The sequence below is a fragment of the Klebsiella sp. BIGb0407 genome, assembly GCF_024807845.1.
Classification (GTDB): Bacteria; Pseudomonadota; Gammaproteobacteria; order Enterobacterales; family Enterobacteriaceae; genus JGM124.
In genome coordinates this window covers 1-115,343 of the sequence record NZ_JANUEQ010000003.1, presented here as the reverse complement: position 1 = coordinate 115,343, position 115,343 = coordinate 1, and the positions used below count along the sequence as shown (strand labels likewise).

113 protein-coding genes and 2 tRNA genes (1 of these 115 running past the window's edge) are annotated in these 115,343 nt (G+C 44.8%); 68 read left to right on the top strand and 47 right to left on the bottom strand.

What is annotated here, in order from left to right:
• Together rsuA and M2387_RS10620 are read left to right on the top strand one after the other, a co-directional pair.
• Positions 1-51 carry the 3' portion of a 16S rRNA pseudouridine(516) synthase RsuA gene (gene rsuA, locus M2387_RS10625; RefSeq protein WP_259049144.1) on the top strand. 651 nt of this gene lie to the left of the window's left edge, so the window shows 51 of its 702 coding nt (coding positions 652-702); its start codon lies beyond the left edge, outside the window; its stop codon occupies positions 49-51.
• Between the two features lie 16 nt (positions 52-67).
• Positions 68-1,258 (top strand): Bcr/CflA family multidrug efflux MFS transporter, encoded by a 1,191-nt coding sequence (locus M2387_RS10620; RefSeq protein WP_259049143.1) that lies wholly within the window; start codon positions 68-70, stop codon positions 1,256-1,258.
• On the opposite strand, the gene M2387_RS10615 is transcribed toward M2387_RS10620, so the two are convergent.
• Positions 1,231-1,494, bottom strand: coding sequence for a hypothetical protein (locus M2387_RS10615; RefSeq protein ID WP_259049142.1), 264 nt, complete (start codon positions 1,492-1,494; stop codon positions 1,231-1,233). The genes M2387_RS10620 and M2387_RS10615 overlap by 28 nt on opposite strands.
• A gap of 58 nt (positions 1,495-1,552) precedes the next feature.
• Between M2387_RS10615 and M2387_RS10610 the strand changes: the two genes are divergently transcribed.
• The gene (locus tag M2387_RS10610) at positions 1,553-1,903 is read left to right on the top strand and encodes a YejG family protein (RefSeq protein ID WP_259049141.1); all 351 of its coding nucleotides are present in this window, start codon (positions 1,553-1,555) and stop codon (positions 1,901-1,903) included.
• 96 nt (positions 1,904-1,999) lie between these two features.
• Here M2387_RS10610 and M2387_RS10605 read toward each other — a convergent pair whose 3' ends face one another.
• The 4 genes from M2387_RS10605 to yeiP all read right to left on the bottom strand — a co-directional run bounded on the left by M2387_RS10605 (position 2,000) and on the right by yeiP (position 6,531).
• Entirely contained in the window at positions 2,000-3,583 is a 1,584-nt protein-coding gene (locus M2387_RS10605; RefSeq protein WP_259049140.1) for a cyclic di-GMP phosphodiesterase, read from the bottom strand.
• A gap of 243 nt (positions 3,584-3,826) precedes the next feature.
• Positions 3,827-4,396: a bifunctional murein DD-endopeptidase/murein LD-carboxypeptidase gene (gene mepS, locus M2387_RS10600; protein WP_259049139.1), complete on the bottom strand. Its 570-nt coding sequence runs from the start codon at positions 4,394-4,396 to the stop codon at positions 3,827-3,829.
• Positions 4,397-4,813: 417 nt separating this feature from the next.
• Positions 4,814-5,791 (bottom strand): CobW family GTP-binding protein, encoded by a 978-nt coding sequence (locus M2387_RS10595; protein ID WP_259049138.1) that lies wholly within the window; start codon positions 5,789-5,791, stop codon positions 4,814-4,816.
• Between the two features lie 167 nt (positions 5,792-5,958).
• A complete protein-coding gene (gene yeiP / locus M2387_RS10590; RefSeq protein WP_259049137.1) occupies positions 5,959-6,531 on the bottom strand; it encodes an elongation factor P-like protein YeiP in 573 nt (190 codons plus the stop codon).
• Between the two features lie 181 nt (positions 6,532-6,712).
• Here yeiP and M2387_RS10585 point away from each other — a divergent pair, with 181 nt between their 5' ends.
• A complete protein-coding gene (locus M2387_RS10585) occupies positions 6,713-6,967 on the top strand; it encodes a YkgJ family cysteine cluster protein (protein WP_259049136.1) in 255 nt (84 codons plus the stop codon).
• On the opposite strand, the gene M2387_RS10580 is transcribed toward M2387_RS10585, so the two are convergent.
• Positions 6,964-8,148 carry a sugar efflux transporter gene (locus M2387_RS10580; protein WP_259049135.1) on the bottom strand — a complete coding sequence of 395 codons (1,185 nt, stop codon included), beginning with the start codon at positions 8,146-8,148 and terminating at the stop codon, positions 6,964-6,966. The two genes, M2387_RS10585 and M2387_RS10580, sit on opposite strands and share 4 nt — an antisense overlap.
• Before the next feature lie 386 nt (positions 8,149-8,534).
• Here M2387_RS10580 and M2387_RS10575 point away from each other — a divergent pair, with 386 nt between their 5' ends.
• From M2387_RS10575 to fruA, 5 genes are all read left to right on the top strand, one after another.
• A complete protein-coding gene (locus M2387_RS10575) occupies positions 8,535-10,742 on the top strand; it encodes a DUF4401 domain-containing protein (RefSeq protein ID WP_259049134.1) in 2,208 nt (735 codons plus the stop codon).
• Positions 10,732-11,244 (top strand): GDYXXLXY domain-containing protein, encoded by a 513-nt coding sequence (locus M2387_RS10570; RefSeq protein WP_259049133.1) that lies wholly within the window; start codon positions 10,732-10,734, stop codon positions 11,242-11,244. Before M2387_RS10575 ends, M2387_RS10570 begins: the two co-directional genes overlap by 11 nt.
• Before the next feature lie 284 nt (positions 11,245-11,528).
• The gene (fruB, locus tag M2387_RS10565) at positions 11,529-12,662 is read left to right on the top strand and encodes a fused PTS fructose transporter subunit IIA/HPr protein (protein WP_259049132.1); all 1,134 of its coding nucleotides are present in this window, start codon (positions 11,529-11,531) and stop codon (positions 12,660-12,662) included.
• Positions 12,659-13,597, top strand: a complete 939-nt coding sequence (fruK, locus tag M2387_RS10560; protein WP_259049131.1) for a 1-phosphofructokinase — start codon at positions 12,659-12,661, stop codon at positions 13,595-13,597. Before fruB ends, fruK begins: the two co-directional genes overlap by 4 nt.
• A gap of 18 nt (positions 13,598-13,615) precedes the next feature.
• The gene (fruA, locus tag M2387_RS10555; protein WP_259049130.1) at positions 13,616-15,310 is read left to right on the top strand and encodes a PTS fructose transporter subunit IIBC; all 1,695 of its coding nucleotides are present in this window, start codon (positions 13,616-13,618) and stop codon (positions 15,308-15,310) included.
• 59 nt (positions 15,311-15,369) lie between these two features.
• Here fruA and M2387_RS10550 read toward each other — a convergent pair whose 3' ends face one another.
• The 3 genes from M2387_RS10550 to M2387_RS10540 form a co-directional block, all read right to left on the bottom strand.
• Positions 15,370-16,200 carry a polyphosphate kinase 2 family protein gene (locus M2387_RS10550; RefSeq protein ID WP_259049129.1) on the bottom strand — a complete coding sequence of 277 codons (831 nt, stop codon included), beginning with the start codon at positions 16,198-16,200 and terminating at the stop codon, positions 15,370-15,372.
• A 66-nt stretch (positions 16,201-16,266) separates the two neighbouring features.
• Complete coding sequence (nfo, locus tag M2387_RS10545; protein ID WP_259049128.1) at positions 16,267-17,124, bottom strand: deoxyribonuclease IV; 858 nt, start codon at positions 17,122-17,124, stop codon at positions 16,267-16,269.
• Positions 17,125-17,230: 106 nt separating this feature from the next.
• Complete coding sequence (locus M2387_RS10540) at positions 17,231-17,935, bottom strand: class I SAM-dependent methyltransferase (RefSeq protein ID WP_259049127.1); 705 nt, start codon at positions 17,933-17,935, stop codon at positions 17,231-17,233.
• 65 nt (positions 17,936-18,000) lie between these two features.
• Here M2387_RS10540 and M2387_RS10535 point away from each other — a divergent pair, with 65 nt between their 5' ends.
• Positions 18,001-18,792 (top strand): helix-turn-helix transcriptional regulator, encoded by a 792-nt coding sequence (locus M2387_RS10535; protein ID WP_259049126.1) that lies wholly within the window; start codon positions 18,001-18,003, stop codon positions 18,790-18,792.
• A gap of 332 nt (positions 18,793-19,124) precedes the next feature.
• Entirely contained in the window at positions 19,125-19,754 is a 630-nt protein-coding gene (locus M2387_RS10530; protein ID WP_259049125.1) for a response regulator transcription factor, read from the top strand.
• On the opposite strand, the gene M2387_RS10525 is transcribed toward M2387_RS10530, so the two are convergent.
• The gene (locus tag M2387_RS10525) at positions 19,704-20,753 is read right to left on the bottom strand and encodes a YeiH family putative sulfate export transporter (RefSeq protein ID WP_259049124.1); all 1,050 of its coding nucleotides are present in this window, start codon (positions 20,751-20,753) and stop codon (positions 19,704-19,706) included. The two genes, M2387_RS10530 and M2387_RS10525, sit on opposite strands and share 51 nt — an antisense overlap.
• Before the next feature lie 124 nt (positions 20,754-20,877).
• Here M2387_RS10525 and yieE point away from each other — a divergent pair, with 124 nt between their 5' ends.
• The 4 genes from yieE (at position 20,878) to M2387_RS10505 (ending at position 25,485) form a co-directional block, all read left to right on the top strand.
• A complete protein-coding gene (yieE, locus tag M2387_RS10520; protein ID WP_259049123.1) occupies positions 20,878-21,744 on the top strand; it encodes a DNA-binding transcriptional regulator YeiE in 867 nt (288 codons plus the stop codon).
• Positions 21,745-21,941: 197 nt separating this feature from the next.
• Positions 21,942-23,414 carry an amino acid permease gene (locus tag M2387_RS10515; RefSeq protein ID WP_259049122.1) on the top strand — a complete coding sequence of 491 codons (1,473 nt, stop codon included), beginning with the start codon at positions 21,942-21,944 and terminating at the stop codon, positions 23,412-23,414.
• 257 nt (positions 23,415-23,671) lie between these two features.
• Positions 23,672-24,700 carry a FecCD family ABC transporter permease gene (locus M2387_RS10510; RefSeq protein ID WP_259049838.1) on the top strand — a complete coding sequence of 343 codons (1,029 nt, stop codon included), beginning with the start codon at positions 23,672-23,674 and terminating at the stop codon, positions 24,698-24,700.
• On the top strand, positions 24,697-25,485 hold the full coding sequence (locus tag M2387_RS10505; RefSeq protein ID WP_259049835.1) for an ABC transporter ATP-binding protein: 789 nt from the start codon (positions 24,697-24,699) through the stop codon (positions 25,483-25,485). The genes M2387_RS10510 and M2387_RS10505 overlap by 4 nt, the downstream gene beginning before the upstream one ends.
• A 52-nt stretch (positions 25,486-25,537) precedes the next feature.
• On the opposite strand, the gene fghA is transcribed toward M2387_RS10505, so the two are convergent.
• Positions 25,538-26,377, bottom strand: coding sequence for an S-formylglutathione hydrolase (gene fghA, locus M2387_RS10500; protein WP_259049121.1), 840 nt, complete (start codon positions 26,375-26,377; stop codon positions 25,538-25,540).
• Positions 26,378-26,687: 310 nt separating this feature from the next.
• Between fghA and folE the strand changes: the two genes are divergently transcribed.
• The 6 genes from folE to mglC all read left to right on the top strand — a co-directional run bounded on the left by folE (position 26,688) and on the right by mglC (position 33,717).
• Complete coding sequence (folE, locus tag M2387_RS10495) at positions 26,688-27,353, top strand: GTP cyclohydrolase I FolE (RefSeq protein ID WP_259049120.1); 666 nt, start codon at positions 26,688-26,690, stop codon at positions 27,351-27,353.
• Positions 27,354-27,371: 18 nt separating this feature from the next.
• Positions 27,372-28,511 (top strand): DUF418 domain-containing protein YeiB, encoded by a 1,140-nt coding sequence (yeiB, locus tag M2387_RS10490; RefSeq protein WP_259049119.1) that lies wholly within the window; start codon positions 27,372-27,374, stop codon positions 28,509-28,511.
• A gap of 139 nt (positions 28,512-28,650) precedes the next feature.
• Positions 28,651-29,706, top strand: coding sequence for an HTH-type transcriptional regulator GalS (gene galS / locus M2387_RS10485; protein WP_259049118.1), 1,056 nt, complete (start codon positions 28,651-28,653; stop codon positions 29,704-29,706).
• 185 nt (positions 29,707-29,891) lie between these two features.
• Positions 29,892-30,890: a galactose/glucose ABC transporter substrate-binding protein MglB gene (gene mglB / locus M2387_RS10480; protein WP_259049117.1), complete on the top strand. Its 999-nt coding sequence runs from the start codon at positions 29,892-29,894 to the stop codon at positions 30,888-30,890.
• A 276-nt stretch (positions 30,891-31,166) separates the two neighbouring features.
• Positions 31,167-32,687: a galactose/methyl galactoside ABC transporter ATP-binding protein MglA gene (gene mglA, locus M2387_RS10475; RefSeq protein WP_259049116.1), complete on the top strand. Its 1,521-nt coding sequence runs from the start codon at positions 31,167-31,169 to the stop codon at positions 32,685-32,687.
• 19 nt (positions 32,688-32,706) lie between these two features.
• Positions 32,707-33,717 carry a galactose/methyl galactoside ABC transporter permease MglC gene (gene mglC / locus M2387_RS10470; protein WP_259049115.1) on the top strand — a complete coding sequence of 337 codons (1,011 nt, stop codon included), beginning with the start codon at positions 32,707-32,709 and terminating at the stop codon, positions 33,715-33,717.
• A 77-nt stretch (positions 33,718-33,794) separates the two neighbouring features.
• Here the strand turns inward: mglC and sanA are convergent, their stop codons facing one another.
• From sanA to ldtB, 5 genes are all read right to left on the bottom strand, one after another.
• Entirely contained in the window at positions 33,795-34,511 is a 717-nt protein-coding gene (sanA, locus tag M2387_RS10465; protein WP_259049114.1) for an outer membrane permeability protein SanA, read from the bottom strand.
• 128 nt (positions 34,512-34,639) lie between these two features.
• Entirely contained in the window at positions 34,640-35,524 is an 885-nt protein-coding gene (gene cdd / locus M2387_RS10460) for a cytidine deaminase (protein WP_259049113.1), read from the bottom strand.
• Between the two features lie 129 nt (positions 35,525-35,653).
• On the bottom strand, positions 35,654-36,349 hold the full coding sequence (locus M2387_RS10455; protein ID WP_259049112.1) for a CidB/LrgB family autolysis modulator: 696 nt from the start codon (positions 36,347-36,349) through the stop codon (positions 35,654-35,656).
• Positions 36,346-36,747, bottom strand: coding sequence for a CidA/LrgA family protein (locus M2387_RS10450; protein WP_259049111.1), 402 nt, complete (start codon positions 36,745-36,747; stop codon positions 36,346-36,348). The genes M2387_RS10455 and M2387_RS10450 overlap by 4 nt, the downstream gene beginning before the upstream one ends.
• A 313-nt stretch (positions 36,748-37,060) precedes the next feature.
• Entirely contained in the window at positions 37,061-37,981 is a 921-nt protein-coding gene (ldtB, locus tag M2387_RS10445) for a L,D-transpeptidase (protein ID WP_259049110.1), read from the bottom strand.
• Between the two features lie 237 nt (positions 37,982-38,218).
• Between ldtB and M2387_RS10440 the strand changes: the two genes are divergently transcribed.
• The 6 genes from M2387_RS10440 (at position 38,219) to M2387_RS10415 (ending at position 47,665) form a co-directional block, all read left to right on the top strand.
• A complete protein-coding gene (locus tag M2387_RS10440) occupies positions 38,219-39,814 on the top strand; it encodes an ABC-F family ATPase (protein ID WP_259049109.1) in 1,596 nt (531 codons plus the stop codon).
• A gap of 464 nt (positions 39,815-40,278) precedes the next feature.
• Entirely contained in the window at positions 40,279-41,337 is a 1,059-nt protein-coding gene (gene gnd, locus M2387_RS10435; protein WP_259049108.1) for a phosphogluconate dehydrogenase (NAD(+)-dependent, decarboxylating), read from the top strand.
• Positions 41,338-41,341: 4 nt separating this feature from the next.
• Positions 41,342-42,781 (top strand): glucose-6-phosphate dehydrogenase, encoded by a 1,440-nt coding sequence (gene zwf / locus M2387_RS10430; RefSeq protein WP_259049107.1) that lies wholly within the window; start codon positions 41,342-41,344, stop codon positions 42,779-42,781.
• On the top strand, positions 42,778-45,096 hold the full coding sequence (locus M2387_RS10425; RefSeq protein WP_259049106.1) for a glycoside hydrolase family 15 protein: 2,319 nt from the start codon (positions 42,778-42,780) through the stop codon (positions 45,094-45,096). The genes zwf and M2387_RS10425 overlap by 4 nt, the downstream gene beginning before the upstream one ends.
• Before the next feature lie 280 nt (positions 45,097-45,376).
• Positions 45,377-46,852 carry an SH3 domain-containing protein gene (locus M2387_RS10420; RefSeq protein ID WP_259049105.1) on the top strand — a complete coding sequence of 492 codons (1,476 nt, stop codon included), beginning with the start codon at positions 45,377-45,379 and terminating at the stop codon, positions 46,850-46,852.
• 159 nt (positions 46,853-47,011) lie between these two features.
• Complete coding sequence (locus M2387_RS10415) at positions 47,012-47,665, top strand: DUF421 domain-containing protein (protein ID WP_259049833.1); 654 nt, start codon at positions 47,012-47,014, stop codon at positions 47,663-47,665.
• A 47-nt stretch (positions 47,666-47,712) separates the two neighbouring features.
• Here the strand turns inward: M2387_RS10415 and M2387_RS10410 are convergent, their stop codons facing one another.
• Entirely contained in the window at positions 47,713-47,940 is a 228-nt protein-coding gene (locus tag M2387_RS10410) for a YccJ family protein (protein WP_259049104.1), read from the bottom strand.
• 189 nt (positions 47,941-48,129) lie between these two features.
• On the opposite strand from M2387_RS10410, the gene M2387_RS10405 reads away from it, so the two are divergent.
• Positions 48,130-49,041, top strand: a complete 912-nt coding sequence (locus M2387_RS10405) for a DMT family transporter (RefSeq protein ID WP_259049103.1) — start codon at positions 48,130-48,132, stop codon at positions 49,039-49,041.
• 52 nt (positions 49,042-49,093) lie between these two features.
• On the opposite strand, the gene putA is transcribed toward M2387_RS10405, so the two are convergent.
• Positions 49,094-53,047: a trifunctional transcriptional regulator/proline dehydrogenase/L-glutamate gamma-semialdehyde dehydrogenase gene (putA, locus tag M2387_RS10400; RefSeq protein WP_259049102.1), complete on the bottom strand. Its 3,954-nt coding sequence runs from the start codon at positions 53,045-53,047 to the stop codon at positions 49,094-49,096.
• 246 nt (positions 53,048-53,293) lie between these two features.
• On the opposite strand from putA, the gene efeU reads away from it, so the two are divergent.
• From efeU to phoH, 4 genes are all read left to right on the top strand, one after another.
• Positions 53,294-54,139, top strand: coding sequence for an iron uptake transporter permease EfeU (gene efeU / locus M2387_RS10395; protein WP_259049101.1), 846 nt, complete (start codon positions 53,294-53,296; stop codon positions 54,137-54,139).
• 62 nt (positions 54,140-54,201) lie between these two features.
• Positions 54,202-55,326, top strand: a complete 1,125-nt coding sequence (gene efeO / locus M2387_RS10390) for an iron uptake system protein EfeO (protein ID WP_259049100.1) — start codon at positions 54,202-54,204, stop codon at positions 55,324-55,326.
• A gap of 4 nt (positions 55,327-55,330) precedes the next feature.
• A complete protein-coding gene (gene efeB, locus M2387_RS10385) occupies positions 55,331-56,617 on the top strand; it encodes an iron uptake transporter deferrochelatase/peroxidase subunit (RefSeq protein ID WP_259049099.1) in 1,287 nt (428 codons plus the stop codon).
• A gap of 492 nt (positions 56,618-57,109) precedes the next feature.
• Positions 57,110-57,898 (top strand): phosphate starvation-inducible protein PhoH, encoded by a 789-nt coding sequence (phoH, locus tag M2387_RS10380; RefSeq protein ID WP_259049831.1) that lies wholly within the window; start codon positions 57,110-57,112, stop codon positions 57,896-57,898.
• 122 nt (positions 57,899-58,020) lie between these two features.
• Here the strand turns inward: phoH and M2387_RS10375 are convergent.
• Positions 58,021-58,108: transfer RNA gene (locus tag M2387_RS10375), tRNA-Ser, on the bottom strand.
• A gap of 290 nt (positions 58,109-58,398) precedes the next feature.
• Positions 58,399-58,486 (bottom strand) — tRNA-Ser (locus tag M2387_RS10370).
• A gap of 269 nt (positions 58,487-58,755) precedes the next feature.
• Here M2387_RS10370 and ghrA point away from each other — a divergent pair.
• The 5 genes from ghrA to M2387_RS10345 all read left to right on the top strand — a co-directional run bounded on the left by ghrA (position 58,756) and on the right by M2387_RS10345 (position 63,341).
• The gene (ghrA, locus tag M2387_RS10365; protein ID WP_259049098.1) at positions 58,756-59,697 is read left to right on the top strand and encodes a glyoxylate/hydroxypyruvate reductase GhrA; all 942 of its coding nucleotides are present in this window, start codon (positions 58,756-58,758) and stop codon (positions 59,695-59,697) included.
• 204 nt (positions 59,698-59,901) lie between these two features.
• Positions 59,902-60,639, top strand: coding sequence for a phosphatase (locus tag M2387_RS10360; RefSeq protein WP_259049097.1), 738 nt, complete (start codon positions 59,902-59,904; stop codon positions 60,637-60,639).
• A gap of 25 nt (positions 60,640-60,664) precedes the next feature.
• Positions 60,665-61,222 carry a TorD/DmsD family molecular chaperone gene (locus M2387_RS10355; RefSeq protein ID WP_259049096.1) on the top strand — a complete coding sequence of 186 codons (558 nt, stop codon included), beginning with the start codon at positions 60,665-60,667 and terminating at the stop codon, positions 61,220-61,222.
• A 99-nt stretch (positions 61,223-61,321) separates the two neighbouring features.
• Entirely contained in the window at positions 61,322-61,798 is a 477-nt protein-coding gene (locus tag M2387_RS10350) for a DUF1097 domain-containing protein (RefSeq protein ID WP_259049095.1), read from the top strand.
• Positions 61,799-62,594: 796 nt separating this feature from the next.
• Complete coding sequence (locus tag M2387_RS10345; RefSeq protein WP_259049094.1) at positions 62,595-63,341, top strand: winged helix-turn-helix domain-containing protein; 747 nt, start codon at positions 62,595-62,597, stop codon at positions 63,339-63,341.
• Positions 63,342-63,435: 94 nt separating this feature from the next.
• On the opposite strand, the gene M2387_RS10340 is transcribed toward M2387_RS10345, so the two are convergent.
• Genes M2387_RS10340 through M2387_RS10305 form a run of 8 tightly spaced genes read right to left on the bottom strand, consistent with a single transcriptional unit; the run spans position 63,436 to position 68,208 of the window.
• Complete coding sequence (locus tag M2387_RS10340; RefSeq protein WP_259049093.1) at positions 63,436-63,933, bottom strand: lytic transglycosylase domain-containing protein; 498 nt, start codon at positions 63,931-63,933, stop codon at positions 63,436-63,438.
• A gap of 38 nt (positions 63,934-63,971) precedes the next feature.
• Positions 63,972-64,340 carry a hypothetical protein gene (locus tag M2387_RS10335; protein WP_259049092.1) on the bottom strand — a complete coding sequence of 123 codons (369 nt, stop codon included), beginning with the start codon at positions 64,338-64,340 and terminating at the stop codon, positions 63,972-63,974.
• Between the two features lie 28 nt (positions 64,341-64,368).
• A complete protein-coding gene (locus tag M2387_RS10330) occupies positions 64,369-65,016 on the bottom strand; it encodes a type III secretion protein (protein ID WP_259049091.1) in 648 nt (215 codons plus the stop codon).
• Complete coding sequence (locus M2387_RS10325) at positions 64,994-65,551, bottom strand: type III secretion system protein (protein ID WP_259049090.1); 558 nt, start codon at positions 65,549-65,551, stop codon at positions 64,994-64,996. The genes M2387_RS10330 and M2387_RS10325 overlap by 23 nt, the downstream gene beginning before the upstream one ends.
• A complete protein-coding gene (gene sctJ / locus M2387_RS10320; RefSeq protein ID WP_259049829.1) occupies positions 65,548-66,342 on the bottom strand; it encodes a type III secretion system inner membrane ring lipoprotein SctJ in 795 nt (264 codons plus the stop codon). The genes M2387_RS10325 and sctJ overlap by 4 nt, the downstream gene beginning before the upstream one ends.
• Positions 66,342-66,665, bottom strand: coding sequence for a type III secretion system inner rod subunit SctI (gene sctI, locus M2387_RS10315; protein ID WP_259049089.1), 324 nt, complete (start codon positions 66,663-66,665; stop codon positions 66,342-66,344). Before sctI ends, sctJ begins: the two co-directional genes overlap by 1 nt.
• Positions 66,666-66,717: 52 nt before the next feature.
• Complete coding sequence (gene sctF / locus M2387_RS10310; protein ID WP_259049088.1) at positions 66,718-66,975, bottom strand: type III secretion system needle filament subunit SctF; 258 nt, start codon at positions 66,973-66,975, stop codon at positions 66,718-66,720.
• A gap of 3 nt (positions 66,976-66,978) precedes the next feature.
• Positions 66,979-68,208, bottom strand: coding sequence for a PrgH/EprH family type III secretion apparatus protein (locus M2387_RS10305; RefSeq protein ID WP_259049087.1), 1,230 nt, complete (start codon positions 68,206-68,208; stop codon positions 66,979-66,981).
• A gap of 541 nt (positions 68,209-68,749) precedes the next feature.
• Between M2387_RS10305 and M2387_RS10300 the strand changes: the two genes are divergently transcribed.
• The 23 genes from M2387_RS10300 to M2387_RS10190 all read left to right on the top strand — a co-directional run bounded on the left by M2387_RS10300 (position 68,750) and on the right by M2387_RS10190 (position 91,488).
• Entirely contained in the window at positions 68,750-69,619 is an 870-nt protein-coding gene (locus M2387_RS10300) for a helix-turn-helix domain-containing protein (RefSeq protein ID WP_259049086.1), read from the top strand.
• Positions 69,620-69,650: 31 nt separating this feature from the next.
• The gene (gene sctC / locus M2387_RS10295) at positions 69,651-71,381 is read left to right on the top strand and encodes a type III secretion system outer membrane ring subunit SctC (protein ID WP_409039894.1); all 1,731 of its coding nucleotides are present in this window, start codon (positions 69,651-69,653) and stop codon (positions 71,379-71,381) included.
• A gap of 17 nt (positions 71,382-71,398) precedes the next feature.
• A complete protein-coding gene (gene sctW / locus M2387_RS10290; RefSeq protein ID WP_259049084.1) occupies positions 71,399-72,511 on the top strand; it encodes a type III secretion system gatekeeper subunit SctW in 1,113 nt (370 codons plus the stop codon).
• A 61-nt stretch (positions 72,512-72,572) separates the two neighbouring features.
• Positions 72,573-74,624 (top strand): EscV/YscV/HrcV family type III secretion system export apparatus protein, encoded by a 2,052-nt coding sequence (locus M2387_RS10285; RefSeq protein ID WP_259049083.1) that lies wholly within the window; start codon positions 72,573-72,575, stop codon positions 74,622-74,624.
• A 12-nt stretch (positions 74,625-74,636) separates the two neighbouring features.
• Positions 74,637-75,044 (top strand): InvB/SpaK family type III secretion system chaperone, encoded by a 408-nt coding sequence (locus tag M2387_RS10280; protein ID WP_259049082.1) that lies wholly within the window; start codon positions 74,637-74,639, stop codon positions 75,042-75,044.
• 17 nt (positions 75,045-75,061) lie between these two features.
• Positions 75,062-76,357 carry a type III secretion system ATPase SctN gene (gene sctN, locus M2387_RS10275; RefSeq protein ID WP_259049081.1) on the top strand — a complete coding sequence of 432 codons (1,296 nt, stop codon included), beginning with the start codon at positions 75,062-75,064 and terminating at the stop codon, positions 76,355-76,357.
• Complete coding sequence (locus M2387_RS10270; RefSeq protein ID WP_259049080.1) at positions 76,341-76,802, top strand: type III secretion system protein; 462 nt, start codon at positions 76,341-76,343, stop codon at positions 76,800-76,802. The genes sctN and M2387_RS10270 overlap by 17 nt, the downstream gene beginning before the upstream one ends.
• Positions 76,783-77,637: a SpaN/EivJ family type III secretion system needle length determinant gene (locus M2387_RS10265; protein ID WP_259049079.1), complete on the top strand. Its 855-nt coding sequence runs from the start codon at positions 76,783-76,785 to the stop codon at positions 77,635-77,637. The genes M2387_RS10270 and M2387_RS10265 overlap by 20 nt, the downstream gene beginning before the upstream one ends.
• Positions 77,634-78,557 carry a FliM/FliN family flagellar motor switch protein gene (locus M2387_RS10260; protein ID WP_259049078.1) on the top strand — a complete coding sequence of 308 codons (924 nt, stop codon included), beginning with the start codon at positions 77,634-77,636 and terminating at the stop codon, positions 78,555-78,557. The genes M2387_RS10265 and M2387_RS10260 overlap by 4 nt, the downstream gene beginning before the upstream one ends.
• Positions 78,547-79,218 (top strand): EscR/YscR/HrcR family type III secretion system export apparatus protein, encoded by a 672-nt coding sequence (locus M2387_RS10255; protein WP_259049077.1) that lies wholly within the window; start codon positions 78,547-78,549, stop codon positions 79,216-79,218. Before M2387_RS10260 ends, M2387_RS10255 begins: the two co-directional genes overlap by 11 nt.
• A complete protein-coding gene (locus M2387_RS10250) occupies positions 79,215-79,469 on the top strand; it encodes an EscS/YscS/HrcS family type III secretion system export apparatus protein (RefSeq protein ID WP_259049076.1) in 255 nt (84 codons plus the stop codon). The genes M2387_RS10255 and M2387_RS10250 overlap by 4 nt, the downstream gene beginning before the upstream one ends.
• 13 nt (positions 79,470-79,482) lie before the next feature.
• Positions 79,483-80,247 (top strand): type III secretion system export apparatus subunit SctT, encoded by a 765-nt coding sequence (sctT, locus tag M2387_RS10245; RefSeq protein WP_259049075.1) that lies wholly within the window; start codon positions 79,483-79,485, stop codon positions 80,245-80,247.
• Between the two features lie 15 nt (positions 80,248-80,262).
• A complete protein-coding gene (locus tag M2387_RS10240; protein WP_259049074.1) occupies positions 80,263-81,393 on the top strand; it encodes an EscU/YscU/HrcU family type III secretion system export apparatus switch protein in 1,131 nt (376 codons plus the stop codon).
• A 196-nt stretch (positions 81,394-81,589) separates the two neighbouring features.
• The gene (gene sicA, locus M2387_RS10235; protein WP_259049827.1) at positions 81,590-82,078 is read left to right on the top strand and encodes a type III secretion system translocator chaperone SicA; all 489 of its coding nucleotides are present in this window, start codon (positions 81,590-81,592) and stop codon (positions 82,076-82,078) included.
• On the top strand, positions 82,079-83,923 hold the full coding sequence (gene sctE, locus M2387_RS10230) for a type III secretion system translocon subunit SctE (protein ID WP_259049073.1): 1,845 nt from the start codon (positions 82,079-82,081) through the stop codon (positions 83,921-83,923).
• A 36-nt stretch (positions 83,924-83,959) separates the two neighbouring features.
• Positions 83,960-85,216, top strand: a complete 1,257-nt coding sequence (locus M2387_RS10225) for an IpaC/SipC family type III secretion system effector (RefSeq protein WP_259049072.1) — start codon at positions 83,960-83,962, stop codon at positions 85,214-85,216.
• 55 nt (positions 85,217-85,271) lie between these two features.
• Complete coding sequence (locus M2387_RS10220; protein ID WP_259049071.1) at positions 85,272-86,357, top strand: IpaD/SipD/SspD family type III secretion system needle tip protein; 1,086 nt, start codon at positions 85,272-85,274, stop codon at positions 86,355-86,357.
• 242 nt (positions 86,358-86,599) lie between these two features.
• Complete coding sequence (locus M2387_RS10215; protein ID WP_259049070.1) at positions 86,600-87,529, top strand: hypothetical protein; 930 nt, start codon at positions 86,600-86,602, stop codon at positions 87,527-87,529.
• A 23-nt stretch (positions 87,530-87,552) separates the two neighbouring features.
• Entirely contained in the window at positions 87,553-89,391 is a 1,839-nt protein-coding gene (locus tag M2387_RS10210) for a hypothetical protein (RefSeq protein ID WP_259049069.1), read from the top strand.
• A gap of 8 nt (positions 89,392-89,399) precedes the next feature.
• Positions 89,400-89,633 carry an acyl carrier protein gene (locus M2387_RS10205; RefSeq protein ID WP_259049068.1) on the top strand — a complete coding sequence of 78 codons (234 nt, stop codon included), beginning with the start codon at positions 89,400-89,402 and terminating at the stop codon, positions 89,631-89,633.
• A 66-nt stretch (positions 89,634-89,699) separates the two neighbouring features.
• Positions 89,700-90,086, top strand: a complete 387-nt coding sequence (locus tag M2387_RS10200) for a hypothetical protein (protein WP_259049067.1) — start codon at positions 89,700-89,702, stop codon at positions 90,084-90,086.
• A gap of 202 nt (positions 90,087-90,288) precedes the next feature.
• Complete coding sequence (locus tag M2387_RS10195) at positions 90,289-90,978, top strand: phosphohydrolase (protein ID WP_259049066.1); 690 nt, start codon at positions 90,289-90,291, stop codon at positions 90,976-90,978.
• Between the two features lie 36 nt (positions 90,979-91,014).
• A complete protein-coding gene (locus M2387_RS10190; protein WP_259049065.1) occupies positions 91,015-91,488 on the top strand; it encodes a very short patch repair endonuclease in 474 nt (157 codons plus the stop codon).
• A gap of 15 nt (positions 91,489-91,503) precedes the next feature.
• Here the strand turns inward: M2387_RS10190 and yedA are convergent, their stop codons facing one another.
• Positions 91,504-92,415 (bottom strand): drug/metabolite exporter YedA, encoded by a 912-nt coding sequence (gene yedA / locus M2387_RS10185; protein ID WP_259049825.1) that lies wholly within the window; start codon positions 92,413-92,415, stop codon positions 91,504-91,506.
• Between the two features lie 415 nt (positions 92,416-92,830).
• Here yedA and dsrB point away from each other — a divergent pair, with 415 nt between their 5' ends.
• Positions 92,831-93,019: a protein DsrB gene (gene dsrB / locus M2387_RS10180; protein ID WP_259049064.1), complete on the top strand. Its 189-nt coding sequence runs from the start codon at positions 92,831-92,833 to the stop codon at positions 93,017-93,019.
• Between the two features lie 286 nt (positions 93,020-93,305).
• Here the strand turns inward: dsrB and rcsA are convergent, their stop codons facing one another.
• From rcsA to fliF, 14 genes are all read right to left on the bottom strand, one after another.
• The gene (gene rcsA / locus M2387_RS10175; RefSeq protein WP_259049063.1) at positions 93,306-93,929 is read right to left on the bottom strand and encodes a transcriptional regulator RcsA; all 624 of its coding nucleotides are present in this window, start codon (positions 93,927-93,929) and stop codon (positions 93,306-93,308) included.
• A gap of 323 nt (positions 93,930-94,252) precedes the next feature.
• Positions 94,253-95,041, bottom strand: coding sequence for a flagellar biosynthetic protein FliR (gene fliR / locus M2387_RS10170; RefSeq protein ID WP_259049062.1), 789 nt, complete (start codon positions 95,039-95,041; stop codon positions 94,253-94,255).
• Entirely contained in the window at positions 95,038-95,307 is a 270-nt protein-coding gene (gene fliQ, locus M2387_RS10165) for a flagellar biosynthesis protein FliQ (protein ID WP_259049061.1), read from the bottom strand. Before fliQ ends, fliR begins: the two co-directional genes overlap by 4 nt.
• A gap of 10 nt (positions 95,308-95,317) precedes the next feature.
• Positions 95,318-96,058, bottom strand: coding sequence for a flagellar type III secretion system pore protein FliP (gene fliP / locus M2387_RS10160; RefSeq protein ID WP_259049060.1), 741 nt, complete (start codon positions 96,056-96,058; stop codon positions 95,318-95,320).
• Positions 96,058-96,438, bottom strand: a complete 381-nt coding sequence (gene fliO / locus M2387_RS10155; RefSeq protein ID WP_259049059.1) for a flagellar biosynthetic protein FliO — start codon at positions 96,436-96,438, stop codon at positions 96,058-96,060. The genes fliP and fliO overlap by 1 nt, the downstream gene beginning before the upstream one ends.
• A complete protein-coding gene (fliN, locus tag M2387_RS10150) occupies positions 96,439-96,849 on the bottom strand; it encodes a flagellar motor switch protein FliN (protein WP_259049058.1) in 411 nt (136 codons plus the stop codon). It lies immediately after the preceding gene.
• Positions 96,846-97,850, bottom strand: a complete 1,005-nt coding sequence (fliM, locus tag M2387_RS10145; RefSeq protein WP_259049057.1) for a flagellar motor switch protein FliM — start codon at positions 97,848-97,850, stop codon at positions 96,846-96,848. The genes fliN and fliM overlap by 4 nt, the downstream gene beginning before the upstream one ends.
• 4 nt (positions 97,851-97,854) lie before the next feature.
• Entirely contained in the window at positions 97,855-98,322 is a 468-nt protein-coding gene (gene fliL, locus M2387_RS10140; RefSeq protein WP_259049056.1) for a flagellar basal body-associated protein FliL, read from the bottom strand.
• A gap of 191 nt (positions 98,323-98,513) precedes the next feature.
• A complete protein-coding gene (locus M2387_RS10135; RefSeq protein WP_259049055.1) occupies positions 98,514-99,641 on the bottom strand; it encodes a flagellar hook-length control protein FliK in 1,128 nt (375 codons plus the stop codon).
• Entirely contained in the window at positions 99,638-100,081 is a 444-nt protein-coding gene (fliJ, locus tag M2387_RS10130) for a flagellar export protein FliJ (RefSeq protein WP_259049054.1), read from the bottom strand. The genes M2387_RS10135 and fliJ overlap by 4 nt, the downstream gene beginning before the upstream one ends.
• 12 nt (positions 100,082-100,093) lie before the next feature.
• A complete protein-coding gene (gene fliI, locus M2387_RS10125; protein ID WP_259049053.1) occupies positions 100,094-101,452 on the bottom strand; it encodes a flagellar protein export ATPase FliI in 1,359 nt (452 codons plus the stop codon).
• Positions 101,452-102,156 carry a flagellar assembly protein FliH gene (fliH, locus tag M2387_RS10120; protein WP_259049052.1) on the bottom strand — a complete coding sequence of 235 codons (705 nt, stop codon included), beginning with the start codon at positions 102,154-102,156 and terminating at the stop codon, positions 101,452-101,454. Before fliH ends, fliI begins: the two co-directional genes overlap by 1 nt.
• Complete coding sequence (gene fliG / locus M2387_RS10115) at positions 102,149-103,141, bottom strand: flagellar motor switch protein FliG (protein WP_259049051.1); 993 nt, start codon at positions 103,139-103,141, stop codon at positions 102,149-102,151. Before fliG ends, fliH begins: the two co-directional genes overlap by 8 nt.
• Entirely contained in the window at positions 103,138-104,820 is a 1,683-nt protein-coding gene (gene fliF / locus M2387_RS10110) for a flagellar basal-body MS-ring/collar protein FliF (protein WP_259049050.1), read from the bottom strand. Before fliF ends, fliG begins: the two co-directional genes overlap by 4 nt.
• A 227-nt stretch (positions 104,821-105,047) precedes the next feature.
• On the opposite strand from fliF, the gene fliE reads away from it, so the two are divergent.
• The 4 genes from fliE (at position 105,048) to yedD (ending at position 107,623) form a co-directional block, all read left to right on the top strand.
• Positions 105,048-105,365 (top strand): flagellar hook-basal body complex protein FliE, encoded by a 318-nt coding sequence (gene fliE, locus M2387_RS10105; RefSeq protein ID WP_259049049.1) that lies wholly within the window; start codon positions 105,048-105,050, stop codon positions 105,363-105,365.
• A gap of 344 nt (positions 105,366-105,709) precedes the next feature.
• On the top strand, positions 105,710-105,952 hold the full coding sequence (locus M2387_RS10100) for a hypothetical protein (protein WP_259049048.1): 243 nt from the start codon (positions 105,710-105,712) through the stop codon (positions 105,950-105,952).
• A gap of 338 nt (positions 105,953-106,290) precedes the next feature.
• The gene (locus M2387_RS10095) at positions 106,291-107,145 is read left to right on the top strand and encodes a MurR/RpiR family transcriptional regulator (RefSeq protein ID WP_259049047.1); all 855 of its coding nucleotides are present in this window, start codon (positions 106,291-106,293) and stop codon (positions 107,143-107,145) included.
• Between the two features lie 49 nt (positions 107,146-107,194).
• Complete coding sequence (gene yedD, locus M2387_RS10090; protein ID WP_259049046.1) at positions 107,195-107,623, top strand: lipoprotein YedD; 429 nt, start codon at positions 107,195-107,197, stop codon at positions 107,621-107,623.
• 10 nt (positions 107,624-107,633) lie between these two features.
• Here the strand turns inward: yedD and fliT are convergent, their stop codons facing one another.
• From fliT to fliD, 3 genes are read right to left on the bottom strand one after another with little or no spacing between them, the layout of a single operon-like run.
• Positions 107,634-108,023, bottom strand: coding sequence for a flagellar protein FliT (gene fliT / locus M2387_RS10085; protein WP_259049045.1), 390 nt, complete (start codon positions 108,021-108,023; stop codon positions 107,634-107,636).
• Positions 108,020-108,433, bottom strand: a complete 414-nt coding sequence (gene fliS / locus M2387_RS10080; RefSeq protein ID WP_259049044.1) for a flagellar export chaperone FliS — start codon at positions 108,431-108,433, stop codon at positions 108,020-108,022. The genes fliT and fliS overlap by 4 nt, the downstream gene beginning before the upstream one ends.
• Before the next feature lie 12 nt (positions 108,434-108,445).
• On the bottom strand, positions 108,446-109,873 hold the full coding sequence (gene fliD, locus M2387_RS10075; protein ID WP_259049043.1) for a flagellar filament capping protein FliD: 1,428 nt from the start codon (positions 109,871-109,873) through the stop codon (positions 108,446-108,448).
• A gap of 238 nt (positions 109,874-110,111) precedes the next feature.
• On the opposite strand from fliD, the gene M2387_RS10070 reads away from it, so the two are divergent.
• The 3 genes from M2387_RS10070 (at position 110,112) to M2387_RS10060 (ending at position 114,655) form a co-directional block, all read left to right on the top strand.
• A complete protein-coding gene (locus M2387_RS10070; protein WP_259049042.1) occupies positions 110,112-111,416 on the top strand; it encodes a FliC/FljB family flagellin in 1,305 nt (434 codons plus the stop codon).
• A 303-nt stretch (positions 111,417-111,719) separates the two neighbouring features.
• A complete protein-coding gene (locus M2387_RS10065; protein ID WP_310572769.1) occupies positions 111,720-112,997 on the top strand; it encodes a FliC/FljB family flagellin in 1,278 nt (425 codons plus the stop codon).
• 305 nt (positions 112,998-113,302) lie between these two features.
• Positions 113,303-114,655, top strand: a complete 1,353-nt coding sequence (locus M2387_RS10060; protein WP_310572768.1) for a flagellin N-terminal helical domain-containing protein — start codon at positions 113,303-113,305, stop codon at positions 114,653-114,655.
• 56 nt (positions 114,656-114,711) lie between these two features.
• Here the strand turns inward: M2387_RS10060 and M2387_RS10055 are convergent.
• Positions 114,712-115,343: IS4 family transposase (locus M2387_RS10055; protein WP_259049041.1), on the bottom strand; the 632-nt coding region annotated here is incomplete at its 5' end.

Here is a 115,343-nt window from a genome sequence, read left to right as displayed (position 1 = left end):
GAATACCGTCAGTTGACCGAGCAAGAAATTGCCAGTGTTGGTGCACCCTAATATTTTGGAGTCACTCTTGAGTCGTAAACAAAACTCTTCTGTAGGTATTGTCATTATTCTAGGCCTGCTGGCTATGCTGATGCCATTATCTATTGATATGTATTTGCCTGCATTGCCGATGATAGCGAAGCAATTTGATGTTTCTGCCGGCAGTGTGCAGATGACATTAAGCACGTACATTTTAGGGTTTGCGGTTGGGCAATTATTTTATGGCCCGATGGCAGATAGTCTCGGGCGCAAGCCTGTCGTACTTGGCGGGACGCTCGTTTTTGCCCTGGCTGCAATGGCTTGTGCACTGGCGCAAAGTATCGACCAGCTGATTTTCATGCGATTTTTACATGGTCTTGCAGCGGCAGCATCAAGTGTGGTTATCAATGCACTGATGCGTGATATTTATCCGAAAGAAGAATTCTCCCGCATGATGTCTTTTGTCATGCTGATAACCACCATTGCCCCATTGCTGGCACCTATTGTTGGCGGTGCGGTGATGGTGTGGTTTAGCTGGCACTCTATTTTCTGGATTCTGGCGGCTGCTGCATTGCTGGCTTCGGCAATGATCTTCTTCTTTATTCATGAAACTTTAGCGCCGGAGTTCCGACAGCCCTTCCGTTTACGTACCACACTGGGCAACTTCGCCACTCTGTTTCGTCATAAACGTGTACTCAGCTATATGCTCGCCAGTGGTTTTAGCTTTGCGGGTATGTTTGCGTTCCTGAGCGCAGGGCCTTTTGTTTACATTGAACTCAACCACGTATCACCTCAGGACTTCGGTTACTACTTTGCGCTGAATATCGTGTTTCTTTTTGTTATGACAATGATTAATAGCCGATTTGTTCGTCGTATTGGCGCAATTAATATGTTCAAAATGGGACTCTATATCCAGTTTATTATGTCGATATGGCTGGTGGTGAGCTATCAGTTCGATTTCGGATTCTGGGCTCTGGTGCTGGGAATTGCGGTATTTGTTGGCTGTGTATCGATGATTTCATCTAATGCTATGGCGGTTATTCTCGATGAGTTCCCTCATATTGCAGGCACAGCATCTTCGCTTGCCGGAACATTTCGTTTTGGTATTGGTGCTTTGACAGGTACGTTGTTAGCGATTGCCAGTTTCAATAGTGCCTGGCCAATGATTGGCGCAATTGCTCTGTGTTCGACTTGTTCATTACTATTTTATCGCTACGCCAGCCGTAAGGCGCATCGATAGATAAGATTAATAATATGAGGCATTCCTGCCAGGAATGCCTGTATTTCCTGCTGTAGCCATACCTCACCCTCTGATTTCCTTGCGTGAATACGCTCATTTTGAGAGCTTGAAACGACCCCGGCCAGAATACCTGTGACAAAAAATGCGTAGTGATACACAAAAATGAACCAATCACTTTGAATTTTTTTAAATATTATTAATTGTTTTTTACTTACCTGGCCATAATCTGGCAACATTGTGTTAACCTGTACGCAAACTACAAGTGAACTATTACTGATTGGGTCTCGCAGGGAAATGAGCTTAAATATATTACAACTGTCCATTGTTCACCGTTTACCGCAAAGTTATCGCTGGAGAACGGGGTTTACTGGTTCCCGCGTTGAACCCATTGCGAGCAATGACAACAGTTATGAAAATCAGCTGATCGGGCTGAAACTACTTGGCTATGATGGCGAGAAAATTGCCATTATTATGGAGAAACTGAGTCAGGCACTCAGTGATATTGATGTCGCCAGTTCAGTGGTCGAGTGTGAGGGGGAGCTTTGCTTATTTGTCAGTCAGCATGATGAACTGGCTGCTACTTGCCGTCTTAAAAACTGCGGTGTCGCTATCGCTGAGCTTATGACCACTCATCCTCTCTATTAACAGTGCTCTGGTATTAATCAATAGCACTTCCATCAAATTATCCTCAACGCTTACCTGATTAACCTGACTTTTCAACGACAGGCTTATCTCCGCTGATTAATAATTATTCAGAAGGTCACTGTAGTGACGAGGTGCCTGATACCACTGAACAAACTGTTCAAGAGGGAGAGGGTGGCAGAAATAATACCCCTGAAGATAATTTACCCCATGATCGATTAACCACCTGGCCTGCTCAGATGTTTCCACACCTTCCGCAACCGTTTGTATATCAAGGCGATGAGCTATCGTCAGTATTGCATCAAGTACCGGGGCTGTCGCGGTTGCGATGCAGATTGAATTAATAAACCCTTTGTCGATCTTCAAAAAATCTATGTTAAAACGCTCAAGGTAGATCAAGGCGCTATTACCTGTTCCAAAATCATCGACAGAGATGTAGAAGCCTTGCTTTTGTAGCCAGGTAAAGATCTCGGTTGCTTCTTTTCCCTGGAGCATGCCGCGCTCCGTTATCTCAAAGACGATTTTAAAATGCGCCAAGGGTAACGCTGCCGCCAGCGTCAGAATATCTTCTTTAAAGGTTGTGGAATAAAGATGGCTGGGAGACAGATTGAGCGCCAGTTTGGTTCCGACAGGTAATATTTTTTGCAGACTATGAATATCTTGCGCGACCAGGCTGAACAGATGGCGGGTTAGTGGAACAATCAGCTGTTGCGCTTCGGCTGCATTGATAAAGACATCCGGAGGAATAAGGCCTGCTGTCGGGTGCTTCCAGCGCATGAGCACTTCAATCCCGTCTACATTTAATGTGGCTGAATTCATCGCGGGTTGATAGGCAAGATAGAACTGATTTTGCTTAATACCGACCAGAATTTTATGCTCCAGTCGTCTGTGTACCGCTAAAACATAAGCTCCGAACGCCCCTACCAGGATCCCGAACATGACGCTAGCAAGAGCGGATAACTGGAGATCTTCGATTGGCAGTGCGGAGCCAAAAATATAGAGTGAAACAGGATAACCTGGAATAGGGGCTATCCGAACCGGATCTGCAGGAAGCTGATCGGTGTTTACAATATGATTATTACTTGATGTCAGAGCTTTATCCCCAACGACCAGTGCAACAGAAGTGATATTTTGTTGATTCGCACTAAACAGTAAATAGGGGGTAAGATTAATGTTGATGGTGGCATAGATACCGGTATTTTCCACTCCAGGAGAGTGAAACCAGGCCGCGATTATTGAGCTGCCTTTCATTTTTGGCGAGCCGTCCATGATAGCGAGATCGATAGCTTTGCTGTCATTAAGGCCGGGAGCCAGTTTTTTTAACGGTATTGACATCTCGCCAGTCGCAGAAGAGCAAATAGCGATGCCGTCCTGAACCAGAATAAAAGTACGGATATTCATATTGAATGCGGCGCTTGAGGTTAATTCCCAGTTGCCATTGGCACAGCTAGAGTGAAATAAAGGCTGGAGCTCATGAGTTGTGGTTTGCAGATGCCCAAAAAACGTCTGCAGATACTTGCTCATACTTTGTGCAAGATAATCATAAGCAGAATCACGCTTGTTATACTGGATAAAGCTAAAAATTCCACCGAAAAAGAGTGCGGCAATTAGCCCAATAACGATACCCAGACTGATAATCTGTTTAGTGGATAGATAATTGTCAGCGAATAGTTTTCCAGTCATGAAAGCATCAATCCCACACACGTAAGCGAGCACTGTCAGACAATACTCTGACTTTAACGCATAAAATCATTGTTGTTCTAATTTATTCCTGGGGGAAAAACCCACAACTGATAATAATATAGCGAATTCCCGGATTACAGACATAAAAAAACGCTGCAATGCAGCGTTATTTTTTATGCTAAACGGCAACCTTGCTGACGACCAAGGGAGTAATCGTCAGGTCAGGTATCAGCCGATGTTTTATCAACTGTGGCTCAGTACGCGGCGAGCTTCGTTGTAGCGCTTATTCCAGTAAGGTTCATCCATACTCGAAATCATAACGCCGTTACTGGTAGAGGCATGAACAAACTGGTTATTGCCGATATAAATACCAACATGACGCCCGGTCGAACCCGCACGGAATAAAACCAAGTCACCCATCGCTAATTTATTGCGGGAAATCGACTTTCCTGAACCTTGCTGCTCTGAGGTTGAGCGTGGCAGAGTTAAACCAAATTGTTCTTGAAAAGTACGCTGCACAAAGGCGGAGCAGTCAATGCCATTACGGCTACTGCCACCAAGACGGTAACGCACGCCTTTCCAGCTAGCATATTGATCCATAAGACGTGATTTTACGTCAACATTACGGACCATCTCTTCAAATTCATCCTGAGAAGCTTGCAGTAAAAAACTGTTTTTACTGTCAACTGCATGCGTCTCAGAATGCATATTATTCGCTGTGTTTGTTGCACTACATGCGGAAAGTAAAGCTGCTACCGCGACTGCAGGAATAGCCCGCAGGATATATCTCAAAAAAGGCTGAGACTTGACCATGTTATGTGTTTTCCCTTGCTGTCCTTAACGACAAATCGTTAGTAGAATGATGACCGTATGAGACTAATTACCTGCTAACGATGAGACAATTTTTTCTTTGGGAAAATGAGATCTCAAGCATATTTTTTTTAATGGCAGATATAAAAGCGCATAATTCGAAACTTTTCTGAGGTTACCTTATCAACTAAGGCGATGCGAGGTTTTTATTCCTAAATACGTAAGAAAGTTTGACGATAGTCAAAAAAGGCATAAACCGTGTAATTTCCCTACTAATGATGTTCTTTTTATAATCACTCTGTGTTAGGAATTGTAAATAAATACAATGACTAACGTCGATGGCTATTTCCTGGGATTGTTCCGAAAAAAACGGTTCCCCCCCAGTCAGTCTTCTCAATACTCAGCGGGAGGGATAAGTCGTTAAGGTAAACGCAGTTTGAGTAGTGCTGATTGCAAGCTATTCCAGTCACTCAGTTCATCATTAATCAGCTCAATTCGGCTATCAGGGGGCGGTGCGGATTGTGTTTCAATATGAAAGTCACTTCCCTGACGATTGATACGGACTAATCCTTCAGGAATACGTAAAACGCCTTTAACACGCCCTACGGGGGCAAGTCTTGCCCATTCCAGTAAACCGATAGTATCAAACCGGGTATCTGCATCAAAAATCCAGCCACAGGCAAAATATCCCTGACCACTGTTAATATTCCGTCGCCAGCGCTGGTGTTCAGGCAAACGGAGTGCGGCGAGCCCTTGCTGAGATTTCCCTGAATGTGAGTGTTCATGGCTGGCCGGCAATGCGCGCTGATTCAAGCGCGGTTCATCCAGTAAAGCGAGAGGGATCGCTCCCCGCTCAGTTAACACCACCTGACGACCGTCATTTTCTTGCTGCTGCCAGGCGCTCAAGGCTTCAAGACTCGCCGCATCGGCATTATCTTGCTTGTTAGCAATAATAATATCTGCGGCCGCTAACTGATCGCGGAAGTTCTGATTGGTGAGAACTTTGGGAATTAAGAGCTGACGCGGATCGAGAACACAAAGCGTTGCCTTTAAATCAATCCACGGCTGATAAACATCGGAGGTTAACAGATCCAGGATCTGTTTCGGATGACCGAGTCCGGTCGGTTCAATCAGTAAACGGTCAGGTTTGCCCTGACGCAACAAGGTATTCAGTCCGACTTGCATTGGCAGGCCATTAACACAGCACATGCAGCCGCCGGGGATCTCTTTTAGTAATGCGCCACTGTCCGCCAGCAACGCACCGTCAATACCCACTTCACCAAATTCATTAACCAGCACCGCCCAGACTTCATCTTTCGGCTTATTCGCCAGCAAATGAAGAATTGTGGTTGTTTTGCCACTTCCGAGAAAGCCGGTAATCAGGTTTGTTTTTGTCACGAGGGCTCCGAAGTAATCTGATGACGGGAAAGTACTGTCTGATGACGTCTATCCTGAACAACAGAGAGTAAAAAGAGAAGGGGTAAAACAGGGGGAATAGTTAGGGCAGAACAACATCATTGTCACCCGTCAGCAGAAGCACTGGCGGGTGACAACCGGATACGCCGTTAGTCAGCGCGTCCCATAGAACGTTTTTCAGCGATATGGATACGAATACGCTCTCCGGTAACCATATATTCCGGAACCTGAATGACCAGACCGGTCGACAGGGTGGCGGGTTTGGTACGGGAGCTTGCAGAAGCACCTTTAATGCCCGGTGCGGTTTCAATTATCTCTAAATCGACGGTTTGTGGCAGTTCCAGAGCTAATAGCTGACCATCCCAGGTCAGCACCTGCATATCAGGCATACCGCCTTCAGGGATAAACTGCAATTCGTCTTCTATCTGGTCTTTGGTGAAGATATAGGGGGTGTAATCTTCTTTGTCCATAAACACATATTCGTTGCCATCAATATAAGAGAAATCAACGAAGCGACGGGTCAGGGTGATGGTGTCAACAATATCATCGCCTTTAAAACGCTCTTCAACCTTCTGTCCGTTACGGACATCAGAGAAACGCATTTTATAGAGCGTTGCTGCACCACGGGCACTGGGTGACTGAACATCAATATCTTTAACTATTAGCAGCTTACCATCGTAATTCAGTACCATGCCGCGTTTGATTTCGTTCGCTCTGGCCATCGATATATCCTGTCAAAAAAGGGAGGGGCTAAAAATATTGCGTAAAATTACTCGCGTGGCGCGTTTCAGGCAAGCGGATTTCATCGCCAGGAGCTGGAATAAAGCAGAAAAGGGCATATCTTTATTGCCAGCAGGTTGCTAGAGTCCGGCCATTATCTTTGGCGAGTGTGGAGATGTGCCGATGGACTGTCGTCCGGACTGTGGTGCTTGCTGTGTGGCACCCTCAATTTCGACCCCGATCCCAGGCATGCCTGACGGTAAACCGGCTAACACCCGCTGTATTCAGCTTTCTGAACAAAATCTCTGCCTGATTTTTGGTTCGCCTTTACGGCCGGCTGTCTGTGGTGGGTTGCAGGCAGCTTACGATATGTGTGGTGATAATCGCCATCATGCGATGACTTACCTTATTCATCTTGAAGCCGCAACGGCACCCTAAACGTCTTTGATTCGTAGCATGCAATAAACAGCAATCACGACCATACCTAATGCCAGATAGAAAACGCTGTGGTAGCTCCAGATCTCCGCGACGGTTCCTGCCAGTGAACCAGCCATGATCCAGCCCACACGAACGGTATTGGTATACAGCGTGGTTGCAGAACCCGCCTGTCCTGGCATCAAATCCTGAAAATAAATCATGCCAATACCGGCCAGAATACCAATAAATATCGCATTGAATAATTGCAGAATAAGTAACAGCACCTCACTTTTTACGAAGAGCATGCCGATGAAAAAGAGTGCGCCTGCCAGAACCGCCAGCTGCATCAGTCGCTTTTTACCAAACCGTTTCGCGTAGTAACCTGCTATCAGCATCACGGGAATTTCCAGCCCGGCTGCGGTACCCATCATTATTCCGGCCAGTCTGTCCGGCAGATTGAGTTCATTAATAATGTACAGCGGCATATTAATCAGATAAAGACTGTGGCATCCCCACATCATTGAGCATGCAACAAACAGTAACAGTGAGTCCCGACGATGACGGCGTGGGGCTTCCAGAGGGGCATCAGTACTGATACTGACCGCTGATTTTGGCATCGACGGCAGCTTCCAGCGAACAATAATACCGCAGATGATAAAGGTGACGGCAGCACCCAAGTACATGACATCAAAACCAAAATTAAGCGCCAGAGCAAAGGCCAGTGGCGGGCCAATCACCCAGGCCAGGGAGATTTGAGCACGTAACACAGAGCTAAACATGACCGCTTCTCGCCCGGTTTTATCGGCATGTTCACGCGCCAGGGCAAAGACTTGCGGTGTTGCAGTGGAGCCAAAACTGCTCAGAAAGACCCCAACAAACAACAGAATAAAATAGTTACGGTTCCAGGCGAACAGCAAACAGGCCAGAGCCCCCAGAATACAACAGAAAAGAATCAGCGATTTGCGGTCACCCCGGCTATCAGAGTGCCGGGCCAGATATTGGCTGACCAGGATGCCTATTATTGCACTACCGGTAAAGAAGAACCCCACCATAACCGGGCGAACCTGTACTTCATCGGTTAAAAACAGACTGAGTGTCGGCGTCTGTAAGGCGCTGGCGATACCCGCCAGAAATGCAATCGCCAGAAAGGCCAGAGAAGTTGAGTCTGTTTTTTTACGCAGGGAGGTCAGGGGCGTTTGCATACAATCCGGTTATCGATAAAAAGGGCCTGCGAAGTGTACTGATCTGGGTCCAAAATAGACAGTATTCACCGACAAAAACTAATGAAATAGCAAAAATAGTTAACTGTATGAAAATACTCAAACTAAATAACTATACCCGTCATACTTCAAGTTACAGGTGTGTTGGCTGCGTTCACTCACCCGAATCACTTACTCTCGTGCGCTCATCGGGATTCGTTTGCTTGCCGCCTTCCTGTACCTGGAATTATTTAGGGTATATTTTGTGACTGAAAACGTCCCATAAATATTGATCTGCCAACCACTTAAATATGAAAAGGTTAGGGTATAATCCCGGCATCTGATATACCCGAAAGATAAATGAGATATTACATCGGTAAGGAGTCAGTATGGACTTGTCGCCGCATCAGCAGGATGCCATGCCTTCCGGGGCCGCAGAACGTCTGTGTCATTCCCTTTCCTCACTAATAGGTTCATCAACAGAACAGAACCACAGGTTATCACCCACCGCTTATCAACAAATTCTCTATTATTGTGGTGTGAGACCCAGCTTAACCGGATGGCGTAGTTTTCTTACCCTGGTTCTCACCTTGCTGGGTCTGCTGGCCTTAGTCACCGGAACGGTGTTTTTCATCGCCTGGAACTGGGCTGAGATGCCGAAGATGACCAAGTTTTTATTGGCTCAGCTGTTCATTATTGCTCTCGCGGTTATTGTCTGGTGGCGCTGGTATGATGCGGTGGCGCGAATGGCATTGTTAGCCGTCGGGCTCAGTTTTGGCGGGCTATTTGCGTTATATGGTCAGGTCTACCAGACCGGGGCCGATAGCTGGGAACTGTTCTTTACCTGGGCTTGTGTACTGTTTCCTTTAGCTTTGCTGGGACGCCAGAATGCGCTGTGGTTCTGTACCTGGGTTATCGCGAACCTGGCCTTTCAGCTTTATTATATCAGCCAGAGCGAACGCTTTTTTGCTGACATAGCGCCATCGTTTTTATCCTGGCTGCCTGCTTCTATCCTCTATGGCTACCTTATTGTCCAGACCTCTCTCCTGCTCATGCGTGAGGCATTCGCTGAATACGCAACCAGGAATTCACCTTCCAGCTGGCTGGCCAGTCGTTGGTGTTCACGCTTCATGGCTGCTTACCTGCTACTGACATTCACTTCGCTGATTACCGAATCTGTCTGGGATGAAAGCGTTTCCAGCCTGGTGCCATTCATGTTCATGGCTGTCGTTCTGGCCGTCGGCTATTACTACTATCGTTATCACCGCCCGGACTTGTGTATGTTAACGTTCGGCGTTATCAGCTTGGTTACTGTTGGCTGTGTATTGATAATACGCTTCGTCTCGTTCTGGGATATTGGCACGCTGTTTATGAGCGGCCTGTTAATGGTGTTTTTACTGATTGCCGGTGGCGCGTTGCTGCTGCACTGGCGGCGGAAAATGCCAGTCCTGGGGACGACTAAGCGGTCTTTAAGCGACGAAGAAACCCTGTTGCAAGAGCTTTATCAGCGCCGGTTATTAACTGATGTGCAGGTGGCCGAAATCACAAAGTTTGACCACTCAGCTCATTTACCTTGGTATCTACGCGGCGCATTGGCGCTTGGGTGCTGGGTTGCCGGGCTGATTTCTCTGTGTCTGCTGGGGCTGTTGCTATACGTTACCGACTTGCTTGATGAGACCGCGGAAATTAGCCTGATAGTGGCATCGTTAATGGTAGCCGTGCCAGCCGGGATGATGTTGCGGACAGGACACACAGGTAAACGCCATATTGGACTGGCATGGGCGATTGCTGCCACCATCGGCTTATGCATTGGTGTCTATTTACTGGCTGAACCCTTCTGGAGCCATGAGGATTTTATTGGCACCCTGTGGTGTCTGCCGGTTATTGCGCTCATGGCAGTGGCTATGCCTGACCGTCTTTATCGTATTCTGGCCGTTGCCGCCCTGGTATTTCTTTTTATCCCGACGTCGACTGCGCTTATCATCACCTTGTTACCCGTCAAGCTGACATGGGTGATCATGGCCTTGCTGGTCGCCGGGATAGTCGTTTTATGGCTATGGGCTTTGACCCGTCCGGAAAAAACTAGCACTGGGACTCATCAGCAACTGATAAGCGCACTTCTCTATGGCATACCTGTCGGACTGGGAATACAGTCTTTTGCCAGTATGCCGTCTGATATCCTCGGTGAAATATTCTGGGGATATTCTTTCAATAACGGTTTCCCCCTGATACTTGGCTCCGGGGTGGCGGTGGGTCTTATCGCGAGTGCTCTGGTTTATGCTCTCGCTTTCAAGGCATCCGCTCGTATCATTTATCTCCCGGCCGCTATTGTCTGCGGCACTATCGCCATTTTCGCCCCGGGTATTGGTCTCGGGTTGATATTTTTATTAGCCGCGCGCTATCTGGGGAGCAAAGGGTTACTGGCCTGCACAGGCTGTTTCCTGATGTGGTATCTCATGAATTGGTATTACTTTCTTGATGTCACCTTGTTGTATAAGTCACTGTTACTTTTCGCAAGTGGAGTACTTCTCTTGTGCCTGGCTTGGGTGGCTAAGCAATTACTCCCCGCTGTAACCGGAGACGTTCATGAAAACTAACCTTGTGCTGAAATGGCTGACGGCAGGCGTTATTCTGATAGCACTCATTATCGTTAACCTCTCTATTTTCCAGAAAGAACAGGTACTGGAAAAAGGAACCCTGGTGATTATGGAGCTGGCTCCGGTTGACCCACGCTCGCTAATGCAGGGTGATTACATGGCGCTGGATTATGCGCTTACTCGCAGTCTCTATCAGCAGTTCGGGCGCGAAGGCCAAACCCGGCCCGAGAGTTCGGGTACCCTTGTTGTTGAACTTGATGAGCAACACCGAGCTATGCAGGCACACTTTGCTCAGGAACCCACGCTGAAACCACAGGAGGTGCTGATGAAATACCGCCTTACTAACAACACATTGCAAATCGGTACGCCAAGTTATTTCTTCCAGGAAGGGCATGCAGAGCGTTTTGAGAATGCGCGTTACGGAGAGTTTCGCGTAAGCCATGATGGCACCGCGCTCTTAACCTATTTACTCGATGCCGAAGGAAAACGTATTCAACCCTGAATACCTGTCGAAACCTTCTTAGTACTCATCTTCTCATTGTATTTAGCGTTCAGCTAATGAATACGACTTGCCTTAAAAGCTTCAGCCAGACGGTCATTATCAGCTGAAAATGTGCTGAAGCTCAAAATTCTGAGCACAGAAAAGCGAGATCTATTGCGGTGGCAGTCAATCAGATCCAAAATGATTGAAACGTTTCAGCGATCTTAAAATCATCTCCAGCAAGTCCGATGAGGATTTTTTTTAAAGCCTGACTGAATCGATTCAACACATAGGAGAGGAGCAACATGTTCCAGCTATCTGCCCAGAATATACATCCCGGTTGTGCCGCCGGTAATAAAGAAGAGGCTATCCGTCTGATTGCCGCTGCACTTGAGCAGGCGGGATATACAGGTGAAGGTTATGTCAACGGCATGTTAGCCCGTGAGCAGCAAACCTCTACCTATCTGGGTAACGGGATTGCTATTCCTCATGGCACTACCGATACCCGTGACCTGGTACTCAAAACCGGTGTGCAGGTCTTTCAGTTTCCTCAAGGCGTGACCTGGGGTGATGGTCAGCAGGCGTATGTCGCTATTGGTATCGCTGCTAGCTCAGATGAACACCTCGGCCTGCTGCGTCAACTGACGCATGTTCTGAGTGATGACAGTATTGCTGAACAGCTGAAATCAGCGACTCAGGCTGAAGAACTACGCGCCTTGCTGATGGGAGAAACGCAGACCGCAGAACTGTTGCTGGATAACAGTATGCTGACGCTGAATGTGGATACCCAGGATTTAGTGACCCTGCAGGCATTGAATGCCGGTCGTCTTAAGCAGGCTAAGGCCGTTGACGCGCACTTTGTCAGCCATGCCGTTTCGACTATGCCGGTTTATCTTGGCGCAGGCGTCTGGCTGAACGACAGTGCTGAAGGCAATCTGGCCAGTGCTATCGCTGTCAGCCGTCCGGCTGCGAGTTTCAGCGTTGAGGATAAGCCAGTTTCACTGCTGGTCACCGTAGCTCAGGTCGATGAAAAGCCGCTTCCGGTACTTAAGCGTCTGGATGCGTTGCTGGCAACGAAGGTCGCAGAGAAACTGTTAACGGCAGATGCCTCCTTATTGCTGATGTTGCTGACCTCTGATGATGTTGAGACAGATTCAGCCTTAAGCGCTGAGTTTGTGATTAAAAATGAACATGGCCTGCATGCCCGTCCGGGGACTGTTTTAGTCAACACTATCAAGCAGTTCAACTGTGATGTGACGGTAATAAACCTTGATGGAACGGGAAAACCCGCGAATGGTCGTAGCCTGATGAAAGTGGTTGCGCTGGGTGTTAAAAAAGGTCACCGCCTGCGCTTTAATGCCCAGGGGGAAGAAGCTGAACAGGCGCTGAACGCTATTGGTGAAGCAATTGCTGCCGGTCTTGGAGAAGGTGCACAATGAGCAGACGTGTTGCAACAATAACGCTAAATCCAGCTTACGATTTAGTCGGTTACTGCGCAGAAATTGAGCGTGGCGAAGTGAATCTGGTGCGCACTACCGGCCTCCATGCGGCGGGTAAAGGTATCAACGTCGCCAAAGTACTTAAAGATTTAGGTATTGATGTCACTGTGGGTGGCTTCCTGGGTAAAGAGAATCAGGAAGGCTTTCAGCACCTGTTCAGCGATCTGGGTATTGCTAACCGTTTCCAGGTTGTTCAGGGCCGTACCCGCATTAACGTCAAACTGACGGAAAAAGACGGTGAAGTGACGGATCTTAACTTCTCTGGTTTTGAAGTGACGGGTGCAGACTGGGATCGCTTTGTCGCTGACTCTCTGACCTGGCTGGGTCAGTTCGATATGGTTTGCGTGAGTGGTAGCCTGCCAGCAGGTGTGTCACCGGACGCTTTCACTGAGTGGATGTTACGTCTGCGTAGCCAGTGTCCGTGCATTATTTTTGATAGTAGCCGCGAAGCGCTGGTAGCCGGTCTGAAAGCTGCGCCTTGGCTGGTGAAGCCGAATCGCCGCGAACTTGAAGTCTGGGCGGGACGTAAATTACCTGAACTTAAAGATGTGATTGAAGCCGCCCACGCTCTGCGCGAGCAAGGTATCGCCCATGTGGTGATTTCACTCGGAGCGGAAGGGGCCCTGTGGGTCAACGCATCGGGTGAGTGGATTGCTAAACCCCCATCTTGTGAAGTCGTTAGCACCGTCGGTGCCGGTGACTCCATGGTTGGCGGACTGATTTATGGTCTTTTGATGCGTGAATCGAGTGAACATACGCTGCGTCTTGCTACCGCTGTAGCAGCCCTGGCTGTGAGTCAAAGTAACGTAGGTATAACTGACAGAACGCAACTGGCCGCGATGATGGCCCGTGTTGAGTTAAAACCCTTTCACTGACAGCAGGAGAAACAGACCATGAAAACGCTGTTAATTATGGCCCATGATATGGGGCAGGCAAGTGCCTATATTGCAAAATTACGTCTGAGCGCTGCGGCTTCTAAAGCAGAGTTTACATTGACCGATTTGCCCTCAGAGGCTGAGTGGGTATTAGTGCTGGGAAGTGCTTTCCCGGCAGATGATGCTTTAAACAATAAAAAAGTCTTACTCGCGGATATTCAGCAGGCTATTGCTGACCCGGACGCTTTACTGAATCAACTGACTACCGAAGCTAAGCCTTTCGTTGCTCCAGTAGTTGCTGTGAAACAAAGCAGTGGTCCAAAACGTATTGTGGCCGTAACCGCTTGCCCGACCGGCGTTGCTCATACCTTTATGGCAGCTGAAGCTATTACTACCGAAGCGAAAAAACGTGGCTGGTGGGTCAAGGTTGAAACCCGTGGTTCAGTCGGTGCCGGAAATGCTATCACTGCAGAAGAAGTTGCTGCTGCTGATTTGGTTATCGTTGCTGCAGATATCGAGGTTGATCTCGAAAAATTTGCCGGCAAACCGATGTACCGTACTTCCACAGGTCTTGCGCTGAAAAAGACCGCTCAGGAACTGGATAAAGCAGTCGTTGAAGCAGAGCCTTACACCGTTAAGGGCAGCTCAAGTACAGCGTCAACCTCAGCTACCGGTAAAAAATCACAGGCTGGCGCTTATCGTCACCTGCTGACCGGTGTTTCATATATGCTGCCGATGGTTGTTGCAGGCGGCTTGTGTATTGCACTCTCATTTGCTTTTGGTATCGAAGCGTTTAAAGAGCAAGGCACGCTGGCCGCTGCACTGATGCAAATTGGTGGCGGATCTGCGTTTGCGCTGATGGTTCCGGTTCTGGCTGGTTTTATTGCCTTCTCGATCGCTGACCGACCTGGCCTGACCCCTGGTTTAGTGGGCGGTATGCTGGCAGTAAGTACTGGCTCTGGCTTTATCGGCGGTATTATTGCCGGTTTCCTTGCCGGTTATGTGGCCAAACTTATCAGCTCAAAACTGAAGTTACCTTCCAGCATGGAAGCCCTGAAACCTATCCTGATTATTCCGCTGCTCTCGTCACTGGTTGTTGGCCTGGCAATGATTTATCTGATAGGAACCCCGGTTTCTAAGATCCTTGAAGGTCTGACTCACTGGCTGCAAACCATGGGTACGGCGAATGCGGTGCTGTTGGGTGCTATCCTCGGTGGCATGATGTGTACCGATATGGGCGGCCCGGTGAACAAAGCCGCTTATGCCTTCGGTGTGGGTCTGCTGAGTACGCAAACTTATGCTCCGATGGCGGCGATTATGGCCGCGGGTATGGTTCCACCGCTGGCTCTGGGTCTGGCGACCTTTATTGCCCGTAAGAAATTTGACAAGGCAGAGCAGGAAGGGGGTAAAGCTGCGGTCGTGTTAGGTATGTGCTTTATTACCGAAGGCGCAATTCCTTTTGCAGCCCGTGACCCGATGCGTGTCTTGCCTTGCTGTATCGTCGGCGGCGCCATCACAGGTGCACTGTCGATGGCTGTCGGTGCAAAACTGATGGCACCACACGGTGGGTTATTCGTACTGTTAATTCCAGGTGCGATTACGCCAGTCGTGGGTTACTTGCTGTCAATTATCGCTGGTACAGTGGTTGCCGGTGTGGCTTATGCCTTCCTGAAGCGTCCTGATTCTGAGTTAGCCGCTAAAACTGCAGCATAATATTGTCTGGCACTATTTGGCCCTCACTGAAGAAGGTGGGGGCCAATATGACGAAAGTTCTAAAGTTTCTCTTTTTTAGCCTGATGGTATTTTTTCCTGATCTCATCCAGAGAGACCGTTGGCTCAGGTATTTCCAGCTTCATATTCTGCAGTGTTTTCTCAACAATGTTGCTGATGGCCAGATTGCGGAACCACTTATGATTGGCGGGAATCACATACCAGGGTGCGTTTTTAGTAGAACACTTCTCAAGCATCGCCTCGTACGCTTTTATATAATCATTCCATAAAGCACGTTCTGTATAATCAGACTCGCTGATCTTCCATTGCCGCAGCGGATCGTTCAAACGCTCTTCAAATCGTTTTAACTGCTCTTCTGGAGAGATGTATAAAAAGAACTTCAGAATGGTCGTATTGTTCGAAGCAATCATATTTTCAAAATCATTAATAAGACCGTAGCGTTTTTCAATGATTTTGTCGGACGCCATTTTATGTACGCGTTGAATCAGGACGTCTTCATAGTGTGAGCGGTTGAAAACGGCGATATGACCGCGAGCGGGTACATGCGGATGAACGCGCCAAAGGAAATCATGGCTGCTCTCTTCTGCCGTCGGCTGCTTGAAACCATGGACGCTGGTTCCTTGCGGGTTCATGGAACTGAGTACATGCCAGCAGGTGCCATCTTTACCCGCAGCATCAATACCCTGCAAGATAATCAGCAGGGAATGCTGCCGATCGGCATAGAGTTTTCTTTGAAGCTGAGTGATATTCGCTGACTGTTCATCAAGCTGTTTTTGTGCGTCTTTTTCTGACTTATAGTTACCGCTATAGTTTGGGTCTACGTCAGAAAGCAGAATTTTTGACCCAGGTTTAACAACCAATTTACTCATCATACCCATGTTATTGCTCCAATAATTATGCGATTGAGTTAGTAAGGTTTCTGCTTTGCTGTAGAGATTTTAAACAGTAGTTTGACTCACTTGTTGTGCTTTTAGCCAGGCAATTTCTTCAGCCCAGATATCCGGGTCAACGGTTTCCAGAATCAACGGAATACCGTCAAAACGTGCATCACGCATAATCCACTGGAAGGGCGTCAGGCCAATATTACCCGAACCCAGACTATGGTGGCGGTCAACCCGGCTGGCGAATTCACTCTTGGCGTCATTGAGATGCATTCCACGTAAATACTTAAAGCCAACGATGCGCTCAAAGTCACCAAAGGTCTGCTCGCAGTCAGCTTCGGTGCGCAAGTCATAGCCGGCGGCAAAAGCATGACAGGTATCGATACAGACCCCAACCCGGGACTTATCCTCCACGCCTTCAATGATCGCTGCCAGGTGTTCAAAACGAAAACCAAGATTGCTGCCTTGCCCGGCGGTATTCTCAATTACCGCGGTCACGCCTTCAGTCTGTTCAAGCGCAATATTGATAGACTCTGCGATACTCTGTAAGCAGTCCTCAACCGGGATTTTTTTCAGATGGCTGCCCGGGTGAAAATTCAGTAAGGTCAGCCCCAGTTGCTGGCAGCGTGACATTTCATCAATAAATGCAACACGTGACTTTTCCAGCGCTTCCTGTTCAGGGTGCCCCAGATTAATCAGATAGCTGTCATGAGGCAGAATTTGTCCGGGCAGATATTGGTAGCGTTCACAGGCTTGTTTAAATTGCGTAATGATCTCTTCGGTCAGGGGAGGGGCATTCCATTGCCGCTGATTTTTGGTAAACAGGGCAAACGCAGTGGCACCTATTTCGTGGGCACGGATGGCGGCATTAAACAGACCCCCAGAGGCACTAACATGTGCTCCAATAAACTTCATCTTCGTTCTCCTGTGTAATCTACTGCTACAAAGCAGCCATCATAACGATTAAGACAGGATTTTCAGCAATCAATTATCTTAAAGCATGCTAAAACCTGACTTAACCTTATTCACGTCGGGTTAGCCAGGCTCCCCAGAACAGGCTGGTAAAAAAGCGAATCGGCTGCTGAAAGCCTGCCTCGGTGAGCAGGGCAATGACGGCGTCTTCCGATTGAGGCGGCTCTGCGCCTTGCAGAATTTTGTTCATCTTGGCTTGGATCTCCTCAGGTCCCGACCCGTTCATCCGCCAGCGATTTGCCCACGCCGCCATCAGCAAGGGTTGTGAAGCGTAAGCGCGATAATTACCCGCAACTATCAAGGGGGAACCCGGTTTAAGACGCATGGCAATCTCTGCCAGTACATCGTGCTTTGCTTTATCGCCGGGCAGGTGATGCAACACCCCAATCATGATTGCTGCATCAAATAACGGGGTTGTATCCAGGTCAGATACCGCCCCAGTAAGGGTTTCCACCCGGTCCGCGATCCCTGCCCGGATGATATTTATGGCGGCAAGATCCAGCATCGGCTGAGATGGATCGACGGCGACGAATGACCAGGATGGCTCAAGTGCCGCCGAGGTGATGATTTCACCTGCTGTTCCTCCTGCACCCACGACCAGCACGCGCGCAGGTTTTCCTTCTCCCAGAGCCGCCGACAGCATGCAGGCGGAAAGTTCATGACAGGCATCATATCCGGCGAGAGCAATCCGGCTTTGCTGTGCATATTCCCCGGCTCGGGCAGCATCGAATTTAGCGGCAGAATTTTGAGGCATAGAATCTCCTGTCTATCGTTTTTGTTATGGGTAATAAAAGTGCTTTACGATAGGATAAGAGATTAATGGTGAGAAAGTTTGATAAAAACATGACTGAAAGTCCGAATGTTTCACTAAGACATGACCGGTTGACGGCCTTCCTGCAAGCCTTTCAACTTCGCACGATGCATTGCGATTCAGCAGACTCTGCGAACCTGCTAATCATCGACATCAATCGCTTGGGTAGCCCAACCCATTTGCTTTATCGTGCCAGGAGATCATTTCAGCTCCCGGCTGGAGCCACGTTATGCGCCGCTGCCAGAGTCGATTTTGGTGGCTGCGATAATCCATTGGTCGGGGCATTACCCGACGAACTGTGCTTTTCAATGACGGAGACGCCGCAATTACAGGGACTGGTTGAGCTGATTGTGGCTGAGAACGAAGTCGCTCGTTGTGGCGGGGATTCAGTCCTGACCCGTCTGTGCGAAGTTGTCGTTGTGTTAGCCATTCGTCGGGCAATAGCGATTGGCACTGTTGATGCCGGGCTCTTGGCAGGGCTTGCACATCCTAAACTTCATATGAGTCTCGTCGCTATGCACGATAAACCCGCGCTGAACTGGAATATTCCCGACTTATCCGCCATTGCGGGCATGTCACGTGCGCAATTTATTGAAGTATTTAAGAAAACTGTCGGACAATCGCCTGGAGCTTATTTAACCAGCTGGCGTTTAGTCTTGGGAAGAACCAAACTTCGGTCCGGGCATAGCGTAAAATCTGTCGCTGCGATGGTTGGTTTTGGAAGCGCCGCTGCATTTTCACGCGCATTTATGCGTAAATTTGGCCACTCTCCTGGCGAGAGTAAATCGCGCGGATCCTGATTTTAAAAAATTTAATAAATAAAAACTAAGGAATAGGAACGATTTTAATATAATCAAAAATATAACCTTCATTATATTCGATAAATCTGAAGTGAACGGTAAGTTTATCTGATGATATGCCTGAACTATAAGGTTATCCTTATTGTTATAATGCTAAACAGGCATCTAAAATATCAGGGTTTTTATATAACTATAAAAAATAAAAGAGTTATGCCGTTGGTAATAATACGTTGTATGAAATTGCTGTTACCATCGTTACAAAAATATTCTTATAAAATCTGATGCCTACATTCAGTCAGGCATTTTTTTGCCGAAAAACAATAAGGTTTAAAATGAGAAACGCTATTAATATTGTGCTATGGGATGAAAATATCTACCTGGTGAAGGCAATTAAAATAATTCTGAAAGAGTATTTTTTTCAAAATGATATATCTGTAACATTTAATGCGATCGAAGATATAAAATATGCTGATTTGGTGGTGACGACTTCGTCATCCAGAGAAAATGACAAAGGAATATGTAATAGAATCATCATGTTTAAAAAAACAGGTAGAGGAGTCTGCTATCAAAAAGAACTAAATTCAGGTGCAGAAATAGAGTTGCTGGAAAACGTTCTGGATACATTATATACAATGCCGCCAGAAGAAATATCATCTGATAAATTAAATAGAAAATCCCTTACCCTGCGTGAGAAACAGACCCTTCAGGCAATAGAAGCGCAGCTATCTATAAAGCAAATAGCTGAATTTTTAGGCTTGAGCAGAAAAACTGTTTGTGCTCATAAATATACAGCTATGCAAAAATTAGGGTTCGAACGTACACATGCCCTTTATCACTGGTTGTTGCAAGGGGGGCTGCTTGCCGAAGAGAGGGAGGGTTTGTCTCCTCCCTGTTCTTCAGGGAGGGAGCGGTTAACCCAGCAGCGAGTGTGTAACCAGGTTTATGGCTGCACCGCCGACTAATAACCAGATAAATAACATCAATGCCAGCAATAAAGGACGCGCTCCTGCTTTTTTTAACGCACTGATATGCGTGGTGAGCCCCAGGGCTGCCATTGCCATGGCTAATAATAAGGTATCGATAAAAATTAATGCCTTAACGATATTTTCTGGTAATAAATTAAAAGAGTTAAAAATGGCGACAACAATAAACAGCAGGGCAAACCAGGGCAGGGTAATCTTACCCGGTTGTTTATTCGTGCCAGTGGATAAGCTTTTGACGCGCATGCTAAGAAAAATCAGAAACGGAGCCAGCATCATCACCCGCAACATTTTAGTGATAACCGCTGCATTTTCAGTTTCCGGGCTAATGGCGTGCCCTGCGGCGACCACTTGCGCCACCTCATGCATGGTTGAACCGGCATAAATGCCAAATGTCTCAGGCGTAAACCACTGCATCACCAGCGGGTAAAGTAGCGGATAAATAAAAATCGCCAGGGTACCGAAAATAACCACCGTCGCGACGGCAACCGTCACTTTACTCGCTTCGGCTTTTACCACAGGCTCAGTCGCAAGGATTGCGGCGGCACCACAGATACTGCTGCCGGCACCAATCAGCCAGCGGGTTTGTCTGTCCAGCCCAAAGAAATATTTACCTGCAAAGCAGGCCAGGGCAAAGGTGCTGCACAAGGTGAGAGCATCAATCAGTAAACCGCTGAAGCCCACTTCAGCAATTTGTGAAAATGTCAGACGAAAGCCGTAGAGAATTATCCCGAGACGGAGCAATGTTTGCTTGGCAAACAGAACCCCATCACCGCAATACGACTCGATTTTAGGGTACAGTGTATTGCCGATTACCATGCCAGCGAGAATCGCAAGGGTCAGCGCCCCAAGGCCCCATTTTGCGATAGCAGGTTCATTCCCGAGCCACAGAGCCACCGCGGCGATTCCGCCGGCCAGAATCAAGCCAGAAAGTAAGCGAGATGATGGAATATGATGAATCTGTATCGTGAGTCTGGACATAACCTTCTCCTTATTTGATAAGAAAAGATTACTCTTGGGTCGCATAAAAATAAAATTGATTATATATTTATAACTTATCTGTATAAGTGGTAAGTGAACACCTTTTCCTGACTGCGAGAAAACTATGCATATCACCCTGCGCCAGCTTGAAGTCTTTGCTGAAGTGCTGAAAAGCGGTTCAACAACGCAAGCCTCACAACGGCTCGCTTTGTCACAATCAGCAGTGAGCGCGGCTCTGTCTGACCTTGAAGGTCAGTTGGGGATCCAGCTATTTGACCGGATAGGCAAAAGATTACTGGTTAACGAACACGGGCGACTGCTTTATCCGCGAGCGCTGGGGTTACTGGAACAAGCCCGAGAGATTGAGCAACTGTTTACGGAAGATAAGGGCGCGATTCGCGTTTATGCCAGCAGTACTATCGGTAACTATATACTGCCGGAAATCATTGCTCGCTATCGTCAGGACTTTCCAGATTTACCTCTGGAGTTGAGTGTCGGTAACAGTCAGGACGTTATCAATGCGGTGTCAGATTTTGGGGTTGATATTGGGCTGATTGAAGGGCCTTGCCGTGCCCCAGATATCGTCAGTGAAGTGTGGCAGGAAGACGAACTCGTCGTTTTCTCTTCCCCGAATAATCCGTTTTTACAGCAAACTGTCACCCTGGATAGCCTCGCAAAACAGCCGTGGATTTTACGCGAACAAGGGTCGGGAACTCGGGAAATTGTTGATTACCTGTTGCTTTCTAACTTACCGCAATGTCGCCTGGGCATGGAACTAGGTAACTCGGAAGCGATAAAACATGCGGTACGCCATGGTATGGGAATCAGCTGCCTGTCCCGCCGGGTGATAGCAGAGCAGCTGGAAAGCGGCTCATTGGTTGAGGTTCCGGTGCCTTTACCACCTCTGATACGGAAGCTGTATTGTATTCATCATCGGCAGAAGCATATTTCTAAATCATTAGCCCGATTCCTGCAATACTGTAAAAGCTGACTGGAAAATTAAGCAGCATGACGCAAAAAACTCCGTTTTTGAGCGATTAAACCTTTTTCTGGTATCCAGAAAATAAGTCTGCTGCTTATAATTCCCAGCTCATCATGAAGCTCTCTTATAACACGGCATTTATCCTAACCAACTCAGCCATTTTTGTTAGAATCAGCCATTATTTTTTGTATGGACAACAATATTCTATGGTTTCTGAGAGTAAAACCGCACAAGCACCTGGCTTACGTCGCGCATTAAAAGCGCGTCATTTAACGATGATAGCCATCGGCGGCTCTATTGGTACCGGGCTCTTTGTCGCATCCGGTGCGACAATTTCCCAGGCAGGCCCAGCAGGCGCGCTACTTTCCTATATCCTGATTGGCGCGATGGTCTATTTCCTGATGACCAGCCTCGGTGAACTGGCAGCATTTATGCCTGTTTCCGGATCTTTTTCTACTTATGGTCAGCTATACGTAGAAGAAGGCTTTGGTTTTGCGCTGGGTTGGAACTACTGGTACAACTGGGCGGTCACCATTGCCGTCGATTTAGTGGCCGCTCAACTGGTGATGAATTACTGGTTCCCGGATACTCCCGGCTGGATATGGAGTGCGTTGTTCCTCGGTATCATCTTTGCCCTGAACTGGATCTCGGTTAAAGGTTTTGGTGAGTCTGAATACTGGTTCTCGCTGATAAAAGTCACCACTATCATTATCTTTATTATTGTTGGCATGATGATGATACTGGGAATTTTTAAAGGTGTTGAGCCCGCGGGGTGGAGCAACTGGACAACCGGTGATGCGCCTTTTGCGGGTGGATTTGCCGCCATGATTGGTGTGGCGATGATAGTCGGCTTCTCGTTCCAGGGAACTGAGCTTATCGGAATCGCTGCCGGTGAGTCAGAAGATCCGCAAAAAAATATTCCGCGTGCGGTGCGTCAGGTCTTCTGGCGAATCTTGCTGTTCTACGTGCTGGCGATTCTGATTATCAGTCTGATCATTCCTTATACCGATCCAAGCCTGTTGCGTAACGATGTTAAAGATATCAGCGTCAGTCCATTTACGCTGGTCTTTGAACATGCCGGATTACTGTCAGCTGCTGCGGTGATGAACGCCGTTATTCTGACAGCTGTGCTCTCAGCGGGTAACTCGGGTATGTATGCATCAACCCGCATGCTCTACACGCTGGCTTGCGATGGTAAAGCGCCGCGCATTTTTTCCAAATTATCAGCCGGCGGTGTACCGCGTAATGCACTTTATGCCACCACAATTATTGCCGCACTATGCTTCCTGACCTCGATGTTTGGCGATCAGTTGGTTTACTTGTGGCTGCTAAATACTTCCGGTATGACAGGGTTTATTGCCTGGCTGGGTATTGCTATCAGTCACTATCGTTTCCGTCGTGGTTATGTGATGCAAGGCAATGATATTAAAGATTTACCTTATCGTTCAGGCTTTTTCCCGTTAGGGCCTATCTTTGCTTTTGTTCTTTGTATGACGATTACGCTTGGGCAGAACTATGAGGCATTCCTCGCCGATAATATCGACTGGGGTGGTGTTGTCGCGACCTATATTGGTTTACCGCTGTTCCTGTCTATCTGGTTTGGCTATAAATTTATCAAAGGAAGCCGTTTCGTGCGCTATAGCGAAATGAGTTTCCCTGACTATCGTCAGCACAAATAAAATGAGAAGGCGCGATGTTAATATCGCGCCTTTTTCTTTCCCTTCCGTTTAACCTCGCCTCATACATTTGATATACCTTTCTTAAACAGCGATATATTTTCCCTGATATTCTGGTAATGCGATCTGTTATCATTCCCAACAAACCGCAAAGCAGAGATTGAATACCGTTTTCTGCTTTATTCACCAGAAGTTATAAGGGTACAGATGTAATGAGTGTTACGACCGACCCACTCGTCACTGATACACGTCCTGACGTTATCATGGGACGCTACCAGCAAGTTTTACGCCACCGTTACTGGATTATGGCCTTGCTGGTTATTGCTATTTTAGCCTCGTTATTACTGGATTTTACCCTGGGCCCTTCGGGCTTGCCGCTTGAAACGCTCTGGCAGACCTTGATTGATCCATCAAGCGCCAACCCTGGGGTCAGAGTTATTGTCTGGGATATTCGTCTGCCTTATGCCTTAATGGCTCTGCTGGTGGGTATGGCCCTTGGCCTGGCAGGGGCGGAGATGCAAACTATCCTTAATAACCCGCTTGCCAGCCCCTTTACTCTCGGTGTTTCTTCTGCCGCTGCGTTTGGTGCGGCACTTGCGATTATTCTGGGCATTGGTATTCCGGGTATTCCTGCACAATGGTTTATTTCCGCCAATGCCTTTATCTTTGCGCTGTTTGCCGCCTTGATGCTTGATGGTATTACGCGCTGGACACGTGTTGCCTCTTCGGGTGTCGTTCTGTTCGGTATTGCCCTGGTGTTTACCTTTAATGCCCTGGTCTCGATGCTGCAATTTATTGCCAGCGAAGATACTTTACAGGGCCTGGTATTCTGGACTATGGGCAGTCTTGCCCGTGCTTCATGGGATAAACTGGGCGTTCTGCTACTGGCTTTTGCTATCGTCATGCCTATTTCGATGCTCAGTTCCTGGAAACTTACGGCTCTGCGGTTAGGTGAAGATCGCGCCGTCAGCTTCGGCATTGATGTCCGTCGTCTGCGTCTGGGAACCTTACTGCGTATCAGTGTGCTTTCTGCTCTCTCTGTTGCTTTTGTCGGGCCGATTGGCTTTATCGGCCTGGTTGCCCCGCACATCGCGCGTATGTTATTTGGTGAAGATCATCGTTTCTATCTGCCGGGCAGCGTACTGGTGGGCGCTTTGGTGCTTTCTCTTGCCTCGGTGGCGTCAAAAAATATTATTCCAGGCGTTATTATTCCCGTTGGTATTGTGACCTCTCTGGTTGGAGTACCGTTCTTCCTGAGTATTATTCTGCGTCATCGGGGGAACGTATAATGCAGGGTCTACAAATTAGTGCCTTTAATGCCGGTTATCCGAAGCGCAAAATTATTGAGAATTTAAGTGTTCCGGTGCTGCCGCGCGGCAAAATTACCGTGCTGCTCGGGCCTAACGGCTGTGGGAAATCAACCTTATTGCGCTCGCTGGCGGGTTTGAATCGCGCTGAAGGTCAGTTATATCTGGATGGCGAAGACTTGATGGCACTCCCTTTCGCAAAAAGAGCGGAGAAGGTGGTCTATCTTCCACAGTCATTGCCTCAAGGGGTGCATCTGCATGTTCTGGAGTCGATTATCGTCGCTCAGCGTGCAGCGGGTGGTCTTCATAATTCAGAAAGTGAGCAGCAGGTTATGCAGTTGCTTAAGCAACTGGGTATTTCTCACCTGGCATTGCATTATCTTGATCAGCTTTCTGGAGGACAGAAACAATTAGTGGGGCTGGCACAGTCGCTGATCCGTCGTCCGTCGCTGTTATTACTTGATGAACCACTCAGTGCCCTGGATTTGAATTATCAGTTCCACGTTATGGACCTGGTGGCACGGGAAACGCGCGAGCGCAATATTGTCACCATTGTCGTGGTGCATGATATTAATATCGCCCTGCGTCACAGTGAGCATGTATTGATGTTACGTGATGGCAAGTTAGTTGCCTGCGGTGAGCCAGAAGAGGTTATCACCCCACAAAGCCTGGCCCAGGTCTATGGTGTCAGGGGGCGTATTGAGCGTTGCTCACAAGGGGTCGCTCAGGTATTGATTGACGGGCTGGTTGAAACACCGCAAGTCTGATGCACCAGCATGACAAATGGGTAAGGGGAGCAATATGCTCCCCTTACTTGTTTCAGTCATTCAGCAAATATTTGGCATGGAAGCGCAAGTGGTCTTCGATAAAGGTCGCAATAAAGTAATAGCTATGGTCGTAATCCTGCTGAGTCCGTAAGGTGAGGGGCCAGGCTTTCTGTTTTGCGATATCAGCAAACTTTTCAGGTTGAAGCTGTGTCGTCAGGAAGGGGTCGCGGCTGCCTTGATCAATCAGAACAGGCAGCGCGTCTTCAGGAGAGGCTTGCTGTAGCAACTGACAGCTATCCCACTTCTGCCAGCTGCTGGTATCGCTTCCGAGATAAGCGGTAAAGGCTTTTTGTCCCCAGGGAACCTCTGAAGGATTAACAATAGGTGCGAAGGCAGAAACTGAACGGAAACGACCCGGGTTTTTCAGCGCCATAATAAGGGCTCCGTGTCCGCCCATTGAGTGACCTGAAATCGACGCGCGATCGCTAATAATAAAATGTTCAGCAAGTAATTCAGGTAACTCATTACGCAGATAGTCATACATCTGGAAATGACTCGCCCAGGGCTCATTGGCGGCATTGAGATAAAACCCGGCTCCCTGGCCTAAGTCATAATTATCGTTATTGGCAACCTCTTCACCACGAGGGCTGGTATCCGGCATCACCAGCATAATTCCCAGCTCTGAGGCTATTCTTTGAGCACCGGCTTTGGTGGTAAAGTTTTCGTCATTACATGTCAGACCCGACAGCCAGTACAGTACCGGTGGTGGAGCAGTATCTTTTAAAGGCGGAACAAAAACACTCAACGTCATCGGGCAATTTAAAACCTGAGAGTTATGACGCCAGCGCTGCTGCCATCCCCCAAAGCACAGATGTTCTTCCAGCAACTCCATTGTGCGTCTCCTTATTAAATATTCAACAGTAATGAGTAATTTTCACTTCACCTGAGTGTAACGATACCGCATTATGTCCGCAACATTGCCCGTCATACTTCAACTTGCCTGGGCGTTGCAGATGTTCAGCTAGCCGAATCACATACCGTAAAGCCTGGCGAATCAGACGGGCTGGTCAGTAAGGTTTAGATAGATATTAACGATAGTAATAATTATGTGGGCACTACTGGATTATCAGCACGTGCTGCCGCACAATGAACGGATACTTTGCACCAACGAAAGCAAAGGTCAACCTGCAGGAGAACACAGCATGTCATCACTCTCAAAAGAAGCCTCGCTGGTCCACGAAGCATTGGTTGCGCGTGGTTTAGAAACCCCGCTGCGGCCACCTTTGCGTGAACTGGATAACGCAACACGTAAGCAAGAAATTGCCGGTCACATGAAAGAGATCATGGAGCTGCTAAACCTCGATTTGAGGGATGACAGCCTGATGGATACACCGAAACGTATTGCTAAAATGTACGTTGACGAGATTTTCTCGGGTCTCGATTACGCGAATTTCCCAAAAATCACCGTTATCGAAAATAAAATGAGCGTTGATGAGATGGTTACGGTGCGCGATATCACCCTGACCAGTACCTGCGAACATCATTTTGTGACCATCGATGGGAAAGCAACCGTTGCCTATATCCCTAAAGATACGGTTATTGGCCTGTCAAAAATAAACCGTATCGTGCAATTCTTTGCCCAGCGTCCTCAGGTTCAGGAACGTCTGACGCAGCAAATTCTGATAGCGTTACAGACCCTGCTGGGAACCAATAATGTCGCCGTTTGTATTGATGCCGTCCATTATTGCGTGAAGGCTCGCGGTGTTCGGGATGCAACCAGTGCAACTACCACCACTTCACTGGGTGGGTTGTTTAAGTCCAGTCAGAATACGCGTCAGGAATTTTTACGCGCAGTACGCCATAATTAATCATTGCAGGCAGGAAGTATGGAACGAAATGTTACGCTGGATGTTATTCGCGGCGTTGCCGTTCTTGGGATCCTGCTCCTCAATATTACCGCCTTCGGTTTACCCAAGGCGGCCTATCTTAACCCCGCCTGGTATGGTGCTATAACCCAGTCAGATGCCTGGACTTGGGCACTGCTGGATGTTTTTGCTCAGGTTAAATTTCTAACGCTGTTTGCACTATTATTTGGCGCTGGTCTCCAGATGCTGCTATCACGCGGTGCGCGCTGGATCCAGTCCCGGCTTTTCCTGTTGATGCTACTGGGTTTAGCGCACGGGCTATTACTCTGGGAAGGTGATATCTTGCTGGCATACGGACTGGTCGGTTTGCTTTGCTGGCGTACTATCCGTGATGCCCCCGAAGAGTACTCACTGTTTAATACCGGTGTATTGCTCTATCTGATTGGTGTCGCAGTCCTGGTGATTCTCGGTATCCTGCCAGGGGCAGAGCCGACTAATTTCTGGGTGCCTGATTTGGCACATCAGCAATATGAGCAATTCTGGCGTACCCGGGGTGGGTTTGAGGCTATTGTTAATCGAGCTGATTTACTGACATCTGCCTGGGTGGCTCTGGCTATCCAGTACGGCTGGCAACTTGCCGGAATGATGATGATGGGTGCGGCATTGATGCGTAATGGCTGGCTTAAAGGCGAATTTAGCCTCAGCCATTATCGTCGTATTGGCGGCGGTTTAGTTCTCTTAGGCTTAGCAATTAATATTCCCGCTATTATTACCCAGTGGCAGCTTGGCTGGGCCTGGCGCTGGTGCGCGTTGTTACTACAAGCTCCGCGCGAATTAAGTGCGCCTTTCCAGGCTATCGGTTATGTTGCTCTGATCCTTGGTTTCTGGCCTCAATTATCCCGTTTGCGCGCGATAAACTGGGTAGCTTGTGTAGGACGAATGGCGCTGACTAACTATCTTTTGCAGACGGTTGTCTGTTCCATATTGTTCTATCATTTTGGCTTATTTATGAAACTGGATCGCTTGACTCTGCTGATGTTAATCCCGGTTATATGGAGTGTTAATATTCTGTTCTCTGTATTATGGCTGGGCTATTTCCGTCAGGGGCCGGTTGAATGGTTGTGGCGTCAGCTAACACGACGTGTCAGCGGTGAGCACTGACTAGCAATGTAAGAAAATGATGTGTATCACAGAGGTTAACGAATAGTGTGTAACCGATTCCACCGTTGTGATTCACATCACGTCATTTATCCCTCAATTCACCGCAAAATAGGCACCTGATTAACACCAGGGTGCTGTTATGAAATTAACGTCTTCAACCCCAATAACGATCCGTGATGTCGCGCGTAGCGCAGGCGTCTCTGTCGCTACTGTTTCACGGGTGCTTAATCACAGCTCAGCGGTCAGCCCGCATACACGTGAGACGGTGATGCAGGCGGTCACCGAACTGAATTATCGGCCTAATGCAAACGCTCAGGCACTGGCGACACAGAATAGCGAGACGATTGGTGTCGTGGTGATGGATGTGTCGGATCCCTTCTTTGGTGCATTGGTCAAAGCGGTCGATGTGGTTGCCCAGCAGCACAATAAATATGTACTGATTGGTAACAGTTATCATCAGGAAGCAAAAGAGCGTCATGCGATAGAAGTCTTGTTGAGGCAACGATGTAATGCCTTGATTGTTCACTCTAAAGCGTTAAGTGATACGGAGCTGGTGGGTTTTCTGGACAGTACGCCGGGGATGGTATTGATTAACCGAATCATTCCTGGCTACGCGCATCGCTGCGTCTGCCTCGATAATATTAGTGGCGCATTGATGGCCACCAGAACGCTGCTTCATCAAGGGCATCAGCGCATTGGTTATCTGGCATCCAGTCATGAAATTGAAGACAACAATATGCGACGTATTGGCTGGTTACGTGCTTTGTCAGAGCAAGGTATTGTCGCACCAGATAGCTGGGTTGGCAGCGGGCAACCTGATATGCAAGGGGGTGAGGCGGCGATGGTTGAACTGCTGGGGCGTAATTTACAGCTCAGTGCTATTTTTTCTTACAATGACAGTATGGCTGCCGGAGCACTCACTGCATTGAAAGATAATGGTATTTCTGTTCCTCACCAAGTATCAGTCATTGGTTTTGATGATATTCCGATCGCTCGCTACACCGATCCTCAGTTAACGACTATTCGTTATCCTATCGTATCGATGGCACGCCTGGCGACTGAAATGGCGCTTCTTGGTGCCTCAGGAAACGGCGATGACACGGCGACACATTGCTTTATGCCAACTCTGGTGCGTCGGCACTCAGTTGCTGTAAGGCAAAGTGTGTCCCCGATCTCTATCCCGTCATTGCTTTGATGTAACCGCTTTCAATTTGTGAGTAAATTCACAGTTAATTAACACCTTGATAGCTATGATGCTCAGGCATTATCAGGTGAAACGCGATGAAACGCGATGAAACAGAAGGCAGTGATGGAGCATTAACGTGACTGTCGTGCCATATATAAAACAAAGCCCTACACAATAAAAAAAACGGAGATACCATGAAACTAAAGGTGTTAGCTTTAACTGCTCTGATGTCTTGCACAATGTTCGGTTCTATGGCGCATGCAGCTGATGATCGTATTGGCGTGACTATTTATAAGTACGACGATAACTTCATGTCAGTAGTACGTAAAGCCATCGAGAAATATGGCAAAGACTCACCGCAAGTTCAGTTGCTGATGAATGACTCGCAAAACGATCAGTCTAAACAAAATGATCAGGTAGACATTCTGTTAGCGAAGGGTGTTAAAGCTCTGGCAATTAACCTGGTGGATCCGGCTGCGGCAGGTACAATCATCGATAAAGCGCGTTCACAAAATGTGCCGATCGTATTCTTCAACAAAGAACCTTCGCGCCAGGCACTGGATAGCTACGATAAAGCATACTATGTCGGTACTGACTCTAAAGAGTCCGGTATTATTCAGGGCGATTTAATTGCCAAACACTGGGCAGCAAATCCAAACTGGGATTTGAATAAAGATGGCCAGGTTCAGTTCGTATTATTAAAAGGCGAACCGGGCCACCCTGATGCAGAAGCGCGTACCAGCTATGTGATTAAAGAGCTGAATGAGAAAGGCCTTAAAACAGAGCAATTGCAGATGGATACTGCAATGTGGGATACCGCGATGGCTAAAGATAAAGTTGATGCCTGGTTATCCGGCCCGAATGCTAACAAAATTGAAGTGATTATCGCCAACAACGATGCGATGGCCATGGGTGCTATCGAAGCGCTGAAAGCACACAACAAATCCTCAATTCCGGTGTTTGGTGTTGATGCCTTACCAGAAGCGTTAAGCCTGGTTAAGTCTGGTGCAATGGCGGGTACTGTACTGAATGATGCTAGCGGTCAGGCTAAAGCGACCTTCGACCTGGCTAAAAACCTGGCAGCAGGTAAAGCCGCTAACGAAGGAACTGAATGGGTTATTGAAGATAAAGTTGTTCGTATCCCATACGTTGGCGTTGATAAAGAGAACCTTGCTGAGTTTATTGGTAAATAAGCTACTGTTATCAGTCGGGATGTAGAAATATAAGTCTGTTCACTGACAGGGTATATTGTCAGTGAACAGAAATGACAGTTGAATTCTGCTTCCTGAATAAATAGCTGCTGGCGAGTAACGAGTCAATACAGTGTGTCGGAACTTCATTCGACACCCTCGTTTGATACCCGTATTAATTCTCGTTGTTGAGGTGATATCTTTACTCAGTTAATCAAATTGTAAACAACTAGAATTATTTTGGGTATAGATCTGCTATTTAGCGACACAGGTACAATTATGGTCGACAATAACACGGCTGCGCCGACAGAGTTTTTATTAGAAATGACAAATATTAATAAGTCATTTCCTGGTGTTAAAGCTCTGGATAATGTGAATTTAAAAGTACGTCCCCACTCTATTCATGCATTAATGGGAGAGAATGGTGCAGGGAAGTCAACATTATTAAAATGCCTGTTTGGTATTTACAGTAAAGACTCCGGAAGTATTATTTTTCAGGGGAAGGAAATTAATTTCTCCAGTGCTAAAGAGGCACTTGAGAACGGCGTGTCTATGGTGCATCAGGAATTAAACCTGGTATTGCAGCGTACCGTCATGGATAACATGTGGCTAGGCCGTTATCCGGTTAAAGGTATCTTTGTCGATCAGGCAAAAATGTACCGTGATACGAAAAGTATCTTTGATGAACTCGATATTGATATCGATCCTCGTGCGCGCGTCGGTACGCTATCGGTTTCCGAAATGCAGATGATAGAGATTGCTAAAGCATTCTCTTATAATGCCAAAATTGTCATTATGGATGAGCCTACTTCTTCATTAACTGAAAAAGAAGTTCATCATCTGTTTACTATTATTCGTAAATTAAAAGAGCGCGGCTGCGGTATTGTTTATATCTCCCACAAAATGGAAGAAATCTTCCAGCTCTGTGATGAAATAACCGTGCTGCGTGACGGGCAGTGGATTGCAACTCAGCAGCTGACTGGCCTGAATATGGACCAAATAATCTCGATGATGGTTGGTCGTTCACTTAACCAGCGTTTCCCGAGTAAATCAAACGTCCCGGGCGAAGTTATCCTTTCTGTACGTGACTTAACTTCATTACGTCAGCCATCAATTCGTGATATTTCCTTTGATTTACATAAAGGCGAAATTCTCGGTATTGCCGGGTTAGTCGGTGCTAAGCGTACCGATATTGTTGAAACATTATTTGGTATTCGTGAGAAATCAAAGGGTACGATTACACTCCACGGTAAGAAAATAAATAACCATAGTGCTAATGAAGCGATTAACCATGGTTTTGCCCTGGTGACTGAAGAGCGTCGCTCGACGGGCATTTATGCTTATCTGGATATTGGTTTTAACTCCCTTATTTCAAATATTGGTAAATATAAAAATAAAGTCGGTTTACTCGATAATACGCGCATGAAAAGTGACACCCAGTGGGTCATTGATTCTATGCGAGTAAAAACACCCGGACATCGCACTGCGATAGGATCGCTATCCGGTGGTAATCAGCAAAAGGTTATTATTGGTCGCTGGTTATTAACTCAACCAGAAATTTTAATGCTGGATGAGCCAACCCGCGGTATTGATGTTGGTGCTAAATTTGAAATTTATCAGCTGATTGCTGAACTGGCTAAAAAAGGGAAGGGGATCATTATTATCTCCTCAGAAATGCCCGAGCTATTAGGGATAACGGACCGAATTCTGGTAATGAGTAATGGCCTCGTTGCGGGAATTGTTGACACTAAAACTGCCACGCAGAACGATATTCTTCGTCTCGCATCTGTGCATCTTTGATAATTTAGGGGCGATTAAAATGAGTGCATTAAGTAGAAAAAGTTTTCTAACTTATCTTAAAGAGGGCGGTATCTATGTGGTACTGCTGGTGCTGTTGGCCATCATTATTATTCAGGATCCGACCTTTTTAAGTCTGTTAAACCTGAGTAATATTCTGACTCAGTCATCGGTACGTATTATTATTGCTCTGGGTGTTGCAGGGCTGATTGTTACTCAGGGAACAGACCTTTCTGCCGGGCGCCAGGTCGGCCTTGCCGCGGTGGTGGCTGCAACGTTGTTACAATCAATGGAAAACGTCAATAAAGTCTTCCCTGAAATGCAAACTGTGCCAATTCCAGTGGTTATGCTGATTGTCTGTGCCATTGGCGCGGTGATTGGTCTGGTGAACGGAATCATTATTGCTTATCTGAAAGTGACTCCGTTTATTACGACTCTGGGTACCATGATTATCGTTTACGGTATCAACTCCCTCTATTATGACTTTGTGGGTGCCTCGCCGATTTCTGGATTTGACAGTCAGTTTTCTAACTTTGCTCAAGGTTATATTGCTTTAGGAAATTTCAGACTCTCTTATATTACGTTTTATGCGCTGATCTCAGTGTTATTTGTCTGGGTGCTGTGGACGAAAACCCGTTTTGGAAAGAATATTTTTGCCATCGGGGGTAACCCGGAAGCTGCCAGGGTTTCAGGTGTTAATGTCGGCGTTAACCTGATGTTAATCTACGCCCTGTCTGGAGTCTTTTATGCCTTTGGCGGTATGCTGGAAGCAGGCCGTATCGGGTCTGCGACCAATAACCTCGGGTTTATGTATGAACTGGATGCGATTGCTGCCTGCGTAGTAGGTGGGGTGTCATTCAGCGGTGGGGTAGGTACCGTTATCGGTGTTGTCACCGGGGTTATCATTTTTACCGTGATTAACTACGGTCTGACCTATATCGGCGTTAACCCTTACTGGCAGTACATTATTAAAGGCGCCATTATTATCTTTGCTGTTGCACTCGACTCACTGAAATACGCTCGTAAGAAATAATTCCTTCTTACCGCAGGCAGACTGGTTCTGTCTGCGGTATCTCATATCCCCTCTTCAAATGTCTGTACCCTCAAGTATTAATTTTTCTTTTGCTGCAATTCACGCAACTGTTCAGGACTGACTGCCGGGTAGCCTTGAGCATCATCAGGAACTTCATGAGGTGGGGGAATAGGTACCAGAGGGCCTAAAAAGCGTGGCTCGCGTTTGAAGATATACAAATCAGCCAGGGCGCCAAGACGCGCGCCAAATTCACGTAAGCGCACACTGAGGATATTTTTCGGCGAGGGAACAGCAAAGCATTGGGCCTGTATACCCATATGGCGGGCGATAAACAGTGCACGTTCACAATGGAAGCGTTGAGTGATAATAATAAAGTCATTAGTATCAAATACTTTGCGAGTCCGTACTACAGAGTCGAGGGTGCGAAAACCCGCATAATCCATCACAATATGGGTTGGATTAACCCCCCCGGCGATGAGATCTTTACGCATCGTCCTCGGTTCATTGTAATTCTGCTGGGCGTTATCACCGCTAAGCAATAAATAATCTACTTTACCGCTGTTATAGGCGTTTAAAGCGCCCTGAATACGGTATTGATAATACTGATTAATTCCACCGCCACGGTAATATTTTGCCGTACCGAGAACTACACCTACTTCACGATAAGGAAGATCCTGCACCTCTTCATAAATATAGGGCGCAGTTTTCCAGCTCATCCAGCGGTCCAGACCCAGAGCCGCGAAGAGCAGTAAAACGATGAAGATAAGCAAGCTATAAAACACGCGCTTCAACATGGACTTGCAGACTCACCTTGATCAATACAGAAGGTTAAAGGCTACTTTAGCCAGCAATGAAGCGCAAGAATTGTCCGTACGGTTGCAGCAAAAAACAGAATTGCGGGTAGCTTTTACCCGCAATACGACTAATCAACCAGGGTCTGACTAATATTGGTTACACCAATGGCATTCAGTGTTGTACTCACTGCCGGCCATTGAACCAGGGAGGCATCACGACGTTCAACCAGTACCGCACGTGTAATATCCGTGTATTCATACCCGGATAAAGACAGAATATTCAGCGCTGCTTGCAGTGGAGGCAAAGAAGGGTTGAACGCGGCATTTTCTGCATAACTACCGACAAAGATATTGCCGTCAATAGTTTCTAACGCGATACCGGAAGGAGCCTGACTATAAGGAGCATGGCTACGGTTAGCGGCAACAATCGCCGCCTGAGTCACTTCGTCACCAGCAACAGTCAGATGATGATCCTCGTCGTCAAGCAGCAGGGTTTTAATATCCAGGTCACGCGGACCAAAGGAATGCGGCAAGTAGTCACCCAGCGTAGCGGGTGGTACACCAGGCAGATGAATATGCAGCTGAGTTCCACTGTTTAACTCATTCATAAACTGGCGACAGTGGCCGCAGGGCGTATAGTTAACAGTGATAGATTCAAGCGCTTTTTCACCGCGCATCCAGGCATGGGTGATAGCACTTTGTTCGGCATGTACCGTTTGCTGCATAGTGCTACCGATAAACTCCATATTCCCGCCAAAATAGAGATTACCACTGACGCCACGGGCAACGGCACCGACATAAAACTTCGATATTTCCGGACGCGCACAAGCAGCGGCAAGCGGCAGCAGGGCGAAGGCCAGCTCATTATCATTCAGATTAGTGTGTTGCTTGATATGTGCGACCTCTGCGGCTGTGAACATCGCAGGGAAGTGCTCATCGACCAGCAGTGGCTGTAAAACGGTCTGAAGCGAAGCAGATAATTGAGTGAAAGCGGAATCGAAACGTGAGCGCATTTTTAGCCTCATAGCAAGGATAACGGGGAGCCAGTGTACGGTTCTCTTAAGTGCTAATATGTGATCTAATTCTTATTATTAATGTAATTAATGAAATAATGATGAAAAATACGGGATCAACCGCAAATTTTATCCCCAGAGTGTCAATAAAACGGGAAAAATAAACGGCGCCAGCAGAGAGGTGATAATCCCGCACACTACTAAAGCTAAAGAGCTGAAAGCCCCTTCCTGAAAATCGACTTCGGCACAACGTGCTGTGCCCAGAGCGTGAGAAGCACTCCCCATCGCTAATCCGCGGGAAGCCTTGGCTCTGATCCGCAGAAAATTAAACAGCGAATGGCCAAATACCGCACCAAATACGCCAACCAGGATCACACACATCGCGCTGATGGCCGGAATACCGCCGATACTTCCCCCGACGGCCATCGCAATGGGTGTGGTAACCGATTTAGGCAGAATAGAGGCTGCAATTTCTGGCGATGCGCCGAGTAATAAGGCAACAGAGGTCCCGGTACACATAGCCGTTACGCTGCCGATAAAGCACACGGTGATAATTGATTTCCAGCGAGCACGGATTTGATGGAGCTGCTCATATAAAGGAAAGGCAAGCGCAACCACCGCTGGCTGGAGCAAATCGTTTAAAACTTCGCTGCCTTGAAAGTAATCGTCATAGGACGTATTGGTCAGTATCAGTAAAGGAATGATAACCAGCATGGCTATCAGCAAAGGATTTAGCAGAGGGGATTTGTAGCGAATAGCCAGCTTGCGAGCGGCAAAAAAGACCAGGATGGTAAGGGGCAGTGACCACCAAATATTGTGTATCATTTATTTGCTTCCTCTTCTTCACCGGCAACCACTTTTTTGCCGTGAACCCACTGAGAACTCCAGCCAACGACCACCATAACCACCAGTGTACTTACCAGACAAGAGATAACAATCGGGCCGAACTGCGCTTTCAGTACATCGTAGTATTGCATCACCCCAACCCCAATAGGCACAAACAACAGAGCCATATAGCGGATCAGCAAGTGGCTGCTGGGTTTGACCCATTTTGCTGGCATAATCTGCAAAGCGAGCAGGGTAAACATAATCAGCATACCGATGATGCTGCCAGGAATAGCAATGGGCAGTAGCGATGCGATAAATATGCCAGCATAAAGACAGGCATAAATTAAGATAAAGGATCGCAGGTACTGCCAGAAAATTTTTACTGTGCTGTGCATAAGGTGTTGTCCCCCGAGATACCCATTCATCATACAATTAAAATCACCGATTTTCTATGAGATCTCGCGCTCAATTTACTGTCATTATACTTCACGTTATTCAGGTGTTGTGGTATGCGATACGCTGAATGATAGCGTACATCGGGCATTATCACTTATCTGCACTATTTCTGAGTAGCACTTAAGTTATAGCCAAGTGACGGGATGTCGAGTGAAGAAAGAAGGATGATATTGAGAATGAACGCTGGTGGGGCATTTTATGTCGGGCTTATAGTTACGCTATAAGCCCGACAATGACGAGAGTCAGGCGGGATTAGTTCACAAGAACCGGCATTCCAGAACGATTATTAATGGCTTCATTAACCACATGCGTATCAACATCCGGCTGACCGGTTACATTGACGATAGCGCTGGTCAGCTTAACCGGAACGACAGCTTTTGAATTAAACTGCTCTTCGGTAGTGGAAAGCGGGTTGTGTACTTCAAGATAACGATTGCCGTTCGGTTCGCTTGTCGCTTTAACCGGCTCATCGATAAATTGAACGCGCGTACCAACCGGAACATTCTCGAACAGGAATTTAATGTCATCATTACGCAGACGTACACAGCCATGACTCACACGTAAGCCAATCCCGAAGTTAGCATTAGTCCCGTGGATAGCATAGAGGCGGCCGATATACAGCGCGTAAAGTCCCATCGGGTTATCCGGGCCAGCCGGGAAGACGGCGGGTAACGGGTTACCTGCGGCTTTATACTCAGCATGCATTTTTGCCGTTGGCGTCCAGGTTGGTCCGGCTTTTTTGCGCTCAACTTTCGTGGTCCAGTTTATCGGCGTATCGGTGCCTAACTGACCAATACCGATAGGCAGAACAATCACCGTATTGGTACCTTTCGGGTAATAATAGAGGCGCATTTCAGCACTGTTGATGATAATACCTTCATGAACAGTATCCGGTAAAATCAGCTGATGGGGAATATTCAGCACGGTTCCAGGTTTCGGCAGATAGGGGTCAATACCGGGATTCGCTTCCAGCATATTGGACAGACCCATCTGGTATTGTGCCGCATAGTCTTCCAGTGGAGCGGTGCTCCCTTCAGGAATAGCGATAACCTGGTTTTCACCTATCAGGCGGCTGCCGTCAGCGGGCAGAGTATAAGTCACTGCTAGCGCAGATTTGCAGAAAAATGCGACGACGACTAAAGGCAGTAAAAGCGAACTAAGTTTCATATTCATGATGTGAGCGATGTCTATACCGTGCTGGCCAGTGGAATAAAAATGGGATCAGATTTTCGGGCATTATAAGGGTATTGGTTGCGTTCAGGAAATCAGATCTCGACTAAAGAGCACTTTTTTATCCCTCTTACCCGATGGGGGCGAAGATACGGGCGGATTCATTGCGCAGCTTGTGGCATAATAGAGCAGAATCTACATTTCAGAACTCAGACAACTTAAATTCTTCAGGACATCTCAGTGCTAGTATCCAGCAACGTCACTATGCAATTTGGCAGCAAACCGCTGTTTGAAAATATTTCCGTTAAATTCGGCGGCGGTAATCGCTATGGTTTGATTGGTGCCAATGGCAGCGGTAAATCAACCTTTATGAAAATTCTGGGCGGGGACTTAGATCCTACGCTTGGTAACGTTTCTCTTGATCCTAATGAGCGTATTGGTAAGTTGCGCCAGGATCAGTTCGCCTTCGAAAAATATACCGTACTGGATACGGTAATTATGGGACATGGCGAGCTATGGGAAGTCAAACAAGAGCGTGACCGTATTTATGCGCTGCCAGAAATGAGCGAAGAAGACGGCTATAAAGTTGCTGATCTTGAAGTTATCTACGGTGAGATGGACGGCTATACCGCAGAATCTCGTGCAGGGGAACTATTACTGGGCGTCGGTATTCCGGTAGAACAGCACTACGGTCCTATGAGCGAAGTCGCTCCTGGCTGGAAACTGCGTGTTCTGTTGGCCCAGGCTTTGTTTTCAAACCCGGATATTCTGCTGCTCGATGAACCTACCAACAACCTGGATATTGATACTATCCGTTGGCTGGAGCAGGTGCTTAACGAGCGTGACAGTACCATGATCATTATTTCGCATGACCGTCACTTCCTGAACATGGTCTGTACCCATATGGCCGACTTGGATTACGGTGAACTCCGTGTCTACCCGGGTAACTATGATGAGTATATGACTGCAGCTACCCAGGCTCGTGAACGTCTGTTGTCTGATAACGCCAAGAAAAAAGCACAAATTGCTGACCTGCAATCCTTCGTCAGTCGCTTTAGTGCTAACGCCTCTAAATCTCGTCAGGCGACTTCTCGTGCTCGTCAGATAGACAAAATCAAACTGGATGAAGTCAAAGCATCCAGCCGTCAGAATCCATTTATTCGTTTCGAGCAGGACAAAAAGCTGTTCCGTAACGCGCTGGAAATTGATTCCCTGACCAAAGGTTTTGATAACGGCCCACTGTTCAAAAATGTCAAACTGCTGCTGGAAGTGGGTGAAAAACTGGCCGTGTTAGGAACTAACGGCATCGGTAAATCGACCTTCCTGAAAACACTGGTGGGTGAACTGACGCCAGACAGCGGTACCGTTAAATGGTCTGAAAATGCCAATATCGGTTACTACGCTCAGGACCACGAATACGAATTTGAAAACGATCTCAGCGTATTTGACTGGATGAGTCAGTGGAAACAAGAAGGTGATGACGAACAAGCGGTGCGCGGCATTCTCGGACGTTTGTTGTTTAGCCAGGATGACATTAAAAAACCGGCCAAGGTTCTTTCAGGTGGTGAGAAAGGACGGATGTTGTTCGGTAAGCTGATGATGGAGCGTACCAACATCCTGATTATGGATGAACCGACGAACCACCTCGACATGGAGTCTATTGAATCACTCAATATGGCTCTGGAAATGTTTGAAGGAACGCTTATCTTTGTTTCCCATGACCGTGAATTTGTTAGTTCACTGGCAACGCGTGTTCTGGAAATGACCCCTGAGCGCGTGATTGACTTTACTGGTGGGTACGAAGATTACCTGCGCAGTAAAGGCATTGACGATTAGTCGTGCTTTAAGTGAACCCGGGTGGTCTTAAACCACCCGAAAATGCTGCTAACAGGCTGATACCACCAGAATAACGGGGGTATCGGTTATCTCATCTTTGTTCATCTGTCCTGTCTCGCGCGCGTCCCGCCTCTTTTAGTTATTTCATTATTGTTGATTATTTGTTTACCAGCCTCTCTCGAAGCCGACATATTCTATAATCTCTGTCAACGTTTTTGCATCAAACCCACAATATATTCAATAGAGTAGCAATACAGAATCACTCGCCTCTTTCAGCTGTGCGCGGGTAACTCAAAGAGGCAACCAGGAAAAATGTTGCTAACCTTAGAGCATGAACGCTTGTCAGTGCGGCGACTATGATGCCTGACGACAAGCTGTATACATAATCTGAATACTTCGCTTTTGTTGCGAGGTAATAATGAATCAACCTTTCTTGGCGATATTCGACGGTGGGGAAATCATCTATGAATCTTTCAGCTACAACTTGTCAGCAACTCGGCTTTATTGGCTTGGGTCGTATGGGCGCGGCAATGGTACGTCGTATCACTCAGGCGGGTATTCAATGTGTCGTATTTGACAAAAATCCGGATAGCAAACAGTTAGTGCCAGCCACGACAATCTTTAACACCTCTATTGAAGAAATGATCCGTAACCTGCCTGCACCTCGCCATATCTGGCTGATGTTACCCGCAGCGGTGGTTGATTCGGTAATTGAAACCTTGCTCCCGCTGCTTGAAAAAGGAGATACCTTGATTGATGGAGGTAACTCGCACTTCACCGAAGATATCCGTCGGGCAAAAGGGCTGGCTGATAAAGGGATTCATTATATGGATGTTGGCGTCAGCGGCGGTGTCTGGGGCGAGGAACGCGGTTATTGCCATATGATCGGTGGCCCGAAAGACCGCTATGACTTTCTCGAGCCGGTATTCCGTGCTCTGGCGCCGGGCGTTGACAGCGCTCCTCGTACCCCAGGCAAGAAGGGTACACCTTCTCCGGCAGAACAAGGTTACCTTTATTGCGGTGAAACCGGGGCGGGTCATTTCGTTAAAATGGTTCACAATGGCATCGAATACGGCATGATGGCGGCTTATGCCGAGGGTTTAAGTATTCTTAAGCATGCAAACCAGGGCCAGCAGACCGTTGAAGCTGATGCTGAAACCAGCCCGCTTGAACACCCTGAATATTATAAATATAACTTACCGGTTGCTGATATCAGTGAGGTATGGCGGCGGGGAAGTGTGGTCGGCTCCTGGTTACTCGACTTAATTGCTCAGGAAATGCACCATTCCCCGGATCTTGAAAGCTACGAAGGCCGCGTATCCGACTCGGGAGAAGGGCGCTGGACTTCTACGGCTGCTATTGATTTAGGTGTTCCGGCTCCGGTACTGACCAGCGCACTTTATTCACGTTTTGCCTCACGGGGTAATGATTTATTCGCCGATCGTATTCAGTCTGCAATGCGCCATGCCTTTGGCGGACATCAGGAAAAAACAGCAGACTCAGATGGAAACAAAGGAGCATAACAACATGAGTAATATGTCACTCGTCATTCTGGGCGCCAGCGGTGATTTAACCAAACGACTCTTAATGCCGTCGCTGTTTGAGCTTCATAAACTGGGTTTGATTCCTTCCTTAAATATCATTGGTTATTCAATCGATAAATGGAACCGGGATGATTTTTTAAAGCATCTTCACGATTTTTTAACTGAATCTGACAAAGACTTCGACGAAGCTGAATGGCAGAAATTTAGCCAGCATCTGGATTTTGTCAGTGGCTCATTAGAAGCCAATGAGTTAAAACAGCTAGAGAGTAAGGTGACGGGATCGGCCCTGTTCTATCTGGCGTTGCCTCCTACGCTGTTTGGTCAGGCTGCATTGGCGATTGGTGAAGCGGGATTAGCAAAAGAAGAGTCAGATAACTGGCGTCGGATCCTGATTGAAAAACCTTTTGGTACTAACCTGGCAACGGCTGAAGAGCTGCGCAATCAAGTTCACTCCCATTGGGACGAGTCACAGGTCTACCGTATCGACCACTTCTTAGGTAAAGAAGCCACTCAAAACCTGATGATTTTCCGCTTTGCTAACCGGGTACTGGCTCCCGTCTGGGAAGCAGCACATATCGAACAGGTTCAGATAACCTATGCTGAAACCTTAGGGGTTGAAAATCGCGCAGTGTATTACGACAAATCTGGTGCTATGCGCGATATGCTGCAAAACCACCTGATGCAGTTACTGACACTGACCGCGATTGAACCCTTAGGGCGCTGGGATGGTGAAATTCTGCGTGACCACAAAGTCGAAGTGCTGAAGTCTATTCGTCCGACCGATGATATGAATCCTGCTGACTGGGCCGTTCGTGGTCAGTATTGTGCCGGTGTGGTTGAGGGTAAATCGGTCGCTGATTACTGCAATGAACCCGGTATACCGGTGGAAACCAATACCGAAACCTTTGCTGCGCTGAGACTGGAAATTGATAACTGGCGCTGGAAAGGGGTGCCTTTCTATCTGCGTAGCGGCAAACGTCTGACCAATAACTATGCCGAAATTGCGGTCGAGTTTAAAGCTCCAGCAGGCGCGCTTCCGGGAGATTTGACGGTGGAGAATAACTGGCTGATATTCCGTATGGGTGCCGATATGGGCATGGAAATGCATATGACCGCCAAGTTACCGGGGATGCATGTCAAAACGCATAATATTGCGCTCAGCGCACCTTATGCCCAGCCAGGCCAGCACGAAGTCTCAGCCTACGAGCAGTTACTGATAGATGCGCTTAACGGTGAAAGAGCCCATTTCTTACGTTTTGATGAGGTTGAGTGGGCCTGGCGTGCGATTGAACCGGCTCTGGAAGCTTGGAAAACCGGGATGCCCGATCTCTATAAGGCCGGTACTGAAGGTCCTGATACCCAGCACCGCATTATGCGCCCCGGTCATAAATGGCGCTCACTGGTGCCCCAGGAGAAACCATGAGTGAAAATATTGCCCCGGGAGCTCCGGGAGGAGCAGCAACCTGGACCAGTAGCGCGAAAGATATCGTGGGAACGGGACTCGGTAATGGCCGGGTCTGGTTCAGCGTCGGTTACGGTATCCTCAATGAAGTCTACTGGCCATCTAACAGTACCCCACAGATCAGAGACTTAGGCTTTATTATTGCGGGCGATGATTTTTGGTCAGAAATTAAACGGGTGCATAATTACAGCCTGAGTACCCCAGCGGCTGATTTACTCCTGCCGACAATTGTTCATGAACATGAACGCTATCGTCTGGAACTGGAAATAGTCGCCGACCCGGTTCGTGATGCTTTATTGATTCGTTATCAGCTTGATGGCGAAGGATTGAAGCTGTATCCGTTATTAGCCCCGCATCTGGATGGTGATGGGGATAATAATACGGGCTATGTGACCGATCAGGGATTACTGGCAGAAAAGAATAATCAATGTTTATTTCTGGCGGCAGATCAGGGATTTTCTCGAAGCAGCGTTGGCTATGTCGGCACCTCTGATGGCTGGCAGGATTTTAGTCAGCATCAACGTATGACCTGGGAGTACTCGCAGGCTGGGCCGGGTAATATTGCCATGCTGGGCGAGTTAACCAGTGACAGTGGTACTCTTGCGCTCGCCTTTGCCAGTAACCCGGAAGGGGCGATGACCCTGGCAAAAAGCGCGCTTGTTGCCGGTTTTGCACAGGCGAAAAACCAGTATATTCATCACTGGACTGAATGGCATAAAAATGTGGATTTCCCACAAAAAAAACCGCTGTCAAAGCCCCTGGCTGATGCTATCAAAACCTCTATTTCAGTATTAAAAACCCATGAAGGACGCACCTTTCCGGGAGCGATGGTCGCCAGTCTGAGTACGCCATGGGGAGATGCGCATAAAGATCCCGGTGGCTATCATCTGGTGTGGCCTCGAGACTCGGTTGAAGTCGGGTTTGCTTTACTCGCCTATGGGCTGATTGAAGAAGTTCGCGCTTTACTGGCTTATTTAATTGCTATTCAGCAGCCTGATGGTCACTGGATGCAGAATAATTATACCGACGGACGAGCATACTGGCAGGGGATCCAGCTAGATGAGGTCGCTTTGCCGGTGTTGTTTGCGGCCAAGCTGCATGAAGAGGGGCTGTTAGGTGATATGCATGGTGCTGTCGTGAAGATGGTACAAAAAGCATTAACCTATATAGCGCTTCATGGTCCGTCCAGCCCGCAGGACCGCTGGGAAGAAAATGCCGGTATTAATCCCTTTACCTTATCAGTATGTATTGCCGCTCTGGTCGCAGGTGCCGAGTCGGGATTCGTGGATGACGGTGACAGACATTATGCATTATCCCTGGCGGATGACTGGAATGAGCGTCTTGAATCCTGGGTCTATGTTCATGACAGTGAACTTGACCGGGAGCATCAAATTGCAGGGCACTATATTCGCTTGAACCCGGCCTGGCACTCAGCTCGCTATGGCCATGTTACTCTGCGTAATCGTCATGAAGAAACTATCAAAACCCGCAGTCTTCTGGGGATGGAATATCTTTGCATGGTGAGGTTCGGACTACGTGATGCCATGGATAGCCGTATCTGTGATACCACAAAATTAGTCGATAAATTGCTACGCGTTGATTTGCAGGCGGGCCCTTATTATTACCGTTATAACGAAGACGGTTATGGTGAACACCATGATGGACGGGCTTTTGATGGCAGCGGCATCGGACGATTATGGCCACTGCTCAGTGGTGAGCGCGGGCATTATGCCGTTTCTTCCGGGGAAGATGTTCAACCCTACATTAATGCCATGTTAGCCTCAGCGAGTATGGGGGGGATGTTGCCCGAACAAATCTGGGATCAGGCTGATATTCCGGAGCGCGGCCTGATTAAGGGACGCCCCAGCGGCAGTGCGATGCCGCTTAACTGGGCACATGCTGAATTAGTGAAACTGATTTATGCCGAGGAAAGCGGTAAGCCGATAGAGCGGCTGGATGTTGTATATCAACGCTATGTTGAAAACCCGACCCAGCCTGAGGTGCGACACTGGCGCGATTATTTATCCTGCGATGTTTTGCCTTCAGGTGTTGAGTTACTGATTGAAGCCAGCGAACCCTTTGTCCTGCACTATGGTTTTGATGGCTGGCAATCTCTGCAAGAGAAAAACAGTACTCCTCTGGGACTCGGAATTTATGGTGTCCGACTGAAACCTGAACAGTTAACCGGAAAGACACTACAGTTTTCCCGCCGTTTTGATGCCCATGGCTGGGAAGAGAAAGACTGGGAGCTGCGGATTAATCCAGCGGTCAGTTAAAGGGGGATTTTAAATACGACTTACAGACAGAAAGGATATTATTTCCTCCTGTCTGTAAGTATCCGCATAAATAGTGATTACCGGGCCACAGTGAATAATATAATATATTTATATCCTGCTGTTCTAATAATTCAGATTCCATCCTCTTTAATAATTATGCAATGCCATCTTGATATAATCGTTTTTTATAAGACGAATAATGATAAAGAAATCTATAGTCTGACAGCGGTACTGCTGAAAATATAAATATTTTATTGTTATCATAATAAAAGGATATTAGATGAAGGATTATCTATGGACAGGGCCGTTTAAATATATATTTTTAACGGTGACATTGTTTTTATCCGCATGTTCATCAGTGGAATGTCAACAGGATTCAGTACCACAATCAGAAGTAAGAGAGTCAGACTACATCGATTCTAATAAGGCATATTTTCCACTAGAGAATTATCCACAAGAAATAGATCGCTGGATACCGGCTAGCGCAAATGGTAATGATATATCCCTTATGAGTCAAAATTCCCAGGAAAAGTATTTTTCGCGTTTATTATCAAAATACTATGGCATGGGGGGAAGGGATAAATCCCCCTGGAATTCCAGCTATATCGCTTATATTCTGAAAAATAAACCCGAAAAGAATCGTGATGCCAGCATCAGGCAGTCACTGTCACCAGAAAGTCTTTCCTGGGGGGCTAATTTCAGGCGAAACTCTACGCGCTGGAAGAATGAAATCAAAAGTAACAGCATGGGAGTCATCAGTACAATTTACCAGGCATCATCCCGGGCAATTACCGTTCGGGAAACTCAGGTTAGAGCATTGCCGACAGAGCAGCCTGCTTACCATGATCCCCGGCGCGCGGGTGAAGGCTATCCCTTTGACTATTTGCAAATGTCATCTATTCAGGCTGCCACGCCGGTCTATATACTGGCCGAAAGCCAGGATAAAGCCTGGCGATACGTTATTTCACCCGCGGTCACTGGCTGGGTAAAAAGTGACGATATCGCGACGGTTAGCCCTGCTTTCGTTAATCAGTGGACAAATCTTGCGATGAAAAATGCGGGTACATTTATTCGGCAGCCGGTTTCCGTTCATCAAGGCAAGCAATTCTATTTCCACGCTCGCCCAGGTACGATTTTACCCTTTAAACACCATCTCTCAGGGTATTTTTCTGCCTTAATTCCGGTGCGTAAAGCAGATGGCCGTGCGCTGATTAAATCCATATCTTTGCATCAGGACGTATTCGCGGCTATGCCATGGCCGATGACGCGTACCAATATTGCAACGCTGATGAAATCGATGAGCGGTCTGCCGTATGGGTGGGGAAATACGCTGTTTTATAATGACTGTTCATCAGAGTTGCGTAGCCTGATGATGCCATTTGGTATTCTGCTACCCAGAAATTCAGCAGCTCAAATAAAATCGACTGCGCGAATGGTTGATTTGAGTAAAGAAAGCCTAGAGAACAGAATCGCCTGGCTCGAAAAACACGGTAGAGCCTTTACTACACTGATTTATCTTCCCGGACATATTATGCTGTATATCGGAAATAGTCAGATTAACGGTGAATCCGTGCCAATGACTTATCAGAACTTATGGGCGCTACGCCCGAAAGATAAAGAAAGCCGCAGTATTATCGGATCCTCCGTCTTTTTCCCGCTACTTGCCACTTATCCTGAAAGACCTGAAATGGTTTCTCTGGCAGACAAAAAGGAATTTAAACTCGGTTTTCTTGAAATCGGAGATGATAACGGATAAAGGTTAAAGCAAGCCAGTGCTGTTATTCTAACCCATCAGTGTCCCTGAACGGTGGGTTAGAACTAAAGAATAATTATATTCGTAACATGATATTGTGTAATCAGCTATTCTTACAGACAGACTGATACTGACACAGAGAAATGCAGAATGTTTGACTCAATGGGATATTATGGTTATGTCTTATTAAAATTTATTGTTGGTTTTATTATTGTTATCGCCCATCTGAACTTTTCGGGAAAAACGCAGCTATCACAAATGACGCCTGTCGATTTTATCGGAAACTTTGTTTTAGGTGGCATTATTGGCGGGGTGATATACAACGATGTGATCCCGATGTACCAGTATATTCTGGTGCTTTTAATCGGTGTTTCGCTGATATCGGCTCTTAACTGGGTCAGCAGACATGTGAGCGCCTTTCGTGCAGTGACGATAGGAGAGCCTATTCCTATCATAAAAAATGGCCGCTTCCTGATGGACAATATTCTCAGTAAGCAAAATAAAATAGACATCATCAGTGTTTCATCCCAGTTACATACCCAGGGAGTGCATTCATTTCAGCAGGTACGTTATGCACAAATAGAGCCTGGTGGACAGCTGTCTGTGGTGTGTGAAGGCACCAGAATGCCAGCCGTGATTGTAATGCAAAATGGTAAATCGAGACCCTACGAACTCGACTCTATCGAAAAAGACCAAGCCTGGCTCGACGAGCAGTTAACAGAATTAAAGATTAAACCGGAAGATGTTTTTATTGCTGAATTCTGGGGCGGTAAACTACATTTTATTCTGTTGAATGGTGATATCTATCCAAAGTAATCAGAGCATTTTCCCTTTCATCTGAAAGGGAAAATTACTAATACGACTCAGACATTTTTTCGCTCAATCGTCTGCTCACCCCAGAATAATTGCTCGCTATCCGTTTTAGCAAAGGCAAGAGGCAACACTTCATCGCTGCCTTCTTCCCAGATTTTTTCTGCCAGTACCTCATCATAATCGGCTAACTCAAAGATAGCCTGGGCAATTTCTGGTGATGTATTGCGTAAACTTGCCCATTCCCCAACGTGGTGTAGTTTTTCTTTATCTGTAGACATGGCATCCTCCGTTATTATTATTTAAATATAGAACGTATTTCACACTTTAACAAAACCTGAAAGCAGCGCTATGAAAAGAGTTCGTCTGGCTTAGCGATAAATTTTATTTACAAAAGGTCATTGCACCAGAATGCATCACATCGCACTATAGTCCTTTATTCATCTCTTGTTACTTTTTACGGTTCATTCATGCCTGCGTCATTCTCGCGTTATTTTTCACTGAAACCTCAAGAAGCCCTGCTGATCCTGATTACCATGTTCTGGGGCGGAACCTTTCTTGCCGTACAGTATGCAATGACGTTAAGTGATCCTTTTTTCTTTGTCGGACTTCGCTTTGCAACTGCTGCGTTAGTCGTCGGATTATTTTCAATAAAATCTCTTTCCGGATTAACGTTACTTGAATTTAAAGCCGGAGTACTGATAGGTATCTCTATCGCGATTGGCTATAGCCTGCAGACTTGGGGCTTGCAGACTATCTCCAGCAGTAAGTCAGCCTTTATTACAGCGATGTATGTTCCTGTCGTACCACTTCTGCAATGGATCTGCCTCGGACGCATGCCGGGTCTGATGTCGTGGATTGGGGTCGGGCTGGCGTTTATGGGGCTGATTTTACTGGCAGGGCCGGAAGGCTCTTCTCTGACGCTGGGTACCGGGGAAATCATTACCCTGATAGGAGCAGTGGCAATCGCTGCGGAAATTATTCTTATCAGTGCCTTTGCCAGCCGGGTTGATATTAAACGTGTCACCGTGGTACAGCTTACTACCGCTTCGATTGTCGCTTTTGCCACTATGGTGCCCGCTGGTGAGAGTATTCCGCCCTTCAGTAATCAGCTGATGATTGTGGCCTTAGGGTTGGGGATTTTTAGTGCCATTATTCAGGTGACAATGAACTGGGCTCAGCGTAGCGTCTCTCCGACTCGAGCAACGCTTATCTATACCGGTGAACCTGTCTGGGCGGGTGTATTTGGCCGTATTGCTGGTGAACGGTTACCGATGCTGGCGTTAGTTGGTGCTGCGCTGATTGTTCTCGGGGTTCTGGTCAGTGAACTCAAGCTGAAACGAAAACGCAAAAAAGAGGCACTGACACAAGAAGGTTTATAGAAGAGACCAGAAAACCAGGTATCAGCGATAAATACCTGGTTTCTTATTTATGTTATCCGATAGTCATCAGACTGGCATTACCCCCCGCCGCGGCAGTATTCACACTCACCGATCGTTCCAGATAAAGACGTTCCAGCGAAATAGAGCGCTCGCCGCGTGCAAGCCCCTGAACTGTAACAATCGCACCTTCTCTGGCGGCAACAGTTTCACAAAGCTTGCGTAGCTTGTCTGAATCTCCGTGGTAGATAACCGCATCGAATGGCTGGGCGAGTACCGTATCGCCAGAGGCGAAGGTTATCTGCTGCTGTAGCGGGGCGGGTAATTGAGAATAGAGCGCGCGTTGTATCGCCGATTCTGTCCATAAAGAGCGGCTACCAACACAGATAACAGCGGCAAGTTGCACCAGCAGATCAGGCTCATTATCTGCCAGGCATAATATGCATTCACGTGGTAACAGGCTGTAGCTATTACGCTCGCCGGTGGGGCCGGTCAATAATCTGGTGGTACCGGACTGATTTTGTTTTTCAAACAGCGCACAGGCAGGTTCCAGTTCTGGATATCGGGAGGCAATCCACTCGCTTAAAATCTGCCAGTTAGACTGGAATTGCTCCCTGACAGGAAGCGCTATTGGAGCGGGCAAATTCTCTGATGCAAAGGGGCCATTCTCCGGGCTCTGGGCTAACAAACGGTACAGATAAAGCGGACCGCCAGCCTTTGGCCCGGTGCCTGAAAGACCTTCGCCACCAAAAGGCTGTACGCCGACTACTGCACCCACCATATTACGGTTTACATATAAGTTACCGACTTTCACGCTATTGGTAACCTGAACGATAGTTTCATCGATACGCGTATGCACGCCAAGCGTCAGACCATAGCCAGCGGCATTAATCTGTTGTATCAAGTCGCTGAGTTTATCACGTGAATAACGCACCACATGCAAGACCGGGCCAAAGATTTCTTGCTGGAGCTCATCCAGGCTATTCAGCTCAATCAGCGTGGGTTGTACAAAGGTCCCGTTTTTCCACTCCAGTTCATCGGCTCGGTTTGCATAGGTCGCTTGAAAAACCGGATGTCCCTGGTTTCTCATCGTTTGAATATGTTGCTCGATACCTTGTCTGGCTTCATCATCAATCACCGGACCAATATCGGTGGTAAAACGACCTGGATTACCCATGCGATACTCGCCCATGGCTCCTCGTAGCATCTGTAGCGTCTGCTCTGCAATATCCTCTTGTAAACAGAGTATACGCAGGGCAGAACAGCGCTGACCCGCACTGTCAAATGCCGAAGCCATTACATCGACAACCACTTGTTCAGTGAGTGCAGAGGAGTCGACGATCATTGCGTTCATACCACCGGTTTCGGCGATTAAAGGGATCGGACGCCCCTGAAGATCAAGATGGCCGGCAATATTGCGCTGTAACAGTGTCGCCACAGCAGTAGAGCCGGTAAACATGACGCCGCGAATACGTGTGTCATTAACAAGCATTGCCCCGACAGTTTCACCCAGGCCTGGTAATAGTTGTATTACGCCAGCAGGAACACCCGCTTCCAGTAGCAGACTGACGGCCTGGGCGGCAATCAGCGGAGTCTGTTCTGCAGGTTTTGCCAGCACGCTATTCCCGGCTGCCAGTGCCGCGGCAACTTGCCCGGTAAAAATGGCTAACGGAAAATTCCACGGGCTGATACAGACCACCGGGCCGAGTGGGCGATGAGTATCATTATCGAAATTATGACGAATCTGGCTGGCGTAATAGTGCAGAAAATCCACCGCCTCACGTACTTCAGATATCGCATTACTGAACGATTTTCCGGCCTCACGAACCAGTAGGCCAATCAATTGCTGCATACGATTGGCCATTAAGGTACCGGCTTTATCCAGCACTGCGGCACGTTCTTCCGCTGGGGTGGCAAACCAAATCGACGCTGCACTCACGGCATTATCCAGCGCCTGAGAAACCTCTTCAGGCGTGGTTTCCCGACTGTAACCGACAGTATCGCGATGGTCCGCCGGATTTTTCACCGCCTGACAATTTTCGCTATTCTGTACTTCATTCAGAACAGGTACCGCCAGCCACTTCTGGCTTGCACTATTGAGTAACGCTGAGGAAAGAGACGCCAGGCGATGCTCGTTGGCCAAGTCCAGCCCGCTGGAGTTCTGCCGGGTATCGCCGTATAGCGCCAGCGGAAGCGGGATCTTGCTATGAGGAAGGCCTGTTTTTCCTTCTTTTAAAGCGATAGCCTCAACAGCACTGACGGGGCAGGCAACCAGCTCATCTAATGGCAAGGTGGTATCAGCAATACGGTTAACAAAAGAGGTATTCGCGCCATTCTCCAGTAAACGACGAACCAGATAGGCGAGCAAGGTCTCATGTGTCCCTACCGGGGCATAAATACGGCAGGGGCGATTGAGTTTGCCGTCGGCAACTTTACCGACTACCTGTTCATACAGTGGCTCACCCATGCCGTGCAAACACTGAAACTCATACTGGCCAGGATAGTAATTCTGACCAGCAAGATGATAGATAGCGGCTAAAGTATGGGCGTTATGGGTGGCAAATTGTGGGTAAATAAGATTAGGAACCGCCAGCAATTTTTTGGCGCAGGCAAGATAAGAAATATCGGTATAGACCTTACGGGTATAGACCGGATAACCTTCCAGCCCGTCGATTTGGGCTCGTTTAATCTCGCTGTCCCAGTAAGCTCCTTTAACCAGACGGATCATCAGGCGACGCTGGCTACGGGAAGCTAAATCAACGAGATAATCAATCACAAACGGACAACGCTTCTGATAGGCCTGAATCACAAACCCGATGCCATTCCAGCCGGATAATTCAGGCTCAAAGCAGAGTTTTTCCAGTAAATCGAGCGAAATCTCCAGACGATCGGCTTCTTCCGCATCAATATTAATACCAATATCATACTGACGCGCCAGTAAGGTTAACGACAGTAAGCGTGGATAAAGTTCATCGATAATACGCTGATATTGCGAACGACTATAACGTGGGTGCAGGGCAGAAAGTTTAATTGAGATCCCCGGCCCTTCATAAATTCCACGACCATTAGACGCTTTGCCAATGGCATGAATAGCCTGCTGATAAGCCAGTAAATAGGCTTTGGCGTCGCTGGCTGTCAGAGCCGCTTCCCCCAGCATATCGTAGGAATAGCGGAACCCTTTATCTTCGAGTTTACGGGCATTAGCCAGTGCTTCGGCAATGGTTTCTCCGGTGACAAACTGCTCACCCATCAAACGCATCGCCATATCCACCCCTTTACGCACCAGAGGTTCACCGCTTTTGCTGATAATGCGATTCAGTGAACTGGAAAGGCTGGTTTCGTTATGAGTTGACACTAACCGTCCGGTAAACAACAGGCCCCAGGTGGCAGCATTGACGAATAATGACGGGCTATGCCCGAGATGGGAGTGCCAGTTACCGTTACTAATTTTGTCACGGATTAACGCATCGCGGGTTGCCTTGTCTGGGATACGTAATAAGGCTTCTGCAAGACACATCAGTGCCACACCCTCTTGCGAAGAGAGGGAGAACTCTTGCAATAATCCCTGTATCAGCCCCGCCTTACCAGACAGATTCTTCTGCCCACGTAATTGTTCTGCTAACTGCCTGGCTGTTTTATAGGTTTGTTCTGCTATTGCAGGTGTGAGTCTGGCTTGCTCCAGAATCATCGGTACCGCATCTGTCTCAGGACGTCGCGAGGCCGCTGTAATTGCTGCCCGCGAGACCGATTGCGGGAGTATCTGCTCAGCAAACTCAAGAAAGGGCTGTACAAGATCTTCTGTCGCAGATATCTCTTCGGGACTTTCCTGTGAGTCGTTTTCTTGTCCGGTAATTACCGCCAGATCCTCGTTTCTTTCAAGTTGCTCCAGATAGCTAAAAATAGCCTGTTTAATCAGCCAGTGGGGAGTACGGTCAATACGTGACGCCGCCGCTTTTATGCGATCCCGAGTTGCTTCATCGAGCTTAACGCCCATAGTTGTCGTTGCCACACTCATATCTCCATTGATTATCAGGCAGGTGTTACCGGGCAATATCTATTAAGTTGCAACTTTGTGCAACCTTGTTAAATCACACAACAGATAAAATAAATTACACCTATTCGACCAAGGTCGCTGTTTTGATAAATATCTCATTCAGGGGCTTGTTTTATTTTTGATGGTAATGATAATCAATATCGTTATATGCTTACTGTTCTTTACTCAAGTTGACAGGTATTCACACCAAAGAGGTCAGGAATGTTTGTTCCGTTTCTAATCATGCTACGTGAAGGACTGGAGGCGGCACTGATTGTCAGCCTGATAGCCAGTTATCTTAAGCGTACTCAGCGCGGTCATTTGTTTGTTGCTATGTGGATTGGCGTGGTGACTGCTGCCGTCCTTTGTCTGATTCTGGGACTGGTGATTAATGAGACAACCGGTGAATTCCCACAAAAAGAACAAGAGCTATTTGAAGGTTTAATTGCTGTAGTGGCTGTTTTTATCCTCACCTGGATGGTGTTCTGGATGCGTAAGGTTTCCCGTAATGTTAAAGGGCAACTGGAACGGGCCGTGGACAGTGCCCTCGGCAGGAAAAATAATCACAGCTGGGCGCTGATTCTGATGGTGTTTTTTGCTGTTGCACGCGAAGGACTGGAGTCGGTATTTTTCTTACTGGCAGCGTTCCAGCAAGATGTCGGTATGCTGCCTCCAATAGGGGCAATGCTGGGTCTTGCGACTGCCATTGGTCTTGGATTCCTTATCTATTACGGCGGGGTTCGCCTCAATCTGGCCGCTTTTTTCAAATGGACGAGCCTGTTTATTCTGGTCGTCGCAGCCGGGCTGAGCGCCAGTGCGATTCGAGCTTTTCACGAAGCCGGACTCTGGAATCATTTCCAGGAACGCGCTTTCGATATGAGTGAGACGCTATCGACACATTCATTATTCGGAACCCTGCTTGAAGGTCTTTTTGGTTATCAGGAAGCGCCTACCGTCAGCGAGGTTTCCGTCTACTTTATCTATTTGATCCCGGCCCTGCTGCTGTTCTTTAGTCCGTGGAGTAATAAGGCTTCGACAAAAAACACACAGAAAAACGCAGTGCGTTAATTACCGTCGCGCAGAGAAATCCGCCGCGAACACATCCATTGATTGCGATACAGGAATGAGCCATGAGTCAGTCTTTTCATTTTAGCGCCCGGCGTCTTGCCTTGGCTGTTGCTATTTGCTCCTCATTTGCTGCCCAGGCTGCGGATGTTCCGCAAGTAAAAGTAGTGGTCACTGACAAACAGTGTGAGCCAATGAACCTGACGGTTGATGCCGGAAAAACACAATTTATTATCCAGAATAAGAGCCAGAAAGCTCTTGAGTGGGAAATCCTGAAAGGAGTGATGGTAGTCGAGGAGCGTGAAAATATTGCTCCGGGCTTCACTCAAAAAATGACGGTTAACCTGCAACCTGGTGATTACGATATTACTTGTGGTTTACTGAGCAATCCGAAAGGTAAACTGGTGGTAAAAGGCACCGCAGCCCAGACCGGAGAAGGGTCTAATTTGCTGGCTCTTGCTGGCCCTATTGCTGACTATAAAGCCTATGTCCTGGGCGAAACGGCGGCCCTGGTAAAAGAGACTCAGGCATTTACTGCGGCAGTAAACGCCGGGGATTTAGCCCAGGCAAAAGCGCTTTATGCGCCGACGCGTCAGCATTACGAGCGAATTGAACCTATTGCTGAACTGTTCTCTGATCTTGATGGCAGTATCGATGCGCGTGAAGATGACTTTGAACAAAAAGCCAGTGATCCGCAATTTACCGGTTTCCATCGGCTAGAAAAAGGTCTGTTTGGTGATAATTCTACCGCCGGTCTGGAAAAATTTGCTGACCAGCTGAACACCGACGTACTCGATTTACAGACCCGTATCTCTGAGCTGGCATTCCCTCCGGCGAAAGTTGTTGGCGGAGCCGCGGCGCTGATAGAGGAAGTTGCCGCCAGTAAAATCAGCGGTGAAGAAGAACGTTATAGCCGTACCGATCTTTGGGATTTCCAGGCGAATATCGATGGCGCACAGAAAATTGTTAATCTGCTGCGTCCTCAACTCACCAAGGAAGCCCCAGAGTTGTTAGCCAAAGTGGATGCCAACTTCACTAAAGTGGATAGCATTCTCGCCAAATATCGCACCAAAGATGGGTTTGAGAGTTATGACAAATTAACCGACAGCGATCGTAATGCTCTGAAAGGGCCGATTACTGTACTGGCGGAAGAACTCTCCAAACTCCGTGGTGTCATGGGACTGGATTAAGTGAATGACAGAGCAGGTTAAGCCGGATAATCATCAACCAGCACGGCGGAAATTGCTGAAAACATTAGGCGCACTGGGAGGTGCGCTGGCTGTCGGAGGTGGCTGCCCTATGGCAGCTGCCGCTGCGCCAGCAGCGACAACGGATACTGACAGGCCAGACAATGCGCGTCTTGAAACTGAGCCGTTCTACGGCCTGCACCAGGCGGGTATTCTGACCCCACAACAAGCCTCCATGATGCTGGTGGCTTTTGATGTGCTGGCCAGTGATAAGAAAGGACTGGAGCGGTTATTTCGTCTGTTAACGGCACGTTTTGCCTTCCTGACTCAGGGAGGGCCGGCGCCTGATACACCCAATCCAAGATTACCGCCGCTGGACTCAGGGATCCTTGGGGCGATGATTTATCCGGATGACCTGACAATGACGCTGTCTGTCGGTAGTTCGCTGTTTGATGACCGTTATCAGCTGGCATCGTTTGCCCCTGCTCAATTACAGAAAATGACGCGCTTCCCCAATGATTCTCTGGATGCCAGTTTATGTCATGGGGACATTCTGATACAGATTTGTGCCAATACGGCTGATACGGTTATTCATGCCTTACGAGATATCATTAAACATACCCCTGATTTACTGAGTGTGCGCTGGCGACGCGAAGGGTTTATCTCTCAGCATGCTGCTCGCAGTAAGGGTAAAGAAACCCCGATTAATTTGCTGGGCTTTAAAGACGGCACAGCGAACCCTGACAGCCAGAATAGCGAGCTAATGGATGAAGTCGTCTGGGTGACTGCCGGGCAGCATGAACCTTCATGGGCAGTCGGTGGAAGTTATCAGGCGGTGCGTATTATACAGTTCCGGGTGGAATTCTGGGATAGAACGCCATTGCAGGAACAAGAAACAATCTTTGGCCGTGATAAGTACAGCGGCGCGCCGTTAGGGATGAAGCTGGAGCATGATACTCCTGACTATAGCGCCGATCCTGATGGAGACGTTATTGCCCTGGATTCGCATATCCGTCTGGCAAATCCTCGCACACCGGAAACACAATCAAGTTTAATGATGCGCCGAGGTTACAGCTATTCATTAGGGGCAACAAAATCAGGTCAGCTGGATATGGGGCTGTTGTTTGTCTGTTACCAGCATGCACTTAACAGTGGTTTTATTGCTGTCCAGAAACGACTTGATGGCGAGGCGCTGGAAGAGTATATCAAACCCATAGGTGGAGGTTATTTCTTTGCTTTACCGGGAGTTATTGATAACCAGCATTACCTTGGACAGGGATTAATGGAAGCCTGATTTGAGGATGTATAAAAAGAAGTAAGAAAATTTTCGCTGACGACACAAGCTGTTATCTCGCTGTCACATTACTATGGGATAAAACATAAATAGCAACATAATTTGTTAATCTAACGTAAGATTTATGTTGCGATTTATGTGGTTATTGCTGTAAATAATGTAGATAGCGGTGGTTATCAGTAGTGACAACTCATCACTAGGGAGTAGTGTATGGCAGCGTCTTATACGGCACGGTTAAAAAAATACTCCACTCGCACAGACAAGTGCGGACACTACTCTTCTGGTTTCGTTATCTTCACCCTCACTTACCCTCTTACAGCATGCAACAGGCGTCATGTTGGTGCGTTAAGCCGCGTTTCACAGGCGGCCTATGATGCATCCTCCAGTAAGGCAATTCATGGCTTACAAGGAAGCCAAACCTCATCCGTTAGTGACCACTATCGCGCCTGTTCTGACGGCGCGGGAAATGAAACCAACAGTAAGGTGCCATCCATGGGAAGACAGAAAGCTGTTACCAAAGTCCGTCGTGAAGCGAAACGTGTGCTGAGACGAGACTCGCGTAGCCATCGGCAGCGTGAAGAGGAGTCAGTCACGGCGCTAGTACAGATGGGCGGGGTAGAATCTATCGGTATGGCGAGAGATACCCGTGATCATTCGCCTATCGAAGCACGCAACGAAGCTCAGGCGCACTATCTTCGTGCTATTGAAAGTAAACAGCTGATATTTGCCACTGGTGAAGCAGGCTGCGGTAAAACATTTATTAGTGCCGCCAAAGCTGCAGAAGCATTAATCCTCAAAGACGTTGAAAGAATCATTGTGACTCGGCCGGTACTCCAGGCTGATGAGGATCTCGGTTTCTTGCCCGGTGATATTTCTGAGAAGTTCGCCCCTTATTTCCGTCCGGTCTATGACATTCTGGTGCGGCGTTTAGGGAGTTCTTTTATGCAATATTGTTTGCGTCCGGAAATCGGTAAAGTTGAGATAGCGCCTTTTGCCTATATGCGTGGACGAACATTTGAAAATGCTGTGGTGATTCTGGACGAAGCGCAGAATGTCACGGCCGCACAAATGAAAATGTTTCTGACGCGTCTGGGAGAAAATGTCACTGTTATTGTTAACGGCGATATTACTCAGTGTGACTTACCGAGAGGTGTCACTTCCGGCCTGAGTGATGCCATGGCTCGTTTTGAAGAAGATGAAATGGTCGGAGTGATACGTTTTACCAAACAAGATTGTGTGCGCTCGGCTCTGTGCCAGCGTGCATTAAATGCTTACGATTAGTTTCCCGCAATTGAATAAAATAAAGCCCGGGCTGGTTTCAGACCCGGGCTTATTATTGTGTCCGCTATATTCGGCGTATAAAAAAAGAGCCTGAACAACCGTTCAGGCTCTCTTCTTTAATGTGGCGGTGAGAGAGGGGTTCGAACCCTCGATACGTTGCCGTATACACACTTTCCAGGCGTGCTCCTTCAGCCACTCGGACACCTCACCGTATTTTAGTCAGCCCAGCGGGCTAACGGGGCGGTACTATAGGGAGTCAGCTCGTTGCGGTCAAGTGTATTTTATTGTATCCCGCCTGTTCGATTAACGGATAACCAATTAGGGGGCGGTGTTAATGTTACACGGATGGGTAATGCTAAATGCATTGTTCTGAGTGAGCCTTGCAGTGGTTCTGTTGAGCACCAAAAAGATAACTAAAAGAGGGCTGAGGCAATTGCGGATGCAGTGATTTTCAGACAAAAAAAAGCCTGAACATGCTGTTCAGGCTCTCTTCTTAAATATGGCGGTGAGAGAGGGGTTCGAACCCTCGATACGTTGCCGTATACACACTTTCCAGGCGTGCTCCTTCAGCCACTCGGACACCTCACCGTATTACTGGCTCCACATCAGTGGAACCGGCGCTAATTTAGGTGAAAAGGGCCTGTCACGTCAATGTTAATTTTGTATTTAACAGTCTGTTTAATCAAACTTCAGCCACTTTGGTTCTTTAATCAGCATGGGTTGTTGATTTTATAACATTATCAGTATGTCATTTACCGCCATATCCAATATATTGATTATATTCTCAATGACCTTATCGTACCAGGCATGACCAGGTTACTTGAATGATTTGTATCCGCAAACCGACAGGAGCCCCCATGGATATCATTTTTTATCACCCGGCATTAACTGTAGATAATTGGCTGCAGGAGCTTAAACAGGCTATTCCACAGGCGCGTATTCGTCAGTGGACTAAAGGTGATGATGCCCCAGCTGATTATGCTTTAGTCTGGAATCCCCCCGTCGACGTTCTGAGACAGCGAAAGAATCTTAAAGCGGTATTTGTGCTGGGAGCGGGTGTGGATGCCATATTGAGCAAGTTTCAACAGTATCCTGATATGCTGGCACCTGGTGTGCCTTTGTATCGCCTCGAAGATACGGGTATGGCGCAGCAAATGCGGGAATATGCGGTGAGTCAGGTATTACACTGGTTCCGTCGCTTTGATGACTATCAGTTACAGAAAATGGCCGGTAAATGGCAGCCGCTGGATGAGTATCGGCATGAAGACTTTACCATAGGCCTGTTAGGCGCAGGCGTTCTGGGTGGTAAGGTTGCAGAGAGTCTCATCCCATGGGGATTTCCGGTTCGCTGCTGGAGCCGCAGTAAGAAAGAATATCCAGGCGTCAGCAGTTATGCCGGTGATGACCAGCTGTCTGCTTTCCTCAGCGGTACGAGAGTACTGATAAACCTGTTACCTAATACACCGCAAACTACAGGTATCATTAATCAGAAGCTGTTAAATCAGCTGACAGAGGGCGCTTACGTTTTAAATCTGGCGCGAGGAGCACACCTGATGGAGGCTGATTTACTTGCAGCACTCGCTAGCGGCAGGTTGAAAGGGGCGATGCTGGATGTATTTGCCAAAGAGCCGTTGCCAGTGGATAGCCCGCTATGGCAGCACCCGCGGGTTGCAATAACGCCACATATCGCGGCAATGAGCCGCCCTGATGAAGCCGCCGCTTTTATTGCCCGAACGGTAGCACTTATTGAACAGGGAACACCTGCAACAGGTGAAGTATCTGTCGCTCGCGGTTATTAACATTCTGTCGACTCTTTTCAGTCACCTATCTTTAAAAGAGTCCTCTTTTGTCGATTTTGAGGCTAAAGATTAAGCATTAACGAAAATAGCCTGACGGTTATTCAGTCAGGCTACTAATGTACTGGGACTCGACCCCCAACAGGCTGCAGACTAATATTTGTCATGAATAACTGCTATTCTACCTAAAAAGAGAAGGAGAATTGTATGTATCCTGTTGACCTGCATATGCACACTGTTGCCAGCACCCACGCTTATAGTACGTTACACGATTATGTTGTTGTCGCTGCAAGCAAAGGTATCAAATTATTCGCTATCACTGACCATGGCCCGGATATGGCTGATGCCCCTCATTACTGGCATTTTGTTAATATGCGCATCTGGCCACGTGTTATTAATGGCGTCGGTATTTTACGCGGTATCGAGGCTAATATAAAAAATACCGCCGGTGAAATTGATTGTACAGGGCCTATGCTGGAAGCGCTGGACTTAATACTGGCTGGTTTCCATGAACCTGTCTTTCCTCCGAAAGATAAAGCATCACATACTGAAGCGATGATAGCCGCTATGGCGAATGGCGATGTCCATATTATCAGCCACCCGGGTAATCCTAAGTACGAAATTGATATCCCGGCTGTCGCCGCAGCTGCTGCCAGATATAACGTTGCCCTGGAGTTAAATAACTCATCCTTCACCCATTCACGCAAAGGTAGTGGGCCAAACTGCCGTTTGATCGCTGAAGCTGTTCGTGATGCGGGTGGCTGGTTAGCGCTAGGTTCTGACTCACATACTGCTTTCACTCTGGGTGATTTCGACGAATGCCTGAAAATTCTACGTGAAATTGACTTCCCTGAAGATCGTATTCTGAATGTCTCCCCGCAGCGCATGCTTAGTTTCCTTGAAGCCCGCGGTATGAACCCTGTGGTAGAATTTGCGTCACTTTGAAAATATGTCTAATGGATAGCCAGTTATGAATGAGTTTTCAGTTATTTGTCGTATTTTAGGATCGCTATTTTATCGCCAGCCACAAGACCCACTGCTCGGTCCTTTAATGACTCTGATTAAAGAAGGGAAGCTGGCAGCCAGCTGGCCACTGGAGCAGGATGAATTGCTTACTCGCCTGCAGCAGAGTCTGGAACCCGCTATCATTCAGCAGGACTATCAAGCCTTGTTTACAGGTAATGAATGTCGTGTTTCCCCCTATCGTTCATCATGGCAAGCAGAGAGTAACGAGCAGGAGATACGCCAGTTTCTGGGGCAACGCGGTATGCCGCTGGGTGAAACCCCAGCTGATAATTTTGGTTTATTACTGCTCGCCGCTTCCTGGCTTGAGGATCAGTCACAGGAAGATGAATATCAAGCGCAGGTTACGTTATTTGATAGCTATATTTTACCCTGGGCCGGGACTTTTCTGGGCAAAGTAGAGGCTTGCGCAACAAGTGCTTTTTATCGAACTCTGGCAGTGCTGACACGTGAAGCGCTCCAGGCTATGCGAGATGAATTACAGGAGTCAGAGAACGATAATTAGTGATGCGCATCACAAAAATGATGCAATTATAAAGGATTATTGCATAAAATATGTGATTTGATATGCTGAGAGAAGTGACGACTGCTATTATTCTTATCTATGAATACAAAAACACTTCTTTATCTCGCATTAACGACAGGTATCCTGTCTGGCCTTTGGGGCTGGACTGCGGATAGTCTCGGGCTAATCAGTTGGATGGGCTTTCTGGGATGTACAGCGTATTTTGCCTGCCCGCAGGGTGGGTTTAAAGGCTTGTTCATCTCATTATTTACGCTCTGCAGTGGTGTAGTGTGGGCGCTTATAATCATTCATGGTAGCACTCTGGTTCAACACCTTGATATTATCAACTATGTCATTACGGCTGTTGTTGCATTTATGATGTGTCTTCAGGCCCGGCATGTGTTGCTTTCGTTTGTACCTGGTACGTTTATTGGTGCTTGCGCGACTTTTGCCCAGCAGGGTGACTGGCCTGTTGTTATTGCTTCCTTGTTACCTGGATTACTATTTGGATTTGCGATGAAAAATAGTGGTCTGTGGCTTGCAATGCGTGGCGTGAAAAATAAAGATAGAGAATAATCATAAATATTATTTAGTCTCTGTTTAAAGAAAAATTTCAAATAGGTAATATCTGTATAATAAACGTAGCTGTTATACAGATATTATTTTTATTCAATTTAATATCATAAATAAAAAGTTTGATTCGTAAGAAAATAGTTAAAAATCATTTTTTATTTTTTACATAAAAGATTGGTAGTATTACTAACGCCTTAAACTTACAGTATGAAATAAATAGGTGGGTTATCTATTATGCAAATTCTTGAACAGAATCTAATGAAAATATTGTTTTATGATATATAAAAAATAAACTTCAGGTATCATAAAGATATCAATACCATATCAAATTAATAAAAATCAGCTGCAGTGCAACACAATTGAGAGTATATCCAGTGTATATCATAGCTATTGGAAAATATTTTATTGAATGACCAGGTCAAAATATGAAATCACTCTGGCAATCATATTCTTATGAACAGATAGCATATTTTCAATAACACTGTGCTGTATGGTATTGTAGTAATATGTAAAGTTTTTCAAATTACTCATTTTGCATATCAGAAATATATAAAAAAAAGTTATAAGATTCCATGCCAGAAAAAATGGAAAATGATTCTAACCATATAACTTATTGATTAATTATCCATTAATATATTAAAATATCATTAGCTACACATGATTATGCTATAATATTGAGAAGATTCAACATAAGGAATAATGTGAATCTCCAGGGAAGCACACTATCTTGCAGTGTTATGGGTAACAAAATATTGCATCAATAGTGAGTTCATTCATTAAATATCTGACGGACCTGATAATGAATACCAATGAAATGAATGATGGGAATATCTTTTTTCAGAATTTTACATTTAATCGTAAACTGCGTATTTTGCAGCATGCTGAACAAGTAACGCAGTTAAGAAAGAAAGAGGCAGATGTACTGGCGCTACTGTGTGATAACTACCCTAATCCCGTATCACAGGATGATTTTCTGATGAAGGTGTGGGGAGGAGGTTATGTTACTTCACAGAGTATTGCTCAAGTAATAAGGTCTCTTCGACGTAGTCTCGGAGATGATAAAAAGAGTACTATATCAACAATCCCAAAGTTAGGTTACAAGTTAACAATAACACCGATCTATGAAGATGTATTACCTACTAAATTTCAATATGGTGAAGTTGTAAAAATCAGTCATGAGCGTGATGATTTTTCTTACGCCGAACAACAAACACCCATTAATGGTATATCTTCTTCGAGTACTATATCTATTATTCCCTATATACCAGCCAGGAAAAAGTTTTTTTCACCAGTAAAAATTATTTTTTCAAGTGCGATAATTATATTAGCTAGTTTAGTTGGTGTTACCATAAATATAAACAGTACCACGGTTGATAATAGTGATGGTATTAATAAAATAGCTGAGAAAGAAACACCGGTATTAGTTTTACGTCCGAAAAACGTGTTTTCGACCATTGATAATCATCTGGAAAATTGTAATTATTCTGATAATGTTTTTTCAGGACTGGCCAGTAATAATATCGTCAACGATTGCTTTGTAGATTAATTTTACGAGTAAAATTATTAAGCTATAGCGCAAGTTTTTATTTTCTCTTGCGCTACAACTATGTATTTATTTATCCTGCTTCATATTAAAAATATCAGTTGCAGGAAAATTTCTCGCGGATACCAGATTGATATGGGACATTAATTTTGTCAATGGTTGTATTCTGATCAAGGAGAGCTGTGATAAGTTTAGATACATATTTATCACGATAATACGGCGTTTTAGAGTGATACCTGCCTATTCCTTCCCAGGAATAACCATTATTTTGTATCGACTGATTTAAAATCCATGATCCTGAAAATACATTAGCACAGCTATTCTCGCGAAGCTCCTTTTCAGAAATCCCTAGCGACCTTAGTGTATCAAAATGAATGCTATTGATTTGCATAATGCCTATATCCTGAGTCTTATTTTTATTTAAATTGACGACATTTTGCCGGTTGTTTGACTCTTGCCAGATAATAGCTTTAATAATTAATGGGTTTATTTTAAAACACTGCGCTGCTTCATGAATACAGTCAGCAGAACTTGAACTTGCAGCCGATGATAAAAATAAAAGTAATAGACAATGATAGTTTTGTTTAATTTTCATATTTGAAGCCCGGAATAAATCCGGGGAATAAGTTAAATTTAAAACAGGGTTGAGTCGTCATCTTCGTCATATTGACGAGATATATTATCTAGCATGAAATTAGTAAACATATTTAAAGCTAATAGCTGACAAGTTCTGCTATCAAGAAAATCAGTCGTATATTCGATATGATCAGGCTCAGAACGTAATATTGTATTTGAATATAATAATGCTGAATTTAGTTTATGCATCGTCAATGGTGATTCTGGTGAGAGTCCTTTCATTTCTGTTAATAACTGCTCTAGTGTGCCATCAGGTTTATTATCTCTAATATGTTGTAGAACTAGGTCATTAAAACTCATGTTATCTTGGGTCGGCTGGTTATTTGTATGATGTTCGAGTTGATGACGATGTATTGAAGTTGTCATATTGATTCTCTCTCCTATTAGTGCGATTTTATGGTTTTATATCATTTATTCTGACTTGATCTGATTTCTGGCTAAAACTATCTATAAATTCAGGTATAAGTTTATCAATCTCCAGGCTGAGTGGACGAATTGTATTATCTGATTTGGTGATCCATTGCTGGCAAATAGAATCTATTGGAAAACGAATGGAATCCATATCATTTTGTATTGTAATATGGTTATCATCAGTAAAAATATAATTTGAATGGTCTATTCCTTCAGGGAGTTTGACCGTTCCTGGTATAATTATTCGTAGTGGTTTTTCTTGACCAGATTGAACTTGCAAGTTATGAATAATTCTTTCAACAATAACGGTATCATTGAAAGATTCTTTAATTGAAGTCAGCAATTTGTTTCGAAAACTAGAGAGTCTGTTACATTGTCGTTTCTCATAGTCATCGAGAAATTTTACCAGCTGCGAAAAAAAAAGTTCAAAACCAACTGAAAAACCTTCTTTCTGACTATTTTCTCTCAATACTACAGTATGAGACTCATACTCAGCATACATTTCATTACAGCGTGCCAGAGTTCGTTCCAGACTTATAGCCATCCGCTGATAATGATCCCGCTCTTTACTTTTTATAACAGTATACTGTTGATAATTTGATGGTAAATTATCTGCCGGTATTATACGCATAATTAATAGCCATTCTCAGTAAGTTTATATTATCAGGTGTTTTTGCGATGTAAGATTCTGGTAAAAGAATATTATTTGAAAAACAGAGCGATAAACGCTGTCGTAAAGCAACCGGTAAATGCTGTGTTAAGCCGGTTATGAATGCCGCCCCCCATGATGAATAATCTGTAATATGACTTTGCTTGTTTACGCAAACGGAGTGTCTTAACGGTAATGAGATAAATGTTAACAGTTTTGCATCACTGATTAAGAGCATTTTATCTATAAGGAGCCGTTCACGTAAAAGATACCCACCGATCAAATCAACAATAATGGGAATCATTTGCCAGTGATTAAAAAGTAGTATCGAAACTACATCAGTGGGTTTCCACATATCAGGCAGATGTTCAAGTTGATACTGATTAATAATCCAGTGATTGAGTATTACGTCATTAAGTACATTTCTTGAGGAGTGAAGCTCGAGAAGTTTGTCTGAATGTATATACATAACAGGAGAATATAAAATGCTCATCAATTGGCTATCTGCAGCTTTCATAATGAATTAACCTGCTCAATGTTTGTTTCTGATTTAATTTTATTGTCTTGTTTCTCAATATGGTCTTTTTTGTGTAAGAATTTAACCTTTTGGTTGTAAATAAAATAGCTGGAAATAATCACTATTATAAAACCAAAGCTGGAAAGTAATATTATCCAAAAACCGGATATTGACCTGGTAACTTTTAGTGGACTTGCATATTGAATAACTGGTGCGTTAAATAAAACAACGGAAATATTTTCATAGCGAATGTCATCAATGCTATTTTTAATCAGATTTTTAATCTGTGAAATGAAAATATTGTTATCTACTTCTCCACTATAAGAAATTAATATCCCAATGTGGCTAGCGGATTTTTTTCCTGAAATATCGTTTGCATAATACGGATAGCTAATATGAACTCGGGCATTAACAACTTGGTCAATTATGCGTAGTGACTGTTCGAGCCGTTGTTCTTGCAATGACCTGATACGTGCCTGTTCAGCTCCGGGAGATGAAACCAGCGAACTATCGGGAAATGCATGAGCAATTTGAACATCAGCAGCCCAGGGAAGCTGGTACTGGTTGATGATAGAAAGTGCAGCTGTATTTTCAACAGAGTCTACAGTTACAGCATAGCCCGCTTTAAGGTTACCATTTTTATGCGCAGATATGTTGTGTTGTTGTAATACGGATAATACCTGGTTAGCTTGTTCCTGTGTTAAGTTATCTAAAATTTTTTCATCATTGCAGCCTGAAATGAGTATCACGGTTAATACTAGCCCGAAAAAATAAGAAATTTTTTGTAACATCATTGTGATTTTACCAGAGTTTCTATCGTCGCCACGCCTTTTCGAGCCAGAGTACCTACTAGCGCAGTATAGTTAGTAAATTCAGCAAGATAACCTTGTAACCTTATTAAGGTTTGTGGGTCGGAAGAGAAACCCTCTGAGTGACTTAATGAATTTATTATGTCTTTATATTGGCTATTGGTTTCACTTATTTTACTAAAAGCACTAGAGACTAAATTATTAAAATTATTATCATGTACTGAAACCGAACTATTATCGATATCAACAGGTGTATAGGATGTCAGTTTAGTGAGCGAGGATAATGCTTCAATACTTTGACTCATAATAATTCCTTATTAGAAAAGAAAAGGCACGGATTATTCCGTGCCTTAATAGTTAACGGAAGTTCTGGATAATAGCAGCGCAAATATCTTTATAAGCTTTCAATGTACTCGTTTGCGCTTGACGAAATAGAGTGTACTCATTAAGCTTGGCTTGAAATTTTGCGAGTACTGCAGGGTTTGAAGGATCGTTGTATAGATCATCTTGCGCTTTATTAAGTTCCATCATCATATCTTGGGCACCGGTTTCAAACCCGCCTGAGAGGTTAGTCATGAAACCATTAGATGGAGCAGTGCGAGTATTATCAGTCATAAATTAAAAATCCTTATTATTTAGTGGAAAATACCAATGTCTTGGGTTTAAAAATAGGTAACCTTTCGTAGAGTCTACGTATGACTTATTTTGTAGCCAATTTTCATCAAGATTAATGGAGAAAGTAACAATAATGTTTCCCCATTTTTCAGTGAAGTTATTTATAAATTCATACAATGAATTTAGTGTGTGATCGCTTAATGAATCTCGAATAACGAGCGAGTAACCTGTTGAGGTGTTTATCAGTCGGTAATGAATATTAAGTCTATCCAGACCTTGGCGGGCATCCCGAACTAATTGTTCTTTTGTTTTAACAACAAAATCTATGCTTAAAGCATAAGGGATTTTTTTGAGAACTATTTTACTTAAATCAATTTCTTCTTGAGGCGTTAAAGAACGATAAATAGCCAGCACCGGATGTAGAGGGGAATTATAATCAAATTGTAAAACGGGATACCCTATTTTGGACAGATTCTCAATGATATCTATCTTTTTTTTATTCAACAGAATAATCAATAAATTATCTTGATTATTCATTTTATGTATCGCTTCTTTAGCCCATTCCATCTCACGAGATTTGTGTGCAAGAATATAAATATTCTTATTTTCACGTCCCTTGACGACTTCTAACGGGGCAGGTGCACCGGACAGAGCTTCGCTAAGACTGATGATATGTTGGTCTGCTGATATTTTATTGAAGGCAAAAATACTCAGGCACAAAAGTATTGTACCGACCAATAAAATGACCAGAACAGTAGCCAGTCTTTTTTTATTAGCGATTTTTTGTGAATTATCATTCTCATCTGCTGTGATGAATTGTAAAGCATGATAATTCTTGATATCTTCAGACCATTCTTTATCACTTTGCTTAATGGCTAATTTGATATGTTCATGAATAAAGATATCATTTTCTCTTAAGGATGATTTATAGTTATTCCCATTTTCATCATGAATTTCAATATCAAAATAAACCCCCTCATCATCCTGATTACATGCAGACAAATGCAGTGAAATGTTCGGCGAAGCGATGTCACAAGGAATGTAAAGTGTACTCGTTGTATAATATGCAGCATGCTCGCTATCCGATACGAGCTCAGAATTCTTATCCTGCAAGCTTGATGCAGGGTTAATAATAAGGAAATAATCATGTTCAGGTAGTTGTAGCTCGCAACCAAACATGGGTCCGAACAACACCTTTAGTGAATAATTTTTATTTAATTCTTCATTTATCATAGTACAGATTGCTTCTTTTTAGTGTGTTTCATAGATATGGAGCCAAAATATTTCAGGCATAGATATAACGCGACAATAACTAATGGCACCAAAATGTATGTTACAACAGTTTATTGATAGTTAACTATACCGGGTATATGTAAATTATCTGGACGTCTTAGCTGTAAGACTCCTGGTTATTATAATTTGATGATCTTTAACACGTATTGAATAATGAGTCCTAAAAGTAATCCGAACATATAAATATGGCTGAACTATAGTTTTTTTTTATCAAAGATTCAAGAATGTTTAATTGATTTATTTTTGATTTGTTTTTTATATTTTTTATATTTTTTTGAATTTTATCAAAGTGAATTGACGCTGAGTATTTTTCTGTTAGATTTGCTGGAAAACACCTGTTAAACAAAAAGACAACAGTTGTATTAAATTATCATCTATATAAATATTTAAAACTCAGTATTATATATTGATATGTTTGTAGTTTCTTATGATTTTATCATTGGCTGTTCTACATATGATTCTAACATCAGATTGAGGTTCTATGAAAAAAACATTAATGAACTGTTCGGGATACTATCGTTCGGATATGAAAGGGTATGATAGATTATTAGTCCCCATTACGGATGAAATCGTTGATGAGACTCTCCTGATCAATAATGAACTTTTTCTGGCCAGACCGATGAATGAAAAATCGACACTGAGTGTGTCGGGAAACAACATAAATAACGATGAAGTCATTATAAATAACGCTGTTTTATTGGCGTCAAATGATAATTTAAATGTGAAATTCATCAACCAATGGACGGTTGAAAAATTCCCTTTATCGCAGATATCGACACTGTTTTGTTTTCTGGATTATCAGACTAAAAACTGTGAATCAAACATCAGGAGAATAAATAGTGCTCATGATGAAAGCAGGCCTGCTGGTAAAGAAGCAATAGAAAATGAACGTAGTATTGTATTATTACTTGAAAACAACCATGATCGCTTAATGGATGTTCTCATCAGCGGCATTCTGGATCCTCAAAAACAGTTTTTACAAAATATTTTCACATTCATACGTAATATGGAAAGCTATTGGATAGCCTATTTTTTATTATCACAAGTCTTTAGTGATGACAATGATAGTGATGCCTATAAACTCTATAATGCTTGTAAAACCTATGGCGTTTCTGAATCCTATTTCAGAAAATTGTGTCATAACGCATTTACTTGTGGACCAAAAAAACAATTACGAATGTGGCGTGCTGCTTATAGTGCATTGCAGCTTATTGAAAAAGATAAGTCTATCGCAACGATAGCAGGTAATAATGGATATTCATCATCGTCTCATTTTTCGAGTGAGATAAAATCTATCTTTGGTATCACTCCCAGGGAGTTTAAAAAATTGGAAGGTTTGCTCCATGAATAAGCAGTTGAAGAAACGAGAGTATCATAAAGTTATGATGTTCATGTTCGGCCTTTTTATTTGTTTCAACAGCTCTGCTGAATTATTTAGTGGCAGTAAAAGGAACAGTCATTCAGAAATCACATCTCCATCCAGTACAGATGAAGAGAATATATATGTCGCCAGCAATAATAGTGTCCAACAATTATTTTATGTTCTGGGCGGGGTACTCAATAAGCCTGTCATAGTCAGCACTGAAGCCGCAAAAAAAAGAGTATCAGGTAATTTTGATCTCAGTAAACCGAAAGAACTTCTTGCAACCCTTGCAGCACGTACCGGACTTATCTGGTATGACGATGGAAGCTCTATTTATATGTATGACACTAGTGAGATACAAAGTAGTGTCGTGCGTCTGGCCTATGCACCATTCGATAGACTCGTTGTTTTTTTACAGTCATCAGGGCTCTATGACCCTCGATTCCCGCTACGTTCAAATGGCAGGGCTGGCTCATTCTATGTCTCGGGTCCGCCTGTTTATGTTGAGCTTATTACTGCAGCTGCAAAATATATTGATGCAACATATGCCAGACCTGGTACAGGCGAAACGACAATCAGAGTCATTAAATTAAAGAATACCTTTGTTAATGATCGTACCTATACTCAGCGTGATGTACCGGTGACCATACCGGGTGTAGCGACAGTGTTAAATCAGTTGCTTAATAGTTCACGTGATAGTGCAGGAAAGAATGGAAAACTGGCACGGGTTAATATCTCGGTTGATAATGATACACAAACAGCACTGGAAGGGATGTCAAACAGCCAGAATGGCAATTTTCCCCCATTGCCAGTTTTTAATTCGAGACAAAACGGATCATCAGAAGCTATTCCGGGACAATCTGCCACGGACTCTATAAACATTGTAGCGTATTCTGATACTAATAGTCTGTTAGTACAGGGATCTGCACGACAAGTCGGTTTCGTTGAAGATCTTGTTAATGCTATTGATTTGCCTAAGCAACAAATTCAGCTGTCATTATGGATTATTGATATTTCGAAAGATGATGTTAATGAGCTCGGGGTGCGCTGGCAGGGTGCTGCAAAGGTGAATAATACAGGTGTTACATTTAATACCAGTTCACTGACGCCTGAAAATAGTATCCATTTTTTAGCTGACGTAACGGCGCTGGCCAGAAAAGGGAATGCCCAGATAGTTTCACGTCCAGAAATACTAACACAAGAAAATATCCCTGCATTGTTTGATAATAACAGTAGTTTTTATGCGAAATTAGTCGGGGAGCGTAACTCCTCGTTAGAAAAAATCACGTACGGAACAATGATTAGTGTATTACCCCGTTTTGCACAACGTCAGCAAGAAATAGAAATGATATTGAATATTCAGGATGGAGGCGTACCACATAACGTTGATGGTAAAACTGAATATGTTGATAACCTGCCAATGGTTCATAACACTCAAATCAGCACTGAAGCACGTGTACCCGTAGGCTATAGCTTGTTAGTGGGGGGCTATAGTCGTGATCAGGATGAACAACATAACTTCGGTATACCTTTATTAAAAGATATTCCATATTTAGGACGACTATTTGATTACAGCTATGTAAGTAATAAAAAAATGGTCCGTTTATTTCTGATCCAACCACGATTGATGACACATGGTGAAACCTGGCAAGGATATGAGAAGAATGACCCTATTCTGGGAAGAACCGTAGGAGGGGACAATGTGACATTGAAATCAACGGTCTCAATGCTGCGTAATACAATGAAGTAATCATCAGGAGAAACACTATGGTTATCCGCGCTGTCAATCCAGTTGATTTTAATCGTCTCGATTTTCGTCCGGCAATGAATCGTAACGCTGCAAACAATACGGCACATAACACGAATGAAATGAGTGATACAGCAATCATCAATTTTCAGGACGAAATAAACTCAGCTGCTGAAGAAATGGCCGATCTATTCAGTTCATTTGGTCGATTTAGTAAACTCGGACGCAGAAATGATAGTACGGAAAACGATTTTGTGTCTTCAATGCTTGAAGATAAAGCCGACGAAAAACTTGGTATTATCGTTAAAAATATTAGCAAATTACAGAATTTTACTAACTTGTTAAATTTTGCCAGAAGCCTTTTCCCGAATGACAGTGATCTTATGCTTGCATTAAGGGAGCTGCTGTTAAGTCGTCAGCTTTCAGAGCTTCAAAAAAAGAAGATAAAAGAGTCAATATCAGATTTAGAGAAGTTTTGTGACACAAAAAAAATGAACTCAGGTATAAATATTGGCCATATTGCAAAACGTTTTAGTAGTGGTAAAAATGCCAAATCGCTTTCGGCGAAAGAATTACGTAATAGTTATTTACGTTTTATCGAGTTAGATATACCTGCCAGTTTTATATATCAGGACTGGATTGATGAGTTTGGTTGTCATAATCGTACCCGCTTACTATCCTTTACACTCGCAGCATTAGTCGCAGATATGAAAGCAAGCATGCCGGGTATACATTTTGATGAGTTTGGTCCATTGAGTGCAAAACTCTCTGATGCAAGAGTTCTACATACACTGGATATGTCATTGTTCGAAAGTTTTAATGCTCTGCCTTTTTATGAAAAATTACATGATACTGATGGTCCTGTGACAGAAGATAAAATAATTAATCTATTTATGATTGGTTTAATAAATCATAAATCATTGGAAGCCAAACTTTCGGAGTTTAGCTATCAGTATATGTCATCACTTCTTATTAAACAGCGGGCAACAGCGGTGCAGGTTTTGCGTAATGTTTATAATATTACCCCTGAGTTTTTATATGCAGAATCAGACTGTCGTTTTTTTATTCAGGAGTTTATGTCTACGTTGATGCTATCAATGTACGAGAAGGAAATTAATAACATCCACTGGTAAAGGTGATAGTATCATCTTGAAACCGATTTATGATATTGTTTGATTAAAGTTTTAGGTTAATATGTTGCAAAATTTTATATCACAAATAAGAACCAGACCAGAGCTTATTATTCTGGTTATAATGATTATGGTCGTGGTAATGTTAATCATTCCATTACCCACCTTTTTGGTTGATTTTTTAATTGGTCTTAACTTAACGATAGCATTATTAATATTTCTCGGTTCATTTTATATTACGAGAATACTTGACTTCTCAACTTTTCCATCGATATTATTAATAAGTACGATATTCAGATTGGCAATCTCAATCAGTACTAGTCGTTTAGTGCTGGCTGATGCTGATGCTGGGGAAATTATTGCAAGTTTTGGTGAATTTGTTATTGCCGATAATTTAGTTGTTGGTTTTGTTATCTTCTTCATTGTTACTATTGTTCAATTTATAGTTATTACTAAAGGCTCTGAACGTATTGCAGAAGTTGCAGCACGTTTTTCTCTTGATGCAATGCCCGGCAAACAGATGAGTATTGATGCTGATTTACGAGCTGGCGTCATTGATGAAATAGAAGTTAAACGGCGTCGACGTGATTTAGAAGCAGAGAGCCAGCTCTATGGTGCGCTTGATGGGGCAATGAAATTTATCAAAGGTGATGCTATAGCTGGAATCATCATCATTTTTGTCAACTTGCTAGGTGGTATTGCCGTCGGAGTTTTTCAGCATGGTATGAATTTATCTCAGGCAATGTCAGTTTTTACTCTGTTGACAATTGGTGATGCCTTAGTTGCTCAGATACCTGCACTTCTTATTTCGATTAGTGGTGGTCTGATTGTTACGCGAGTTAATAATAATGAAAATAATAACCTCGGTGCAAAAATAATACAGGACTTGTTCTCCAACAAATTTATTCTTGTGATTACCGCAATACTTGCTATCGCGCTAGGGTTGTTACCTGGTTTTCCATTGCCGGTGTTTATTGTGCTTGCAGCACTTTTACTTACTATATTCATCAAGCAAAAAAGAAATGAAAGAAAAGGAAAGCAGTCTAACAGTGATATACAACAAGAGAGCGATTCTGTTGAGATAAAAGCAAAACCTGTAATGATAGATGGTCAATATATACCAGAAACAATACCACTTATAATAACTGCCAGGAAAGGCTATGAAGCTTACTTTGAGAAACATAACTTATCATCATTACTAAGACGAAATTTTTTCGTTGAATATGGCGTCAGATTACCTGATATTGTCATGAACTATGATAATAATGCTGAACATGGAAAATTATCGATAGCAATTAATGAGATACATGTAGCTACATACCATATTATTCCTGGAATGTGCAAAGTATTAATGAGAGGTGATGAACTTCAGATGCTTGAACCTGGCGTGCAAATAATTAATACGCCACAAGGCGATACTTATTGGGTGCCAGATAATCTAAATGATAAAGCTCATCAGTTAGGTTTTTATACCAGAGATGCTATCGATGAATTTTATGCCTGTGCTTCAACATTGTTTGTTCATAATATTTCAGAGTTTTTTGGTATTCAGGAAGCCAAAACACTACTTGATGATCTGGAAAAAAAATATCCAGAGTTACTTAAAGAATGTTATCGAAGTAATACCGTTCAGCGTATAACCGAGGTTTTCCAACGGTTGTTACAGGAGCGTATCTCGATTAGAAATATGCGTCTTATTCTCGAGGCATTAGTGCAATGGGCACCAAAAGAAAAAGATCCTATTATGCTGGTTGAACATGTTCGGGGTGTATTATCGCGATATATCTCTAATCGATTTTCTGCTAAAGGAATAATTAGGACGTTAGTGATGTCCCATGATATAGAAAGTGAAATTCGTGCAGGCATCCGTCAGACATCGAATGGAACATTCATTAATCTTGCACCACCTGAAACAGAAAATATTATCCGGCGGTTGGAGTCTGTATTAAGTGTTAATGGCGTAGATGCAAGAGATATTGTTTTAATGGTATCTATTGATATTAGGCGTTTTGTTAAGAAATTAGTTGAGGGAACTTACCCTGAAATGGAAGTGCTCTCTTTTGGAGAGATTTCTTCAGGAGTGAACGTTGATGTTATTGGCTCGCTTGATAAATAAAATGAGGTTTATATGAAATATGATTTGGTTTCTCTGCTGTCGACAATGTTAAGTAATGTTGGTCTGGATAATGTTATTGATAAAAACTTGAGTAATCATTCAACAATATCTTTGAACATGAAAGATGACATTCCAACTATTCATATAAAAAATGATGATGACCACGTTTGGGTATGGGCAAAAATATGTGACTATAATATTTCAAATTTGTCTTATGCTAGTGCGAACCTCTTTCCTATTATGTTTAATTATAATGAAGAAATTTTTTATTGTGGACAGCCTTGTTTATATCCAGTTGAAGGAAACCTGGAATTACGTACACAGGTGAAAGAAGAGTATTTAGCTTCACCAGAAGTGTTTTTGATATTTCTCGATCATTATCTTACTACTTTACAAGACTATCGTATGGTTCTGGTCTGAAGTGATGGAGTTATAGCATGGCAGAACAATGTTTTGTTCATCTCGCACATCCCCTACGAATCCAGGGGAATGTGATCGAGGCGCATTTGCCTGGAACGAAAATTGGCGAAGTCTGTGAGATTCAGCGTTCTATCCTTGAACCTGAAGTGATAGGTATTGCACAGGTTATCGGTTTCAACAGAGACTATACACTGTTGAGTTTACTTAATGACAATAAAGGTTTCTCAAGAGACAATGTCTTGTTGCCTACAGGACGATCTTTTCGAATCGAAGTCAGTAATGATATGGCTGGGGCAATTATTGATGCTACGGGTCGGATCCGCGGCCGGCTTGACGATGATCGACCTGCAATGATGAAGATTGAAAGTAGTCTGGAAGTGACTGGGTTACCACGTGATTTCACACAGCGCAAGCCGATTACGGATCCTTTAACGACGGGCATCAGATCTATTGATGCTCTGTTAACCTGTGGTCAGGGTCAGCGGATGGGAATATTTGCAGCGGCTGGGTGTGGTAAAACATCATTAATGAGCATGATAGTTGAGCATTCAGAAGCAGATATTTACGTTATTGGTTTAATAGGTGAACGAGGGAGGGAAGTGACAGAGTTTGTTGAAGAATTACGTCAATCCTCCAGGCGTGCGCAAGTGGTACTTATTTATGCAACATCAGACCGTTCTTGTGTTGAACGATGTAATGCCGCACAGATAGCATCAACCATTGCAGAATATTTCAGCGGGCAGGGTAAAAATGTTTTGCTTTTTATCGACTCAATCACTCGTTATGCCAGAGCTTTGCGGGACCTGGCATTAAGTATGGGGGAATTGCCCGCACGTCGAGGTTATCCTGCATCAGTATTTGAAGCATTACCAAAGTTGCTGGAACGCCCCGGGCGGTTTATCAATGGTTCGATCACTGCCTTTTATACAGTATTGATAGAAAATGAAGATGAATCGGATGTCATTGGAGACGAAGTTCGTTCGATTCTGGATGGACATATATACTTGAGTCAGAAGCTTGCATCTCGTGGGCATTTTCCTGCGATTGATATTTTACAAAGTATCAGCCGTGTTTTTCAAAAAGTGACAGACAATAATCATCAAACAGCAGCACTACGCTTCAGAGATTTATTAGTTCGTCAGAAGGATATGCAGCTTTATCTTGATTTAGGTGAATATAAACGTGGTGAAAATCCAGACAACGATTTAGCATTTGATAAAAAAGAATCAATGGAATATTTTCTTAAGCAGGGTATGAACGAAGCTTCGGATATAAACTCTTGCCTGGATAGGCTATATGGATGCATGGCGTAATGGAAGGCAGTTCATCTCTCTGCTACAGCGTAAACAAGATATTCTAAAAGGAAATATTGTTCGAACTGAAAGCAGAATTTTGCTGATAAAAGAAGAAATTAAAAAACATCAACAAGAGCAACACTACATCAATCAACAGATAAAGTTACTCACACCTTCAGGGTTATTGGATCGTGCAGATATTTATAAAGGGATACGGCATCAGGGATCTTTATTAATACATCTGCAGATGATTATTCATAAAGTAACACAGCTTGAAGATGAGCAATATAAACATCAGCAGTCACTTGAAACTTATCGGTCATCGATGCAGTTGCTGGATAAAAGGCACTATAAGTTAACGCAATATTTAGAAAAACAACAGCACGCCTATCATCGTCGTTGCGATAATAATTCTGAAAATGAAATACAAGAGGTGGTCGTTTATGATAGAAAAAAATTCTGAAGTGATGTCAGAACTCACTACCTTCAGTGAAAAAAAATTCGATGATCAGGATTTTTTAACCTTACTTAATAAGAATAAAAATGGTCATGGTGAAGATGTTAGTATCAGAATACTTAGTGTTCTCCCTGAGTTATATCATAAACATATCCACTCTTCTGGGAGATGTACTCTATCTACTACCAGAAATAATCATTCAATAATTCATAATGTTGCTTGCGATGAAATAAGGCAAAGCAGAGCAATAAATGATATTACTTTAAGTGCAGCTCCAACTTTAAGTGAAAGTAATACCAGTCTGCGGGATGGGACATTCTCATCAAATTCACGATTAGGGATACCAGAAGTCATTGTTGCGAATAGATCAGGGGAGTTTATTCTTGAGAATGAGGACGATTTAAAAGAATCAAATAAAGAGACAACGAAAATCTATTCACCTCCAGCTAATTTAAAAACCGATGTGTTGCCACGTCGTCAGGAATTACCAAGACAGGATATGCAGTCTCGCAGACTGCAATCATCAGCAACAGAACATATGTTAAAGGTTCATGTAGATTCAATAACAAAGACAGCTGCAACACAAAGGAAGTCACTTAATATCGATTATCCATTTTTACGTTGGTCTGGAGAGCGCTCAGTTAAAGTCTCTATTCCCGTGGATCTGAGTCCTTCCAGACATTTGACATTACTTCCATCAGACTCCCGTGCAGCGGAAATGTTATCCAGGCAAGTCGGGCAGTTGAGTGGATTCACCACAGAATTATTGCACCCGCAGCAAGATGATGAAGAGGATGAAGAACGACATAATCAATATAAAAGAGAAAAGGAGCAAGAATGAGTCTGCAATCTCAACTACGCTTGATTGATTCAAAGTATATGAATCTTGAGCGTGCGCGTCATGATTATCCGGGCCGTGAAGTCATTGAGACGCAATCTGATATACGTTATTTACAATTACAGTTAGTTGATGAAGATTGTCAACAGACGACAGCATTTTTCAATATTGATCTCTGGCTTAACAATATGAATAGCCACTTACCAGAGATACCCTGGCAGCAGGTTCCGGCAGATTATTTGATACGCTGGCTAAATACGTTGCAATTAAGTTTTTTGGTTGAAAATATAATATGGAATGTTGAGAGTATTAGTCAGCCTGAAAAACCTGTCCCAGCCAGATTATTAGCACTTACGGCAGAGCCTTGTACTATATTATGTCTTAACTGGCCCGGTCATTCTGAAGATGAGAGTAGAACTGGGTTCAACTTTAATCAGATTCCATTAAATTTACGTTATATATTAGGAACAAGCCAGGCTGAGTTGTCTGTACTCTTTAATCTGGTACCTGGCGACTTGGTCGTGATAAAACGGCCGTCGTATTATTTAGCTATCGGCCAATGTTATTTATTTAGTTTTAGTTATCAAGGGAATGATGAGGTTATAGTGGATAAATTTATTTTTGATAATCAGTTATCTGAACGAGCAGAAGAAGGGCACTTACTTGACTGGACCAAAGTACCGGTAGATATAGAGTTTGTTTTAGATAACAACATCCTTACACTGGAAAAACTAAATGATATCAATACCGGGAGTATTTTACCTGTTAGTTTTGGTGCCGAGCAAAGAATAAAAATTTATCTGAACAGAAAATTCTTCGCGCTTGGCGAGTTGGTTGCACTTGAAGGCGGTGGTTTGGCAGTAGAAATCAATCAAATTAATTTACATCCGGAAAATGAAATGAGTAATCCTGATGTTGAGTAATGATATTTCATTGATTGTACTTTTATCTTTTTTTACGTTAGCTCCCTTTATTATTGCCGGAGGGACCTGTTTCATTAAATTCTCTATTGTGTTGATCATGGTACGTAATGCCTTGGGCATCCAGCAGGTTCCTTCTACGATAACATTGAATGGCGTGGCATTAATTTTAACTGCATTTGTAATGATGCCGGTATGTCAGAAAATATCGAGCTATATTGATCTGAATAATATCGATTTTAATAATAGCGAATCAGTTACACAACTAATGGATAATGGGCTTGGCAGTTACCGTGAGTATCTTGTTCATTATTCAGATCATGAGCTTATTCGTTTTTTTAATAAAGTACAGCAGCAAGCAACAGATGATCAGGAAATCACTATTGAAGAGCATGAGTTAAGTTCATTGTCTTTAATGACATTGATGCCAGCCTATGCTCTTAGTGAAATACAAAGCGCCTTCAAAATTGCTTTTTATCTTTATGTTCCCTTTGTTGTTATTGATATGGTGATATCCAGTATACTTCTGGCCTTAGGTATGATGATGATGAGCCCCGTAACAATATCTATTCCAATAAAACTTATTTTATTTGTTTCGATGGATGGCTGGAGTTTGCTTACCAAAGGACTGATTTCACAGTATACGGATCTGATGACAACATGAATAATATTCTATTTATAGGTAATTCGGCATTAATTGTTGTATTAAAACTCATTGCAGTTCCTATTGCATTTGCAACAATCGTAGGAATCGTTGTCGGCCTGTTTCAGACAGTCATGCAAATACAGGAACAAACACTACCATTTGGTCTGAAAATGTTGGCTGTTTTCGCTAGCATATTTATGCTAATTGAATGGTTTTCTGCCGAAATGATGAATTTTGCGACTATGGCGATGACAATGGCGTTTCGCTGAGTATGGTGAATTTATGTTATTTGTCATTTATTATCTGAATTTTCAAAGTGGTTTTGTTATTTTTGTTATGGCTTACGCTCGTCTGGCAGTCATATTTTATATGCTGCCAGTATTGGGTGAACGAGTATTATCTGGTCTGGTGGTAAAAAATATTCTGATCTCTCTTACGATTATTGGTCTCTGGCCATGTTTTCAGGAGGTAATTTCTCCTGAACAGGGATGGTTTATTTTATTAGTGCAAGAATTTGTTGTCGGTCTGGTTCTTTCCTTGACATTATGTGTTCCATTCTGGATTGCAATTAGTGTAGGAGAATTACTCGATAATCAGAGAGGTGCAACTATGAGCGATAGTATTGACCCCGTTAATGGTGGGCAAAGTTCAGTTCTTTCAGGGTTTATGAACTTTGCTTTTGGTGCTCTATTTTTTGTCAGTAATGGTGTCCAATTTCTTTTAGAATCGATGATAGAGAGTTATAAAATTTTTCCGCGTGGAAGCGATCTATTAAATTTTCACTGGCAGGAATTAGGCTTATTTCTAATGGTAACGGTAAAAAACAGTCTCGTGATAGCATCGCCAGTCTTAATTGTGATGATGCTCTCTGAGCTCTTGTTGGGTATTTTTGCGCGTTACTGCCCACAGCTAAATCCATTTTCTCTATCACTCACAGTAAAAAGTTTTATTGCATTTATCGTTTTCTTATTATATGGATTTAATTCTTTATTTGATAAAGCATTGCAGATATTTCCATTTATTGCATTAAAAAATTTTCTCTCTTAAACGGACCTCATTCTCATGACAGAGAAAACAGAAAAACCTACGGACAAACGACGCAAGGATTCAGCAAAGAAAGGACAGACTTTCAAAAGTAAAGATCTAACAACTACCATTTCTTTACTATGTAGTATTTATTACATTACACACTTTCTAAGTTTTAAAAGCTTTACGCAGTTGTATTCAATAGTTATGCAATATAATTTACAAATCAGTATTGGTGATTTTTTGCTGGAATTAGCGCGGGTTTTTTTTATTATAGTATTACCTGTTATTATTATTTTTAGTATGACGGCCATTGGCATGACCTTACTGCAGACTCGATTTTCTATTGCAACTGAAGCGATAAAACTGAATTTTAAAGCATTGAATCCTGTGGAAGGTGTAAAAAAAATATTTAATATCCGTACAATAAAAGAATTAATCAAATCAGTGCTCTATTTAATAGTGTTCATCGTAACTGGCTATGTTTTAATTCAGAATGATCTCAAGCAAGCTTTGGGTTTGGTATATGGTGATTTGAATAGCTTGATTACTCAATGGTTAATCCTGGGATTTAATACAGTTATCACATTTATCATTTGTTCACTCGTTGTGTTAGTTGCTGATTTCATGGCAGAGTATTTTTTGCACTTTAAAGACCTCAAGATGGATAAGCATGAGGTTAAGCGCGAACGAAAAGACAATGACGGCAATCCGGAAATCAAAGGTGCGCGTAAACGTATCCACCAAGAAATTCTTTCAGGTGAAGAGATGTCTGCTATCAGAAACTCTGAGGTTGTTATGGCGAATCCGACGCACATAGCAATTGCTATTTATTTCAATCCTGAAGTTGCCTCGCTACCTTTTATTGCTCTTCGTTCCACAAATCAGAAGGCAAGAGCGGCAATAGCCTATGCTGAGAAAATAGGTATCCCGGTTGTTCGGGATATTCAGCTGACGCGTATGATTTATAAAACTTATCGTCAATATAGTTTTATTTCTCTTAATGATGAGGCGCTTATGAAAATAATGAATATTCTTATCTGGTTAAAGCAGGTGGAAATTGAGGGTATGGAACCCATAGTGTTAGATGGGGGCGAGAAAGAGCCGACCATAATATCTGATGATAACAGTATTCATCATAAAACGATAAACGATAAATATAGTTAGGTTAGTACGTTTTTTTTGTATTAATTATTGTAACCAGTCAGTATGATTTTTATGTTCTTCACTGTCTGCATTCAAGTTAAGCAAGTCTTTTAGTATTTCAAATAAATAAATAATGTATGAGGTAAGAATGGATAATCAATATGTGCACGATGCTTCAGATATCGATGAAGAACACATTAATGATGAGAATGATGTTATGCAATATTCTGATAATTTACTTGAAGCTATCCAGAATGGTGCAACCCTGAAGGATGTAAACGGTGTATCAAACGACACTATGAATGATGTTTATAAACTAGCTTACGATTTCTATCATCATGGTAAACTTAATGACGCTGAGTCGCTTTTCAGGTTTCTCTGTATTTATGATTTTTATAATCCCGAATATGCAATGGGGTTAGCCGCAGTATATCAACTTAAGAAAGATTATCAGAAAGCCATAGATTTTTATGCATTAGCTTACTCTCTTTCAAAAGATGATTATCGTCCGATGTTTTATGCCGGACAATGTAATTTAATGCAGCGTCGTGCTGTTCAGGCTCGCAAGTGTTTTGAAATTGTCGCCAGCAGATGTAGCGATGAGGCATTGAATCAACGAGCCAGTACTTATCTTTTAGCACTTAATGAAATAAATAGTGAAGAGGTAGATATTGGGTCAACAGAGGAAACCAAAGAGGATATATGAATGAGTATTCGTACTGATAACTTTGATTATATTGATAACAGTCAAGCTTTACTTGATATTAATCAGCAACAGTTAAAGAGGCAAAGCGAACAGGCAAAACGCTTCGTTAACTCAGCGATAAAGGATCATCCCCAGTTAGATAATATTAAAGGTGCTTTGCAAGTATTACAGCCTAAGCAACTTATTAGTGTACTGGAAAATACCAGAGATGCAATAAATGGTAATGGAGGTACAGTTAACTTAATACGTCAGGAGATACCTTTATTATCTGAACCAAATTCAGATACCGATAATACGACGATGCATTCTTCAGCTAGAATGCTGGAATTACTGGGAAAAATAAATCAATTAACATCAGATAGCTCGCTACAAAAACAACTTAATCAGCTTAAGACTTATAATGCCAGCATGGCCGGAGCAGAGAGCAGTTATTCAGAACTTGCAGCGGCATTAGAGTCACAAGGTGAACAATGGGCGAATAATTCAGACGCTCTAAAACAGGCGCAGGGAGAATCCACCCAGCTTGAGAAAGAAGTTAAGTCTGCGGAGTCTGATCTAAAAAATAAACAATCAGCACTGACAAAACTAGAAACTCAGGCTCAAGAGCAAGATCCCGTATCATCGGAATTAAATCAACAAATTGATGATGCAAGAAAAGAGGTTATAGCTGCTCAGGCCAATGTTGATAAAAAAACGCAGATATTTAATCAGCACACAAAAGATATTTTAAATCCAGCAGTTAAGGCAGAGAATTCGTCCAGGCAAGCACTGGATAATACATTAGATAAATCGCGAGCACTGACAAATACCACACCTGTACATCAGCAAGCAGTAATAGAAAACCAGCGTAAACAAAATGATCAGCAATCGAAAAGTTTAACTTTCCTCATGGCACTGATTTCTCAGCTGATTGACAACAGTGCCAGCAATGATCTTAAAGCTGCTGCTGAGCTCAAGGTTAAGCTATCAGAAGCAGCAGCTAAAGATTCTGATAAAAAAGCGAAAGAGTACGAAGATAGCGTGCGCAAAGCAGAAGAAATGCAAAAAGTCATGGGTTGCATAGGTAAAATTCTGGGATGGGTGATTACAATCGCCAGTGTTGCCGCAGCTGTCTTTACAGGTGGGGCATCTCTTGTATTCGCGACGATTGGTCTGGCGTTGGCGATCGGTGATGAAATTAATCAGGCTGTAAATGGTGTTTCATTTATGGCTCAGGCTATGAAACCGCTTATGGATGCAGTTATTCAGCCTATGATGGAGCTGCTGGGCAGCGTATACGCTAAAATACTGGAAACTATGGGTGTTGATAAATCCACAGCACAAATGATTGGGCAAATAATGGGGGCTATAGCAACGGCGATTATAATGGTTGCTGCGGTGGTTGTTGCCGGAAGTGTAGCGAGTAAATTATCCAGTGCGATTGCAAAAAGAGTTGGCTCTAAAGTAATGGATAAAATTATGAATAATGTTGTCATGGATGTGCTTAAACGAATCGGGCAAGGGGTAGGACGCTCTGTGGGTATGCAGGAGGCCAAAATAGCACAGATTGCTGCACGTACTGAAATGGGATTAGCCGTTGCTAATCTGGGAAATACAGCAATTCAAACGGCAGGGAATATCGTTGTTGCTGATATGAAAGTTGATGCGGCTAAAATGAAAGCTCATTTATTAAATAATACAGCGCTACAAGAACTCCTTAATATAATGCTGGAACGAGCTGTCGATGCGTTTAAAACACGTATGGAATCTACAAATGAAATTATTAAAAAAATGTCATCAGTGACTGAAAGCAATATGCAAACAGGGCTATATATTACCAAGAGAATGAGCACTGTTGCAGGATAAATATTTTTACACTACTCGCCGATAGGAATATAAATTATGAATAATATCGCTATTTCAGATGGCCTCAATTATGCTATTGAGCATTCTCAGATAAATAACGTTGAAAAAGTTTCTGAAGATAATAATTTTCATCTGCCAGTAACGGCTAATGTGCAATCTTTTGTTGCATTAGCCATGCAGCATGGAATGATGAATGCAATTCTTCAGGATCAAAGTGTGATGCCTAATCCTGACATGCGGCCAGCTTTATTAGAGCCTCTTGCTGGTCGTGAGAAAATTGATTCAGAGCAAAAGAGCGAACTGATGAATTTAATCGCGACTATGAAAGGGGGGGATATTAATAAACTTGAGCGTGCTGCCGCTTTGGCAGCAACGGTATTTACTACACAAACGGGCCTGCAGCAAACAGCAGGCAGTGCTGCTAATGGAAATAAGGCATCACCAGTCGCTTCATCATCAGTAGACACTACTGCTGGAGTTAAGCAACCCCGGACACCGGTAGAAGGAGGAACAGATATCACGGCTCCTGATGCGCCAAAGCATCTGTTCCCCAATATGATGGGCGATATGAAAATGGTCGAACTGCTAAATCTACTGGCAGTGACTTTGGCAAAGCAAGAAGCTGAATTTAATCAATCGTCCGCTAAGTCGAGTATGCGCGCCGTTGATGCAGCTGAACGCTCTGGAAATAAGGGCATTGATGCTGAGAAGCAGCGTATGACAGGAGCCATTACCTCAGGTGCTATGGGGCTTGTAGGCCAGGGAGTAACGACTACAAAAACCATGAAGGCACTGAAGGGTGAGTCAAAATCTATCGGTAATAATCTTGGTTCTGCAATCAAAAATGAACGTGAATTAGGAATACATAAAGCTTCTACAGGCGCGTCCACAGATGGTATGTTACATCAAGGTAAGGGCTTGGGCAGTGTTGCTGAAAATAAAATAGGAGCGGGGAATTCAACCCTTCAGGCTACCAGTGATTCTAGCCGTCATGCCCATAATAAAATACAGTTGAAAACTAATCAGACGCGCATTATGTCTGACTATAGCAACACCGCTATAACTTCAAGCCAGAAAATTGTTGATGGAGCATTTAACGTCCAAGCCGCCGGTGAGACCAAGCAGGCGGAATTAGCTCGTGCCGATCAGACTGTCAATAATGAGGTTGCTAATACCCATCAACTGGCAGCCAAAAAATCTGCTGAGTCTAAAGCTACGTTAAATCAAGTGCTTGAAGGTATGCTGAACAGTAAGAATAGCACCTTGTCATCTATTGCTGACCGGATACGTTAATTTTTTGATTCCAAGCCAGATAAAACATCTGGCTTTATATAACAAGGAGCGTTATATGTCCCTGGCCTTAAGTGATCTGCCAAATTATGAACTCGCTATACCAAAATATGATACTGGTTCCAAAAATCGTTCTGCATTAAAGATTGAACATGCTGAGTCGACTCAGGATAAATATCAAAGTTTTATTCAGGATATCATTAAAGTATTAGCCTCTCCAAAAACGGCAAATACCATAAATAACATTGAGGATGTACTTAATCAGTATAAATTTAGTGAATATGAATCTGATCCCAGAAATAATATTATACCTGATATAATCCATGATCTTCAGAATATTAAACTTCAGCCATCAGAAAAAAAAGATGGTCTCAATAACAAACTGAATGATATTTCAAACTCACTTAGTGCTATCCGTAATGAAATCCGCAATCAAACGCTTTATAGAAAAACCTCATCAGAACAATTTACAGCATCAACAGCTAAACTGGAAAAAGAGTTTGTTAAAGAAGGCGAAATCACGACGGGAACGAGTTATGCAGAAATATGGCTCAGTATAGCTATTTTTATCGCTCACGTTAAAGATGATTATGTCGACTTCTATGCTGATTTAATGCAGAAATACACTGAGATGTATGAGTCATTCAATGAAAATGTTCTGAAGGCATCTTCCGATGCAGTATCTGCAGGTGATGATGGCAATAATGTTTCATTTGATACACAAAAAATGCAAGCCGGTTACGATGCTTTTCAAAAGGATGTGGACAGGTTAAATGCCGAGCTAGGCAGTGTAGAAGGCTGGGATAAGATGACCGATGATGAAAAAAAACGTATGACCATAACGTTAGAGCCAGCATATAAAGTGGATAATAATGGGAAAATTAGTTTCAATATGGATCAGTATAATTCAGTATCAGGATCTTATCCCTCCGGAATAAAAAATGGCAAAGTATCGACAGTCAGTTATAATTCATGGCTGGTCACATTCAATGCTGCCGGGAGTGCTTTTCAAAGTAATATGCAGTCTTTTGCTCAACGTTATAGTCAGGCAAATAATAACTTTGATACTTTGAATAAAATAATGAGCTCAGCAATCAGCTCCCTGGCTGATAGTGCCAGAGAAGTACTTAAGTCATTGGCTTAATAAAAAACAAAAAATAAAATATTTTGCTTATTACGTATTTTAATATTTTTTATATTAAAAAGTCAGCGTGATTTATTTTTATTATAAAGTTAATTAAGTAATTCTTATAGTCAATTATAAAAGGATGAATATATATGTACAGTGCTAGCACGACTGGTAGGTATGAAATCCCCACCTCAGATATAGAACGTTCTCGAAGGTATGGCGCAGGTATTTATCCGGATTATTCCAGGGGATATCCGATGCAAAACAATCTTCTTAACGTTAATAATAGAGCGGAGCAGAGAGAACAATTCCACGGTCGACATGTGAATTCAAATTTACGTGATTCTATCGCGGCGAATATAACACAAGTGACGAGAGAAGAATTACCATCATCTTCGATAACGATACAGCCATCAGCCCATCCTGGGTTAAATCTTAGAGGAGTTGTTTCAAATTTAAATATTCACGATCCTCTTAAGGCTTTTATTTTAGAGCCCGCTGAACTTTCTACAAGAGAAGCTATTTATGATGCTATTGCCTGTAAGGATCTTCCTCTTTCTGTCAGGGAAAAAAAATTGGACTGGTCATCTTCACAGGTAAGAAATTTACTTGGTATGATTTCTCAGGATGTTCATCCTGAAGACCAGGCTCTTTTGAAGACGTGTTTTTCGCTGCTAAAAAAAGTACAACATAATACTGACATGCAGCCTGAATTGGGAAAAAAGATAAATTTTCTAATACATAAATACGGAGAAGCCGCGCTATACCGCCATGTTGAAAATTACGAAGACTGTTGCCGTAAGGTATGGCATTACTATCATCCTGGCCATCCCAGTCATCCGACAGATGATGAGGTCTTTACCTCCGATGCAGAATTGGCTTACCGCACTGTCGTACCCACTATTAGCCGATTAACTAAAGATGATATAGAATGGATAGAAATAGTAGCCAATGGATATTTTTTAAAAGAAAGCTGCTGTTTATTAGCTGCCAGTATTAAATATGACGCTAAGATAAAGATTCCCCCTGAATCTATAACTGAAACATATGATAGCGTTTATTTAACCAGAGAGAATGGTTTAGCAAATGCAAATAATCAAAATGATTATGAAATTGATAATGCTGAATGCCGTAATGATACGTTAACTACCTGGGAACGAACAGTAAATATACTCTGTTGCGATTAGATTTATTATAAATAGGATTAAAAATGACAACAATAACCTCTGCAATCAGAAGTAATATTACTCAGTTACTAAACCGACCTGTGACGAGTAATAAATCAGCTAAATCAACTTCGAGTGAGTTTGCAAGTTCCATTGATAGAGTTGGTGTTGAAAATGCTGCAAAAGAATTCATAACTTTACCGAGCCAAACAAAACGTGCAGATAATTTATTCGATGAGATGGCTTGTGAAGGTTTACCTGTATTACTTCGCAATGCCACCCTCAATGAAAAAGGTGATGCTATAAGAAATATGTTGGGCATTATTTATAAGCATGCAGAACCGAAAGATGAAGCTGTTTTTCAGAAGGTATTTGATGAAGTTTCAAGAAAAAATAATGATTTTGGAAAAGAGGAAAAATTATCCTCAGAGTTGAGTTTTTTATTTTCTAAATATGGTCAGCAAGCGCTTGATAAACATGTTTCAGACTATATGCAATATTGTCGAGAAGCTTGGGAGTATCATCATACTGGTCACGATAATACGACTACAGCAGAAGATGTTTTTTTGCCTGGTGTAATGGCATGTCATGCCATTCTTGAAGAGCGAATTAGCAGAGTATGTCAGCCTGATCAGACATGGACAGATGTGTATGCATCAGGTGTTTGTTTTAAAAATACCTGTACTGCCTTATCAAAAGTTCTTAAATATCACAATATTCAGCCTTCCTCTGAAGCACCCGCTGGAAATAATCCTGAAAAAAGTACTCCCTTAACATCTGAATCGCGTCAACCTGAAATGGCAAGCCCCAGGGGGCCGGATATTTCAATTCCTGCTAACAATGGACATGGGCCTATCAGTATCAATAATACTGTACACGGGGGTAATGGAACCGCAACGATTAACGGGAATACATCTGAGCGAGCTCCCGCATCTGATATCGATTTTGGTATTACTTTATTGAATACGCCGGATAAGGAACTTGGTAATCAAAAAGCACGTCTGGTTGAAAAATTTATGGATTTGTACTGGGGGCGTGCTGAAAATGGTGGAAAAGATAAATTTAGCGATCATGTAGTTAATGTTGTCCAAACCAATGCTTCTTTAATGACTCCTTCTCTGGTTACACCTGTAGAGACGCTGCCTTCCGCACGGGTATTAGAGACGATTGAGGAGCCTGTTTTAAAAGCAGAACCACAACCTGTACGGGTTATTGAGAGCTTATCCCTGCCTGTCATGGGCGCAGCTGTAGGCATAGGAGCCACACAAAAAATGGAAAATGTCAGCCTGGTAGCAGCCGAGTATTCAGTACCTTTGGGCTCGACTGACGCGGGTAAAAATTTACAGCATGCCGTTACACAAGTTGCACAAGCATTATCTGCTCTTGTGACCGAGTCCGATACTTCCGTAAACCCACTGCATAATAAGCAATCAGGATTAGCCGCCAAAGCGTTTACTGGGTCTGAACAAGACGTTCAGCCAGCAATGACAGCAGAAACTGACCTGGCGGAAAGTGTTGGACGTAACACTAATACGGTACAGCAATTGGTGAGAAAATTCGAAGCACTGAATACCCAGCTTTTAATTCGTAATGAGAGTTCCTCTATTACAAGGGCTCTGGGGCTGACTGGTCGGGCAAATAGTCTCTCACAGTCGCGGGCGAATACTAACAGAATGAGATCTCCGACGCTTAAATTAGCACCCAATAAATTTAACGTTGATGTAAATGTTAAGCAGACAGCGGTCTATACAACTAACAGAACCATAGATCCGTTTAGTCGTCATTCTGCAGATGTAAAGCATCTGGCTAACTCTTTTAACCCGGCATCAGAAGAAGAAACTAATAATCTGGTAGACGATAGTGATTCAGTGAGCAACCTATGAGAGAGGATATGACGCTCGAAGAAGCGTTGCCCATTGTGAAAAATATTATCTGTGAGGTCAATGGCACATCGGTTAGTAATATTAAATCTGGTGACAGTCTCATTATCGATTTAGCGATGGATTCAGTTGAACTGATTGACTTTATTATTCGCCTCGAAGAGTTTGATGTGACAATTGAAGAATCACAAATATCAAATGCATTAACGGTTGAAAAAATTGCAAAAATTTTAATCAATAAGTGATTTCTTGTGTTTGTTTTAGCCTAATGTAGAACCTATAACCCTATTTATAACCAAAAGGATATTACTATGAGTATATTATTTTCAGCATATATCAATGACTTTAAAAACCTGACTCATCTCAGTAATGAAATAATGGTTGAAAGCCAAAAAATCGCAGCTCAAACTTCGAGTAAAATAAAAAATGGATTCACCTCATTTTTAAGTTCAATTTCTAATTCATTTACATCATTACAAAAAATGTTTTCGTTTTCAGCAGAAAATAGCAAATTTTATAGTGATGAGAAAAACTCTTCATACCAGAGAGCGACACCCTCTGTGATAGTTGACAATGCAAAAGAGAATACTGCCGAGGATTTATCTTCAAAATCTGCTCATCAGGAGAGGTTTGATAAGTTGAAAGCTGAGATGCATGCCCGGTTAAATATCTGTCTTAATCAGAAAAATAATGCTTAATTTAATGCTCTCCGAATGTAAGGCCAGTAATACTGGCCTTTTTTATGACTACAGATGAAAAATTAATGAGTGAATACATACGTCATACTACACAGACATGAATACTGACAAATGATGTGACAGAGTACCCTGATTCAGGAAATACTCAGATGATTTGCGGTATAATGGGTATATCAGTAAGAGTCAAATAAGAGGTATTACTATGTCACTGCTGAACTGGCAGCAACAATTCGAACACTATCTGCGTGAAAACTGGTGCCATGATGATAAAGCCCATGATATTGCTCATTTACAGCGCGTGTGGAAAACGGCACAACATATTATGGCTGAAGAAAAAACAGCTTGTGACCTGGTCGTACTGACCGCATGCTATTTTCATGACATTGTGAATTTACCGAAGGACAGTCCTCAGCGCCAGCAAGCTTCGCGGTTAGCGGCCCTGGAGACGATAAGAATTCTGCAGACACATTTTCCTGACTTCCCCGTTGAGTATTATGACGCTGTTGCTCATGCTGTGCATGCGCATAGTTTCAGCGCAGCCATCACACCAGAATCGACAGAGGCTAAAATCGTACAGGATGCGGACAGACTTGAATCCTTAGGCGCTATAGGATTGGCGCGTGTCTTTTATGTGTCAGGGGCACTTGGTCGCCCATTGTTTGATAGTAACGACCCGCTGGCTCTTCATCGGCCACTTGATGACAGCTATTACGCTTTGGATCACTTCCAGAATAAGTTGCTAAAGTTACCTGATACTATGCAAACCGAGATGGGTAAAACGCTTGCCCGGCATAATGCAGATTTTCTGATTCAGTATATGGCTAAACTTTGTTCAGAGCTAACCGGCGATTATTTGCAGGTTGATGAAACAGTAATTCAGCGGTTTTCATAAATTCATACAGCCAGCCAGTATGATGGAGGAGCTTGTATGGCTGATGTTCATAGCAAAGAGATTCGCAGTAAAAATATGCGCGCTATCGCAACCCAGCAAACGGCGATCGAAAAACAGCTGGCTGCGTTATTAGCTGAATGTGGTATTCCGTTCCGTATGCAGGATACCTCACTTGCTGGAAAACCTGACTTTGTTCTTGATAGCCAGCGCTGTATTATTTTTACCCACGGCTGTTTCTGGCATTGCCATCACTGTTATCTGTTCAAAATGCCGGCAACTCGCCATACGTTCTGGCTGAATAAACTGGAGGCCAATGTTGCCCGGGATCGGCGTAATATCACTTCTTTGATAGCACAGGGCTGGCGGGTACTGGTGATATGGGAATGCTCTCTGAGATGGAAGAGAAAACTAACATCACAGGCCATTATCGAGCGACTGGAGGAGTGGATATTTTCTGGTGTGTGCCATGCAGAGATCGATACACAAGGCATACACCAGCTAGAATTATAATTATTTCTCCAGAGACTATTCTCTTATCTCTGAAGGTGAGGCCGGTGATTTTTCTGGAAATAAATATTTACCTAGCGTCACCAGAACAACAGCAAAAATAATTACACCAAGCGCCAGCCATTCAATCGGTGATAAACTTTCGCCACCAAAACCCGTTCCTAAAAGAACCGCTACCACGGGATTCACATAGGCATAACTGGTAGCGACGGCGGGGCTAACATTGCGAATCAGATACATATATGCGCTGATAGCAATGATAGAGCCAAAGATTGACAGATAAGCAACCGCGAGTAAACCAGCGGTATCTGGCATGGCGGTAAGCCGTTCACCTGCAAGCAGCGAGGCTATCAGCAGGACAATACCTGCGGTTACCATCTCAATCGCACCTGCCATCATTCCTTTGGGTAACTCAATACGAGAACCATAAACGGAACCAAACGCCCAGCTAACTGAACCTAGCAAAATTAACAGCGCGCCCCAAGGATTGCCATTAAGGTTACCACCACTGTTCAGTAAAACAATCCCGACTAAACCTATCGCGATACCAAGCCATTCCAGTTTACGAGTTTTAATACCAAAAAAACGGCTGAAGCAAAGGGTAAATAGTGGAACCGTGGCGACCATAACGGCAGCAATACCAGAAGGAACCAGCTGATGTTCTGCCACAGTGACCAGGCCATTACCGACGGCAAGAAGCAAAACACCAATCAACGCGGCATTTAATAGCGGACGTAATGGTGGCAGCTTGTGCCCCTTTAATAACAGTACAGCCATCAGAAAGACACCCGCACCGATAAAACGGACGCCTGCCATCAATAGCGGTGGCCAGCTTTGTACGCCTATAGCAATGGCAAAATAGGTTGACCCCCAAATGATATACAAAGAGAAAAGTGCCGCTATTAAGGGTAGTAATCGAGCCGATCGCAGATGCATACATCCTCGTGATATTTCAATAAAGCCAGTAAGTTAACGCTAAAAAAACACAGATAGCGAGCATTATAGTTGTTGTCAGAATGTTGGTTTTTATTGACAAGGCAAGCATAACTTGCGCAATAAAACAGGATTAGCCTGGCATATACCCTAAAACAATTCGAGTTACCAGTGAGCATCAGGCCCTGTCTGTTGATGAGTATAGGAAAACCACGTGATTTTCTTGACTTTCAGGAGCTTACTTGAGACTGCATTTCCAGATTTTCCTTTGAAAAATCATTAATAATATTGATAATGATTTTTACTTAGCTGATTTAGAAAACTGGCTTAGCAAACAGGCTACCTGATACCATACTAAGAATAGTCAGTACTTTATTAAATAAGATTGCACAGGAAAATGGGAGATAAACTTATGCAAATCAATGATCGTGTTACGGTGAAGACAGATGGCGGCCCAAGGCGATCTGGTGTTGTAATGGCTGTTGAATCTTTCAGCGAAGGAACCATGTATCTGGTCTCACTTGAAGATTACCCTTTAGGGGTTTGGTTCTTTAATGAGGAAGGTCACCCGGATGGCATTTTTGTTGAAAAAGGAGAGTAACAGACTCTGAACCTCCCAATACCAATGGAGGATAAATGGTTATCTGTTACGTTATGGCCATTTCTTATATTCTTTGCCCGTCATCATGCAGGGCACAGATATATTTTTCTACTATAAAACGCTTATATAAAATATATATGACACATTTACCCTTGGCACCAGGAAACTTCAATAAGTTCAACTTGATTATTTTCATTTTTCGCAGGTTTAATACTCAGTGACCTGTGTTATTGGTCAAAATTCGCATAAATAAAAACACAGGCCTGCTAAATATGGCTGTTAAAAATTAGCTGAGTTTAATAACAATACCATTGGTCATGTTTTCAGTTAGTCGTGCAACATGAAAAATGACTTTTTTATTATGCGTTTTTATCTTTCGCTTGATATTTCCTTTGTGTGATGAAACAGTCTTAGGTTTTACTTTCATTTTTTCGGATATTTTATTCGTGTCCTGCCCCTCCATCCAGAGTTTTAAAATGCAGTTTTCAGTTCTACTCAGCGTTAATACTGGTATGTTAATGCTGGCAATGCATTGCCCGTTTCTTTGTAAATAACCTTCTAAAATTTCATCCAGGAACTCAGGTTTAATTGATTTAGAACTGATCAGTAGATTGTTTTTTACACGCAGAAATGCATCAAAGCTTGCATTGGCAATAGCCATAAAAACCAGGAATAGAGTCTTTTCATGCAGATTAATAGTTTTTTTTATCTGGTAACTATGCTCTGCATTGTGAATAAAACAGTCCTCATTAATAAAGACTACACGTGGAAATGAGTTTTGACAGGCATCTGTCAGTTCAGCTATTGTCTCTACATTAGAAATATTCTGACTATTTATTCCTCTACTAGTCAGATAAGAGATAAGTCCTTGCTTAGTATAACTACACGAGTCCATGATGACTATCGACATAATAACCCCAATTCTGAATATCTTATTACTGCTCTAATTCTACGTACGGTGTCTGGTGTTCTTTGAATAAATAATAGTTGTTAACCCGTTTCGATATATAATATATTCCGTTTGATAAGCTATACTTTCGTCATTAAGCATGATTAGTAAAAAGTGAAAACACTATTCTGTAAAGTAGATTATTGTTTTTCAGGAATTTTCGCAGCAAACACGTATAAAAAAAGAGGGTAATTTTTTCTTTAAAAATTAAATGTGATGAGGTTTATCAGTTCTTTTTGACTATTACTAAATATTCAATTGAAACTCTTTTATCTTGGTTTTTCTTAGTCGGATGCAGGAAGTTCGTGGATAATATTAGCGAGGAGATCAAATATTGTACTGAATAAATGTTCGACAAAAGGAGCAACCAGCGGCATCATTGCGGCAAAAACTAACATACCAACTGATAAGGTAACAGGAAAGCCGATAACAAAAACAGAAAGTTGTGGTGACATTCTGTTCAGCATCCCAAGGGCAATATTCAGTGTGAGCAGTAGAGTAATAAGAGGTAAGGCGAGCATTAAACCATTAATGAAAATAAGTCCGGCAGAACGCGTTAATGTCATAAATACCTGACTATTAATTGACACAACACCAACGGGCAAGGTATGAAAAGTATCAACTAGGATAGATATAAGCCATAAATGGCCATTGAAGGTTAAAAATAATAGTATCGCCAGTATATCCAAAAATCGGGCAAGAACGGGCATATTAAGGCGACTACCAGGATCAAAAAACGTCGCAAACGAGAGTCCCATTTGTAAACCGACAATTTCTCCGGCTGTGCGGACGGCTGCAAAGGCAAATTGCATCGTGAATCCCAGAGCGACACCGATTAATAGCTGCTGCATCGCAAGCCAGAAACCATCGGCCGAGAAAATAGTAATATGTGTCGCGGGCAGGGAAGGTGCGATAATGACCGTTATCATAATACCTAACGCTATCTTGACGCGTTTAGGAATACTACGTTCGCTCAGTACTGGCGCTGTCATTATCAGTGCTAACACCCGTAACAGTGGCCAGAAATAGTGATTTAACCATTCCAGCCACTGATTGCTGTCAATCTGTATCATCCAATGATATAGGGTAAATTGGTTAACAGAGTGCGCATATAATCAAGCAATAGATTAAGCATCCACGGCCCGGCAATCACAATAGTGATAAATACAGCGAGGATTTTTGGAATAAATGACAGGGTCATTTCGTTTATTTGCGTTGCGGCTTGCAGCAAACTGATAACCAGACCACTGAGCAATGCGACTAACAGTAATGGGGCAGCCAGCGCCAGAGCGACGGTCATGGCCTCGGTCCCCATCATCATTACGGATTCTGGCGTCATTTCACTTTCCCTAACTATAGAAACTTTGTGCTAAAGAACCGACCAGTAACTGCCAGCCATCCACCAGAACAAACAGCATGAGTTTAAAAGGCAACGCTATGGTTGCCGGGGGAACCATCATCATCCCTAGAGACATCAGTACACTGGCTATAACCAGATCGATGATTAAAAACGGAATAAAGACGGTAAAACCAATCTGGAAGGCGGTTTTTAATTCACTGGTGACATATGCAGGTAGCAAAATACGCATTGATACAGCTTCCGGACCTGGCAGAGGAGGGGTGTTTGCCAGGCGGGCAAACAAGGCCAGATCGGCTTCACGGGTCTGGCGTAGCATAAACTCCCGCAGCGGTTCCGCACCGGTTTCCAGAGCGGTTTCAAGACTGATTTTATTCTCACTGAAGGGTTTATAGGCGTCGCTATAAATTTTATCAAATACAGGCGACATGATGAAAAAGGTCAGAAAAAGTGACAGGCCAATCAACACTTGGTTCGGCGGTGCTGATGGCGTACCTAATGCATTACGAAGTAAGCCAAAAACGATGATTATCCGTGTAAAACTGGTCATCATCAGCAAAATCGCAGGAATAAAGGTTAACGAGGTAATAAATACCAGCGTTTGTACGGGCAGTGACCAGCTTTGTCCGCCGTTTGCCAGTGGCTGGCTTATCAGGCCGGGTAACTGGGCAAAGGTTGCGCCGGGTATAACCAAGAGTAACAGGATAAGTATGCGGAGCCGTCCCGATTTCATCACGCTTTCCCGCTACGTTTTAACAATTTTTTCATTATATTTTGGAAATCAGCAGAATTATCCTGTGCTACAGGCGGTTCGTTTTCCGGGCTCTGCGGCAGCGTATGTAAGTGGGTGATTTGTGAGGCGGTTACACCCAATACCAGTCGGACATCCTCAATATCGACCACGACCACACGCTCCCGTGGTCCAAGATTCGCACTGGCACGGATCTGTAGTGTTTTTTTACCTGCCATACGGGCACCCATAAACCCAAAACGCCGGGCAATCCAGGCAGCAAGTAAAATCAGTAAAACAATGCCCCCAAGCGCAGCGCTCACCGATATTAACGGTGAGTCAGTATGTGCGGGGGCAGAGAGAGCAACGGACTGGGTTTTCATTTAGCGACTCAGACGACGCATTCGCTCAGAAGGCGTAATAATATCGGTAATACGGACACCGTATTTATCAGCGACTACCACCACTTCACCCTGAGCGATTAAGTAACCGTTAATCAGGATATCCAGAGGTTCCCCGGCAAGGCCATCCAGTGCGACGACAGAACCTTGAGTCAGGCGAAGCAGCTCTTTGATGGTCATACGGGTTCTGCCCAACTCAACAGTGAGTTTGACAGGGATATCCATTATTAAATCAATATCTTGCAGATTTCCGGCTACGCTATTGTCTTCCAGTGCACGAAAGACATTATCCGCAGTGCTTTTACTGGCAACTTTTTGTTCGTTTAAAGCATCAGCCCACAGGTCGTCCACTGAATCAGGGATATCATTGGACGGTTGATTAATGTCACTCATTTGAGCTGTTCCTCGTTCAGCGAATTCAAGACTGGGTTGATCAAATGTTCAACACGCAGGGCATACTGACCATTCATCGTGCCATACTGACTTGTCAGCACCGGCACCCCATCTACGTGGGCAATGATGCGTTCTGGTTTATCTACAGGCAGTACGTCACCGGGTTTGAGTTTGAGTATTTGCGATAAACGCAGTGGGATGTCAGCAAAGTTTGCAATTAATTCCAGTTCTGAATGCTGGACCTGACGCACTAACGTATCGCGCCAGCTTTGGTCTTCCTGACGCGAGTTTTCCAGTGGTGGGTTAACCAGTAACTCGCGTAGCGGTTCAATCATGCTAAACGGCAAACAAATGTTAAATTCACCGGTCAGGTTGCCTATTTCCACATGGAAGGGCGTATTAACGACAATGTCATTCGGTGAGGTCGTGATATTAGTAAACTTCACCTGCATTTCTGAACGGACATACTCAATATCAAGCGGATAAATCGCTTTCCAGGCATCACTGTAAGATTCCAGTGCCAGTTTGAGCATGCGGTTGATAACACGTTGTTCGGTATGAGTGAATTCACGTCCTTCAACTTTAGTCGGGAAGCGACCATCTCCACCAAACAGGTTATCAACGGCAATAAAGACCAGGCTTGGAGAAAACACAAATAAACCGGTACCACGTAGCGGTTTAAGATGGATCAGGTTGAGGTTAGTTGGCACCGGAAGATTACGGGCAAACTCAAGATATGGCTGAATACGAATTGCGCCGACAGTAATATCCGGGCTGCGTCGCAGAAGGTTAAATAACCCCATGCGAAACTGACGGGCAAAACGTTCATTGATAATTTCGAGCGCCTGTAAACGCTCTCGAATAACACGACGCTGCGTATTAGGATCATAAGGCCGAATATTGGAGTCGCTGCCAGGATTTTCTAATGGCAAAGCGCTACTGTCGCTGTCGCCATTCAACAACGCATCAATTTCGGCCTGGGAAAGAATACTATCGCCCATAAAGTTATCGCAAAATGAAGGCGGTATACAGCACGTCGCTGACTACCTGTGGGTTTTTTCCGGAAACCAGCGGGGTCGCCAGCGTAGATTTTATCGCCTCAACTAACTTCAATTTTCCGTCTTCGGTTGCCAGTGCATTGGCATCCTGACGTGAAAACAACAGCAATAACCGACTGCGCACTTCGGGTAAAAACTCACCCAGACGCAGACGAGTTTCTTCTTCATCTAAGCGTAAAGTCACACCAATGTACAAAACACGATCGGCGTCACCCAGATTCACGGTGAACGTATCCAGAGCATAAAAAATAGGCGCAGCAGGGGGTTTCGGTGCCAGTTCTTGCTCCACACTAACTTGCTGTTGCAGACGCCAATAGCTATAGCCTGCGGTTGCGCAAGCTGCAAGAGTGATCAGTACCAGTAACGGCATCCATACGGTGCGAAGGCGGCCTTTTTTCGAGGCGGTATCAGTCATTGAACGCTTTATTCCTGTATCGTTACAGCTGTAACACAATTATCCCGTGTCTTGCGGTGGTCAAAGCGTTGAAAAAGGCTATTTAATGTCTTCACCTCTGGCGTTTGCCCGCAAGGATACCCGGCATGCTTTCCGCTACCGGGGTGAGGGCTTGCTTGTCACCCGTTGAATCAGAGACTATCTCTGCCTGTTCAGGCAAAAATATCGACAGCTCCTTTATTCTGCGCCAGCCGCTCTAATGTCTCACTTACGGCCAAAGGGGTATCATCCTCAGGTGATTCCAGGGTGAAAGTTCCGCTCTGTCGGGCGTTTTGCTGTTCTTGCTGAGGGGTCTGCTGTTGCGGCATAGATCCTTCATCACTGACTTGGCTCTGGCTTAACTGCACACCGCTTTCATTCAGTGAGGTGCGTAACATTGGCAGGGCGGCTTCAATCGCTGCGCGGACATGGCTGTGCGGCGACATAATTTGTAGCTGTAGCTGGTTATCATCCAGTTTTAAACTGATCTCGACTTTACCCAGATGTTCCGGATGTAAGCGTAACTCTGCGTGCTGCTGCCCCTGGCGAGTAAACAGCATGATTTGCTGAGATAATTGCTGTTGCCACTCCTGGCTGCCTAACTGAGAATTCAGTATTGGCGTAGCGGGTACCGTCAGAGGCGCCCCGGTAGAAATGACAGGCGCACTGCTACTGACCGGCGGACTCAAGGGAATCTGATTATCAACCACCTTCAGGTTAGTCTGGGCATCTGCTGGCACAAAACGTCCGGCAGCCACATTCTCAGCTGTCAGAGGTCGTGATTTGTCGGTATCGACAGTTTGTGTGGCGGCGGATTGCGGATTAGCAGTAAGGGTAATATCCAGCCCTTTGGCAGTAACCGGCGGTCTGGCAGGGAGCTTGTCTGTCGCCACCGGAGAGTCGCGGGTGGATAATTCCTGCTGAGGTAGCATGGCAAATAACGCTGTTATCGCCTGCAAGTCAGGGTCATCACCCTCGTCTGTTTTATCACTTGCTGTAAGTAACGTTTTTGTCACTGGCAGGGTTTTTCCCTGAGGAGCCAGCAAAGCCGCCAGAGCATCTTGCGGTTCAGCAGCCAGTTTCTCAGTCACTTGCTCCAGCGTGAGCTTAATACTGTCATTTTTAACGGCGACTTTACGTAAAACGGCCTCTTCAACATCCGGTTTAAGACCTGCCGTTTTAGCCGCTCGTACGAGCTGTAAAAAGTCTGCTGGAATCTCTTCGCCATCACTTATCTGACTTTCCGGTGCGCCGGGTTTATCAACCAAACTTTGTTGTGTCACATGGGGCAGAGTTATCATTCACCTTTCCTCTGGGTGGCGCGCTGGGCATACTCATCCATTTGTTTCTGGTCGAGTTTATTTTCGGCAAGTAATGCAGCCGTTGCTTTTCTTTCCTGCAATGTTTGCCAGGCCTGCAACTTTTTCTTCTTCTCACGCCATGCATCAAGTGCCTGGTCAACTTTACGATTCCACTGCATCAATTGCTGGCGATGCTGTTCAATCGCTTTTTCCAGCGTTGAAATAAATTGCTGGTAGTTATGCCAGCGAGCATTCGCCATGCCCTGGGACATATTAGTGTTAAGGGAACTACGATACTCATCCTGATAATTAACCAGCATATCGAGCTGCTGTTCTGCATGCTGACAGCCACGGCGCATATCACCGAGCATGATGGCTGCCTTTTCCACTTCCTGTGAAGCGAGCTCACTTAATGTATCCAGTGCGCTATATTGAGCCATGTTTATCCTCTATCACATTGCGGGAAATAATGTCTCTAAGGTCAGACAAGATTCTTCCCAGCCAGCACGTTCATCGATACCCTGTTGCAAAAAAGCTTCCAGCGCAGGCCAGAGGATAATGGCTTTATCCAGCATCGGATCGCTTCCTTTCGCATAAGCTCCGACATTGATCAAATCGCGGTTGCGCTGATAGTTGGAGAGCAACTGTTTAAAATGTCGTACTCGCGCATAATGTTCACTGCTAATGAGTGAAGTCATGGCACGACTGATAGAGGCTTCAATATCAATCGCCGGGTAATGGCCTGCTTCAGCTAAACGCCGTGATAAGACGATATGTCCATCAAGAATGGCGCGTGCTGAGTCAGCAATCGGATCTTGCTGGTCATCTCCTTCGGTCAGCACCGTATAAAAAGCAGTAATGGATCCGCCGCCTTCAGTGCCGTTACCGGCTCGTTCAACCAGTGCGGGCAGCTTAGCAAATACGGAAGGCGGGTAACCTTTGGTCGCCGGCGGTTCACCGATTGCCAGAGCAATTTCACGTTGCGCCATCGCATAACGTGTCAGGGAGTCCATAATCAACAAAACATGCTGGCCGCGGTCACGGAAATCTTCCGCAATACGTGTCGCATAGGCGGCGCCTTGCATACGTAGCAGAGGAGAAACATCCGCGGGGGCGGCAACCACCACGGAGCGCGCACGACCCTCTGCACCGAGGATATTTTCAATAAAATCTTTTACTTCACGCCCACGTTCACCAATCAGACCGACCACAATGACATCGGCTTCGGTATAACGCGCCATCATGCCAAGTAACACACTTTTGCCGACGCCTGACCCGGCAAACAGGCCCATACGCTGACCTCGACCAACAGTCAGTAAGGCATTAATTGGACGGACACCGACATCCAGTACCTGCTCAATCGGCGTTCGTTGTAATGGGTTAAAGGGGGTCGAGCCCAGCGAGCCATGGGTCGGTGTTTCAGGAGAGGGTAAGCCGTCGAGCGGGCGACCACTGCCATCCAGTACGCGTCCCAGCAAACAAGGACCAAGTGGTAACTGTTTACCACCCTGTTTACTGTTCATGGTTGCAGCCCTGGCATAGACGCGAGCGCCGGGTAAAATACCCTCGACCTCTTCCAGTGGCATCAGAAATAGTCTCTGGCCGTTGAAACCGACGACCTCACTCTCAATATCACGTTCATGTTGCTCAATGATACAGGTAGCACCCAGGGGTAACTGGAGTCCGGTGGCCTCCAGTACCAGACCGGTTGCACGCGTCAGACGGCCGTATTGCCGTATGGCAGGGAGTTGAGCCATACGGGTCTCGAAGTTATCAAGAGTATCGAGCCAGCGTGTCAGTCGGGCTGTCATTACAGTACTCCTGGTGCCGCCAGGCGACACAGCTCCTGCCAGCGAGTGGCGACGCTGGCATCCAAATCGCCTTCATCAGCAGAGACTTTACAACCGCCCTGATGTAAGGATGGATCGCCGCGTAACCGCCAGCCGTGCAGACTCAAGGTTGCCCCCAGTACATCCTCAACGCGCTGTAAGTCATCCGGGTGTACACGTAACTGAGGCTTACCGCTAAATAAAGGTTCCTGTGCCAGCAAACCCTGAATCTGTTTTATCAGGGCGGTACTGTCGACGGCGGGGGTCTGACCAATCACCTGACGCGCGGCTTCCAGTGCCATCTGCATTAAACGTGAGGCAATCACACTGTCCAGTGCATCAAGGGTATACTGGAATTCACTGACCAGCTGTTGCATGCGGGCATGGATCGGTGCCTGCTGCTGCTTTGCTTCAGCAATACCTTGTTCCAGCCCTTGCTGAAAGCCGGTTTTTCGGCCTTCTTCCAGCCCTTCGCTATGACCGGCGGTAAAACCGGTGCGCTGCCCTTGTTCATGCGCCTGCATCTGAATCATGGCCAGTTGTTGAGCACTATCCATTTCTGGAGAGGGCTCTCCTTGCTGGTCCAATTCAGGATCAGCCTCAACGGGTTCAATATGTTCAAATTCCGGTTTCGGAAAGGTGAAATCATCCGGTATCCATGGTTTCCAGGGCTGCGCATCAGACATAGGTGTCCTCGCTGGTACCAATGACCATTTCGCCCGTTTCTGCCAGTCTGCGGACAATCAGCAAAATCGCTTTCTGTTCGTTTTCGACCTGAGACAAACGGACCGGACCGCGGTTATTCAAGTCATCACGCAGAATATCGGCGGCACGTTGCGACATATTGCGCAGGAATTTCTCGCGCAATGGCGGTTCTGAACCTTTCAGTGCCACCAGCAGTGACTCGGACTCCACTTCCTGAAGCAAGCGCTGAATACTGCGATCGTCCACAGCGACCAGATTTTCGAACAGGAACATCTCGTCGATAATTTTCTGTGCCAGCTCGCCATCAAAGTCACGTACCGCGCTAATAACCGCTTCTTCCTGCTGCGTTTTCATTAAGTTAATGATTTCAGCTGCGGTTCTTACGCCGCCCATTTTGCTGCGTTTAAGATTCTGACCATCCAGTAAGTTATTCAGTACTTCGGTCAGTTCTGCCAGTGCGGCAGGCTGTACGCCACCAAAGGTGGCAATACGCAGCATAATGTCATTGCGCGCACGTTCATCGAACAGCGCTAAAATATCCGCCGCCTGGTTGCGTTTTAAATGCACCAGAATAGTGGCAATAATCTGCGGATGTTCATCACGAATCAGATCGGCCGCACTTTGCGGTTCCATAAAGTTCAGTGTTTCAATGCCGCTGGTGGTATCACGGGTCTCGAAAATATCTTCAAGCAGAGTGGCCGCACGTTCGGCGCCCAGCGCTTTTACCAGAACCGAGCGCAGATAGTCGCTCGCATTGACGCTCAAAGCAGCAAACTGCTCAGCTTCCTGTTCAAACTCAGCTAACACCTCGGTAAGGACTTTGTTCGAAATTTGCTGAACATTGGCCATCGCGGTACTCAGGTGCTGCACTTCACGCGGATTAAGATGTTTAAATACTTCGGCTGCACGATCTTCGCCGATGGTCATCAGTAAAATCGCACTTTTTTCCGTTCCGGTTATGCTCATAGCTCATCACTCATCCATTGGCGGATCACCAGCGCAACGACGCGAGGATCACTATCTGACAGATCGCGAACACGCTGGCTCATTATTTCAACACCCAGGCGCTGATTCACTTTACGTTGTTGTATTTGTTCATCACGGGTCAGATGCACGGCTACCGCAGGTTCTTCGGCTTCTTTACGTGCCTGTTCCACTTCGCTGGCCAGTTTTATCGCTTCGGTACGTTGAGTGATCAGCGGTCGTATCGCTTTCCGCCACAGTAACCAGACCACCAGCAGAACCAGTAACCAGCGTCCTGCCGAGAGCAGCAGATCGAAGAATTTCTGCGACTTCCAGAACGGCAGACTTTCGAGGGTTTCATCTTCAACTGCACTGAATGGAGAGTTAACGACATTCAGGGTATCGCCACGTGTGTCAGAGAAGCCCATCGCTTCGCGGGTCAGACTCTCAATTTGTTTTAACTGATCTTCACTCAGCGGGGCAGGGGCTCCATCTGCCTGCTGGCGATAATTAATCACGACGGCTACGGACAGGCGCTGAACATCACCCACATTGAGGCGGGTATGACGAATCGTCTTATCTACCTCATAGTTGGTTGTTTCATCCCGGGCGCTGTTGTGGCTGCCATTCTGGGTGGCGGCAGTGGTTGCACCCTGTTGATTATTACCTTGTGCATTTGGCTGGGCAGGGGTGGTAATCGGAGCTGCATTTGCGGGTGCTGGCTGATTAGATAACGCACCCGGGACGCCGCCCGGGAACTGACCATTTGACTGGTCGCTTTGATTTAACTGGCGTGAACGAACCGCGCTCTGCTCAGGATCTCCGTTGGGGCGATATTGCTCTTCGGTCTGTTCTTTGCTGGCAAAGTCAATTTGTGCCGTGACCTGAGCATGAACGTTACCGCTTCCGACGATGGGAACCAGAATAGACTCAATACGACGCTGATAACGACTTTCAACATCCATGGCGTAATTTAATTGAGTATCATTGAGTGCGCGCCCTGGTGTTTCAGAGCGAGTCAGCAAATGCCCTCCCTGATCGACTAACGTCACATTACCCGGCGGTAAACCTGCGACAGCACTGGAGACCATATGCACGATAGCATTGACCTGGCCTTCATCCAGCGCCCGGCCGGGTTCCAGATTTAAGGTTACTGAAGCGGAAGGTAATTTTTGCTCACGGACAAACAATGAAGGTTTTGGCATCGCCAGGTGGATACGGGCACGTTTAACCGGGCCGAGAGTTTCAATCGTCCGTGCCAGCTCACCTTCCAGTGCCCGCTGATAATTCACTTGCTCGCTGAACTGGCTGATACCAAATTTTTCTTTATCCAGCAGTTCAAAGCCAACCGCGCCACCTTTTGGTAACCCTTGCTGAGCCAGGCGCAAACGTAAATCATAGACTTTATCGTCAGGTACCAGGATAGCACTGCCATTGTCTGAATAACGATACGGAATATTCATCTGCGTCAGTTGCGTGACAATAGCCCCGCCGTCCTGGTCAGATAAATTATTATACAGTACTCGATAATCAGGTGTTTTCGCCCAAAGAACCAGGGCGACAATAATCGCAACGGCAGCAGCTGCGGCCACTATGAGAGGGATCTTCGGATTAGCGCGCAGGCTGCTTAACCACTCAGTTGCCTTAGCCGGTGGCGTTGGTGCCTGTGTTGCGGCCGTCATTCAGCACCTCGTCGCACAGCGTATACAGAGTCATTCGAATAAAGAGTGAACACAAAAGGCTCCCTGAGAGACAGTTACAGCAAAAATGCCACAATATGGCAGCATCATTATTTTCTTTTTAGGGAATTTCTATGGCTGAATTAGCCCGGTTTTTTGTATCTAATTAGCGCCTTTACTCTGCTGGTAAGATGTTAATCTGCTTGTGATTAACCAACAGGGGAAACCAGATGGCCATTCAGGGTATTGAAGGCGTGTTGCAGCAACTGAAAGCAACCGCTGTCCAGGCACAACAAATCACACCGCAACCACTGGCAGCAGGTAGCGTGAATTTCGCGGGTGAATTAAATGCGGCGCTTGGTCGTATTAGTGAAGCCTCGAATACAGCCAGAACTCAGGCAGAAAAATTTTCTCTTGGTGTTCCCGGAATCGGACTGAATGACATGATGGTCGATCTGCAAAAATCCTCCGTATCATTAGCGATGGGTGTTCAGGTGCGTAATAAGCTGGTTAGCGCCTATCAGGAAATGATGAATATGCAGGTGTAGTTGTTAATATAGAGTTGTGAAGATGTAGTTATTTAAGCTATTTGATTGTAATTGAATAGAAACGTGTATTTGTGAATAAGGCTCTTTTTATTTTTGCGAAAAAACACGTCAACATAATATTACTCTCCGGGTCAGATTCATTCGACCTGATGGTGCGCAAAACTTTTAGCGCAGTATCAATAAGAATATTAACTCTGTCATTACCTCGAAACGAAACATTAAAGATTTCGCTGACGCTGCCGATGAGTCACTTAAGTGGATATCGCCTGGTTTAGCTATTAAGAGAGGGCTGCACCGCTGCTGTGAAGTTGAACGTTAACTTATTCCTGTTGTAGAGGTAGTTTATGAAATGGTACTACAAAGCACCCATCGCACTGTTCGTTATTAGCCTGGCCGGCGGATTTATCTGGAATGCCGGGCACAATAACGCTTTGTATCGGGCTGCTCAGGATGAAATCTATGGACAGCGTAAGGTGATAGCCAGGCAGGCGTTTGACTTTAATCGGTTTAATCAGGTCGCTGATTTTAACCGTCGAAATGATGCATTTATTGTTGCTGCTAAAGTGGAAAAGAAAGCCATCGAATAACATTCATCGCCCTCAGGGGCGATGTTTTCACCGTAAAATTATCGTTCTGATAAAGCCTACTTGAGTCAATCCATATTCCTTCTTCTTTTTTTCTCTTCTTTGATTAAGACTCTGTGAGTAAATCGATTTTTTGTATTACTCCTCGTGAATATTCGTTATCAATGACCACAATTATCTTAGCAACAGTACCCGGTGACTTCTGCCTTTAGCACCGTTATTAATCCAGGTCATGAAACCCGCTGATTTTCGTGAGAATCGCTTACGGTTTGGTTGGAAATCCGGTACTTTTGTAATAATCGCTGGATTTTCGCTGCTAATCACAGGAGTAAGACGACTTTATGACCCCGCAAGAAATGCTGGAACAGAAGACGGTTTTATTGACCCCCGAACTACAGCGTGCTGCGGACTTTATTCGCCAGTATCCTCAGGATGCGATGACCTTATCTATGCGCGCTTTTGCCGCCCAGGTAGGTGTGAAACCCGCAACCTTATTACGCCTGGCGCAGCGCCTGGAATATTCCGGGTGGGAAGCCTTTAAACAAGATTTTGTTCAGACTCTGGGGCTGAACCCAGAAAGCTATCAAAGTCGGGCCAAAAAGCTGTTAAGCCATAGCAGCTCAACCACGCTTTATCAGGCCATGTTTGATGCGCATAACGAAAACCTGCTGGAGACCCGGCAACAAAATCATCAGCAAATGAGTGCTGCGATTGAAGCCCTGTATCGTGCCGAACATGTCTATGTCTGTGGTTTTCGGGCCAGTTATCCGGTGGCTTATACCCTGTTTTACAGTTACCGGTTATTTGAAAAACACGTTTCGCTGATTGACGGCCAGGCCAGCAACTATGAGGTCTTTACCCGCGAGCTGACCACGGATGACGTGGTGCTGATGATTGGATTTTCACCTTATTCCCGGGAATCGCTGGACGTACTGGAAGCCTCTCGCCGTGCCGGAAGTCAAATCGTCGCGCTTACAGACTCCCCGCTATCACCCCTTGCGAAGTCTGCGACCCATACGCTCTACTTTTCATCCCATAGTCCTTCATTCTTTCCCTCCGTTGTCGCCGCTATGGGAATGGCCGAGTCACTGCTCGCACTGCTGGTTACCCGTTATGGGGATAAAGCAGTAGGGCAGATAGCCAGTGCTGAACAATTCTTTTTCTCTTGCGGGGCCTGGGTAAAAGCAACTAACTAACGGTATTGCTGCTAGAATCTGAACTTATCCGGTTAATAAGGGGATGAGGATGAAACAAGGATTACTGATAGCAGGACTATTGTTGCTGGCAGGCTGTGCTGAGGTAAAAGAGTATTCTGATGTGATTGCGCATCCGGCACCCGCCGGGTTGACGGGGTACTGGCAGTCAGTCGGCCCGCAAAGCGAGCTTATCAGCCCCGAAGCGCAGGCATCACTGGTAGTCACGCCAGACGGAACAACTCTCGACTGCCGCCAGTGGCAACGGGTGATAGCTGTATCAGGTAAGCTATCCCTGAAGTCAGATGGTGAGAGCTGGCAAAATAGAACCGAGAAAGGTGATATTTACTCCCTGGCGCCGCATGATAGTCAGCTGAGGTACGCGGGAATGACCCTACAGCGCGTGAGTAAGCTTACAAGCGAATGTACTCAGGCCCTGCAAACCTTGCAAGTGGTCACTGAGCAACAACCGCCGTCCTGATCCCTGGCGACTATAACTCGCTGGTTGCCACCGGGTCGGTATCCGGATTACTGGCGGGTAGCAATAGCATACCCGCCAGGCGACCGTAAGCGAGATTCACCGACTGCTGCTGATTGCCCTGATGAATCAGCACCTTTAGCTCATCCATCCGCTCCAGTAATAGCCTTTTAACTTCGGCTTCATTTTCCAGTAATTGGCGCAAAATGTCCCGCACTCTGCCGGGAAAGGGGCTGTCAGCGGCATTAACATTGCTGGCAGAAAGCGCATTCACATGCTGAATATAATTCAGTTCTCCGTCAATTAACGCCTCCCACTGTTGAGTTCTGGCCATAATAAGCATTTGGTTACTTAGCAGCAGTAACTGCTGCCAGTCCGCAAGAGAAGAAGAAGTGGCTATCATTGCTGCATATCCTGGGTTAAACCAGCAGAAGGATTAATTTGATTCCACGCATCAGCGATACCCCCAAGCAAACCCTGTACTTCGGTGAGCGCATTTTTATCGTTGCGAAGATTCGCTTCCAGCAGACGGCGCACCATATAGTCATACAGACTATCAAGGTTACCGGTTAACTCACCGTTAACCGAATGATCAAGACCGGCTTGCAGGCCATTGGTAATAATATTTACAGCCTTTGAAATGGCCTGGCTCTTACCCGGGATATCCCCCTGATCCATCAGGATCTCAGCTTTTTTTAAGGCGCTACCTGCGCCTTCAAATAACATCACCACTAACTGATAGGGTGAGGCGCTTAGTACCGCACTTTCCAGGCCCACTTGGGCGTATGCATTGACTCCGGCGCGATTATACATCTGTGTATCCTTCTATGAACTCATTGCTTCAAACTGCTTGGTCAGATAGTTACCGGTATTTGTCAGCTGATTCACCATTTTATCGAGTTCGGTAAACTGTTTTTTATAGCGCTCAATCACACTATTAATGCTGACATTGGTGGTTTTAATCTTGTCATCAATATTTTTCAGGCTTTTATCAATACCGTTGGTGGCATTTTTTATTGCCCCATCACTGGCCAGAACGCTGGTTAACAGCTTATTAACCTGGACACCAAAGCCTGTTTTCTCACCATCACCGATAAAGAATTCGGTCACGCTGGCTGGCTTCTCATTGAGCGCTTTATCCAGCTGGGTATCATCGATACTCAGTCTGCCGCTAATATCCTGAGTGAGACCCAGTGAGGCAAGGTTACCAAACTCACCGCTTTGCGATGAGCTGAGCAGGGAGCGTATTTGTGTCTGAATGCCACGCAAAGTGCCATCACCCAGCAGATCGCCATTACTACTATTTTGTGTCGTACTGTCTTTATCTGCCTGGGTATATTTTGTCTGCGAATCAATGGTGGTTTGCAGCGAGTTATAGGCATCGACAAAGGTTTTTACCGCAGCTTTCATTGGCGCGGTATCTTTGGTGACGGTTAATGTTTCCGCTTTATCCGCTTCAGTAACGGCCGTTAAATTCAGAGTGATCCCTTCCGGCGCGCCGGTAATGGTGTTACTGCTGCGAGTGATGGCAATATCATTAATTTTTAACTCGGCATTTTTAGCGGCAACTTTTTGTTCCATGCCATTTGTACTGGCCGCTTTGTCGTAACCGATTTTTGCCTGCAGCTCGTCATCACCGGTGACTGCAATAGTCATGGCATTTTTTTCACCGGTATCACGGGCCGTAAAGGATAAATGGAAGCTATTATCATCCGCCTGAATAATGCTGGCTGTGACGCCACCCTGTTGCTTATTCACCGCGTCGCGGATCGCTGTCAGCGAGGTTTGATCGTCGCTGAGTGACACTTTCATCGTTTTTTGGTCATCGCCAGTGCCCTGAGTAAATACCAGAGTACGGGGTTCTGCCGCGGTACTTTTTACGGTACTTAATGCGGCATCTTTACTGTCAAATTTGCCGGAAACTAACGACTGTGCCTGAGCCAGTTGGGTAACCTCTACGGAATAGTTACTTGCAGCGGCGTTAGCGTTAGCATCAATAGTAGCGGTAAATGCCTTATTGGTACTGGTCACTTTGGTGGTGGCGATATTCTGCGCTTTTGATAAGGCTTCTGCCGCACTTTGCACTTTTTGCACAGAACTCTGTACCACGCTCCAGGCCGTCAGTTTGGCTTTATATGAGCTTTGCTGGGTGGTAAGGGGGGTGAGTCGTCCTTGCTCTGCCTTCGTTAAATCATCCAGTAAATCACCGAGTTTCAGATTGGAACCCACTCCAAGTGAACTGACGCTTGCCATACTATGTTCCTTAATTAAACGAATACCAATGGCACAGTTATCGGCACCCGTTACAGGAAGTTTAATAAAAAAGCATCTCGGGCAATAGCGAGGTTAAGCGGGGTTTAATGGGGTATTTCATCTTTCAAGGAATTTAAAAAAGCTAAAGATCGTTTGAGAGGAGTCGATAACGGTATCAACGGCAAGCAAGCCGTAGGCCCGCAGCCTGAAACTTAAACTTATAGAAAGGAATACGACTATGGCAGTAATCAGTACTAACAGCTTGTCGCTGATGACCCAAAACAACCTGAACAAATCCCAGGCTTCTCTGGGCAGTGCCATTGAGCGTTTATCTTCTGGTTCACGTATCAACAGCGCCAAAGATGATGCATCTGGCCAGGCGATTGCCAACCGTTTTACCTCTAACATTAATGGTCTGACTACTGCAGCACGTAATGCCAACGACGGTATTTCTATGGCGCAGACTGCTGAAGGTGCGTTGAGCGAAATCAACAACAACTTACAGCGTGTTCGTGATCTGACGGTAAAAGCGCAGAACAGCTCTAACTCCGCCTCTGATATCGACTCCATCCAGTCTGAAGTTAACCAGCGTATGGAAGAAATTAACCGCGTTACCAAACAAACCGACTTTAACGGCATCAAAATTCTTGATAACCGTGGCGGTGACGATAAGGCGTATAACTTCCAGGTTGGCGCTAAAGACGGTGAGCAGATCAATATCGATATTAAAGCGAGTTCTGGCTGGAACCTGGCTGCTGCAAATACTGATAAAACTTCAAGTGCATCATTGAATAAAAATGACGCCAGTTTAGCTACTGCAAAAACGCAATATACTGCTGCAGAGACAGCTGGGTATGATGCAGATATAGAGAGACAAACTTTAGATAAAATAGGTTCTTCAGCTGCTAAAGCCGCTTATGTGACTTATGATACTACTGTTGATGCTACTGAAAAAGCTGCGGCTCTTGTTGCATATAAAACTGCCGCAGGAATTGATTCTGGTGCGACCTTCAGTGCAGGTGATCATACTGCATTGAAAGCATATTCTGAAGCAGCAACGCCATCAGCAGCGCAAGCAACTGCTGCTTTGACGGCAGTTGACGGAAAGATTTCTAAATTTGACACTACTGCTGCAAAAGAAGCAGGCGCTGCTGCGGGTGCTGCGGCCGTGACTGCTGAAGGAAAAGTTGTCAATGGTAGTCTGCGTACTGTTGCAGCAACCGGCTTTGACGTTCTGACCGGTACCGTTGACTCTACTGGTGCAACCGACGGTAGTCCGCTGGCTGATATCGACGCCGCAATTAAATCTGTCGATGAGCAACGTAGCTCCCTGGGTGCTTCCCAGAACCGTTTTGAGTCTACCATCTCTAACCTGAACAACACCGTTAACAACCTGTCTTCAGCCCGTAGCCGTATTGAAGATGCAGACTATGCGGTAGAAGTGTCTAACATGTCTAAAGCGCAGATCCTGCAGCAGGCGGGTACTTCTGTTCTGTCTCAGGCCAACCAGGTTCCTCAGGCAATGATGTCGCTGCTGCGTTAATATTAGCCATTTATTTTGAATATATCTCTAAGACATAATTAAGAGCCATATTCATTACTCTTTTTTCTAAACTGAGCGGAAAATATTGCCATCTTTTTTCCGCTCATATTTTTAATGAAATTATCAATTCAACAAGCAGAGACCTCTGCATCTGCCTTTCTTATCGATTCTCTCATTAGAGCACTTCAGTAATTTTTCCTTTCCTGAAAATAGATTAAAGGCTTGAGGGATGTTGCCGATAACAAAAAATATCTTCGTAGATCTACACGCTACATTGACAACACTTACTGAAGGAATACGATTATGGCAGTAATTAGTACTAACAGCTTGTCGCTGATGACCCAAAACAACCTGAACAAATCCCAGGCTTCTCTGGGCAGTGCCATTGAGCGTTTATCTTCTGGTTCACGTATCAACAGCGCCAAAGATGATGCATCTGGTCAGGCGATTGCCAACCGTTTCACCTCTAACATTAATGGTCTGACTACCGCGGCACGTAATGCCAACGACGGTATTTCTATGGCGCAGACTGCTGAAGGTGCGTTGAGCGAAATCAACAACAACTTGCAGCGTGTTCGTGACCTGACGGTTAAAGCGCAGAACAGCTCTAACTCTGCCTCTGATATCGACTCCATTCAGTCTGAAGTTAACCAGCGTATGGAAGAGATTGACCGTGTTACCAAGCAAACAGACTTTAACGGTATCAAAATTCTCGATAACCGTGGCGGTGATGACAAGGCGTATAACTTCCAGGTTGGCGCTAAAGACGGCGAGCAGATCAATATCGATATTAAAGCAAGCTCAGGCTGGAACCTGGCTGCTGCTGGTGTGGATGGTACTTCAACTGCATCACTGAATAAGAATGGTGCTGATTTAGCCACTGCAACAACTGCTTATAACACTGCGCACGATGCGAATCTTAATACCCAGGTTCTGGCTAAAATCGATACTGCTGATGCTAAAACTGCTTATGATGCTTACACTGCAGCTGCTGCAGGTACGGCTAAAGATACCGCTCTTGCTGCATATAAAACTGAAGTAGGTATTGATTCTAAGACTACTCTTACAGCTGGCGATCATACTGCACTGGCGGCTCTTTATGCTACTGGTACCGCAGCTCAGAAAACGACTGCAGCAACCGCAATGCAATCTAAAGTCTCTGGTATTGATACCGAAGCTGCAAAAGTGGCTGGTGCAACCGCTGCTGAAGCAACGGCAGGAACTGTCGTCAATGGTAGCCTGCGTACTGTTGCAGCAACTGGCTTCGACGTTCTGACCGGAACGGTTGACTCTACTGGTGCAACCGACGGTAGCCCGCTGGCTGATATCGATAAAGCTATCAAAGCTGTCGATGAGCAACGTAGCTCACTGGGTGCGTCTCAGAACCGTTTTGAGTCCACCATCTCTAACCTGAACAACACCGTGAACAACCTGTCTTCAGCCCGTAGCCGTATTGAAGATGCAGACTATGCGGTAGAAGTGTCTAATATGTCTAAAGCGCAGATCCTGCAGCAGGCAGGTACTTCTGTTCTGTCTCAGGCCAACCAGGTTCCTCAGGCAATGATGTCTCTGCTGCGTTAATTTTAGCCATCTATTTTGAATATATTTCTAAGACATAATTAAGAGCCATATTCATTACTCATTTTTTCTAAACTGAGCGGAAAATATTGCCATCTGTTTTCCGCTCATATTTTGAATGAAATTATCAATTCAAGAAGCAGAGACCTCTGCATTTGCCTTTCTTATCGATTTAATCATCAGAAGTACTTCAGTAATTTTTCCTTTCCTGAAAATAGATTAAAGGCTTGAGGAATGTTGCCGATAACAAAAAATATCTTCGTAGATCTACACGCTACATTGACAACACTTACTGAAGGAATACGATTATGGCAGTAATTAGTACTAACAGCTTGTCGCTGATGACCCAAAACAACCTGAACAAATCCCAGGCTTCTCTGGGCAGTGCCATTGAGCGTTTATCTTCTGGTTCACGTATCAACAGCGCCAAAGATGATGCATCTGGCCAGGCGATTGCCAACCGTTTTACCTCTAACATTAATGGTCTGACTACCGCTGCGCGTAATGCCAACGACGGTATTTCTATGGCGCAGACTGCTGAAGGTGCGTTGAGCGAAATCAACAACAACTTGCAGCGTGTTCGTGACCTGACGGTTAAAGCGCAGAACAGCTCTAACTCCGCCTCTGATATCGACTCCATCCAGTCTGAAGTTAACCAGCGTATGGAAGAAATTAACCGCGTTACCAAACAAACCGACTTTAACGGCATCAAAATTCTTGATAACCGTGGCGGTGACGATAAGGCGTATAACTTCCAGGTTGGCGCTAAAGACGGCGAGCAGATCAATATCGATATTAAAGCAAGCTCAGGCTGGAACCTGGCTGCTGCTGGCGTGGATGGTACTTCAACTGCATCACTGAATAAGAATGGTGCTGATTTAGCCACTGCAACAACTGCTTATAACACTGCGTACGATGCGAATCTTGACACCCAGGTTCTGGCTAAAATCGATACTGCCGGTGCTAAAACAGCTTACGGTGACTATAAGACAGCAGCGACTGCTGCAACTGCCGCTGCTGCTGCTTCAACTGCTGCTCCTGGTGACGTAGGTTTAGCTGCAACAGCTGCGACTACTGCCGCTACTCAGGCTACTGCCCTCGCTACGTTTAAAACTGCTGCAGGTATTGATTCTAAGGCAACTCTGTCAGCTGGCGATCATACTGCGCTGGATGCCCTGTATGGCGCCACTCCAACCGCTGCTGAGAAAACTGCTGCAACTGCAGCAATGACAGGTAAAGTTTCTGTAGATACTGAAGCTGCAAAAGTGGCTGGTGCAACCGCTGCTGAAGCAACGGCAGGAACTGTCGTCAATGGTAGCCTGCGTACTGTTGCAGCAACTGGCTTCGACGTTCTGACCGGAACGGTTGACTCTACTGGTGCAACTGACGGTAGCCCGCTGGCTGATATCGATAAAGCTATTAAAGCTGTCGATGAGCAACGTAGCTCCCTGGGTGCGTCTCAGAACCGTTTTGAGTCCACCATCTCTAACCTGAACAACACCGTGAACAACCTGTCTTCAGCCCGTAGCCGTATTGAAGATGCAGACTATGCGGTAGAAGTGTCTAATATGTCTAAAGCGCAGATCCTGCAGCAGGCAGGTACTTCTGTTCTGTCTCAGGCCAACCAGGTTCCTCAGGCAATGATGTCTCTGCTGCGTTAATTATTACTCAGCATTTAAAACCCGCTCCGGCGCTGAGGGATCCCCACAAATCAGCGCTAATAAACCAGCACCATATTTTGGTAGGTTTTGGCGAGGTGGTTAAGAATAGTGCTCAGCACTGTTCGTTTTAAAATTAGCGGAGAGTGTCGCAAGACATTTTCCGCTAATGTCAGATATGAAATAACCCGTCGTGACTTAAGGCTATTAGCCTGATACCTCAGATGTAACCCTTTATTTTCAGCATGATAGCCAATAAGCCACAACACGATTGTACTCAGTGTTGCCAGCAAGCTCAGTACCCGTATTCTCCCGGCAGTTCGGCTGTAACAGGCACGCAGACCAAAACCAAAACGTTCACTTTTCTCATCCCGGAAGTTCTGTTCTATCTGCATTCGACGACTGTATAACTTCATGATTTCACGTGGCTTAAAATCATTTGCGCTACTAAAAAGTAGCCACGGTTCTTTTGCTGAAGAACGTCCGTCTTTTATCTGTGATTTACGACGTATTCGACAGCGTGAGTACTTGTGCCTCCGGCCTTTCGTTTCTTTTTTATGCAGGTAAAAATGACCATCACACCGGGCATATTCGGCGCGAGCCAGCGTCCCCGGCCCTATGTATTCCGGTTTACTGCTGGCCTGCAGCTCCTGACGCTTGAACCAGTATTCACCTTTACTGTTCAGGCGCA

What these genes read in the sequence shown, in the direction of transcription:
- M2387_RS10450 (WP_259049111.1), bottom strand. Translation starts at nt 36,747, where the DNA reads ATGCACAGCACAGTAAAAATTTTCTGGCAGTACCTGCGATCCTTTATC.
- M2387_RS10610 (WP_259049141.1), top strand. Translation starts at nt 1,553, where the DNA reads ATGAGCTTAAATATATTACAACTGTCCATTGTTCACCGTTTACCGCAA.
- M2387_RS10585 (WP_259049136.1), top strand. Translation starts at nt 6,713, where the DNA reads ATGGACTGTCGTCCGGACTGTGGTGCTTGCTGTGTGGCACCCTCAATT.
- M2387_RS10210 (WP_259049069.1), top strand. Translation starts at nt 87,553, where the DNA reads ATGACAACAATAACCTCTGCAATCAGAAGTAATATTACTCAGTTACTA.
- sctJ (WP_259049829.1), bottom strand. Translation starts at nt 66,342, where the DNA reads ATGTTACAAAAAATTTCTTATTTTTTCGGGCTAGTATTAACCGTGATA.
- M2387_RS10425 (WP_259049106.1), top strand. Translation starts at nt 42,778, where the DNA reads ATGAGTGAAAATATTGCCCCGGGAGCTCCGGGAGGAGCAGCAACCTGG.
- gnd (WP_259049108.1), top strand. Translation starts at nt 40,279, where the DNA reads ATGAATCTTTCAGCTACAACTTGTCAGCAACTCGGCTTTATTGGCTTG.
- M2387_RS10455 (WP_259049112.1), bottom strand. Translation starts at nt 36,349, where the DNA reads ATGATACACAATATTTGGTGGTCACTGCCCCTTACCATCCTGGTCTTT.
- sanA (WP_259049114.1), bottom strand. Translation starts at nt 34,511, where the DNA reads ATGTTGAAGCGCGTGTTTTATAGCTTGCTTATCTTCATCGTTTTACTG.
- folE (WP_259049120.1), top strand. Translation starts at nt 26,688, where the DNA reads ATGTCATCACTCTCAAAAGAAGCCTCGCTGGTCCACGAAGCATTGGTT.
- fliQ (WP_259049061.1), bottom strand. Translation starts at nt 95,307, where the DNA reads ATGACGCCAGAATCCGTAATGATGATGGGGACCGAGGCCATGACCGTC.
- fruA (WP_259049130.1), top strand. Translation starts at nt 13,616, where the DNA reads ATGAAAACGCTGTTAATTATGGCCCATGATATGGGGCAGGCAAGTGCC.
- yedD (WP_259049046.1), top strand. Translation starts at nt 107,195, where the DNA reads ATGAAACAAGGATTACTGATAGCAGGACTATTGTTGCTGGCAGGCTGT.
- M2387_RS10195 (WP_259049066.1), top strand. Translation starts at nt 90,289, where the DNA reads ATGTCACTGCTGAACTGGCAGCAACAATTCGAACACTATCTGCGTGAA.
- M2387_RS10095 (WP_259049047.1), top strand. Translation starts at nt 106,291, where the DNA reads ATGACCCCGCAAGAAATGCTGGAACAGAAGACGGTTTTATTGACCCCC.
- M2387_RS10410 (WP_259049104.1), bottom strand. Translation starts at nt 47,940, where the DNA reads ATGTCTACAGATAAAGAAAAACTACACCACGTTGGGGAATGGGCAAGT.
- M2387_RS10270 (WP_259049080.1), top strand. Translation starts at nt 76,341, where the DNA reads ATGGATGCATGGCGTAATGGAAGGCAGTTCATCTCTCTGCTACAGCGT.
- sctT (WP_259049075.1), top strand. Translation starts at nt 79,483, where the DNA reads ATGTTATTTGTCATTTATTATCTGAATTTTCAAAGTGGTTTTGTTATT.
- fruK (WP_259049131.1), top strand. Translation starts at nt 12,659, where the DNA reads ATGAGCAGACGTGTTGCAACAATAACGCTAAATCCAGCTTACGATTTA.
- yeiB (WP_259049119.1), top strand. Translation starts at nt 27,372, where the DNA reads ATGGAACGAAATGTTACGCTGGATGTTATTCGCGGCGTTGCCGTTCTT.
- ghrA (WP_259049098.1), top strand. Translation starts at nt 58,756, where the DNA reads ATGGATATCATTTTTTATCACCCGGCATTAACTGTAGATAATTGGCTG.
- fliO (WP_259049059.1), bottom strand. Translation starts at nt 96,438, where the DNA reads ATGAAAACCCAGTCCGTTGCTCTCTCTGCCCCCGCACATACTGACTCA.
- M2387_RS10420 (WP_259049105.1), top strand. Translation starts at nt 45,377, where the DNA reads ATGAAGGATTATCTATGGACAGGGCCGTTTAAATATATATTTTTAACG.
- fliL (WP_259049056.1), bottom strand. Translation starts at nt 98,322, where the DNA reads ATGACTGATACCGCCTCGAAAAAAGGCCGCCTTCGCACCGTATGGATG.
- M2387_RS10325 (WP_259049090.1), bottom strand. Translation starts at nt 65,551, where the DNA reads ATGAAAGCTGCAGATAGCCAATTGATGAGCATTTTATATTCTCCTGTT.
- sctI (WP_259049089.1), bottom strand. Translation starts at nt 66,665, where the DNA reads ATGAGTCAAAGTATTGAAGCATTATCCTCGCTCACTAAACTGACATCC.
- M2387_RS10335 (WP_259049092.1), bottom strand. Translation starts at nt 64,340, where the DNA reads ATGACAACTTCAATACATCGTCATCAACTCGAACATCATACAAATAAC.
- M2387_RS10530 (WP_259049125.1), top strand. Translation starts at nt 19,125, where the DNA reads ATGAGAAACGCTATTAATATTGTGCTATGGGATGAAAATATCTACCTG.
- M2387_RS10540 (WP_259049127.1), bottom strand. Translation starts at nt 17,935, where the DNA reads ATGCCTCAAAATTCTGCCGCTAAATTCGATGCTGCCCGAGCCGGGGAA.
- M2387_RS10305 (WP_259049087.1), bottom strand. Translation starts at nt 68,208, where the DNA reads ATGATAAATGAAGAATTAAATAAAAATTATTCACTAAAGGTGTTGTTC.
- efeU (WP_259049101.1), top strand. Translation starts at nt 53,294, where the DNA reads ATGTTTGTTCCGTTTCTAATCATGCTACGTGAAGGACTGGAGGCGGCA.
- sicA (WP_259049827.1), top strand. Translation starts at nt 81,590, where the DNA reads ATGCAATATTCTGATAATTTACTTGAAGCTATCCAGAATGGTGCAACC.
- M2387_RS10615 (WP_259049142.1), bottom strand. Translation starts at nt 1,494, where the DNA reads ATGTTGCCAGATTATGGCCAGGTAAGTAAAAAACAATTAATAATATTT.
- efeO (WP_259049100.1), top strand. Translation starts at nt 54,202, where the DNA reads ATGAGTCAGTCTTTTCATTTTAGCGCCCGGCGTCTTGCCTTGGCTGTT.
- zwf (WP_259049107.1), top strand. Translation starts at nt 41,342, where the DNA reads ATGAGTAATATGTCACTCGTCATTCTGGGCGCCAGCGGTGATTTAACC.
- M2387_RS10215 (WP_259049070.1), top strand. Translation starts at nt 86,600, where the DNA reads ATGCAAAACAATCTTCTTAACGTTAATAATAGAGCGGAGCAGAGAGAA.
- M2387_RS10350 (WP_259049095.1), top strand. Translation starts at nt 61,322, where the DNA reads ATGAATACAAAAACACTTCTTTATCTCGCATTAACGACAGGTATCCTG.
- M2387_RS10205 (WP_259049068.1), top strand. Translation starts at nt 89,400, where the DNA reads ATGACGCTCGAAGAAGCGTTGCCCATTGTGAAAAATATTATCTGTGAG.
- M2387_RS10515 (WP_259049122.1), top strand. Translation starts at nt 21,942, where the DNA reads ATGGTTTCTGAGAGTAAAACCGCACAAGCACCTGGCTTACGTCGCGCA.
- sctW (WP_259049084.1), top strand. Translation starts at nt 71,399, where the DNA reads ATGGTTATCCGCGCTGTCAATCCAGTTGATTTTAATCGTCTCGATTTT.
- M2387_RS10060 (WP_310572768.1), top strand. Translation starts at nt 113,303, where the DNA reads ATGGCAGTAATTAGTACTAACAGCTTGTCGCTGATGACCCAAAACAAC.
- M2387_RS10240 (WP_259049074.1), top strand. Translation starts at nt 80,263, where the DNA reads ATGACAGAGAAAACAGAAAAACCTACGGACAAACGACGCAAGGATTCA.
- M2387_RS10525 (WP_259049124.1), bottom strand. Translation starts at nt 20,753, where the DNA reads ATGTCCAGACTCACGATACAGATTCATCATATTCCATCATCTCGCTTA.
- fliG (WP_259049051.1), bottom strand. Translation starts at nt 103,141, where the DNA reads ATGAGCATAACCGGAACGGAAAAAAGTGCGATTTTACTGATGACCATC.
- fliT (WP_259049045.1), bottom strand. Translation starts at nt 108,023, where the DNA reads ATGATAGCCACTTCTTCTTCTCTTGCGGACTGGCAGCAGTTACTGCTG.
- M2387_RS10405 (WP_259049103.1), top strand. Translation starts at nt 48,130, where the DNA reads ATGCCTGCGTCATTCTCGCGTTATTTTTCACTGAAACCTCAAGAAGCC.
- M2387_RS10360 (WP_259049097.1), top strand. Translation starts at nt 59,902, where the DNA reads ATGTATCCTGTTGACCTGCATATGCACACTGTTGCCAGCACCCACGCT.
- M2387_RS10135 (WP_259049055.1), bottom strand. Translation starts at nt 99,641, where the DNA reads ATGATAACTCTGCCCCATGTGACACAACAAAGTTTGGTTGATAAACCC.
- mglA (WP_259049116.1), top strand. Translation starts at nt 31,167, where the DNA reads ATGGTCGACAATAACACGGCTGCGCCGACAGAGTTTTTATTAGAAATG.
- M2387_RS10070 (WP_259049042.1), top strand. Translation starts at nt 110,112, where the DNA reads ATGGCAGTAATCAGTACTAACAGCTTGTCGCTGATGACCCAAAACAAC.
- fliI (WP_259049053.1), bottom strand. Translation starts at nt 101,452, where the DNA reads ATGACAGCCCGACTGACACGCTGGCTCGATACTCTTGATAACTTCGAG.
- M2387_RS10255 (WP_259049077.1), top strand. Translation starts at nt 78,547, where the DNA reads ATGTTGAGTAATGATATTTCATTGATTGTACTTTTATCTTTTTTTACG.
- galS (WP_259049118.1), top strand. Translation starts at nt 28,651, where the DNA reads ATGAAATTAACGTCTTCAACCCCAATAACGATCCGTGATGTCGCGCGT.
- M2387_RS10580 (WP_259049135.1), bottom strand. Translation starts at nt 8,148, where the DNA reads ATGCAAACGCCCCTGACCTCCCTGCGTAAAAAAACAGACTCAACTTCT.
- M2387_RS10285 (WP_259049083.1), top strand. Translation starts at nt 72,573, where the DNA reads ATGTTGCAAAATTTTATATCACAAATAAGAACCAGACCAGAGCTTATT.
- M2387_RS10100 (WP_259049048.1), top strand. Translation starts at nt 105,710, where the DNA reads ATGAAATGGTACTACAAAGCACCCATCGCACTGTTCGTTATTAGCCTG.
- M2387_RS10330 (WP_259049091.1), bottom strand. Translation starts at nt 65,016, where the DNA reads ATGCGTATAATACCGGCAGATAATTTACCATCAAATTATCAACAGTAT.
- M2387_RS10575 (WP_259049134.1), top strand. Translation starts at nt 8,535, where the DNA reads ATGGACTTGTCGCCGCATCAGCAGGATGCCATGCCTTCCGGGGCCGCA.
- fliD (WP_259049043.1), bottom strand. Translation starts at nt 109,873, where the DNA reads ATGGCAAGCGTCAGTTCACTTGGAGTGGGTTCCAATCTGAAACTCGGT.
- mglC (WP_259049115.1), top strand. Translation starts at nt 32,707, where the DNA reads ATGAGTGCATTAAGTAGAAAAAGTTTTCTAACTTATCTTAAAGAGGGC.
- sctF (WP_259049088.1), bottom strand. Translation starts at nt 66,975, where the DNA reads ATGACTGATAATACTCGCACTGCTCCATCTAATGGTTTCATGACTAAC.
- mglB (WP_259049117.1), top strand. Translation starts at nt 29,892, where the DNA reads ATGAAACTAAAGGTGTTAGCTTTAACTGCTCTGATGTCTTGCACAATG.
- nfo (WP_259049128.1), bottom strand. Translation starts at nt 17,124, where the DNA reads ATGAAGTTTATTGGAGCACATGTTAGTGCCTCTGGGGGTCTGTTTAAT.
- M2387_RS10415 (WP_259049833.1), top strand. Translation starts at nt 47,012, where the DNA reads ATGGGATATTATGGTTATGTCTTATTAAAATTTATTGTTGGTTTTATT.
- rcsA (WP_259049063.1), bottom strand. Translation starts at nt 93,929, where the DNA reads ATGTCGATAGTCATCATGGACTCGTGTAGTTATACTAAGCAAGGACTT.
- M2387_RS10200 (WP_259049067.1), top strand. Translation starts at nt 89,700, where the DNA reads ATGAGTATATTATTTTCAGCATATATCAATGACTTTAAAAACCTGACT.
- fliM (WP_259049057.1), bottom strand. Translation starts at nt 97,850, where the DNA reads ATGGGCGATAGTATTCTTTCCCAGGCCGAAATTGATGCGTTGTTGAAT.
- ldtB (WP_259049110.1), bottom strand. Translation starts at nt 37,981, where the DNA reads ATGAATATGAAACTTAGTTCGCTTTTACTGCCTTTAGTCGTCGTCGCA.
- dsrB (WP_259049064.1), top strand. Translation starts at nt 92,831, where the DNA reads ATGCAAATCAATGATCGTGTTACGGTGAAGACAGATGGCGGCCCAAGG.
- sctC (WP_409039894.1), top strand. Translation starts at nt 69,651, where the DNA reads ATGATGTTCATGTTCGGCCTTTTTATTTGTTTCAACAGCTCTGCTGAA.
- M2387_RS10250 (WP_259049076.1), top strand. Translation starts at nt 79,215, where the DNA reads ATGAATAATATTCTATTTATAGGTAATTCGGCATTAATTGTTGTATTA.
- cdd (WP_259049113.1), bottom strand. Translation starts at nt 35,524, where the DNA reads ATGCGCTCACGTTTCGATTCCGCTTTCACTCAATTATCTGCTTCGCTT.
- M2387_RS10345 (WP_259049094.1), top strand. Translation starts at nt 62,595, where the DNA reads ATGAATACCAATGAAATGAATGATGGGAATATCTTTTTTCAGAATTTT.
- M2387_RS10570 (WP_259049133.1), top strand. Translation starts at nt 10,732, where the DNA reads ATGAAAACTAACCTTGTGCTGAAATGGCTGACGGCAGGCGTTATTCTG.
- fliR (WP_259049062.1), bottom strand. Translation starts at nt 95,041, where the DNA reads ATGATACAGATTGACAGCAATCAGTGGCTGGAATGGTTAAATCACTAT.
- M2387_RS10265 (WP_259049079.1), top strand. Translation starts at nt 76,783, where the DNA reads ATGATAGAAAAAAATTCTGAAGTGATGTCAGAACTCACTACCTTCAGT.
- fliS (WP_259049044.1), bottom strand. Translation starts at nt 108,433, where the DNA reads ATGTATAATCGCGCCGGAGTCAATGCATACGCCCAAGTGGGCCTGGAA.
- sctE (WP_259049073.1), top strand. Translation starts at nt 82,079, where the DNA reads ATGAGTATTCGTACTGATAACTTTGATTATATTGATAACAGTCAAGCT.
- fliH (WP_259049052.1), bottom strand. Translation starts at nt 102,156, where the DNA reads ATGTCTGATGCGCAGCCCTGGAAACCATGGATACCGGATGATTTCACC.
- yieE (WP_259049123.1), top strand. Translation starts at nt 20,878, where the DNA reads ATGCATATCACCCTGCGCCAGCTTGAAGTCTTTGCTGAAGTGCTGAAA.
- M2387_RS10355 (WP_259049096.1), top strand. Translation starts at nt 60,665, where the DNA reads ATGAATGAGTTTTCAGTTATTTGTCGTATTTTAGGATCGCTATTTTAT.
- M2387_RS10065 (WP_310572769.1), top strand. Translation starts at nt 111,720, where the DNA reads ATGGCAGTAATTAGTACTAACAGCTTGTCGCTGATGACCCAAAACAAC.
- M2387_RS10535 (WP_259049126.1), top strand. Translation starts at nt 18,001, where the DNA reads ATGGTGAGAAAGTTTGATAAAAACATGACTGAAAGTCCGAATGTTTCA.
- mepS (WP_259049139.1), bottom strand. Translation starts at nt 4,396, where the DNA reads ATGGTCAAGTCTCAGCCTTTTTTGAGATATATCCTGCGGGCTATTCCT.
- M2387_RS10260 (WP_259049078.1), top strand. Translation starts at nt 77,634, where the DNA reads ATGAGTCTGCAATCTCAACTACGCTTGATTGATTCAAAGTATATGAAT.
- M2387_RS10605 (WP_259049140.1), bottom strand. Translation starts at nt 3,583, where the DNA reads ATGACTGGAAAACTATTCGCTGACAATTATCTATCCACTAAACAGATT.
- fliP (WP_259049060.1), bottom strand. Translation starts at nt 96,058, where the DNA reads ATGAAATCGGGACGGCTCCGCATACTTATCCTGTTACTCTTGGTTATA.
- M2387_RS10550 (WP_259049129.1), bottom strand. Translation starts at nt 16,200, where the DNA reads ATGATGAGTAAATTGGTTGTTAAACCTGGGTCAAAAATTCTGCTTTCT.
- fruB (WP_259049132.1), top strand. Translation starts at nt 11,529, where the DNA reads ATGTTCCAGCTATCTGCCCAGAATATACATCCCGGTTGTGCCGCCGGT.
- M2387_RS10190 (WP_259049065.1), top strand. Translation starts at nt 91,015, where the DNA reads ATGGCTGATGTTCATAGCAAAGAGATTCGCAGTAAAAATATGCGCGCT.
- sctN (WP_259049081.1), top strand. Translation starts at nt 75,062, where the DNA reads ATGGCAGAACAATGTTTTGTTCATCTCGCACATCCCCTACGAATCCAG.
- phoH (WP_259049831.1), top strand. Translation starts at nt 57,110, where the DNA reads ATGGGAAGACAGAAAGCTGTTACCAAAGTCCGTCGTGAAGCGAAACGT.
- fliF (WP_259049050.1), bottom strand. Translation starts at nt 104,820, where the DNA reads ATGACGGCCGCAACACAGGCACCAACGCCACCGGCTAAGGCAACTGAG.
- fliN (WP_259049058.1), bottom strand. Translation starts at nt 96,849, where the DNA reads ATGAGTGACATTAATCAACCGTCCAATGATATCCCTGATTCAGTGGAC.
- M2387_RS10280 (WP_259049082.1), top strand. Translation starts at nt 74,637, where the DNA reads ATGAAATATGATTTGGTTTCTCTGCTGTCGACAATGTTAAGTAATGTT.
- fliJ (WP_259049054.1), bottom strand. Translation starts at nt 100,081, where the DNA reads ATGGCTCAATATAGCGCACTGGATACATTAAGTGAGCTCGCTTCACAG.
- efeB (WP_259049099.1), top strand. Translation starts at nt 55,331, where the DNA reads ATGACAGAGCAGGTTAAGCCGGATAATCATCAACCAGCACGGCGGAAA.
- M2387_RS10220 (WP_259049071.1), top strand. Translation starts at nt 85,272, where the DNA reads ATGTCCCTGGCCTTAAGTGATCTGCCAAATTATGAACTCGCTATACCA.
- M2387_RS10225 (WP_259049072.1), top strand. Translation starts at nt 83,960, where the DNA reads ATGAATAATATCGCTATTTCAGATGGCCTCAATTATGCTATTGAGCAT.
- fliE (WP_259049049.1), top strand. Translation starts at nt 105,048, where the DNA reads ATGGCCATTCAGGGTATTGAAGGCGTGTTGCAGCAACTGAAAGCAACC.
- yeiP (WP_259049137.1), bottom strand. Translation starts at nt 6,531, where the DNA reads ATGGCCAGAGCGAACGAAATCAAACGCGGCATGGTACTGAATTACGAT.
- M2387_RS10300 (WP_259049086.1), top strand. Translation starts at nt 68,750, where the DNA reads ATGAAAAAAACATTAATGAACTGTTCGGGATACTATCGTTCGGATATG.
- fghA (WP_259049121.1), bottom strand. Translation starts at nt 26,377, where the DNA reads ATGGAGTTGCTGGAAGAACATCTGTGCTTTGGGGGATGGCAGCAGCGC.
- M2387_RS10340 (WP_259049093.1), bottom strand. Translation starts at nt 63,933, where the DNA reads ATGAAAATTAAACAAAACTATCATTGTCTATTACTTTTATTTTTATCA.